This window comes from Microbacterium sp. NPDC055357, from assembly GCF_053644835.1.
In genome coordinates, this window is record NZ_JBSHLZ010000003.1 from 1 (window position 1) to 112833 (window position 112833).

The 112833-nt window shown below is 67.5% G+C and carries 111 protein-coding genes; 32 read left to right on the plus strand and 79 right to left on the minus strand.

The window, feature by feature from the left end:
- Positions 1-598 precede the first annotated feature (598 nt).
- Complete coding sequence (locus ACWICD_RS05280) at positions 599-2227, minus strand: FAD-dependent oxidoreductase (RefSeq protein WP_454139522.1); 1629 nt, start codon at positions 2225-2227, stop codon at positions 599-601.
- 216 nt (positions 2228-2443) lie between these two features.
- Between ACWICD_RS05280 and ACWICD_RS05285 the strand changes: the two genes are divergently transcribed.
- From ACWICD_RS05285 to ACWICD_RS05310, 6 genes are all read left to right on the plus strand, one after another.
- Positions 2444-4246: an NAD(P)-binding domain-containing protein gene (locus ACWICD_RS05285; RefSeq protein WP_454139523.1), complete on the plus strand. Its 1803-nt coding sequence runs from the start codon at positions 2444-2446 to the stop codon at positions 4244-4246.
- A gap of 5 nt (positions 4247-4251) precedes the next feature.
- Positions 4252-5322, plus strand: a complete 1071-nt coding sequence (locus ACWICD_RS05290) for an LLM class flavin-dependent oxidoreductase (protein ID WP_454139524.1) — start codon at positions 4252-4254, stop codon at positions 5320-5322.
- A 132-nt stretch (positions 5323-5454) separates the two neighbouring features.
- Entirely contained in the window at positions 5455-6258 is an 804-nt protein-coding gene (locus tag ACWICD_RS05295) for an SDR family NAD(P)-dependent oxidoreductase (RefSeq protein ID WP_454139525.1), read from the plus strand.
- 69 nt (positions 6259-6327) lie between these two features.
- Entirely contained in the window at positions 6328-7806 is a 1479-nt protein-coding gene (locus ACWICD_RS05300) for an alpha/beta hydrolase fold domain-containing protein (protein WP_454139526.1), read from the plus strand.
- A gap of 42 nt (positions 7807-7848) precedes the next feature.
- Positions 7849-9468, plus strand: coding sequence for an FAD-dependent oxidoreductase (locus ACWICD_RS05305; RefSeq protein WP_454139527.1), 1620 nt, complete (start codon positions 7849-7851; stop codon positions 9466-9468).
- Positions 9469-9492: 24 nt separating this feature from the next.
- Positions 9493-9870 carry an EthD domain-containing protein gene (locus ACWICD_RS05310; RefSeq protein ID WP_454139529.1) on the plus strand — a complete coding sequence of 126 codons (378 nt, stop codon included), beginning with the start codon at positions 9493-9495 and terminating at the stop codon, positions 9868-9870.
- On the opposite strand, the gene ACWICD_RS05315 is transcribed toward ACWICD_RS05310, so the two are convergent.
- The 3 genes from ACWICD_RS05315 to dctP all read right to left on the minus strand — a co-directional run bounded on the left by ACWICD_RS05315 (position 9867) and on the right by dctP (position 13367).
- Positions 9867-11396: a TRAP transporter large permease gene (locus ACWICD_RS05315; RefSeq protein WP_454139531.1), complete on the minus strand. Its 1530-nt coding sequence runs from the start codon at positions 11394-11396 to the stop codon at positions 9867-9869. The genes ACWICD_RS05310 and ACWICD_RS05315 overlap by 4 nt on opposite strands.
- Entirely contained in the window at positions 11393-12016 is a 624-nt protein-coding gene (locus tag ACWICD_RS05320; RefSeq protein ID WP_454139532.1) for a TRAP transporter small permease subunit, read from the minus strand. Before ACWICD_RS05320 ends, ACWICD_RS05315 begins: the two co-directional genes overlap by 4 nt.
- An 85-nt stretch (positions 12017-12101) precedes the next feature.
- A complete protein-coding gene (gene dctP, locus ACWICD_RS05325; protein WP_454139534.1) occupies positions 12102-13367 on the minus strand; it encodes a TRAP transporter substrate-binding protein DctP in 1266 nt (421 codons plus the stop codon).
- Positions 13368-13659: 292 nt separating this feature from the next.
- On the opposite strand from dctP, the gene ACWICD_RS05330 reads away from it, so the two are divergent.
- A complete protein-coding gene (locus ACWICD_RS05330) occupies positions 13660-14520 on the plus strand; it encodes a TIGR03619 family F420-dependent LLM class oxidoreductase (RefSeq protein ID WP_454139535.1) in 861 nt (286 codons plus the stop codon).
- A gap of 59 nt (positions 14521-14579) precedes the next feature.
- On the opposite strand, the gene ACWICD_RS05335 is transcribed toward ACWICD_RS05330, so the two are convergent.
- Together ACWICD_RS05335 and ACWICD_RS05340 are read right to left on the minus strand one after the other, a co-directional pair.
- On the minus strand, positions 14580-14900 hold the full coding sequence (locus ACWICD_RS05335; protein WP_454139536.1) for a 2Fe-2S iron-sulfur cluster-binding protein: 321 nt from the start codon (positions 14898-14900) through the stop codon (positions 14580-14582).
- A complete protein-coding gene (locus ACWICD_RS05340; protein ID WP_454139538.1) occupies positions 14897-16174 on the minus strand; it encodes a cytochrome P450 in 1278 nt (425 codons plus the stop codon). Before ACWICD_RS05340 ends, ACWICD_RS05335 begins: the two co-directional genes overlap by 4 nt.
- Here ACWICD_RS05340 and ACWICD_RS05345 point away from each other — a divergent pair.
- A complete protein-coding gene (locus tag ACWICD_RS05345; RefSeq protein ID WP_454139539.1) occupies positions 16155-17135 on the plus strand; it encodes an SDR family NAD(P)-dependent oxidoreductase in 981 nt (326 codons plus the stop codon). The two genes, ACWICD_RS05340 and ACWICD_RS05345, sit on opposite strands and share 20 nt — an antisense overlap.
- On the opposite strand, the gene ACWICD_RS05350 is transcribed toward ACWICD_RS05345, so the two are convergent.
- Positions 17101-17613, minus strand: a complete 513-nt coding sequence (locus ACWICD_RS05350; protein ID WP_454139540.1) for a nuclear transport factor 2 family protein — start codon at positions 17611-17613, stop codon at positions 17101-17103. The genes ACWICD_RS05345 and ACWICD_RS05350 overlap by 35 nt on opposite strands.
- Positions 17614-17672: 59 nt before the next feature.
- Here ACWICD_RS05350 and ACWICD_RS05355 point away from each other — a divergent pair, with 59 nt between their 5' ends.
- Entirely contained in the window at positions 17673-18152 is a 480-nt protein-coding gene (locus ACWICD_RS05355; RefSeq protein WP_454139541.1) for a nuclear transport factor 2 family protein, read from the plus strand.
- A 14-nt stretch (positions 18153-18166) separates the two neighbouring features.
- Here ACWICD_RS05355 and ACWICD_RS05360 read toward each other — a convergent pair whose 3' ends face one another.
- From ACWICD_RS05360 to ACWICD_RS05420, 13 genes are all read right to left on the minus strand, one after another.
- Complete coding sequence (locus tag ACWICD_RS05360) at positions 18167-19393, minus strand: NAD(P)/FAD-dependent oxidoreductase (protein ID WP_454139542.1); 1227 nt, start codon at positions 19391-19393, stop codon at positions 18167-18169.
- A gap of 8 nt (positions 19394-19401) precedes the next feature.
- Positions 19402-19893, minus strand: a complete 492-nt coding sequence (locus tag ACWICD_RS05365) for a nuclear transport factor 2 family protein (protein ID WP_454139544.1) — start codon at positions 19891-19893, stop codon at positions 19402-19404.
- 41 nt (positions 19894-19934) lie between these two features.
- Positions 19935-20837, minus strand: coding sequence for an LLM class F420-dependent oxidoreductase (locus ACWICD_RS05370; protein ID WP_454139545.1), 903 nt, complete (start codon positions 20835-20837; stop codon positions 19935-19937).
- Between the two features lie 134 nt (positions 20838-20971).
- Positions 20972-22402, minus strand: a complete 1431-nt coding sequence (locus ACWICD_RS05375) for an IclR family transcriptional regulator (RefSeq protein WP_454139547.1) — start codon at positions 22400-22402, stop codon at positions 20972-20974.
- Between the two features lie 189 nt (positions 22403-22591).
- Positions 22592-23587 (minus strand): VOC family protein, encoded by a 996-nt coding sequence (locus ACWICD_RS05380; RefSeq protein ID WP_454139549.1) that lies wholly within the window; start codon positions 23585-23587, stop codon positions 22592-22594.
- A gap of 27 nt (positions 23588-23614) precedes the next feature.
- Entirely contained in the window at positions 23615-24628 is a 1014-nt protein-coding gene (gene dmpG, locus ACWICD_RS05385) for a 4-hydroxy-2-oxovalerate aldolase (RefSeq protein WP_454139550.1), read from the minus strand.
- Position 24629: 1 nt separating this feature from the next.
- On the minus strand, positions 24630-25568 hold the full coding sequence (locus tag ACWICD_RS05390) for an acetaldehyde dehydrogenase (acetylating) (RefSeq protein WP_454139551.1): 939 nt from the start codon (positions 25566-25568) through the stop codon (positions 24630-24632).
- On the minus strand, positions 25568-26365 hold the full coding sequence (locus tag ACWICD_RS05395) for a 2-keto-4-pentenoate hydratase (protein WP_454139552.1): 798 nt from the start codon (positions 26363-26365) through the stop codon (positions 25568-25570). The genes ACWICD_RS05390 and ACWICD_RS05395 overlap by 1 nt, the downstream gene beginning before the upstream one ends.
- Positions 26362-27207 carry an alpha/beta fold hydrolase gene (locus ACWICD_RS05400; protein ID WP_454139553.1) on the minus strand — a complete coding sequence of 282 codons (846 nt, stop codon included), beginning with the start codon at positions 27205-27207 and terminating at the stop codon, positions 26362-26364. Before ACWICD_RS05400 ends, ACWICD_RS05395 begins: the two co-directional genes overlap by 4 nt.
- Positions 27204-28910: a bifunctional 3-(3-hydroxy-phenyl)propionate/3-hydroxycinnamic acid hydroxylase gene (locus ACWICD_RS05405; RefSeq protein WP_454139554.1), complete on the minus strand. Its 1707-nt coding sequence runs from the start codon at positions 28908-28910 to the stop codon at positions 27204-27206. The genes ACWICD_RS05400 and ACWICD_RS05405 overlap by 4 nt, the downstream gene beginning before the upstream one ends.
- 224 nt (positions 28911-29134) lie before the next feature.
- Complete coding sequence (locus ACWICD_RS05410) at positions 29135-30211, minus strand: phosphotransferase family protein (protein ID WP_454139555.1); 1077 nt, start codon at positions 30209-30211, stop codon at positions 29135-29137.
- Complete coding sequence (locus ACWICD_RS05415) at positions 30208-31431, minus strand: acyl-CoA dehydrogenase family protein (RefSeq protein WP_454139556.1); 1224 nt, start codon at positions 31429-31431, stop codon at positions 30208-30210. Before ACWICD_RS05415 ends, ACWICD_RS05410 begins: the two co-directional genes overlap by 4 nt.
- Positions 31428-32210, minus strand: a complete 783-nt coding sequence (locus ACWICD_RS05420) for an SDR family oxidoreductase (protein ID WP_454139557.1) — start codon at positions 32208-32210, stop codon at positions 31428-31430. The genes ACWICD_RS05415 and ACWICD_RS05420 overlap by 4 nt, the downstream gene beginning before the upstream one ends.
- 116 nt (positions 32211-32326) lie before the next feature.
- Between ACWICD_RS05420 and ACWICD_RS05425 the strand changes: the two genes are divergently transcribed.
- Genes ACWICD_RS05425 through ACWICD_RS05435 form a run of 3 tightly spaced genes read left to right on the plus strand, consistent with a single transcriptional unit; the run spans position 32327 to position 34408 of the window.
- Positions 32327-33103, plus strand: a complete 777-nt coding sequence (locus ACWICD_RS05425; protein WP_454139558.1) for a CoA transferase subunit A — start codon at positions 32327-32329, stop codon at positions 33101-33103.
- Between the two features lie 2 nt (positions 33104-33105).
- Complete coding sequence (locus ACWICD_RS05430) at positions 33106-33771, plus strand: 3-oxoacid CoA-transferase subunit B (protein ID WP_454139559.1); 666 nt, start codon at positions 33106-33108, stop codon at positions 33769-33771.
- A gap of 4 nt (positions 33772-33775) precedes the next feature.
- Positions 33776-34408 carry a TetR/AcrR family transcriptional regulator gene (locus tag ACWICD_RS05435; RefSeq protein ID WP_454139561.1) on the plus strand — a complete coding sequence of 211 codons (633 nt, stop codon included), beginning with the start codon at positions 33776-33778 and terminating at the stop codon, positions 34406-34408.
- 63 nt (positions 34409-34471) lie between these two features.
- On the opposite strand, the gene ACWICD_RS05440 is transcribed toward ACWICD_RS05435, so the two are convergent.
- The 3 genes from ACWICD_RS05440 to ACWICD_RS05450 all read right to left on the minus strand — a co-directional run bounded on the left by ACWICD_RS05440 (position 34472) and on the right by ACWICD_RS05450 (position 37202).
- On the minus strand, positions 34472-35443 hold the full coding sequence (locus ACWICD_RS05440; protein ID WP_454139562.1) for a hypothetical protein: 972 nt from the start codon (positions 35441-35443) through the stop codon (positions 34472-34474).
- Entirely contained in the window at positions 35440-35763 is a 324-nt protein-coding gene (locus ACWICD_RS05445; protein ID WP_454139563.1) for a hypothetical protein, read from the minus strand. The genes ACWICD_RS05440 and ACWICD_RS05445 overlap by 4 nt, the downstream gene beginning before the upstream one ends.
- A 161-nt stretch (positions 35764-35924) precedes the next feature.
- Positions 35925-37202: a serine hydrolase domain-containing protein gene (locus ACWICD_RS05450; RefSeq protein WP_454139564.1), complete on the minus strand. Its 1278-nt coding sequence runs from the start codon at positions 37200-37202 to the stop codon at positions 35925-35927.
- Between the two features lie 72 nt (positions 37203-37274).
- Between ACWICD_RS05450 and ACWICD_RS05455 the strand changes: the two genes are divergently transcribed.
- Together ACWICD_RS05455 and ACWICD_RS05460 are read left to right on the plus strand one after the other, a co-directional pair.
- Positions 37275-37586, plus strand: a complete 312-nt coding sequence (locus ACWICD_RS05455) for a DUF2470 domain-containing protein (protein ID WP_376126985.1) — start codon at positions 37275-37277, stop codon at positions 37584-37586.
- Between the two features lie 67 nt (positions 37587-37653).
- The gene (locus tag ACWICD_RS05460) at positions 37654-38307 is read left to right on the plus strand and encodes a biliverdin-producing heme oxygenase (RefSeq protein WP_376126987.1); all 654 of its coding nucleotides are present in this window, start codon (positions 37654-37656) and stop codon (positions 38305-38307) included.
- A gap of 53 nt (positions 38308-38360) precedes the next feature.
- Here ACWICD_RS05460 and ACWICD_RS05465 read toward each other — a convergent pair whose 3' ends face one another.
- Positions 38361-39764: an ATP-dependent DNA helicase gene (locus tag ACWICD_RS05465; RefSeq protein WP_454139566.1), complete on the minus strand. Its 1404-nt coding sequence runs from the start codon at positions 39762-39764 to the stop codon at positions 38361-38363.
- A 98-nt stretch (positions 39765-39862) separates the two neighbouring features.
- Here ACWICD_RS05465 and ACWICD_RS05470 point away from each other — a divergent pair, with 98 nt between their 5' ends.
- The gene (locus ACWICD_RS05470; RefSeq protein WP_376126991.1) at positions 39863-40933 is read left to right on the plus strand and encodes a hypothetical protein; all 1071 of its coding nucleotides are present in this window, start codon (positions 39863-39865) and stop codon (positions 40931-40933) included.
- On the opposite strand, the gene ACWICD_RS05475 is transcribed toward ACWICD_RS05470, so the two are convergent.
- From ACWICD_RS05475 to ACWICD_RS05605, 27 genes are all read right to left on the minus strand, one after another.
- The gene (locus ACWICD_RS05475) at positions 40905-42890 is read right to left on the minus strand and encodes a cytochrome c oxidase assembly protein (protein WP_376127061.1); all 1986 of its coding nucleotides are present in this window, start codon (positions 42888-42890) and stop codon (positions 40905-40907) included. The genes ACWICD_RS05470 and ACWICD_RS05475 overlap by 29 nt on opposite strands.
- 188 nt (positions 42891-43078) lie before the next feature.
- Complete coding sequence (locus tag ACWICD_RS05480; protein WP_376126992.1) at positions 43079-43366, minus strand: HU family DNA-binding protein; 288 nt, start codon at positions 43364-43366, stop codon at positions 43079-43081.
- 97 nt (positions 43367-43463) lie between these two features.
- On the minus strand, positions 43464-44603 hold the full coding sequence (locus ACWICD_RS05485) for an alpha/beta hydrolase (protein ID WP_454139568.1): 1140 nt from the start codon (positions 44601-44603) through the stop codon (positions 43464-43466).
- A gap of 79 nt (positions 44604-44682) precedes the next feature.
- Positions 44683-44988, minus strand: a complete 306-nt coding sequence (gene rpsN / locus ACWICD_RS05490) for a 30S ribosomal protein S14 (protein ID WP_376126996.1) — start codon at positions 44986-44988, stop codon at positions 44683-44685.
- A 4-nt stretch (positions 44989-44992) separates the two neighbouring features.
- Positions 44993-45163, minus strand: coding sequence for a 50S ribosomal protein L33 (gene rpmG / locus ACWICD_RS05495; RefSeq protein WP_165140426.1), 171 nt, complete (start codon positions 45161-45163; stop codon positions 44993-44995).
- Positions 45163-45399: a 50S ribosomal protein L28 gene (gene rpmB, locus ACWICD_RS05500; protein WP_376126997.1), complete on the minus strand. Its 237-nt coding sequence runs from the start codon at positions 45397-45399 to the stop codon at positions 45163-45165. The genes rpmG and rpmB overlap by 1 nt, the downstream gene beginning before the upstream one ends.
- A 107-nt stretch (positions 45400-45506) precedes the next feature.
- On the minus strand, positions 45507-46175 hold the full coding sequence (locus ACWICD_RS05505; RefSeq protein WP_376127063.1) for a DNA-3-methyladenine glycosylase: 669 nt from the start codon (positions 46173-46175) through the stop codon (positions 45507-45509).
- Positions 46172-47566, minus strand: coding sequence for a hypothetical protein (locus tag ACWICD_RS05510; protein ID WP_454139569.1), 1395 nt, complete (start codon positions 47564-47566; stop codon positions 46172-46174). The genes ACWICD_RS05505 and ACWICD_RS05510 overlap by 4 nt, the downstream gene beginning before the upstream one ends.
- On the minus strand, positions 47556-48341 hold the full coding sequence (locus tag ACWICD_RS05515) for a TIGR03943 family putative permease subunit (protein WP_454139570.1): 786 nt from the start codon (positions 48339-48341) through the stop codon (positions 47556-47558). Before ACWICD_RS05515 ends, ACWICD_RS05510 begins: the two co-directional genes overlap by 11 nt.
- On the minus strand, positions 48334-49356 hold the full coding sequence (locus tag ACWICD_RS05520) for a permease (RefSeq protein WP_454139748.1): 1023 nt from the start codon (positions 49354-49356) through the stop codon (positions 48334-48336). The genes ACWICD_RS05515 and ACWICD_RS05520 overlap by 8 nt, the downstream gene beginning before the upstream one ends.
- 7 nt (positions 49357-49363) lie before the next feature.
- Positions 49364-49777, minus strand: a complete 414-nt coding sequence (locus ACWICD_RS05525; protein WP_376127002.1) for a Fur family transcriptional regulator — start codon at positions 49775-49777, stop codon at positions 49364-49366.
- A gap of 10 nt (positions 49778-49787) precedes the next feature.
- Entirely contained in the window at positions 49788-50645 is an 858-nt protein-coding gene (locus ACWICD_RS05530) for a metal ABC transporter permease (RefSeq protein WP_454139571.1), read from the minus strand.
- Positions 50642-51448 carry a metal ABC transporter ATP-binding protein gene (locus tag ACWICD_RS05535; protein ID WP_454139572.1) on the minus strand — a complete coding sequence of 269 codons (807 nt, stop codon included), beginning with the start codon at positions 51446-51448 and terminating at the stop codon, positions 50642-50644. The genes ACWICD_RS05530 and ACWICD_RS05535 overlap by 4 nt, the downstream gene beginning before the upstream one ends.
- A complete protein-coding gene (locus ACWICD_RS05540; RefSeq protein ID WP_454139573.1) occupies positions 51445-52449 on the minus strand; it encodes a metal ABC transporter solute-binding protein, Zn/Mn family in 1005 nt (334 codons plus the stop codon). Before ACWICD_RS05540 ends, ACWICD_RS05535 begins: the two co-directional genes overlap by 4 nt.
- Positions 52450-52506: 57 nt before the next feature.
- Positions 52507-53523, minus strand: a complete 1017-nt coding sequence (locus ACWICD_RS05545) for an acyl-CoA dehydrogenase family protein (RefSeq protein WP_454139574.1) — start codon at positions 53521-53523, stop codon at positions 52507-52509.
- 18 nt (positions 53524-53541) lie between these two features.
- Complete coding sequence (locus tag ACWICD_RS05550) at positions 53542-54705, minus strand: acyl-CoA dehydrogenase family protein (protein ID WP_454139575.1); 1164 nt, start codon at positions 54703-54705, stop codon at positions 53542-53544.
- Entirely contained in the window at positions 54695-56224 is a 1530-nt protein-coding gene (locus ACWICD_RS05555) for an ANL family adenylate-forming protein (RefSeq protein ID WP_454139576.1), read from the minus strand. The genes ACWICD_RS05550 and ACWICD_RS05555 overlap by 11 nt, the downstream gene beginning before the upstream one ends.
- Positions 56221-58317: an acetate--CoA ligase family protein gene (locus tag ACWICD_RS05560; protein ID WP_454139577.1), complete on the minus strand. Its 2097-nt coding sequence runs from the start codon at positions 58315-58317 to the stop codon at positions 56221-56223. The genes ACWICD_RS05555 and ACWICD_RS05560 overlap by 4 nt, the downstream gene beginning before the upstream one ends.
- A 45-nt stretch (positions 58318-58362) precedes the next feature.
- Positions 58363-59988 carry an ABC transporter substrate-binding protein gene (locus ACWICD_RS05565; RefSeq protein ID WP_454139578.1) on the minus strand — a complete coding sequence of 542 codons (1626 nt, stop codon included), beginning with the start codon at positions 59986-59988 and terminating at the stop codon, positions 58363-58365.
- On the minus strand, positions 59985-61154 hold the full coding sequence (locus tag ACWICD_RS05570) for an oligopeptide/dipeptide ABC transporter ATP-binding protein (RefSeq protein WP_454139579.1): 1170 nt from the start codon (positions 61152-61154) through the stop codon (positions 59985-59987). The genes ACWICD_RS05565 and ACWICD_RS05570 overlap by 4 nt, the downstream gene beginning before the upstream one ends.
- Entirely contained in the window at positions 61091-63088 is a 1998-nt protein-coding gene (locus ACWICD_RS05575; RefSeq protein ID WP_454139580.1) for a dipeptide/oligopeptide/nickel ABC transporter permease/ATP-binding protein, read from the minus strand. The genes ACWICD_RS05570 and ACWICD_RS05575 overlap by 64 nt, the downstream gene beginning before the upstream one ends.
- Positions 63085-64026 (minus strand): ABC transporter permease, encoded by a 942-nt coding sequence (locus ACWICD_RS05580; protein WP_454139581.1) that lies wholly within the window; start codon positions 64024-64026, stop codon positions 63085-63087. The genes ACWICD_RS05575 and ACWICD_RS05580 overlap by 4 nt, the downstream gene beginning before the upstream one ends.
- A gap of 207 nt (positions 64027-64233) precedes the next feature.
- Positions 64234-65085, minus strand: coding sequence for a MaoC/PaaZ C-terminal domain-containing protein (locus ACWICD_RS05585; RefSeq protein ID WP_454139582.1), 852 nt, complete (start codon positions 65083-65085; stop codon positions 64234-64236).
- Positions 65085-65876 (minus strand): SDR family NAD(P)-dependent oxidoreductase, encoded by a 792-nt coding sequence (locus ACWICD_RS05590; RefSeq protein WP_454139584.1) that lies wholly within the window; start codon positions 65874-65876, stop codon positions 65085-65087. Before ACWICD_RS05590 ends, ACWICD_RS05585 begins: the two co-directional genes overlap by 1 nt.
- A gap of 46 nt (positions 65877-65922) precedes the next feature.
- Positions 65923-67200: an FAS1-like dehydratase domain-containing protein gene (locus ACWICD_RS05595; protein ID WP_454139585.1), complete on the minus strand. Its 1278-nt coding sequence runs from the start codon at positions 67198-67200 to the stop codon at positions 65923-65925.
- On the minus strand, positions 67197-68141 hold the full coding sequence (locus tag ACWICD_RS05600; RefSeq protein ID WP_454139586.1) for an NAD(P)H-dependent flavin oxidoreductase: 945 nt from the start codon (positions 68139-68141) through the stop codon (positions 67197-67199). The genes ACWICD_RS05595 and ACWICD_RS05600 overlap by 4 nt, the downstream gene beginning before the upstream one ends.
- A 53-nt stretch (positions 68142-68194) precedes the next feature.
- Positions 68195-68965, minus strand: coding sequence for an enoyl-CoA hydratase-related protein (locus tag ACWICD_RS05605; RefSeq protein ID WP_454139588.1), 771 nt, complete (start codon positions 68963-68965; stop codon positions 68195-68197).
- Between the two features lie 185 nt (positions 68966-69150).
- On the opposite strand from ACWICD_RS05605, the gene ACWICD_RS05610 reads away from it, so the two are divergent.
- From ACWICD_RS05610 to ACWICD_RS05640, 7 genes are read left to right on the plus strand one after another with little or no spacing between them, the layout of a single operon-like run.
- Positions 69151-70164, plus strand: a complete 1014-nt coding sequence (locus ACWICD_RS05610; protein ID WP_454139589.1) for a hypothetical protein — start codon at positions 69151-69153, stop codon at positions 70162-70164.
- A gap of 36 nt (positions 70165-70200) precedes the next feature.
- Positions 70201-70779, plus strand: a complete 579-nt coding sequence (locus ACWICD_RS05615; protein WP_454139590.1) for a UGSC family (seleno)protein — start codon at positions 70201-70203, stop codon at positions 70777-70779.
- Entirely contained in the window at positions 70776-71804 is a 1029-nt protein-coding gene (locus ACWICD_RS05620) for an NAD(P)-dependent oxidoreductase (RefSeq protein WP_454139591.1), read from the plus strand. Before ACWICD_RS05615 ends, ACWICD_RS05620 begins: the two co-directional genes overlap by 4 nt.
- Complete coding sequence (locus tag ACWICD_RS05625) at positions 71801-72790, plus strand: hypothetical protein (protein ID WP_454139592.1); 990 nt, start codon at positions 71801-71803, stop codon at positions 72788-72790. The genes ACWICD_RS05620 and ACWICD_RS05625 overlap by 4 nt, the downstream gene beginning before the upstream one ends.
- Positions 72791-72837: 47 nt before the next feature.
- Positions 72838-73653 (plus strand): enoyl-CoA hydratase/isomerase family protein, encoded by an 816-nt coding sequence (locus tag ACWICD_RS05630; RefSeq protein ID WP_454139593.1) that lies wholly within the window; start codon positions 72838-72840, stop codon positions 73651-73653.
- Positions 73653-74144: a PaaI family thioesterase gene (locus ACWICD_RS05635; RefSeq protein WP_454139594.1), complete on the plus strand. Its 492-nt coding sequence runs from the start codon at positions 73653-73655 to the stop codon at positions 74142-74144. The genes ACWICD_RS05630 and ACWICD_RS05635 overlap by 1 nt, the downstream gene beginning before the upstream one ends.
- Positions 74137-75003, plus strand: coding sequence for an alpha/beta fold hydrolase (locus ACWICD_RS05640; protein ID WP_454139595.1), 867 nt, complete (start codon positions 74137-74139; stop codon positions 75001-75003). Before ACWICD_RS05635 ends, ACWICD_RS05640 begins: the two co-directional genes overlap by 8 nt.
- 2 nt (positions 75004-75005) lie before the next feature.
- Here ACWICD_RS05640 and ACWICD_RS05645 read toward each other — a convergent pair whose 3' ends face one another.
- On the minus strand, positions 75006-76055 hold the full coding sequence (locus ACWICD_RS05645) for an LLM class F420-dependent oxidoreductase (protein ID WP_454139596.1): 1050 nt from the start codon (positions 76053-76055) through the stop codon (positions 75006-75008).
- A 104-nt stretch (positions 76056-76159) separates the two neighbouring features.
- On the opposite strand from ACWICD_RS05645, the gene ACWICD_RS05650 reads away from it, so the two are divergent.
- Together ACWICD_RS05650 and ACWICD_RS05655 are read left to right on the plus strand one after the other, a co-directional pair.
- A complete protein-coding gene (locus ACWICD_RS05650) occupies positions 76160-77311 on the plus strand; it encodes a thiolase family protein (RefSeq protein ID WP_454139597.1) in 1152 nt (383 codons plus the stop codon).
- A 52-nt stretch (positions 77312-77363) separates the two neighbouring features.
- Positions 77364-77951, plus strand: a complete 588-nt coding sequence (locus ACWICD_RS05655; protein WP_454139598.1) for a TetR/AcrR family transcriptional regulator — start codon at positions 77364-77366, stop codon at positions 77949-77951.
- On the opposite strand, the gene ACWICD_RS05660 is transcribed toward ACWICD_RS05655, so the two are convergent.
- A complete protein-coding gene (locus ACWICD_RS05660) occupies positions 77948-79036 on the minus strand; it encodes a CaiB/BaiF CoA transferase family protein (RefSeq protein ID WP_454139599.1) in 1089 nt (362 codons plus the stop codon). The two genes, ACWICD_RS05655 and ACWICD_RS05660, sit on opposite strands and share 4 nt — an antisense overlap.
- A gap of 109 nt (positions 79037-79145) precedes the next feature.
- Here ACWICD_RS05660 and ACWICD_RS05665 point away from each other — a divergent pair, with 109 nt between their 5' ends.
- From ACWICD_RS05665 to ACWICD_RS05675, 3 genes are read left to right on the plus strand one after another with little or no spacing between them, the layout of a single operon-like run.
- Positions 79146-80300: an acyl-CoA dehydrogenase family protein gene (locus ACWICD_RS05665; protein WP_454139600.1), complete on the plus strand. Its 1155-nt coding sequence runs from the start codon at positions 79146-79148 to the stop codon at positions 80298-80300.
- 35 nt (positions 80301-80335) lie between these two features.
- On the plus strand, positions 80336-81103 hold the full coding sequence (locus ACWICD_RS05670) for an SDR family NAD(P)-dependent oxidoreductase (RefSeq protein WP_454139601.1): 768 nt from the start codon (positions 80336-80338) through the stop codon (positions 81101-81103).
- Complete coding sequence (locus tag ACWICD_RS05675) at positions 81100-81876, plus strand: crotonase/enoyl-CoA hydratase family protein (protein WP_454139602.1); 777 nt, start codon at positions 81100-81102, stop codon at positions 81874-81876. The genes ACWICD_RS05670 and ACWICD_RS05675 overlap by 4 nt, the downstream gene beginning before the upstream one ends.
- An 81-nt stretch (positions 81877-81957) precedes the next feature.
- On the opposite strand, the gene ACWICD_RS05680 is transcribed toward ACWICD_RS05675, so the two are convergent.
- From ACWICD_RS05680 to hisC, 4 genes are all read right to left on the minus strand, one after another.
- Positions 81958-83250 (minus strand): dihydrolipoamide acetyltransferase family protein, encoded by a 1293-nt coding sequence (locus ACWICD_RS05680; protein WP_454139603.1) that lies wholly within the window; start codon positions 83248-83250, stop codon positions 81958-81960.
- Positions 83251-83354: 104 nt separating this feature from the next.
- Complete coding sequence (locus ACWICD_RS05685) at positions 83355-84338, minus strand: alpha-ketoacid dehydrogenase subunit beta (RefSeq protein WP_454139604.1); 984 nt, start codon at positions 84336-84338, stop codon at positions 83355-83357.
- Positions 84335-85471 carry a thiamine pyrophosphate-dependent dehydrogenase E1 component subunit alpha gene (locus ACWICD_RS05690; RefSeq protein WP_454139605.1) on the minus strand — a complete coding sequence of 379 codons (1137 nt, stop codon included), beginning with the start codon at positions 85469-85471 and terminating at the stop codon, positions 84335-84337. The genes ACWICD_RS05685 and ACWICD_RS05690 overlap by 4 nt, the downstream gene beginning before the upstream one ends.
- 4 nt (positions 85472-85475) lie before the next feature.
- Positions 85476-86588: a histidinol-phosphate transaminase gene (gene hisC / locus ACWICD_RS05695; RefSeq protein WP_454139606.1), complete on the minus strand. Its 1113-nt coding sequence runs from the start codon at positions 86586-86588 to the stop codon at positions 85476-85478.
- Between the two features lie 119 nt (positions 86589-86707).
- Between hisC and ACWICD_RS05700 the strand changes: the two genes are divergently transcribed.
- Positions 86708-87106: a phage holin family protein gene (locus tag ACWICD_RS05700; protein ID WP_376127016.1), complete on the plus strand. Its 399-nt coding sequence runs from the start codon at positions 86708-86710 to the stop codon at positions 87104-87106.
- Here ACWICD_RS05700 and ACWICD_RS05705 read toward each other — a convergent pair.
- From ACWICD_RS05705 to ACWICD_RS05715, 3 genes are all read right to left on the minus strand, one after another.
- Positions 87054-88424, minus strand: coding sequence for a hypothetical protein (locus ACWICD_RS05705; RefSeq protein WP_454139607.1), 1371 nt, complete (start codon positions 88422-88424; stop codon positions 87054-87056). The genes ACWICD_RS05700 and ACWICD_RS05705 overlap by 53 nt on opposite strands.
- Positions 88421-88672: a hypothetical protein gene (locus tag ACWICD_RS05710; RefSeq protein WP_454139608.1), complete on the minus strand. Its 252-nt coding sequence runs from the start codon at positions 88670-88672 to the stop codon at positions 88421-88423. The genes ACWICD_RS05705 and ACWICD_RS05710 overlap by 4 nt, the downstream gene beginning before the upstream one ends.
- 93 nt (positions 88673-88765) lie before the next feature.
- A complete protein-coding gene (locus ACWICD_RS05715) occupies positions 88766-91414 on the minus strand; it encodes an ExeM/NucH family extracellular endonuclease (RefSeq protein ID WP_454139609.1) in 2649 nt (882 codons plus the stop codon).
- A 143-nt stretch (positions 91415-91557) separates the two neighbouring features.
- Between ACWICD_RS05715 and ACWICD_RS05720 the strand changes: the two genes are divergently transcribed.
- Both ACWICD_RS05720 and purB read left to right on the plus strand, forming a co-directional pair.
- Positions 91558-92064, plus strand: a complete 507-nt coding sequence (locus ACWICD_RS05720) for a low molecular weight protein-tyrosine-phosphatase (protein WP_376127024.1) — start codon at positions 91558-91560, stop codon at positions 92062-92064.
- 28 nt (positions 92065-92092) lie between these two features.
- Entirely contained in the window at positions 92093-93475 is a 1383-nt protein-coding gene (gene purB / locus ACWICD_RS05725) for an adenylosuccinate lyase (RefSeq protein WP_376127026.1), read from the plus strand.
- Here the strand turns inward: purB and ACWICD_RS05730 are convergent.
- From ACWICD_RS05730 to ACWICD_RS05785, 12 genes are all read right to left on the minus strand, one after another.
- On the minus strand, positions 93472-93777 hold the full coding sequence (locus ACWICD_RS05730) for an amino acid transporter (RefSeq protein ID WP_376127028.1): 306 nt from the start codon (positions 93775-93777) through the stop codon (positions 93472-93474). The genes purB and ACWICD_RS05730 overlap by 4 nt on opposite strands.
- Positions 93774-94472 carry an acyl-CoA synthetase gene (locus ACWICD_RS05735; RefSeq protein ID WP_454139610.1) on the minus strand — a complete coding sequence of 233 codons (699 nt, stop codon included), beginning with the start codon at positions 94470-94472 and terminating at the stop codon, positions 93774-93776. The genes ACWICD_RS05730 and ACWICD_RS05735 overlap by 4 nt, the downstream gene beginning before the upstream one ends.
- A gap of 103 nt (positions 94473-94575) precedes the next feature.
- Entirely contained in the window at positions 94576-96213 is a 1638-nt protein-coding gene (locus ACWICD_RS05740) for a DUF222 domain-containing protein (RefSeq protein WP_454139611.1), read from the minus strand.
- A 156-nt stretch (positions 96214-96369) separates the two neighbouring features.
- Entirely contained in the window at positions 96370-97143 is a 774-nt protein-coding gene (locus ACWICD_RS05745) for a siderophore-interacting protein (protein WP_454139749.1), read from the minus strand.
- 25 nt (positions 97144-97168) lie between these two features.
- Positions 97169-97957: a thioesterase family protein gene (locus ACWICD_RS05750; RefSeq protein ID WP_454139612.1), complete on the minus strand. Its 789-nt coding sequence runs from the start codon at positions 97955-97957 to the stop codon at positions 97169-97171.
- Positions 97958-98015: 58 nt separating this feature from the next.
- The gene (locus tag ACWICD_RS05755; protein WP_376127034.1) at positions 98016-98585 is read right to left on the minus strand and encodes an NADPH-dependent FMN reductase; all 570 of its coding nucleotides are present in this window, start codon (positions 98583-98585) and stop codon (positions 98016-98018) included.
- A gap of 154 nt (positions 98586-98739) precedes the next feature.
- Positions 98740-99573: an ABC transporter permease gene (locus ACWICD_RS05760; RefSeq protein ID WP_376127036.1), complete on the minus strand. Its 834-nt coding sequence runs from the start codon at positions 99571-99573 to the stop codon at positions 98740-98742.
- On the minus strand, positions 99570-100436 hold the full coding sequence (locus ACWICD_RS05765; protein WP_376127037.1) for an ABC transporter ATP-binding protein: 867 nt from the start codon (positions 100434-100436) through the stop codon (positions 99570-99572). The genes ACWICD_RS05760 and ACWICD_RS05765 overlap by 4 nt, the downstream gene beginning before the upstream one ends.
- 88 nt (positions 100437-100524) lie before the next feature.
- Positions 100525-101328 carry an ABC transporter permease gene (locus ACWICD_RS05770; RefSeq protein ID WP_376127039.1) on the minus strand — a complete coding sequence of 268 codons (804 nt, stop codon included), beginning with the start codon at positions 101326-101328 and terminating at the stop codon, positions 100525-100527.
- Entirely contained in the window at positions 101325-102248 is a 924-nt protein-coding gene (locus ACWICD_RS05775) for an ABC transporter ATP-binding protein (RefSeq protein WP_454139613.1), read from the minus strand. Before ACWICD_RS05775 ends, ACWICD_RS05770 begins: the two co-directional genes overlap by 4 nt.
- Positions 102245-102541, minus strand: coding sequence for a transcriptional regulator (locus ACWICD_RS05780; protein WP_376127043.1), 297 nt, complete (start codon positions 102539-102541; stop codon positions 102245-102247). The genes ACWICD_RS05775 and ACWICD_RS05780 overlap by 4 nt, the downstream gene beginning before the upstream one ends.
- Positions 102534-103223, minus strand: a complete 690-nt coding sequence (locus ACWICD_RS05785) for a hypothetical protein (RefSeq protein ID WP_376127045.1) — start codon at positions 103221-103223, stop codon at positions 102534-102536. The genes ACWICD_RS05780 and ACWICD_RS05785 overlap by 8 nt, the downstream gene beginning before the upstream one ends.
- Before the next feature lie 86 nt (positions 103224-103309).
- Between ACWICD_RS05785 and ACWICD_RS05790 the strand changes: the two genes are divergently transcribed.
- Positions 103310-103705, plus strand: a complete 396-nt coding sequence (locus ACWICD_RS05790; RefSeq protein WP_454139614.1) for a PPOX class F420-dependent oxidoreductase — start codon at positions 103310-103312, stop codon at positions 103703-103705.
- Positions 103706-103711: 6 nt separating this feature from the next.
- On the opposite strand, the gene ACWICD_RS05795 is transcribed toward ACWICD_RS05790, so the two are convergent.
- Genes ACWICD_RS05795 through ACWICD_RS05825 form a run of 7 tightly spaced genes read right to left on the minus strand, consistent with a single transcriptional unit; the run spans position 103712 to position 111556 of the window.
- Positions 103712-104785 (minus strand): ADP-ribosylglycohydrolase family protein, encoded by a 1074-nt coding sequence (locus tag ACWICD_RS05795; protein ID WP_454139615.1) that lies wholly within the window; start codon positions 104783-104785, stop codon positions 103712-103714.
- On the minus strand, positions 104782-105564 hold the full coding sequence (locus tag ACWICD_RS05800; protein ID WP_376128989.1) for a hypothetical protein: 783 nt from the start codon (positions 105562-105564) through the stop codon (positions 104782-104784). Before ACWICD_RS05800 ends, ACWICD_RS05795 begins: the two co-directional genes overlap by 4 nt.
- Positions 105561-106385, minus strand: a complete 825-nt coding sequence (locus ACWICD_RS05805; RefSeq protein WP_376128991.1) for a GntR family transcriptional regulator — start codon at positions 106383-106385, stop codon at positions 105561-105563. Before ACWICD_RS05805 ends, ACWICD_RS05800 begins: the two co-directional genes overlap by 4 nt.
- 29 nt (positions 106386-106414) lie before the next feature.
- On the minus strand, positions 106415-107695 hold the full coding sequence (locus tag ACWICD_RS05810) for an ABC transporter permease (RefSeq protein WP_454139616.1): 1281 nt from the start codon (positions 107693-107695) through the stop codon (positions 106415-106417).
- Positions 107692-108921 (minus strand): ABC transporter permease, encoded by a 1230-nt coding sequence (locus ACWICD_RS05815; protein WP_376129063.1) that lies wholly within the window; start codon positions 108919-108921, stop codon positions 107692-107694. Before ACWICD_RS05815 ends, ACWICD_RS05810 begins: the two co-directional genes overlap by 4 nt.
- Before the next feature lie 2 nt (positions 108922-108923).
- Entirely contained in the window at positions 108924-110447 is a 1524-nt protein-coding gene (locus tag ACWICD_RS05820) for an ABC transporter ATP-binding protein (RefSeq protein ID WP_376128995.1), read from the minus strand.
- Between the two features lie 29 nt (positions 110448-110476).
- Positions 110477-111556, minus strand: a complete 1080-nt coding sequence (locus tag ACWICD_RS05825) for a BMP family lipoprotein (protein WP_376128997.1) — start codon at positions 111554-111556, stop codon at positions 110477-110479.
- A 176-nt stretch (positions 111557-111732) separates the two neighbouring features.
- On the opposite strand from ACWICD_RS05825, the gene ACWICD_RS05830 reads away from it, so the two are divergent.
- Positions 111733-112755 carry an adenosine deaminase gene (locus ACWICD_RS05830; RefSeq protein ID WP_454139617.1) on the plus strand — a complete coding sequence of 341 codons (1023 nt, stop codon included), beginning with the start codon at positions 111733-111735 and terminating at the stop codon, positions 112753-112755.
- The last annotated feature ends 78 nt before the right edge of the window (positions 112756-112833 follow it).

Here is a 112833-nt window from a genome sequence, read left to right on the forward strand (position 1 = left end):
TTGATCGGTTCTCACTGACCCTCGCACGATGGCTCACCAACGTCTACGACGAAGACAACCCTGCCGAATCCTCCACCACTCCAGGGGACGTCACCTCGAGCCTCGCCGTCGTCGCGCCCAGTCACGTGAGTAAATGCGGGAGGCCTCCACGCACGAGCGGCCCTGTGCGTCGCCTGGGCACTCCGTCCTGCTGCGACATCCGGCAGAGTAGCCCCTGCGCGTGCCGTGTTGGATCGATATCCCGATCCCCTGCTTCCGGCGAGCGGCGTATCCCGACAGGTACGCACGCTGCGCCAGTCTGCAGGTCTGCATTCCAAGACCCGAGTTCGGGCACGACTCGTCCGTGCGGCACCCTCGTCGATAGCCTCCGGGCGTGCCATGAGTGAGGTTCACGCCCCTCGCGAGTTCGACGAGGCGAGCTTCATCCCGTGGCAGACGCAGTGAGCGCCTCACTCGCGATGCGACTGCTGACCCAGCATGGGCGATCGTCGCCTCGACGCATGTCAGCCACTCGCTGGATCCGTTCCAGCGACACCCGCCTCTGGACCGACAGCCCGCTTCGTAGCCTTCTGGCGATCCGTGAACGACCAGGGGACGCTCAGCCCGTCGGCTTGGACGCAGCGTGTTTCGCCGCGAGCCATGCGAAGGTCATGTTTGGCCCGAGAGTCCCACCAGGTCCCCCATATCCGGTGCCTGTCGGTGACGACGTGTTCCCGGCGGCATACAAGCCTTCGATCACATCGCCATCGTGATCAATCACCCGCGAATGAACATCGACTTTGGGCCCGCCCTTCGTGCCGATCGTGCCTGGTCGCAGCTCCATCGCATAGAAGGGACCGTCGGTGAGAGGACCAAGAGTGGATGCAGCGGTGCCCTTGTTCCACGGGTCGCCCCACCAGCGATCGTGTGCGCTCTGCCCGCGGTGGAATTCGGGGTCCTCCCCCTTCGCGACGGCCTCGTTCCAATCCCTGACTGTGCGGTCGAGCTCACCCGCATCGATGCCGAGGTTCTCGGCGAGCTGTCTCAACGTCGGAGCGCTGGTCAACCAAGGCGGAACAGTGCCGTCGTACAGGACGCCTCGCGAACCGTACTTTTTCAGATAGGTGTGATCATGGATGATCCACGCCGGAATGTTCGCGTAGCCGAACGCTGCGACGTCCTCCTGGTGGAATGCGCCTCCGAAGGCGTTGTAATTGGCGGCCTCGTTCGCGAACCGACGACCTCGTCGATTAACCATGATGCTCCGCGGACGCGTGCGGTCGCCGTTGATCATGTCAAGATCCATGTCGTTGATGCCGGGCGGAAGGATCGCGATCGGGATCCACCAGGCCTCCCGCATGTTCTGCAGCGCCGCGCCGACCTTCATCGCCATGCGAAGTCCATCGCCGGTGTTGGTCGGAATCGAAGCCGGCTTGTGCACCGCGCCGCGCAAGAATGCCGTGCGGTACTCCTCGTTCCACTCGAACCCACCCGTGGCGAGAATGACACCGCGAGTCGCGCGCACGACGCGTCGGCCGTCTCCGCCTTCGACGACGGCACCGCTTACACGACCCTCGTCGACAACGAGCTCCACGCCCGCCGTCGACGTCTCGATATGCACTCCCGCCGCGAGCGCTGCTCGAAGCAGGAAGCCGATGAGGCTCCCACCCTGACCGCGCTCATCGTCCGCCGCACGCCGCTCCAGTTCTTCGGTGCTCGGCGGCTTCGGCACACCCGCGCCGATCCCCGTCTCGTCCATGCGGAAGTGTGGGGAGTAGTACGGTGTGACCTCAACTCGATCCTGCCAGAGGCCGAGCTCGGCGAAGGGGAACAGCGGCGTCCCCAGTGTGCGGCCACCCTCGGGTTTCCCCCCGGGGTGCTCAGGATGGTAGTCGGGGAGACCGGGGACCGAATAGAACTCGAGGTCGGCATTCTGCTCCAGATAGGTCACCATCCGATGACCGTTCTCCACGAATGCGCGGATCAGCCTTTCGTCGACGAGACCTCTGCCGACGGCGAGCAAGTACGTCACGCCGTTTTCGACGCTGTCCTCGATGCCATGCTCCGCGATATGAGGGTTCGCTGGAATCCACACGTGTCCGCCTGACCATGCACTCGTCCCACCCACACGATCGTTCTTCTCGAAGAGCGCGACTCGCGACCCTTCAATCGCAGCGGTAAGTGCTGCGGTGAGTCCCGTTGCGCCGCTGCCGAGCACAACAATGTCGTAGGCATCCGTTCCAGACATTCCAACCTCCTCGTCGTGGCATGACGCTAGCGCATGTTCGACGCATCTTGCACATATAAAGCGACGTGGCGTCTCGTTATTTACACAGTTTACGCAACGTACCCTTGACGGAGGAGGATTAGTCAATCTAATCTGTGCGTATATAGACGCACGCTGTGCGTCATATGCACGACACCGTCGAAGTATGCCGACGCAGCACTGCACACAAGGACACTCATGACCTACACGCTCCCCGCTTCGACTCAGCGCGCCGAGGATGACATCGACGTCGTTTTCACCTCATGGCTCGCATCGTTCACCCAGGCGCTTGAAAGCGGCGACGCCACCAAGCTCGCTCCCCTCCTGGCCGATGACGTGACGTGGCGCGACTTCATGGCATTCCCGTGGGACTTTCATCACACGATCGGTCAGGAGGAGACGGCATCCCGTCTCACCGAGTACACGCGAGGCTGGCACGCGGCAGGCTTCCAGCCCCACGGCGAACAGGGACCGTTCGAGTCGGCCGGTATGGTCAACGGCTTCTTCGATTTCACAACGCTGCACCGCAACGACCGCGGGTATGTACGGCTTGTCCCCTCCGCGCGCGGCTGGGTCGCTTCAGTGCTGCAGACTCAGGTCGTCGGCCTCCAGGACTTCCCGGAGCGCTCCGGGCATCTCCGTCCCGAAGGAAAGGTCTACGGCATCGTGCCGGGCCGCACCCGCTGGGCAGACGACCGCGCCCGGGAGGCCCGCTTCGACGACGAAGATCCGGCAGTGCTCGTCCTCGGCGCAGGACACAACGGCCTGGCGTTGGCCGCGCGACTTAGCGCGCTGGATGTCCCGACCCTCGTGATCGACAAGGAGGCGCGAATCGGAGACACCTGGCGCAAGCGCTACGCAGCACTGGCGTTGCACAGCAGCGTTCACGGCGATCACCTCCCCTACATCTCACTGCCGCCTACGTGGCCGGCCCACGTGCCCAAGGACAAGGTCGCGGACTGGCTCGAGTCGTACGCGACGTTGCTGGATCTGAATGTTTGGACGAGCACGACATTCCTCAGTGGTTTCTATGATGAGGTCACTCAGCGCTGGACGATCCGCCTCCGCCGCGGAAACGGCACGATCCAGATACTGCACCCGCGTCACTTCATCGTCGCGGGCGGCCTGTTCGGCTCACCGAAGATCCCCGAGATCCCCGGGCTCGAGGACTTTACGGGTCTCGCCGTGCACTCGGACCTATTCCAGGATGCCGCGTCGTTCACAGGCAAGCGCGCCCTCGTGATCGGCGCGGGCGTGAGTGGCCACGAACTGGCGCACGACCTGTGGGAGCAAGGCGCCGAGACGACCATGGTGCAGCGCTCTTCGACGTACGTCGTCACGTACGACACTTACCACAAGCACTGGGCTTCGCTCTTTCACGAGGACATGCCGCTCACACCAGACCTCGCTGATCAGATCACGTACGCCCTGCCCAATGAACGCTCCGACGAGATCAACAAGGAACTCGTGCAGTTGGCGAAGGAAGACGATCGGGAGCTGCTGGAGAAGCTCGAGTCCGCCGGCTTCAAACTCAACTGGGGAATCAACGGCACCGGCATTCTCGGCAACCACATGTCAGGCAAGGACAGCTACCAGATCGACATCGGCGCATCCCAACTGGTGGCTGACGGCCGCATCCGCCTGAAACAGGGCGTGGAGGTCACAGAGATCAGGGACGGCAAGACGGTCGTCTTCAGCGACGGTTCCGAACTGGAGGATGTTGACCTCATCGTTTTCGCAACCGGGTATCACCAGTTCTGGGGCCACATCAAACCGGCCCTGGGCAAGATGGCCGACAAGATCGACAAGGCGTACGGTCGCGCCGCGGACGGTGAATACGCCAACACATGGCGCCGGTCGAGCCAGCCTGGTCTCTGGTTCGCGACGGGATTCATCCGGATGGCGCGCTTCTATACGCCGTTCACGACGCTCCTCATCAAGGCGATTGAAGAAGGACTCGAGCCGATCGATCCCGCACGTCCCCTCGACGACGCAGACTGACGCGCGTGGAGCTTTGGCGGGCAGGCGGGCGAGACACGATCAGCCTCGATCCGGGATCCGTTGAAGCGGAGGGCTGGGACGGCCAGATGTTCATGGACTCCCAATCACTCGGCGCAGATCCATACGCTCTGATGGGGTTCTGGGCGGCACGCACGCAGAGGCTTCAACTCGCACCGGGTGTGACCAATCCGCTGACGCGTCACCCTGCGGTCACGGCGGCTTCCGCAGCGACGACGCAGATGCTGTCGAACGGCCGGGCCGTCCTGGGTATCGGTCGGGGCGACTCCGCGCTCGCGTATCTCGGGTACTCGCCCGCTCCCGTGCGGCGGTTCGAGCGGACCCTCGACCGGATACAAACCCTGCTCGGCGGCGGTGAGGTTGCCTTCGGCGGCGACGACCTGCGTGCTCAGGTTGCTTCCTCGGACAGGCTCGCGCTTGGAGATCGCCCCACCGCCGCCCGCCTGACATGGCTCCCCGACAACCTTCCCAAGGTGCCGCTGGACGTCGCAGCGACAGGCCCGCGGGTCATCGAGATCGCTGCACGCCTCGCCGAGCGCGTCACGATCAGCGTCGGCGCGATGCCGAAGCGTGTGTCGTGGGCGATCGAGGTCGCCCACAAGTCGTCCGAGCATGCAGCAACAGCCCCCTCGCTTGGTGCACAGGTTGTCGTCGTCTGTCACGCACGTCCCGACGAAGTCGTGGATGCCGCCGCTCGACTGGTTCTTCCGCTCGCACGATTCCAGGTGCTGCAGGGTCGTGCGCAAGGCCCTGAGGATGACACCGATGCTTATGCGGCCGTGCGGCGCGGCTACGCGATGACCAAGCACAGCGATTTCGAGTCCGAGAAGCTCGTAGACCAGAACCTTGACCTCGACTTCGTCCGTCGCTTCGCGATCATCGGCACACCGGACCAGTGCACGGCGCGACTCACCGCGCTTGCAGAACTGGGACTTCACCGATTCGTCATCTTCGGACCGGGCTTCTATAACGACGGCGAGAGAGGTGCCAGTCTGTTCTCGAAGGAAGTCATGCCTGCTGTCCGCGAGTGGTCCATGACCCACGTCGCGCACGAGTGATAGCCAACCTCGGTCGACGTTGCGTTCATATATAGAACGCGCTTGCGCGATAACTGACCACCTGTTACGGTCTGAATAGTGCCATCCAGGTGAATTCCATGGCGCTCACGAAACTGACCGAGGAGGCTCGACGTGGGAAATGACGACGTTCTGTCGCGAGGAAGGCTCGCCGGCAGGGTCGCGATCATCACCGGTGCGAGCACCGGTTGCGGTCCCGTGATGGCGCGGACGTTTGCAGCCGAAGGGGCCAGGGTCGTGTTGGCCGCTCGACGCGAGAATCTGGTCGCCGAAGTCGCGGAGTCGATCGGCGATGCTGCGATCGCCGTTCGCGCAGACGTCACCGAGGAAGCCGACGTCGCACGTATGGTCGATCGGACGCTCGAGACTTTCGGACAGGTGGACATCCTCCTCAACAACGCCGCTGTTCCAGGCGTGGACAAATTCATCTGGGAGCAGGAGCTCGACAACTGGAACGAGACGATCGCGGTCGACCTGACCGCGGCGATGCTGTGCACTCGAGAGGTCCTCAAGCGCTCCATGCTCGAGCGTGGGAGCGGATCGATCGTTAACTTCTCGTCGATCGCCGGCTGGACTGCGGCACCCCGGAAGTCCCACTACGTTGCGGCCAAGGCTGCTCTCCGTGCGCTCACCAAGAGCACCGCGAACGAAGTCGGTCCCTCCGGCATCCGATGCAACTGCATTGTTCCCGGGGCCATCGACACAGAGCTGTGGCGCAATTGGATCGCTCGCATGGCGGCGGAGCGCGGCGAGGAGTACGACGCCGTGCAGACCGAGATGGTCCAGGGATATCCCTTGCGCACGATCTCCAAGCCAGAGGACATCGCGAATCTCGCGCTCTTCCTGAGCAGCGACGAGAGTCGCACGATCACCGGACAGTCGATCAACTGCGACGCTGGCGCCTATATGGCGGGTTAGGCCGGAGCACGAATGACCGTCGAGATCCTGACTCATAGCCTTCTCGATGGCGTGGCCGTGCGATGCTATATGCCTCCACGTGAGCAAGGTGCGTCCAGGCCCATCGCGCTGATCGTCACCGGCGCGGATCCCAAGCCATCCTCGGAGTTCGCGACGGAACTCGCATCGGTCGCGAACGCCGTCGTCGTGGTCGCCGACATCCGATGGGAGAGAACGGGGCAGACCCCGATCGATGACGCGGACCGGATACTCCAGTGGGTGCGCAGCAACCACGAACGCCTCGGCACTGACCCGGCACGCGTCGCCATCGTCGGCGAGGGCGCGGGCGCGCAGATCACGACCGCGCTCGTGGAGCGAGTGCGCGCTCGAGGCACTCGCGAGTTCACCCTGCACGTGACGGCCGGCTCCGAGAGCGCAGGACACGCACTCGTCGTCGCCGACGACGCCACCGGCGCCCTCGCGGTCTCGGGCGATCAAGAGAGCAAGGCGCTTGCCCGACAGATCCGCTCTTCGCTCGATGCCCTTGACCACGAACGCATCGCTTCGGGTGCGGCGGCCCCGCCTCCCCCCGCGCTCGACATCGACTGCCGAGTCGAGCCCGCGACCCGGAAGTTCCTCGATCATCTCGCGCGCTGGGACGCCACGAGCATTGCGACGATTCGACGCGCGTACGGTGCGCTCCCCCGGCCCACCGTTCCACCCGCGGACCAGATCACCCGTGTCGACATCACAATCACGAGCGCCGACGCGTCGTGGGAGATTCCCCTGCGGATTCACCGCCCGACACAAGCGGCGGGGCCGCTCCCCGCCGTCGTGTATCTCCATGGCGGCGGCTACATCATGGGCACGATCAATGAGAATGACGATCGACTCGACCAGCTCGCACTCGAACTCGACTGTGTCGTCGTCTCCGTCGACTACCGCCTCGCTCCGGAACATCCGTATCCTGCGGCCCTGGATGACGCAGCGGCCGCCTGGCGCGCCATCCGCGCTCGAGCTGCCGACTTCGGTATCGATGCCCGACGCATCGCCCTCGCCGGGTCCAGCGCCGGAGCAGGCCTCGCCGCTGCCCTGTGCATTCGGTTGAGGGAGCGCGGCGAGCGTCAGCCATGCCTCCAGGTGCTGGTCTATCCCATGCTCGACGATCACGAGCACGCGTCCGTACGCGCTCTGGAGGGGGGCGCCGGCCACTGGGGCCTTTGGCCGCTACGCGCGGAGCGGCTTGCCTGGGCCGCCTATCTGGGCGACCTGGCAAGTGCCGACACACCTCCGGCAACCGCTGTGCCCGGACGGGCGACTCGTGCGCAGCTCGTAGGACTCGCCCCCGCGTTCATCGGGGTCGGCGACGTGGACGCACTGGTCGACTCGAATCTGCTCTATGCCAAAAAGCTGATCGCCGCCGGTGTCACCACCGAGGTGCACGTGTACCCGGGTGTCATCCATGGCGGCTTCGTGCCGCGCCCCGTCACCGAGGGCACCCGACGGTTCCTCCGCGACGTCTACGGTGCGCTTCGACGAGCACTGCACGATCGCTCCGCGGAATGCTGAACGTTATCGACCGATCTGAATTCCCACGAGAAAGTATGTGACATGGACGACTCTTACGATGTGGTTGTTCTCGGTTCCGGCGCCGCCGGACTGACGGCGGCACTCGCCGCGGCGGCCATGGACGCACGCGTCGCCGTGCTGGAAAAGGCGGATCTGCTCGGCGGCACCACTGCACTGTCCGGCGCGGGCATCTGGGTTCCCGGGAACCATCGGGCGAGAGACGCAGGAGTCGAGGATTCGGTCGAGCTGGGGCTCGAATACCTGCTCAGCCTCTCGAACGACATGATCCTTCCCGAACTCGCCGAGGCTCTGCTCCGTGGCGGTCCCGAGTTCATCGACTTCCTCGAGTCCGAAACCGACCTCGTGATGCAGCTGGTCGAGGGCTATCCGGACTACCACACGGAGCACCCCGGCGCGCTCCCCGGAGGCGGACGCACCCTCGAACCCGGGCTGTTCTCGTTCACCGGTATGGAGGCTTGGATCGACCGTATCGGTGGCGACGTCCGCCGTGCAACGCTCGTGGAGATGCCGCTCGGCGGCGGCACAGGAGTCATTCCCCCCGACGTGGTCACAGCGCGCGAGGAACACCACCAGGAAGGGCTCGGTCGCGCACTCATCGGTGGGCTCCTCAAGGGTTTTTTGGCACGCGGCGGCGATGTCTTCACCGGTGTGAAAGGGAGTCGTCTCGCGACGACGAACGGCGCGGTGACGGGAGTCGAGATCGAGTCGGAGAGCGGCACCCGCACCATCAGCGCCCGAGCCGTCATTATCGCGACGGGAGGCTTCGAATACGATCGCGATCTTGTGCGCGCCTTCCTTCGCGGTCCGATCACACGACGTGTCGGAGTGCCCTCCAACACGGGGGACGGACTGCGCATGGCTATGCGCCTCGGTGCCGAACTCGGCAATATGCGTGAAGCATGGTGGTCACCCGTCATCGCAGTCCCCGGCGAGCGCCGCGACGGTGGCGAGAACGGTCTCCTCGTCGCGCGAGAGCGGGCGCTGCCCGGTTCCATCATCGTCAATCGCGCCGGTCGCCGCTTCGCGAATGAAGCGGCCAACTACAACGCCTTCGGAGGCGCTTTTCACCACCTCGACGAATCGCGGCTGAGCTATCCCAATCTGCCTGCGTTCCTCCTCTTCGACCAGTCCACGGTGGACCGCTTCGGTGTGCTCGGTCAGGCGCCGGGAGCGCCGGTGCCCGACTGGATGACGCGCGCCGACACCCTTGAGGAGCTGGCCGTGGCATTGGGGGTGGATGCCGCCGAACTCGCGGCCACGGTGACCGATTTCAACGCCCACGCACGGAGAGGCGTCGATCCCGACTTCTCCCGCGGCCAGAGCGCCTACGACCGCTTTCCCGGCGGTCGCATGCTCGATCCGGACTCACCCCACTCCACACTCGGCCCCCTTGAGACAGGGCCCTTCTACGGCACCGAGATCTATAGCTCCGCGCTTGGCACGAAGGGTGGCCCCCGCACCGATGCCTCAGGTCGCGTGCGCCATGTCGATGGACACATCATCCCCGGCCTATACGCCGCGGGCAACGCAGCGGCGAGCCCGTCGGGAATGGTCTACGGGGGCGCCGGCGGAACGCTGGTGGTCGCCGGCGTGTGGGGCATGAATGCCGGCAAAGCCGCCGCCACCGATGGCCTCGGCTGATTCGTCTGGAGAAAAGAGGCCGAGATGAAGAAGATCGTCTCGTTGATGCGACGCCGCGAGGGCATGACGAGGGATGAGTTCCGCACCTACTACGAGACCGTCCATGTGCCGCTCATCACCCGATTGGTGCCCGGCTGGGTCGATTACCGGCGCAATTATGTCGTCGATCAATCGCACCGGACGGCACACCAGCCGACAGAGCGAGCGCTCGATACGTCGGTCGACGTCATCACGGAGATGACCTTCTCGGATGAGACGGGGTACCGACGTGCCGTCGATGCACTCTCCGACGCCAGCACGGCCGCTGTCATCAGCGCGGATGAGGAGAGGCTCTTCGACCGCAGCCTCACGCGCACGTTCGTCGTCGACGAGTTCTCGTCCACGGCGCCCACCGCCGGCTAACCACCCAACGACACTTCCGGCAGCCATGTTGCGATCTCCGGGAAGAGAATGAGCAACACGATGAAGACGAGGCACGCGCCGATGAACGGCAGCACTCCACGATAGACGTCTCCGATCGTCATGTTCACGCCCATACCTTTCGTGCTCGACTTCGCGATCGAGAGGACGATGAAGTTGAGCAGACCCAGTGGCGGCGCGATGATGTCGATCTCGGCGATGATGATGAAGAATATGCCGAACCAGATCAGATCGATGTCCAGGGCTTCGAGCGGTTCGATCAGCAGCGGCACCGTGAGCAGCATCATGGGGAGCGACTCGAGGAAGATCCCGAGGAACAGATAGACGGGGATCAGGAGCAGAAGGAAGCCCACCCGTTCCAGGCCCATGTCGATGACAGCATCCGCGAATGCCTGCGCAAGTCCACTCAGTGCCATCACCCGAGTGAGGATCATGACGCCGACGATCAGGAACAGGATCGCCGCGACTGCACCAATCGTCTCCAATGCCGTGCCACCGTAGAAGTCCGCAAGCTCGCGGCCTGCACCGCGTCGACGCGGTGCATCGGCAGCTCCCGCCGCTAGACGACGGTCCTGCCGTCGTCGCAGGAGGATCGCCCCTGTGCCGAGCGCGAGTGTCGCGAGCGCTCCGAACGCACCCGCCTCCGTCGCTGTGAACACTCCGAAGTAGATGCCGCCGAGCACGATGATAGCGACGACGAGGATCGGGAGAAGACCCGGCAACGAGGCGAATCTCTCCAGCCACGTGTAGTGGCGATTGTCCCGCGGTGCGGCGTTCTTGCCGAAAAGAGCCCAGATGACGACGACGATCGTGAAGAACGTCGCGAGGATCAGTCCGGGGATGATCCCGGCGATGAGCTGCTGACCCGTCGATGTCTGTGCAACGCCCGCATAGATCACCAGCAGGATGCTGGGCGGGATGAGCTGGCCGAGTGAACCCGCTGCCGCCACCGAGCCGGCGGCGAGTCTCGGCGAGTACCGCTCGCGGATCATCTCGGGAATGGCAACACGCCCGAGCGTGTAGGCGATGCCGATCGAGCTTCCGCTCGTCGCCGCCAGGCCCGCGCCCGCGAAATTCGTCGATATCGCCAAGCCTCCTGGCAGCCAGCCCAGCCAATGCCTCGCGGTGTTGAACGCATGCCCCATCAGTCCGCTCTTGCTCATCGCGATGCCCATGAGCACGAACATGGGGATGACACTGAACGACCACGATGCGAACGTCGACCACACCATGTCTTGCAGCGTTCCGGCGAGTCCTCGCGGACCGACGAGGAGAAAGAGTCCGAGGAACGCGGGCAGCGTCATGGCGACCCCGATGGGTACGCGCAGCAGCATAAGCCCGAGCATGATCAGCACGGTGAATGCGCCGATAAGGAGGCGATCGAGGCCGGGGATGAGCAGCACGATGATCATGGCGACAGTGATCGCCGCCGTGATGATCACACCGATCCGCGCGCGCTGGGCGCGTGGGTGCGGTCGGGGAACGATGACTCCGATGTTGAGCGTCATACTCGCCCTCCGCTCGTGCTGGCTTCGGCGACGTCGCTTCGGAGCCCCGTCGGAACGATGTCTTCGTCCTGCTCCTCGATGTATGCCAGCACTTCGTCCTCGTCGTCCGGATGGAACTCGGGCACCGTGGCCGCCCGCACCAGCTGCGCGATGACCTGAAGCGTGAGTCCGATGAGGCCCACGACGAGAACCCATCGGAAGAGCCAGGTCGGCAGCCAGGGAGAGGTGATCGGGTGCTCGAGGAGTCCTGCACTCGTAATCGCGCGTTCCATCCCGAACCACGCCAAGGCTGCGACCGTGCCGAGCGTGAGGGTCATTCCGACGATCTCGACGATGCGCTGCAATCGCGGGCTACCACCACTCGTCAGCAAACCGACTCGGATGTGCTGGCCTTTCAGGAGCGCATAGCCGAGGCCGAGCGACGCGATGGTCGGCATCCACGCGAACTGGACGAGGTCGATCGTCCCCGGCAAGGGACGGAAGAACATTCTGCCGACGACGTCCGCAACGACGTTCACCATAAGGAGCATCGACGCGACTCCTCCGACTACGCCGAGACCAGTGCTCAGCCTGTCGATCCAACGCAGCCACGCGAACTCTTCGACTGATGTCGTTGTCATTCCAATGCTCTCTTCCTCGAGGACCAGTCGAGCCACACACTCGGCGCCCGGGTCCGGCATGCGAACACGAGCGCCGAGGGATGCATCAGCTCTTCGGCATTGTCGGCACGACCCATTCCTCCCGGAACCGCTCGTAGAAGTCCTCGAGCGTCAGATCGCGAAGCTCCACGAACGAACTTGCGAGCGCATCGGGGTCGGACTCTGCGACAGGGTATCCGAGTTCCTCCAGGATCTTGACCCACTCCGTACGGGTGCCCGTCACCTCGTCGATGGCAGCGACAGGGTCGCCGACGCTGGCGGGTGCGCTGGTGACCATGTCCGCGAAGCCGACTTCGCGTGCTTCTTCCACGACCGGGGCCAGCTGAGTCACATCGGTCACCGTCACCGTGCCATCTGCCAGGAGGTCGCCGAACGCCGCTTCGTTTCGGAAGTTGGCGAGCACGCTCTGGTAGATCGCGTAGCCGCCGGCCTCATGAATCACCTGCTGCACTTGGAATGGCAGTGACTCCCAGAACTCGAGGTTCATGGCGACGCCGGAGAAGAACGGCTGCGTGATCGCGAGCGGCAGGAAGTCTTGCGCGACCTCGTGGAGGCTGAGCGGAGGCCACGCACCCACCGGCGCGAGGTGGCAGTCGACGACGCCGCGCTGGATCGCTTCGTACGACTCGCCGTAGGCGACGGTAACGGGGACGGCGCCCAGCGCCTCGACGACAAGCGTCTGCGCCGCACCGCTCGCGCGGATCGGCACACCCTGCATCTCGCTGACCGTCTCAATGGGCTCGGTGCACAGCGCCATCGTCGTCGGTGACGCGGTGTACCAGATCGGCTTCAGGCCATTTGCGGCGAACTCGTCCGTGATGGGCTCGAAATCCACCGTGAGTTCGTAGCTCGCGACCGCACCGGCCGCGATGTCCTGGACCGGGGAACCGATCACTCCGAAGCCGAAGTCGGCGACCCAGTTGGAGACGGGAAGCTCCTGCGGGAAGTTCGCCGGGTGGAGCGAGCCCATGTCGGCGATGCCGTCACGGAGGCTGGGGAGCACATCCTGCGCAGCGATCAGCGATCCCGACCAGTAGTTCTCAAACGTGACCTTGCCCTCGGTGTGTTCAGTGACGTACTCCTGGAACGCAAGTGTCGTCTGGCCGAACACCTCCTTCTCACCAAGAAAGTCAGCGTGGCGAATGACGATCGGATCGATCTCATCCCAGCCGACCGTCTCGCCGGGTTCCGACGAACCATCACCGGGCTCTGTCTGCCCTGAGCAGCCTGCGAGGAGCGTGAGTCCGAGCGTGAGCCCGACCGCGAGCGGCGCGAGCACCCTCCGGCGCGCTCGTGAAGACGAGAATTCCATGTGATGAGACCTCCACGGTGTCACGACACTGAGCTTTGGACGACTTCATCCAATGTGCCCGAAGCATCCTTGATTCGAGTGATTTGGCTGGGTTACTCCTCGATTCACAGTTCAAATCGAGAGCGCTATTTGATAATACGAGTTCGCTATCTGATCTTCAAGAGGTATTCGAGAAGTTTAATGCAAATTCTGCACATAGATGTTCCATAGATGCTTGCAGGCGCGACTGAACTCTTCCATAATCGATCCCGGGCCGGGCACTGTGAGGCTCATCCCATGAAGGAGCCACGTCATGAAACTCGCCGTGCACTTCGGTGCTCACGATCTGACCGCCGACCCCGGCCAGGTGGCCTACGAAGCGGAGATCCGCGGATTCGACGGGATCGTCTTTCCCGAGCACACTCATATGCCGGTCGAGCACGGCCTCGCACCATACTCCGGGACGGAGGACCGGATGATGCACTATCGACGCATCTTCAATCCGTTCGTCGCAATGGCGTGGGCGGCGGCACGGACGACCACGCTCTCCATCGGCACCGCCGTCGCGCTCCCCGGCGAGCATGACCCCATCATCCTCGCGAAGACTCTCGCATCCTTGGACCATCTGTCGAAAGGCCGCATCGTCTACGGAGCCGGCTTCGGGTGGAGCGAACAGGAGATGATCGATCATGGCGTCGACCCCAAGCGGCGGCGCGCTGTGGCCCGAGAGAAGCTGCTCGCGGTCCAGGCGATCTGGTCGGAGGATGAGGCGTCCTACTCTGGAGAGTTCGTGAACTTCCCTCCCGCATGGAACTGGCCCAAGCCTGACTCCTTGTCCCGCGTCCCTATATTGATCGGCGCCAAGGGCACCGATCGGGTGTTCGATCACGTCGTGGAGTACGGCCACGGGTGGATCCCGTCTGTACGGGAGGACACCGCAGCCTTCGCGACCGATGTTGCGCGACTGAAGGCGAAGGCCGAAGATGCGGGCCGGGACCCCGAGTCTCTCCTCATACACGCGATGGCACCCAACCGTTCCGTGCAACTGCTCGAGGGGTTGCGCGAAGCAGGAGCGCACCGCGCCATCTTGCATCTTCCGTTCGCGGGACTCGATGACGTTCGCATACGCCTGGACGAATACGCTCGCGAATACCTCCCACGCTTCACAGACTGATGCAAGAGAGGTTGCCTCGGCCGACGAACGCCCGAGGCAACCTCTCGCGTGTCGCAGCCTTAGGGTGCGGGTGCGATGACGATCTCCGCGTCAGCCAGGCCGTCGCTGACGATGATCTGGCAACCGAGCCGGCTACATGATCGATAATCGCCCATCGTCGACTCGAGCAAATCGGCTTCGTCGGCGGATGGTGGCGGGAGCAACTCCTGAACGTCAGACGGCACGTAGACGTGGCATGTCGCACAGGACAGCTCACCCCCACACTCCCCGACGATGTCGGAGATGCCGTTGAAGACCGCGACACGCATGAGTGACTCGCCGTCCGAGGCATCGACCGTCCGGACCGAGCCATCCCGGAGTACGTAGCGGATAGTCGTCATGACGCAGACCCGATCAAGGTGCTGCTGCGCGCGCTGGGCGTGTAGCGCACACGCAAGGTGTTGAGTCCGTGAGACCCCCTGTCCGCGATCCAATCGCGATCATCGTCGACGACTTCGAGGTCGGGGAACCGTTCCAAAAGCCTGGGAAAGAAGGTCGCCAGCTCCAGCCGCGCGAGAAAGCGGCCGAGGCACAGATGGACCCCCGACCCGAATGACAGGTGATCGTTAGGCGTGCGAGTGATGTCGAACCGCTCCGGCTCGGTGAACTGCCGCTCGTCCCGGTTTGCCGAGATCTGGAACCCCACGACCCAGTCTCCCGACCTCACTCGCTGTCCTCCGAAGTCAAAGTCGCGCGTCGCCACACGAAGTCTCGTCTTCGCCGGCGAGGCGGCACGCAGCACCTCCTCGACCGCACCCTTTGCGACGCCCGGGTCATCAAGCAGAAGTCGCGCCTGATCCGGGTTCTCGAGAAAGAGGAGTGTACCGACCGCGATCGCATTCCGAGTCGTGTCCAACCCGCCCGCGATCATGGTCGTGAACCAGACCTTCAACTCATGGATGCTGAGCAGGTCGCCGTCGACCTCCATCTTGCCGATGATCGTGGCGAAGTCGTCGCGCGGGTCCTTGCGGCGCTGCATCGCCAGATCTGCACAGTAGTCGAGAAGCTTTTTATGTCCCGTGAGAGATGTCGTGACCTCGTCATCGTCGATCATGTAACGCGGGTCCGCCGCCGAAAGGAACTGCCACGAGGCCTCCGCGAGATAGTCCCAGTCCTCCGGCGGCACGCCGAGCATTCTCAGCACGACCATGGCGGGCACTCGCGCGGCCACGTCTTCCACGAGCTCGCATTCGCCCCGTTCGGCGATCTCGTCGAGCACCTCATCGACGATCTGGTCGACTTGATGCGACAGACGCGACATCGCCGGAAGTGCGAAGTGCTTGTTCATGGGGCGGCGATACAGGTCGTGCATCGGGTCGTCATTGGTGGCTACTTGAACGTCCCAACCCTGGGCATGGCGCTCCTCGGGCGTACGCCGCTTAGGTGCCCTCGGAACTCGCGTATCCCACCGCGAGCTGAACTTGTCTGGCGAGTTCAGGTACTCCTTGACATCGTCGTAGCGGGTGAGAGCCCAGTAGTCCTTGCCATAGTTGCGATCGTGGGTCCAGTGGACCGGGTCCTCGTCGCGCAGCTGCCTGAACGTCTCATGGATCTCCCCGGTCTTGTACCACATGGGGTCCAGAAGACGGTCGTCGATGTCCGACCAGTCAGTCATAATCACTCACTTCCTCGTGCGTAGTGCATATAACGGAGACAGGCGATCTTATATTGCACTACGATCGATAGTATGCCACCGCCTACAAGCCGACAAGCATCCATCCCACGTGAGGAGACACCAGATGTCACCGCTTCCCGAAGACCAGCCTGTGGATTTCACCGCACTCCACACGCTTGCGGGCAAGGTGATCGTGGTGCTCGGCGCGGGCCAGGGCATAGGTCGGCAGACCGCACGCGGTGTCGTGGCTTTGGGAGGACGCGCTCTGTGCGTCGACCGCTCGGAGGAGCTCGCGTCCGCCGTCGCACGAGAAGTCGGAAGCGAGTATTACGTCGCCGACCTCACGGAGCCCGATGCTGTTTCGCAACTCTTCACCGAAGTCGCTGAGAACACCGGCGGCAGGATCAATGGTGTCGTCGATCTTGTCGGTGGCTCCGCGTTCCACCCGATCATGGAGCCATCGTACGAGGTGTGGGAGCGGCAGCTGGCACTCAATCTACATCAGGCCCGCTACGTGATGCAGCACTCCTATCCGCTCCTCAAAGCCAACTCCGGCGGAGCGATGGCATTCGTGTCGTCGGTATCCGGCCTGCACGGCGCACCGGATCATTCCGCCTACGGAGCGTCCAAAGCGGCGCTCGTGTCGCTCGTCCGTTCTGCCGCGATGGAGTTCGCCCACAGTGGCGTGAGGGTGAACGCGGTTGCGCCCGGCGTCACGTTGACGGAGCGTATCCGCTCCACCAGCGTCACGAGTGACGACCGGTCGCTCTACGAGCGTCAGGTCTCGAAGATCCCGCTCGAACGATTCGCCGAACCTCACGAGATCGCGTCTGCCCTCATATTCCTCCTCAGCGATGCGAGCTCCTACATCACGGGGCAGACGATCGTCGTCGACGGCGGTGTCGGCGCTGATACGCCCTTCTTCATCAACCCTGAGATCCGTCGCTCGACCGAGTATTGACCGCGAGCGCACGGCGACCGATCTGACGCGCTTCCTCGAAGAGGCGCGAGTCACCGCGCTCCCAGTTGACAGTGAGGTCGATGACGAAAATCTTCCATCCTGATCGAGTCCGTCTCGCATGGTTGACATAGGTTTCCCCGACCGTGCACTCGCTCTCCCCCGCATCGGCGACGAAGTTCGTCGCCTCCTGGATGGCGCGATAGACGGCCAGATCTCCTTCGACATCCACTCTCACGTTCGCCACTTTGTGTGACGTTCGAGCGATGCCGGCGAACAGCGTTCTGTTCCGGTCGGTGAGCACGTCAGCCAACATCGGCACGCGCTGCGCTCCCAGCCCCACGAATCCGACTCCATCACCCGGGCGGAGTGCAACATCTACCCGGTCGCTCAGCAATGACCGGTAGCGGACCCAGTCCCGCCGATCGATCGCGTCGGCGTAATCGAATGCGAGGCGCCGGACATCCGCTTCGTCGGTCATGCATATAATGCTATCAGTGGTGCCATATATGCCCATCGCATGAGAGACAAGAGTGACCGATGGCCGCTGCTCCGAGCAACCTGAGTAACGAGATGGCCGTCGAGCGAACCGTATATGACTACGCGGCCGCGCTGGACGGCCGCGACCTCCCGCTGCTGGCATCCGTTCTCGCTGACGACGTTGAGGTGTCGGTCCTCGCGCAGGATCAAGAGACGCTCGGACCGCTCTCCCTGCCGCCGCGTCAATTCACCGCAGCCGGCATCGCGACGCAGTATGCGCGCATCTTTGACGGACTCGCGGGGACGCACCATCAGATCACCAACGTGCGCGTGGACACTGACGGTGCCCGCGCCACGGTCGCGGCGCATCTTCAGGCGACCCATTTCCGCCGAGGCGCACCGTCGCCCGAGTACACCGTCGGAGGGTTCTACACCCTGGCACTCGAGCGAGCCGAGTCGAGGTGGCGTCTCACCCGAATCCATCTCGTGACGGCCTGGGAACGGGGGGACCCGGAAGTCCTCAGCGACCGACTTCGGTGAGCCACCCGTAAAGATCACGCGAGCAGTGAGGCAAGATCCTCGGCCTCGGCGATTTCCGTCGCCGTCACCGTGCTCGAAGCCTCCACGAGACGCCGCCCGCGTGTGAAGTCGCGCACAGAGTTGATGCTGTCCAGCGCCGCTACGCGGCCGCCCCGCAGGTACACGACCGCGAATGCGCTGCTCTCGGGATCGCCTCGCACCACGGCCTCGTCACCCGGTGCCATGAGTCCTGCCGTCTGCAACTTCGTATCGTACTGATGAGACCAGAACCACGGCGCCGCGACACGGACAGGGGGCGCGCCGACGATCGCCGACGCAACCGCCCGCGCCTGCGCGGTGGCGTTGGGCACCGACTCCAATCGCGCCGCCTTCGCCTCGGCGAAGGCGTTCTCCGCGAATGCACAGTCTCCCGCGGCATAGATCCCGGACATGTTCGTCCGACCGGAGGAGTCCACCACGACACCGTTGGAGCACTCCACACCGGCCGCAGCGAGCACGTCTACATTCGGCGCGATACCCACTCCGACGGCGATGAGATCGGCAGCAAGCCGCTCGCCATCCACCAGGATGACCTCCGTCGCTGTCCCCGCCCCAACGATCTCGCGAACCCCTGTGGCGAGCCGGACGTCAACTCCTCGTTCGCGGTGGAGTCGGAGAAAGTAGTCGGACACAACGGGGCTGGTCACTCTTGCCAAAAGACGATCCGTCGCCTCGATCAGTGTCACCTGGATTCCCCGGCTGCGAAGCGCTGCGGCGACCTCCAATCCGATGTATCCTCCGCCGACGATCACTGCGGAGGAGGCCGTGCGGGCCCGGTGCTGTAGCGCAATCGCATCATCGAGATCGCGCAGGCGATGCACGCCCTTTAGAGCGCCTCCCTGGATCGGGAGCCGGCGCGCGGAGCCGCCCGCCGTCCAGACGAGGTTCGCGTAGCCGTACACGGCGCCTCTCTCCGTGCGAACCTGCCTAGCGATGGGGTCTACCCGAACGACGCGCTCGCCCAGATCGAGCGAGATGTCCAGGGAGTCCCAATGGTCGTCCGACCGCAGCAGCAGCGACTCGGCTTCCTGTTCGCCCCGGAGGAAGCCTTTCGACAGGGGAGGTCGTTCATACGGCATATGAGGTTCATCGCCAAGGAGCTTGATCGATCCAACGTAGCCGACCTGGCGAAGAGACTCCGCGACGTGAACACCGGCGTGGCCGGCACCCACGATCACCGTATCGAGCATCGTCACTGCCATGCCCATTTCTACGGGTGCGCGAGACTCATGAGGTCGTGCGATGCAGGTGACCCGTCCAGAAGCCGGTTCACCCGATCGACGACGCGCCAACCGGCGTCGGTTCGACGAAGAGTCCAGTGATTGATCGCCGCGCGGAGGAGGATCCACCTCTCATCCTCCCGCCGGATGACGAAGGAGTATGCGAGCGCGTCCGCATCGTCATCCGTGATGTGCACGGTAGGTGTCGCGGTGAGGTGTGCGGAGCCCGTATGGATGAGCTCCTGGTGCCAGTCGGCCTCGTACACTCCGATGAGCCCGGCGGGCGCTTCGACTCTGCTTCCATCCCCCACTCCACCAGAGAAGGAGTATCCGCCACCTTTGACCCACAGATCAGCGGTTGCGGTCGCGCTTCCGCTGTCGGCAAGTGGTCCATAGGCGTTCAGCAGATTGAGGATCGCAAGATGGTCCTCTGCCTTGCGCAGTCGTCCTTCGAGGTGACTCAGTCGTTCTTCGATATCCATCGGCTGCTCCTTCATTCCTCGGCCTGTTTTCCCTTGCGCCATCACGCGAGCGCAGCGTCCGCCCGATCGCGAATCTCGGCGAGGAGGTCGATGTGCCGCGTGAGCGTCGTCAGACCATGTCGCGCCGTCGCGACCGTGATATCGGTGGCACCCGCGTCGCGAAGCCGCGGAAGCACATCGGCGATGTCATCGATCGTGTGGCTGCCCTCATCGGTCGGCAGGAGGCTGAAGACTGCTCGGAAGTCATCCTCCTCGCGACCCTCCTCCCGCAGCAGTTCACGGACCCGGCTCCATGACTCCAGAGCTGGCGACGAGAATCCGTACCCGAAGATGAAGCCATCCGCGAGTCGTGCGGCTCTGCGGAACGCGATATCGGAGGAGCCGCCGAGCCAGATCGGGATTTTCGATCCCGGTCCGGGGAAGACCGCTGCCTCGACGATCTGGTCGAACTCCCCCTGAAAGGTCGTCGGATCTCCCGTCCACAGCTGGCGCAGATAGGGGATCTGCTCGTCGATGCGCCGACCTCGACGCCGGAAGTCCTGGCCGAGAGCCTGGTACTCGACGGGGTTGTATCCGATCCCGACGCCGAGCCGAAGGCGGCCACCGGAGAAAAGCGCTAGATCCGCGGCCTGCCGGGCAACGAGCGCGGTCTGTCGCTGAGGAAGGACGAGGATTCCCGTCACGAACTCGATGCGCTCCGTCAATGCCGCGAGGTGACTGAAGGCGACGAACGGGTCGTGGAAGGGGTCTCGCTCGTTGTAGGCGCGAACCGGCAAAGGAAGATCGCGATCGATGCCGTGCACGGCGTTGACGGGGTGATCGAACATCATGAGGTGGTCGAAGTTCAGCTCTTCGGCCGCGATCCCGAATTGGCGATACGCGGTCGGATCGCCCTTCAGCTCACTCTGCGGGTAGGCGACGCCGACACGAAATTCGGGAGTCATGACGAATCCTCTTCCTGCCGAAGCTACTACTTCTCCAAGAATACACATAACGAGATAAAGCAAGTCAATAGATGCACTCGATTGCGTCAGCATGGTTCATCTGCTCACAAGTGAGCGGGTAGCCGTATCGCTCGTCAGATGCTCGAAGCGAGAAGCTGTCCGATCTCGGACGCGGCAGCGCGAAGCGGGTCCCCCGCCGCGTCGGCCACAGAACCGACGTATGTGACGAGAGTGAGGGACGCGGGCGGTGACCCCTCAGGCAGAGGGATGGCTGCCGCAACGCCGTGAGCTCCCGGAAGCACGGCAGAAAAGCTCCGCGCGACCCCGGACTCCCGCGCGCGCGAAATCTCCTGCTTCTCGTCGGGTCGTGCGGGACGACTCGCTCTCAGCGCGAAGGCGGCTGCGCCTTCGTTGAGAGGGGTCCGCATCCCGGCCCGGAAGGCGATGTGGTGAAGAGCGGTCGTCGGCTCGCACAAAGCGACCGCCACCGCTTCACCGTTCTGCTCCACGAACAGCAACACGGTCGCGGCGAGTTCGTCCGCCAACTTACGCATGACGGGCAGGGCGACATCTTGGAGTCGGGGAACATACGCGTCCGCCAATGTCGCCAGCCGAGCACCCCCGACGTACTGACCGGCCTTTGTGCGGGTGACGAGCGCGAAGTCGAGCAGTGTCTGCAACAGGCGATATGCGATCGTGCGATGCACGCCTAGCTGCTCGCTCACGTCCTGAACAGACATGCCCTTCTCCGAGGAGATGACGGCCATGAATGCTGTGAGACCCCGGCTGAGCGTCTGGCTCCCCGCTGCGGGTTGCGGAACCAACGGTGCCACGCGTTCCCCACCCCGGGCAATCGCGGCGGGGAGTGCGCTCCGATAGTCGCGCACGCGTTTCGAAATCGTCGCGGCCGCCTTGCGCATGACTTCACCCGCTGTTTCTGCGACGTCGGCTCGATAGGTGATGAGATTCAGGCACACGCGTGGTTCATCCGCGGGCAGAGCGATGCCGGCAGCTACAGCGTATGCCGTCGATTCCACCTCGCCATGACTGAAGGCCCAGCCTCGCTCGCGGGCAAGCGTGACTGCCTCCGGCTCACCGACGGTCGCGGACTCTATCGCACGCAGCGCGTAAGCCGCGGCCCCCCGATCCATCGAGGTCCTCATGCCGGGCCGGAAAGCGATGTGGTGCGTCGCCGTGCTCGGCTCCACCATCGAGAGCGCTACTGCTTCGTCTCCCTGTTCTACGAAGAGCGAGACGGTCGACTGCAACTGATCGGCAAGAGGTCGAATGATAGGAGCGGCGAGAGCGCGGACGTCCGGAAGATACGAGTCGGAGAGTGCCGCGAGCTGATCTCCTGGAAGGTATATGCCGTCGCGACTGCGTGCGACGAGCCGATGGTCCACAAGAGTCTGAAGGAGCCGATAAGCGATCGAGCGATGAACATCGAGCAGATCTGCGACCTGCTGCACGGAGAGCCCATGCTCGGAATCGGCGATTGCAAGGAATACTCGCAGCCCGCGCGCCAACGTCTGGTTACCGTCCCGCGCAGTCGAACCTGCCTTCACAGCCCCTCCGTTCGCCCATAAGCATAGTGTGCGCGCTTACAGTGACTCGGGAGCCCGCGCACTCCGCCTGCATCATCGCGCGCCCCTCCTGAGGCTCTGCTCCAGTGTCACGGCGACTCCAGCCACGCCCCTCATCGCGAGGCCACGCTCGACACGGGTCTGCAGAAACGCCAGCGCACCGTGTCGGAGTCAGAGGTGCAGACCTGCGGAGGACGTTGTAGCGCGACCACGGCTTCCCGGCGTCACATCGATCGCCTCGCCGTACCAAGTGACGCCGTGCGGGATGTTGTCCGTTTCCCACAGCACTGGCTCCCAGTCCGGGTCGAAGACGTGGTACCCGCCTGAGTACAACTCGACGCGGTGGCCCGAGCCCGGATCATGCACGTACAGGTACATGGCCTGGCCCACGCCGTGCTTCCCTGGACCGACACCCCACTCGACGTCGAGATCGCGGATCTGATCGGCAGCAGTCAGCATGTCGTGGTAGTTCTCCAGATTGAATGCAACATGGTGCAGCTGCGCCGTCTGCTCGAGACGGTTGACGCCGAGGGCGACATCGTGCATCTGATTCGTCACAGACATCCACGAGGCCATGAGCGTCGTGGGATGGTCGGGCATCATGATGTACTCGCGGCGCTTGAGTCCCATGGCATCCTGCAGCCATCGCTCCGCCTGGTTCATCGTGCCCGGGCTCGTCTGGATGTTGAAATGATCGAGCCGTCGAACTCCCAGCCCACGACGCTTGGAGCTGTTTGTGGGCAGACGCGAGCGCAGCGGCTCCGGGGCGAGCGGCTTCTCGATGTCGTAATAGAACTCGAAGGGATGATCGCTGAAGGGCGTTAGGAATCGCACCGCGGTTCCGCGTCCGAGCTCCGTTCCGGATGGCACCTCGATGGCCTCGATCTGCTGCTCCACCAGCTGATCGCGAAAGAGCTCGACATCCTGTGGGCGCTGCACCCGAAAGCTGTACGAATTAACACGCGACTCGTCCTGCTGAGTCAGCACGAGCGAATGGTGCACGAGTTCCTGGTAGCCGCGTAGATAAGCGACACCGTCGTCGGTGCGCGCGACCTCTTCCATCCCGAAGAGGTCGCGGAAGAACCATAGCGAGCGCTCAAGGTCGGTCGTTCCCAGATTGATGCTGCCGGCGTGCGCGATCCGCGGACCCGGGTCGTACATCGTCATATCGGTGTGCTTCCTGTCGTGGTGTGATCAGCTCGCCTGCGTCTGCAGGGTGAGCGCGATGTCGGTGAGCATGTCTTCTTGACCTCCGACGAGTTTGCGGCGCCCCGCTTCGAGGAGGATCTGCCTGGCGTCGACGCCGTACAGGTCGGCGGCGATCTCAGCGTGACGGAGGAAGCTCCCGTATACGCCCGCGTAGCCGATCGTGAGCGTCTCACGATCGACACGCACAGGCCGGTCTTGGAGAGGTCGTGCGAGGTCGTCCGCTGCGTCCTCCAGCGCGAGCAGATCGCAGCCGGTCTCCCAACCGAGGAGATTCGCCACCGCGATCAACGGCTCGATAGGCGCATTTCCGGCCGCCGCGCCCTGCCCCGCGAGCGAAGCGTCGACACGATACGCGCCCTCCTCGACGGCCGCGACGGAGTTCGCGACGGAGAGCGACAGGTTTTCGTGGGCGTGAATGCCGATCTGCGTCTCCGGCCTGAGAACATCCCGGTACGCGCGGACCCGATCACGGACCTCACCGGTCGTGAGACGCCCTGCCGAGTCCGTGATGTAGATGCATCTCGCACCGTACGATTCCATGAGCTTCGCCTGCTGTGCGAGCTCCGCTGGGGGCAGCATGTGAGCCATCATGAGGAATCCCGAGACATCCATCCCGAGCGTGCGAGCCTCCGCGATGTGCTGCGCCGCGACATCTGCTTCGGTACAGTGCGTCGCGACGCGTACCGAGCCGACGCCCAGATCCGAGGCGCGTCGCAATTCCTTTATCGTGCCAACCCCCGGCAACAAGAGCGTCGTGATGATCGCCTGCTTCGAGTTCGCGACGGCGGCCTCGATCCACTCCCAATCGGTGTTGCTGCCCGGTCCGTAGTTGAGACTGGATCCGGCAAGTCCGTCGCCATGGGTCACCTCGATCGCAGGAACCCCGGCCGCATCGAGTGCAGCCACGATCTCGCCCACCTTCGCGGGGGTGATCGTGTGACGGATGGCATGCATACCGTCGCGCAGGGTCACATCCTGCACATAGATCTCTGTCGTCATGTCACACCGCCGTCCGTTCGCGTTCCGCAACCTTCTCGGCGGCACGCATCGCCGCGGAGGTCATGATGTCCAGATTCCCCGCGTATGCAGGGAGGTAGTGTGCGGCGCCTTCGACCTCGAGGAACACCGTCACCTTCGTCGTCACGGGATCGGATCCCTCAGGCAGCAGAGTCGCGACGGTCTCCGGTTCCACGGGTGTGAACTGCACCTGCTGCACGAGCCGATAGCCAGGCACATACGTGGCGACGTCGGCCACCATCTGCTCGATCGAAGAGCGCACCTCATCCTGGTCCGCGTCGCCGATGAGGCAATACACCGTGTCACGCATGATCAGCGGCGGCTCCGCCGGATTAAGGATGATGATCGCCTTTCCGCGCCCGGCACCCCCGACCCTCTCGATAGCGTGCGCGGTCGTCTCGGTGAACTCATCGATGTTCGCGCGCGTGCCGGGCCCCGCCGACCGCGAGGAGACGGATGCCACGATCTCGGCATACGGCACTGCGGTGGCACGCCGGATTGCCGCCACGATCGGAATAGTCGCCTGCCCCCCGCACGTGACCATGTTGATGTTCGGTGCGTCGAGGTGTTCGTCGAGATTCACGGGCGGGATGACGAAGGGACCTATCGCCGCAGGAGTGAGATCGACGAGACGCTTGTTGTACGGCTCGAGCAATTCGACGTTCGCGATGTGCGCCGCGGCACTCGTGGCATCCAGCACGATCTTCACATCGGAGAATTCCGGCATGGTGATCAGGCCCGCGACTCCTTCCGCCGTCGTCGGAATGCCGAGGCGCTGGGCGCGCGCGAGACCATCCGAGTCCGGATCGATGCCCACCATCGCCGCGACTCGAAGCGAATCCGATCCACGCAGGATCTTGAACATCAAATCGGTGCCTATGTTCCCGGAGCCGACGATCGCGACACCTGTCTTGTCATTCATCACTCATCATTTCCCTTCGAGAACTGCGCGGTCACCGAGCCGAAGCCCGAGATGTCCGCCGTGAACACGTCGCCTGGGCGCACCGTGACCATGGGCCCCAGTGCCCCCGAGAGCACGATGTCACCCGCTTGCAGTGGCGCGCGAAGGTCGATCGCCGTGGCCGCGAGCCACGCAAGTGCGTTGAGCGGATCGCCCAAGCAGGCGCGCCCATCGCCTTCGGACACGATCTCGCCACCACGATGCATCGACATCCGCGCGTCGATGGGCGACGCCTCCGCAAGGGAAGTCCTTTCGTGACCGAGGGCGAAGACACCCGACGACGCGTTGTCGGCGACTGTGTCAGTGATTCCGATGCGCCACTCGGCGATTCGACTGTCGACGATCTCCAACGCGGGAAGCGCGTACGCGACGCTGGCGCGCACGCGGTCGGCATCCGAGGCATCAGTGATATCCGCGGCGAGCACGAAAGCGATCTCGGCCTCGGCCTTCGGCTGGAGCAGCCGTCTCATCGGAATCACGTCACCGGACTCGAACTGCATGTCGTCGAACAACACCCCGAAGTCGGGTCGATCCACACCGATCTGCCGTTGCACGGCGGGAGAGGTGAGACCGATCTTGCGCCCGACGATGCGAGCACCCGTCGCGAGTCTTCGGCCTGTGAGGATGCTCTGTGTGCGGTACGCGAGATCGATGTCATCCGGGCCCAGGAGATCACGCACGGGATCGCACGGGATGCCGGTGCGCGACGCCCTCTCAAGGCGATCCGCCGCGACGGATGCCGCTTCCATCCCGCTCATGAGGCGCTCAGGAACTCGAGCGCAAGGCGATCGAAGGTCTCGCGCTGCTCCCACTGGGGCCAGTGCCCAGCCTCATCGATGAAGGCGAAGCGTGCGCCCGGGATCCGCTGTGCCATGTCCCTGCCCGCTTTCGCGGGACCGGAGGGATCGTCGCTCGTCCACACGACAACGGTGGGCGCTTGCACCGCGGCAAGCTCATCATCCGTCACGAGATTCCGACGACGCACATCGGGATCCTGCAGGCACAGAATATGACGCATGGAGTCACGGAAGCCTGGGCGGGCATATATCCCGCGGCGCACTTCGACGAGTTCGTCCGTCACCGACGACGGGTCCGCCATGAGCCATTCCAGGCGAGCGCGGATCCGCTCGTACGAAGGATCGTCGGCAGCGGCCTGACTGAGCGAGCGGATCCGCTCCATGACCTCCGGCGTCGCCATCGTGCCACCAGGCGTGTTGAGGATCATGCGCCCGACTCGCTCCGGATGGCGCGCTGCGAACTTGACCGCGACCCATCCACCCAGCGACTCACCGCTGAGGTGCACGCGCTCGAGGCCAAGGGCGTCGATGAGGCCGAGCAGATGGTCGACGTAGACATCGATCTCGAGGTTCTGCGTCGCGAGCGTCGACCATCCATGACCGGGAAAGTCATATGCAATGACGCGATGCGCCGATCCGAGCGCTCGCACGTTGCGGACGAAGGCTTCGAGGTGTCCGCCGGTACCGTGCATGAAGAGGAGCGGCTCGCCCTCACCTGTCTCCAGCACGCGCGTCGACCAGTCGGCGACATCGATATGGCGGATTGTGTAATCGAGCCCTGCCAGTTCCGTCCACAGCGTCATGATGCCTCCTTGAGCTTCTCGTTCCCGCGCGGAGCCTCCGCGTGGGAACGCACTTTGTCCACCGTGGACCCGACGTTGGCGCCCTCCGCCGAGAGACCAACGGAGCGGGCGAAGTCACGAACCATGTCGGATGCACTGAACGCGGGCGCAGCACCACCGACGATGCGGTCAGGGCGAATGAGCAGAACCGACTCGGGGTGCGCGTCGAACCAGGCCTTGACTTGTCCATCGAGGTCGCCGACGACGGTCACGTCATCTGCAAGCGACCCGTCGTCCCAATTCAGCTGAACAGCAGGCCGCGCTGTGACAAGCCTCGCTCCTAGGCGCTGCAGGATGTCCTGCGCATCAAGATCGAGAAGTGCGTGGGGGTCGTTGTTCCACGCGATGAGCGCGAACCAGGGTCCCAGTGCGTCGTCGAGCTTGACGGACGGCGACTGTCGGGTCGCGACCGTCGGCTGCGGGAAGATCCGGCCGACGGGGCTGGGTCGAGACTGCACGCCGACGTGCGTGAGCGCACCGCGGTCCATCGTCGGCATCGGCTTGAAACGCATCTGGACGATATAGCTCTTGACCCTCGGGATAACGGTGATGGAGCGGAAGAACAGGTCCCGCAGCCAGGCGACAAACCTGTTGCGGATCGACACGACGGTGCCGACCTTCCGAGAGAGGTCGACCATCGCCTGCACATGATCGCGGCGTTCGACTTCGTAGCTTTCGAGCAGCGAGTCACTCGAGTGACCCCTGACGGCCATGGCGAGCTTCCACGACAGGTTGAGGGCGTCGCGAATGCCGCTGTTGTACCCTTGCCCCTGCCAGACCGGCATCACGTGCGCGGCGTCTCCGATGAGGAACACGCGACCCTTCCGGAAGCGCGCGGCCAGACGGGAACTGTGTGTGTACACGCGACGCCGGATCACTTCGATCCGGGTCGCCGGCCCGACGTACGGTCTGAGGAGATCCTCGACGAACCCCTCCGCCATGGCCTCCTCCTCGGTCTCGCCCGGGAGCATCATGAACTCGAACCGGCGAATGCCGTGCGGAATGCTGAGACAGACGAACGGTCGGGCGGGATCCGCGCACACGTATGCGCCCGGACGACCCAGCGGATCGTTTCGGAGATCCACGACGAGCCAATTCTCCGACGCCGTGCGTCCTTCGAACGCGAGGCCTAGCGATTTGCGCACCGAACTGCGCCCTCCGTCTGCCCCGACGATGTATCCCGCACGGACACTGCGAACCCCATGCAGCGTCGCGATGCGCAACGTGGCACCGTCGTCATCCGAGGTGATGTCTTCGACGGTCGAGGACCACTCGACCGTCACGTCGTCGAAGCGGTCAAGACCCTCGAGGAGCACGCGATCGGCGAGCGGCTGGACGAAGCCGTTGCGACGGGGCCAGCCGAACTCACCCGTCGAAGGGGCTAGACGAGCGAGATCGCGCCACTTGCGGTCGACGAACGCCAGCAGCTGATGTGGAATCGTGTGCGGGAGCACGCGGTCGACGAGCCCGGTGGCCTGGAACGTCCGAAGCGTCTCGTCGTCCATGCCGACCCCTCGCGGGAAGTCGATCAAGTCCGCACCCGCCTCGAAGACACGGACTCTCAGCCCATACCTGCCGAGCAGGTTCGCCGTCATGAGGCCCGCGGGGCCGGCTCCGACGATCGCAACGTCGATCGGAACATCCGTTGATTCTGCCGCGCTCACGCTACCTCGTTGCATTATTTGTTGACAGCGGTTCTATATCTGCTCAAAGAGTAGAACTCATGGCGTACCAATGTCAACTGCATGCCACGGCGCGACGACGAGTCGACGTGCGCATTCGAGTACGGCATGACTCCGGCCCCGCGACGCCGTCGGGCATCGGCCAAGGCAGGCGTGAGTGAGCCCGGGCGCTGGATACCGCGCGGCGGGGAGTGAGCGCCTCTCGGCTAGCGCACGAACGCCGCGGCGGTGTCGACCAATTGCGGCACGCCCATCTCGAGCGAGGGGGCGAAGCTGTCACCGGGTCGTTCGCCGTTGACCCACCTCGTGTACATGGCCTCACAGAAGACTGCGGACTTCCACAGCGCGAGCGCTTGGTACCAGGGCAGCGCTCCGAAGTCGAGCGACAATCGAGACTGATACCGATCCAGGATCTCTGTCTTCGAAGGGTAGCCGGGCTCGCGTGTGACCGACGTGAGCTCCATGACGGTCGGGGTGGAGTTCTGCTCCGCATAGGTCGCCGTGAAGTAGCCGAGGTCGGCGAGCGGGTCGCCGAGAGTTGCCATCTCCCAGTCGAGTATCGCGGCGACTTTCGCGGGCGCAGTGGTCGCATACATGAGGTTGCCGAGACGGAAATCTCCATGCACGACGGAGACCTCCTGACTGTCGGGCACATGCGCTGCGAGCCAGTTGCCCAGTTCGACCACTTGGGGGATGTCGCGTTGAGTGTTCTGCTCCCAGAGCGAGGAGAACAGCCTCACCTGCCGTTGAAGGTAGCCCGCAGGCCGCCCGAACCCGGCGAGCGGGCCTCCGGTCACATCGATGCTGTGCAGTGCGACGAGCGCGTCCACTGCGGCGAACACAGTGTCGCGACGCTGCTCGGCGGAGGAGAGCGCCGGCGGGGCCTCGTCGGCGATCACGATGCCATCGAGGAACTCCATGACGTAGAAGGGAACCCCTAGGAGAGTGTCGTCGTCGCACGTCGCGAGGACTCGAGGCACCATGACCCCCGCTTCGCGGAGCGCCTGCTGGAGGCGTGCTTCGCGGAGCATGTCGTGCGCGGAGGTCGGGTGCGGGGGTCGCGGGCCTCGGCGCAGCACCATCACGTCGTTTCCGCGGGTGATGCGGTACGTGATGTTGGACTGTCCGTCGCCGATGCGTTGCCAATCGAGGTCACCCCGGCCAAGACCGTGAGCGTCGAGGAAGGCACGGACGTTATCGATGATCAGCAGCGGGGGGACGTTGAGCCGGCGAGCCTCAGCCTGGGTCGCGACGACCTCGATACCGTCCGGGGTCGACGTCACGGACGTTCACCCGCCACCAGATCGAGCCGCGAAGCACCGACAGCGACCGCCCGGGCGCGACGAGCGCTGGCGCGTCGCGAAATCGCCCATTTGTGGGTTTCGTTGGAGCCGTCGTAGATCCGGAATGGACGCACTTCATTCAGGTATTGCGCGAGCGGAAGCTGGTCGGAGACACCGTCGCCGCCGCACAACTGCATGGCACGGTCGATGACGTTGAAGACGGCGTCCGAGACATGCACCTTCGCCACAGACGACATCGCCGAGCCCGCCTTCGGATCAGCCTGCAGTAGTTGGGCGGTCTTCGTGATGATCGCGTCGGATGTCTCGATGTCGATGATCGATCGTGCGATCAGGTCTTGCGCCAGACCGAGGTCCTTCATCTTCGAGCCGAACATCTCGCGGTGCTCGACCCTGTCCAGCGCCGTGTCCAGCGCGCGACGCGCAAGTCCCAACCAGCGCATGCAGTGCGTGAGTCGTGCCGGGCCCAGTCGCACCTGCGCGTAGCGGAAGCCGAGGCCGGGCTCGCCGAGCACCGCGGACTCCGGCACGACGCAGTCTGTGAAGTGCACATGCGGGTGGCCGCCAGCGATCGTGGTGTCGATGGCGTGAATCTGGCCACCGAGCCGGATCCCCGGGTTGTCGAAGTCCACCAACAGCATGGTCGCACCCGCGGGCACACCCTCCGACTCCGCGTTGCGTGCCATCACGATTGCGAACCCAGCGCCGTCCGCACCACTGATGAAGCGCTTATGACCGTTGACCAGCCAGCCGCCAGCCGTGCGGACGGCCTCGGTCGTCAGGGCCGCCGGATCCGATCCGGCACCCGGATGCGGTTCGGTCATGGCGAAGCTCGAGCGGACTTCTCCCGATGCCAGGGGCGCAAGATAGCGCTCCTTCTGCCGCGGGGTTGCAATCAGCTCGAGCATGTGCATGTTTCCCTCGTCGGGGGCCATACAGTTCAGTGCGACGGGACCGATCGGCGAATACCCTGCCTCTTGGAAGATCGGAGACCACTGTTCGATCCCCAGACCCTGGCCGCCGAATTCACGGGCCACGTGCGGCGCGAAGACCTTTGCATCGCGAGCGGCGGCCTGGAGCGCCATCCGCTCCTGGCCTGACAGCTTCTGCCCGGTCGCGGGTTCGGCGGGGATCACCACATCCCGGATGAACTCGCCGGTGCGCAGGCGAAGCTCCTCGAGCTCGGCTTCAGAGACACTCATGCCGTTCCTCCCGCGTTGAGCAGGCCGCCATCGAGGGTGATGACCTGTCCCGTGATCCACAACGCATCCGGAGAGACCAGGAACGCCACGGCACCGGCGATGTCCTTCGGCGTTCCCAGCCGACCGAGCGGATATTCGCCTGCCACCTCGGCTTCCTTCCCCTCGTATAGGGCGGCCGCGAACTGCGTCTTGACCACTGCTGGCGCCACGGCGTTCACTCGGATCTCCGGTCCCAGCTCTACGCCCAGCGTGCGAGTGAGGTGCGCGTTGGCCGCCTTGCTCACCCCGTACCAGCCGATCCCCTCCGAGGGGACCTGCCCGGTGACGGACGACAGCACGACGATGCTCCCGCGACGGTCGCGGAACTTCAGCATCGGGTGCGACACCGCGCCCTGTACCCAAGCGAGCGTGGAGATGACGTTGACTTCGAGGATCTTCCGCGCGGCATCCAGGTCGAGGTCCACGAGCGGGCCGTATACGGGGTTGATCCCCGCGTTGGCGACGAGGATGTCGAGTCCGCCCCACTCCCGTGCGACGGTGTCGAGCACGGCGGTTCGGTGCTCGGGATCATCAGCCTTGCCCGCAATCGGAATCACCGAGCCGGCCGGAAACTCTGACGCCGCTTGCTCGAGCGCCTCGGGCTTGCGGGCCGTGATCACCACTCGTGCCCCTTCGGCGACGAGACGACGCGCGATGCCGAGCCCGATGCCTCGGCTCCCGCCCGTCACGATCGCGGTTTTCCCGACCAGCCGATGTGACCCGTTCTCACCGTCGAGCATCGCGGACCCCTTAGACTGTGACTCCCGAGCGAGCGCTCGGTATGCTCAGTGTGAGTCAGCGACGACTCCCGTGTCAACTTGCGGACTGCGGGACTACCAGTGGAGGTACCCGGTACATGGTGATGAACAAGACGTTCCCGGATGCGCGAACCGCCGTCCAGGACATCCCCGATGGCACTTCGATCGCCGTCGGCGGATTCGGGATCTGCGGCAACCCGATGCAGCTGATCGAGGCACTCCTCGAATCGGGCACGGATGATCTATCGATCGTCAGCAACAACTGCGGTGTGGACGATTGGGGGTTGGGTGTACTGCTGGCTGCGCGCCGCATTCGCAAGATGACGTCCTCCTACGTTGGTGAGAACAAGGAGTTCGAGCGACAGTTCTTCGCGGGCGAACTCGAGGTGGAACTGACGCCACAGGGCACTCTCGCAGAACGGATGCGCGCTGGCGGGGCGGGAATCGGCGGGTTCTTCACACGAACCGGCGTCGGCACGCAAGTCGAGGAGGGCGGGTTGCCGCAGCGATTCGACGGTCGGGGCGGCGTTGTCGTCGCCTCGCCGAAGAAAGCGACCCAAGACTTCACACGAAGCGGGCGGACTGAGAAGTACGTCCTCGAGGAGGGAATCGTCACCGACTATGCGTTCGTCCACGCGAAGACCGGGGACCGGCACGGAAACCTGATCTTCAACAAGTCCGCCCGCAACTTCAACCCGCTCGCTGCGATGGCCGGGCAAATCTGCATCGCACAAGTCGAAACGCTCGTCGAACCCGGCGAGCTCGATCCGGACAGCATCCATCTCCCCGGAGTCTTCGTGCACCGCGTGATCGAAGTCGGAACGCGTATAGAAAAACCGATCGAGCGTCGCATGCTACGACAGGAAGGAGCCTGACCATGGCACGCACACGTAACGAGATGGCCGCGCGCGCAGCACAGGAGCTCAAGGACGGCGCCTACGTCAACCTCGGCATCGGCATCCCGACCCTCGTGCCCAACTACGTCCCTCACGGCATCACCGTCACGTTGCAGTCGGAGAACGGATTCCTCGGCGTCGGCGCGTACCCGACGGAGGATCAGGTCGATCCCGACTTGATCAACGCCGGTAAGGAGACGGTCACGTTGAACCCGGGCGCATCGTTCTGCGATTCCGCGATGAGCTTTGCGATGATCCGCGGGGGAAAGATCTCGCTCGCCATTCTCGGCGGCATGCAGGTCTCCGCTGAAGGAGACCTCGCCAACTGGATGGTCCCAGGAAAGATGATCAAGGGACCCGGTGGCGGCATGGACCTCGTTTACGGCGCGGATCGGGTCGTCGTCGTGATGGACCACGTCGCCAAGGACGGCTCAGCGAAGATCCTCCGCGAATGCACGCTCCCTCTCACCGGCAAACGGGTCGTCAATCGGATCATCACCGATCTCGCCGTCATCGACGTCACGAACACGGAGCTCACACTCATCGAATTGGCTCCAGGCGTGATGGTGCAACAGGTGCTCGACGCCACCGAAGCACCACTTGTCGTCTCGCCCGCTCTGATGGACGATGCCGTTGGGGCAGACTGAGACGATGCCGGATTCGACATCCCCCGTCGCACGAGACGACTGGCGAGACTTCGATTCCGACCCTCTCCCTCCCATTCTCACGGCGGCACTGGGATGCTTCGTCGAGCATGGCTACCACGGCACCACCACCCGAAGCATGGCAGCAGCAGCGGGCTTGTCCGTCCCCGGTCTCTACCATCACTATCCGTCGAAGCACGACATCATCGTCGAACTCATGCGACGCGCCATGGATGACCTGTACGCACGAAGCCTGGGCGCGTTGGCCGAAGGCGCGACCGTCGAGGAACGCTTCGCCCTGCACATCGAATGCCTGGTTCGGTTTCACGCGCAGCGTCAACAGCTCGCGTTCATCGCCGCCACCGAGATCCGGAGCATGCAGCCAGCCGCCCGAGCTCGGCATATCGCCACTCGAGACCGGCAGCAAGCGCTCCTCGAAAGGATAATTGCGGAAGGCGTGAAGTCGGGAGACTTTCGCGCCGTCGATGTGAAGGCCACGACTCGCGCCATCATCACGATGTGCACGGGCGTCTCCCAGTGGTATCGGCCGGCTGGGGGCACCCTCTCACCAGATGAGGTCGCGCGTCAGTACGTCGCCGTGTCCCAGCAGATCGTCCGGCTCGACTCACACAGTGTGTGAACCTCTGATTCGGTGCGCAGGCAACCCGCGGAAATCACACGGTGAACCCGCCCAAGCCGCGCTTCACCCCGGGACGACGCCGCCCCAGATCGATCCCGCCCACTGCAGCTGCGCACCCGAGCACGAGACGTTGCCGCTGCCGTAGCCGCGCTGGGCGGCCATGCAGTTGGCGAGCAGCTCGATGTTGCCGCCGAACAGCGACGCGTACCCCGACGATGCGACGAGCGGGCCCCAGACGTTGAACTGGTAGGTGTGGGCGAGCTCGTGCGCCATCGCCCAGTGCAGGCGACCGTCCGACCACGAAGCGAGGCCCGGCGTGAAGCGGATGACCCCGGGCGACGCGCAGGCAGCCGCGGCACCGCCGCCGCATGCGCCGGCGAACTCCTCGAGCCGCACGTGACCGCCGCCGACGTTGTTGAGCGCAGCGCGCACGCGCGCGTAGCCGCCCGCGACCGGCGCGGCACCGCCTCCGCCGCCCCCGCCCGCCGAGGCGCCACCGGAATACCCGCCCCCGCCGCCCCCGCCGGATCCCCCGGAGTAGCCGCGCGATGCCGCCGCCGCCCGCTCGGCCGCGATGCGGGCCTGTTCTCGGTCGTACTCCTCGACGGCCTTCGTGACATCGCCGGCGTACTCGTCGACGTCGGCGCGGGCGCGGGCGACGACGGCGACGTCGGTGCGTTCGGCGAGCACCTTCTGCTGCAGCTTCAGAATCCCGGCACGCTCGGCCGCCGTCTCGAGCTTGCCGTCGGCGGCCGACAGGGCGGCATCCGCCTTCTCGAGCGAAGCGACGAAGCCCTCGCGCGCGTCGATGAGCACGTCATAGGTCGACGACGTCGCACGCAGACCGCCCGCACGCTCGGCGAGCACGACGGCTTCGCCGCGTACGAGGGCGCTCTCGGTCTGCAGCGCCTCGAACTCGGCGGCGACCGTATCCCGCTCGTGCCGCACGGCAGATCCATCGGCGATCTGCGCGCCCATGACGACGACGGCGCACGCCATCAGCACCACGAGCGAGCGACGGGTTGCGGGGCTCACTTCAGGAACCCCGACGTCGAGGCGAGCGTCCTTCCCTGCTCGGCGAGGCGCACGCGCAGGTCGGCTTCGCGCACTCGCGCGAGCGCGTTCGCGTTGCGTGCCGCGGCGAGGGAGTCCTGCACCAGGATCCTCTCGGCGATGAGGGCGTCGCGTTGGCGGGCGAGATCCTGCTCGGCCACCTCGACGAACAGCACGCCGGCCGCCGTGGCGGCGACGATGAGGGCAGCGACGAGCCAGCGTGGACGCACGAGGAGCGGTACGCGACGCAGCGCGACGGCGGACGGTGGACTCCAAGCCGGTGACGGGATGGACTGGGCCATTGGCGTGGCCTGCCTTCGACGAACCCAGTGGCGACGCACAGCGGGTGCTCCGCTCCCGCGGCGTTGGGGACCGCCCCGGAACCGGTGGCCGGCGAGCCGACCACGCCCCCCTGTGCATGGGTAGAGCCCAGCCTAGAGCCCGACGCGTTCGGGCGCGAGTGTCACTCCGCGGGCGGCGCGCAGACGGCCTTCGCGGTGAGCTGTTCGCGATACTGCTCGGGTGTCCACGGCAGTCCCGCTTCGGGGGCGGTTTCCCCGGATGCCGCGGGCGCTTTCGATGCGATCGCGGCGAGCTCCCACGCGAGCTCCTGGGCAGGTGCCGCGCCACGTACCGAGTTGTTCAGCGCGACGACGACCGTGAGACCCGTTTCGGGATCGGCGAACGCCGCCGTGGCGTACCCGGGCATCGAGCCGTAGTTGCCGACGAGCGATCCGGCGATCACCGCGCCGCCGGCCGTCGTGAGCCACGAGGGCGCCGAGTCGCTGAGCGGCTTGGCGTCGGCGAAGCGGCTCTCGGCGAGCTGCTCGGACAGCAGCGCGCCCGTCGCGAGGGCCTGCACGTACTGACGCATGTCATCGACCGTCGACACGGCACCCGCGTCGGTGAACCCGATGCTCGCGGAAATCGTCGAGACGTCGACCGGCTCGGCGCACATCCAGGCGCCGGCTTCGTCCTTCTCGAGGGTGAGACCCGTCATGCCGCCCGCGACCGGAGCAGCAGCACCCGCCGGCAGGCGAGTCGCCGTGAGATCGAGCGGTTCGGCGACGTGCTCCTGAAGCAGGGCACGGGCGGAGCCGCCCATCACCCGCTCCATCGCGAGCCCGAGCAGAACGTAGTTGGCGTCGGAGCTGACGAACTTCTCGCCCGGTTCCGTCGACCGCGGCTGGCCCAGGCCGTAGCTGGCCAGCTCACGCGCGTTCCACACGCGCTGCGGGTTCTTCGTCCACACGGGTCGCAGCTTGCCCGCGTACGAGCCGATGCCCGACGTCCCGTCGCACAGCTGCTCGAGGGTCACGTCCTTCAGGTCGGCGACGCCCGAGACGTACTGAGAGACGGATGCGTCGAGTTCGACGAGCCCGTCATCGACGGCGGAGTACAGCAGATCGCACGTCATGGGCCGCGTTAGCTGCCCGATGCGGAAGGGCATGTCGGTCGTGACGGCCGCGCCCCCGGGGGTCTGGGTGCCGACTCCGCTGACCCATGAGCCGCTCCACGGCGCCCACACGCCGACGACGGCGCCGGTCGCGCCGATCGTGCCCATCGCGTGAGTGACGGCATCGCTGAGCAGCTGCTGCGTCTCGTCGGCGAAGGCCCCTTCGACCTGCGTGGGAAGCTCGACGGTCGGTTCGGGCGCGGAGCAGCCGCTGAACGCGACGGCGAGCACGAGCGCGGCCGCGACCGCACCCGCGGCGCGCCGCGGTTTCCTGACTGCCCGCATGGCCACCCCCGACAAGAGATTCAAACACACCCAGGTCACGAGGATGTCACGCCGATCCGTAGGCTGTGACGCATGACGCACACCTTCGACGATTCCGTGCGCACTGCGGTGCTCCACCACATGAACGACGACCACAGCGACGACAACCTGCTCATCGCCCGCGCGTTCGGACCGGCAGGTGACCCCGCCTCGGCGACCATGACGGGTCTCGACGGCGACGGAGGCGAGTGGATCGCCCGGCTCGCCGACGGCACCGAGGTCTCCTTCCGCGTGCCGTGGCCCGGCGGCGCCATCAGCGAGCGCCCCGAAGTGCGGCGCGAGATCGTCGCACTGTACGACGCCGCGTGCGAGCGCCTGGGCATCGAACCGCGTCCGCACGCGTGACCGCGGGAGTATCATCCCGAGCCCTCCGAGTAGGTTAGGCACGCCTCACCGGCCTAGACTGGGGAGCATGAGCGACGTCATCCCCTTCTCGAAAACACTCTGGGAACGCTCCACGAGCGCACACTCGGGAAGCGAGCACTCCGGCTTCATGGCCGACCTGCTCAAGGGCGACGGCACCCGCGAGGACTACACGGCCCTCGTCGCGCAGCACTGGTTCATCTACGAGGCCCTCGAGCGCACCGCAGCGCAGATGCGCAACGACCCCGTGGCATCCGTCTTCATCAGCGACAAGCTGACGCGCCTGCCCGCCCTCGAAGCCGACCTCGAGTTCCTCGTCGGCAGCGACTGGCGCGACCAGATCGAACCGCTTCCCGCCACGAAGCGCTACGTCGACCGCATCAACGAGGTCGGTGCGACGTGGGCGGGCGGTTTCGTCGCGCACCACTACACGCGCTACCTCGGCGACCTGTCGGGCGGCCAGTTCATCGGACGCCTCATGGCCCGGCGCTTCGGCTTCGGGACGAACGGCATCGGCTTCTACGTCTTCGACGACATCGCCGACCCCGCCGCCTTCAAGGACGTCTACCGCGAGCAGATGGACCAGGCGCCCTGGGATGCCGCCGAGCAGGAGCGCGTCATCGACGAGGTGCTGCTGGCATACCGATTCAACACCGAGCTGTTCGAAGACCTCGGCGCCGCCAAGTCGACCGCCGTCGCCTGACCCCCCCTTCGACAGGCTCAGGGACCGCGACAGGCTCAGGGACCGCGACAGGCTCAGGGACCGGCGGGGAGCGTCGGCGTCGATGCCTGGCGCCGGGCGCCGGCGATGAAACGCCGCACATCCGGGTCGACCCGGATGTCGCTCGGGCGCAGCGGCCGCGTGAGATAGAGGCCCTCGAGCGACGTCAGCCGTGACAGCGCGACGTACGTCTGGCCCGGAGCGAACGCCCCCGATCCGAGGTCGACGATCGCGCGGTCGTACGTCTTTCCCTGCGACTTGTGGATCGTGACCGCCCACGCCAGGCGCAGCGGGAACTGCGTGAACTCGGCGACGATCTCGCGCGTGAGCGCCTTCGATCCGGGGTCGTACGCGTAGCGGTACTTCTCCCACACCGCCGGCTCGACCTCGACCTCGTCGCCGTCGACGTCGACGCGCACCGTGCCGCCCGCGATCCGGGTGACCCGCCCGATCGTGCCGTTGACCCACCGCGGCGGGTCGGGGAAGGCGCCGCGGTCGTTGCGCAGGAACATCACCTGCGCGCCCACCTTGAGCTTCAGCTCGGGGTCGGCGGGGTATCCGGCCTCGCCCCGACCGAAGTCGCCGCTCACGTCGGCCTGTGCCGTCTGCTCGCGGCCGCGCAGTTCGGCGAGGTGCCGGCGGTTGATGTTGTTGACGATTTCGTTGCGGGTGGCGAGCGTGATGATGGGGGGCTCGTCGTCCGAGGGATCCGGCGGTCTGCGGGCCCCCGTGTCGTTGAGCGCCTGCGCGATGTCGGCTGTCACGACGCCGTGCCGGACGGCGTTGAGCATCGCCTTGAACCCGTCATCGGACTGCCGGTGGATGTCGACCAGCTCGCGGATGTGCAGCTCGGCGCCGTGCCTGCCGAGATCGATGAGCCCGTCGAATCCCTCACCGGTTGCTGAGCCTGTCGAAGCACCCGCCCACACGTGCGCGTCGAAGAACCAGAACGACCGGTAGTGATCGCGCACATAGCGCAGCTCGTCGCCGCGCGGCGGCACGGGAGCCAGCTGGTACGGGTCGCCGAACATGACGATCTGCACCCCGCCGAACGGCTCGTGCCGGCGCCCCCGCGCGAGGCGCAGCGACCGGTCGATCGCGTCCATGAGGTCGGCGTTGACCATCGAGATCTCGTCGATGACGAGCGTCTCGATGGCGTTGAGGATCTTGCGCGTGGCATCCGTCTGCTTCTCGTCGCTCGACCCGATCAGGCCGATCGGCAGCCGGAAGAGCGAGTGGATCGTCTGCCCTTCGACGTTGAGCGCGGCGACGCCCGTCGGCGCACAGACCGCGATCTGCTTCGACGTGTTCCATGCCAGGTGCTGCAGGAGCGTCGATTTGCCCGTCCCGGCGCGGCCCGTCACGAACACGTGCTCGTTCGTGTCTTCGATCAGACGGAACAGCGCCTCTTGTTCGGCAGACAGGGGCGGCGTGGTCACCGATTCATGGTAGCCATCGGATGCCGCACCCCGGCCCGGCAGCCGCTCATCTGTGCACAGATTCCGCGGGGGAAAGCACTCTTCCTAGACTGGGTGTCGTGAACGAAGCGGCCGGCAGCACACGAGCGCGGCGATCCCGCAACCGCCTCGCGGTCGACCTCACGCTGCTCGGTCTGGTCGGGGTGCTCCTCGTCGCGGCGGTCGCGGCGGGCGTCGCGACGCTGTACCGCGAGTTCTACTCGCCGACGGCGTTCGTGGAGCGCTACCTCTCCCTCCTCGCCGACGGCCACGCCGCCGAGGCGCTGGCTCTTCCGGGCGTCGCCGTCGACACCCCCGACCTCGAAGGCGCCGGTCTTCCGCCCACCGCGTCGGACGCCCTGCTGCGCCGTGACGCCCTGGCCTCGCTCAGCGATGTCGAGGTCGTGTCCGAGACCGAGCAGGACGGCGTCTCGCGCGTCGCGGTGACCTACCGCGCGGGCGGCGTCGACGGACGCACGACCTTCTCGATCGAGCGCGACGGCACGATCGGCGTCGCCCCGACGTGGCGGTTCGCCGAGAGCCCGCTGGCCGTGATGGACCTCGTCGTGCGCGGGTCGATGTCGTTCGACGTCAACGGCTTCGAGATCGACAAGCGGCAGGTCTCGCCCGACGGTCTCGACGCCGACCCCCTCGCGCCGGTGTCGCTGCTGGTCTTCTCTCCCGCGTTCTACTCGGTGTCGGTCGACACCGCGATCTCGTCGACCGCCGGCGTGGGAGTGCTCTCGGACAGCCCGTTCTCGGCCGTCGCGGTCGACGTGCAGGCCGAGCCCACCGAGGAGTTCGTGGCGGTCGTGCAGCAGCGCGTCGAGGAGTTCCTGACGTCGTGCGCGACGCAGCAGGTGCTGCAGCCGACGGCATGCCCCTTCGGGTTCTATGTGCAGGAGCGCATCGCGTCGGAGCCGGTGTGGTCGATCGTCGCGCAGCCCGTCATCACGCTCGTGCCCGACGGCGCGGCGTGGGTGATCCCCGACACCGAGGCGATCGCGCACATCGATGTCGACATCCGCTCGCTCTTCGACGGATCGGTCAGGTCCGTGAGCGAAGACGTGCCGTTCGTGCTGACGGCGCTCATCACGGTGCTGCCCGACGGCACCGCGACGATCACCGTCGGCGGGCCTGGTCTTCCCTGACGCTGCGGCGGGCGTCGCGCTCGGCCAGCTGCGCCAGCTGCGCGTTGTAGGCCTCGAGCTCGGCGTCATTCGTGCGGTCGGCGTGCCGGTCGCTGCGCTTCTGCACCCGGGCGTCGGAGCGCGACCACTGGATCGCGACCGTGACGGCGAGGATGAGCGTCGGGATCTCGCCGACCGACCACGCGACGCCACCGCCGATGTACTGGTCCTCGAGCGGTGTCGCACCCCATTCGCGGCCCATCGACCCGTACCATTCCGCGACCATGAGCCCGGACTGCATCATGATCGAGATGCCGAAGAACGCGTGCATCGCCATGACGCCGACGAGCAGCAGCAGGCGGCCGGGGTACGGCAGACGCCACGGCACGGGGTCGATGCCGATCAGCGTCAGCACGAAGAGGTAGCCCGAGATGAGGAAGTGCGCGACCATCCACTCGTGGCCGAGGTGGTCGTACAGCGCCCAGCGGAAGAGGTCGGTGTAGTAGAACACCCACAGCGACACGACGAAGATGCCCGCGGCGACGAAGGGGTTCGTCAGAACGCGGGACACCGGCGTCTGCACGGCCCACAGGATCCACTCGCGGCCGCCTCGCGTGCCGTCCTCGCGCTTGCGGATCGCCCGCGCCGCGAGCGTCACGGGGGCGCCCACGACCAGCAGCAGGGGAATCGCCATCCCGAGCAGCATGTGCCCGATCATGTGCACGCTGAACAGGTAGTCCTGGTAGACGTTGATGGGTCCCGCCGTCACCCAGAACAGCAGCAGCAGTCCGAGCGTCCAGGACACGGATCGCAGGAGCGGCCAGCGGTCGCCGCGCACGTGCAGGCGTCGCACGCCCGCCCAGTAGAAGAAGAGGCCGAACGCGACGGCGAAGACCCAGATGAGGTCGGGGTTCCACGACGTCAGCCAGCGCTCGGGGGTCAGTTCCGGGGGCAGCGGAGCGAGTGTCAGGATCTGCGCCGGCGTCGGCACGGCGGGGATGACGGGCTCGACGGGCGGAGGCGTGCGTGCCAGTGCCGCGGCGGCGCCGCTGGCGATGCCCATGAGGGCGAGCTCGAAGGCGATGAGCCCCCAGAAGCGCCGTGACGCGCCGTCTTCGCGCAGCCGTGCGATCAGCCGCTGCCGGTACCAGGCACCGAGCGCGCCGATCGCGATGAGGGCGACGATCTTGACGATGAGGATGACGCCGTAGGCCGAGGCGAGCATCGACCATTCGCCGAGCCCGATCATGGCCCGCACCGTGCCGCTCGCGGCGACGACGATGAAAGCCGCGAGCGCGATGCTCGAGTAGCGGCCGAGCACCGTGGCGACACCGTCGCGATCGAGGAGCGGCCGCACGAACACCATGAGCATCAGTCCGCCGAGCCACACGGCGGCGCCGATGATGTGGATGATGATCGCCGTCATCGCCTCGTGGTGGAACGCCGCCTCGCCGGAGTGTCCCTGCGTGCCCATCGGCACGAGCGTGGCGATCGACAGTGCCGCGACGAGCAGCGTCGCCGTCCACGACCGGACGGCGAAGGTCAGCACCGTCAGCAGCGCTCCCGCGACCGTCGTGATGAGCCACGTGCGGCCCACTTCGGTCTCGGTGAAGAAGCGCCCCAGCTGGGCCCCGAATTCGGGGCTCGCGCTGATCGCCGGGTTGAACGCGTCGACGAACGTGAAGAAGCCCGTCGCGCCCGCGGCCACGGTGAAGACGGCGGCAGAGACGGATGCCGCATCCAGCGCCGTGTCGAAGGGGCGCTCGCCCGCCTTGAGCGCGAACAGCGCCGTGACGAGGACCCCGACGACGCCCGCGGCGGAGAGGTTGACGAGCAGCTTCGAGATCGGAAGCCCCCAGCGCACGATCGGACCGGGGTCGGCGATCGCGAGCGGCTCCGCGCCGCCACCGAAGGCGAGCGCCCAGGCGAGGGTGACGAACGCGGCCACGACGAGGATCGCCGGGCCGACGGAGCGCAGGCTGCGCGGACGCGCTCGCCGCGCGGCTCCGGGCGGCGCAGCAGCGACGTGGGAAGAAGGCGCGGGGGTCACGATCCCAGCCTAGGCGCGCAGAAGGGGGATGCCGAGCGTTCGGCATCCCCCTTCGAGAGACAGAGGTCTCGATCCGCCTCGACGCTGCCCGCGGCAGCGTCGACCCGGGATCGCGGTTACTTGACGGCGGCCTTCAGCTTCGAGCCGGCCGTGACCTTGACGCGCTGGCCCGCGGGGATCTTGATCTCTTCACCGGTCTGCGGGTTGCGGCCCGTACGTGCCGACGTCTCGACGCGCTCGAACGAGATCCAGCCCGGGATCGAGACCTTGCTGCCCTTGGCGACGGCCTCGGAGACGGTCGAGAAGAGTGAGTCGAGCATGCCCGACACGGCGGACTGGCTCTGGCCGGTCGCGCTGGCGATGCTCGCGACGAGTTCGGTCTTGGTGATGGACTTGTCAGCCATTTGGGTTGTCCTCCAAGGCGGCTTGAGCACCGCCCCTATTGCTGGGACCGGTTGGCGAGCGCCTTCCGGCTGGTCGGATCGACCGCCTTGACTATAGTCACGAAACCGCGGAATCACGCGGATTTCTGCCGCTTTTCGACGTTCGTGACGGCGTGTCGGGGTCTTCTGTGGCTGTTGGGGCCGCTGTGGCGACCGTTTCGGGGGTTCCGGCGTGGAGACGGCGCAGCGCCGCGACGACGTCGTCGTGCCAGCGACGGGCGGCCGGGAGGACACCGGTGAAGAGGGGAGTGTCGTGGGTCACGCCGAGATACTGCGCCACGCTCGCGTCGACGCCGGCCGCGCGCAGCGCCGCGCCATAGGCCGCCCCGTCGCCGCGCAGCGGGTCGTATTCGGCGGTCAGGATGACGGCGGGCGGCAGCCCCGCGTGCGACGGTGCGCGCAGCGGTGAGGCGTACGGTTCGCGCGCGTCCCCGGCCTCGCCCAGGTAGGTCCGGGCGACCGAGCGCAGTTCGCGCAGCGCGATGATGCTCGGGATGCCGAGCGCCCGGGTCGCGCGCAGGTCGAGGTGCCGTCCGGTGAGGTCGGTGACGGGCACTTCGAGCAGCTGCAGCCGCAGCGGCATCGCGGCGCGGTCACGGTTGACGAGCGTGAGCGCCGCGGCGAGGTTCGCTCCGGCCGACGTGCCCGCGACGGCGATCCGGTCACGGTCGATGCCGAGGTCGTCGGCCTGCGCGAAGAGCCACTCGAGCGCACGATAGGCCTGCTCGACCTGCACGGGGTAGCGCTGCTCGGGGGCGAGCGCGTAGTCGACGGCGACGATGACGACGCCCGCATCCTGCGCACGGCGGCGGAACGCGGCATCCGTCGTGGGATAGTCGATGCCGCCGATGCGGAACGCCCCGCCGAAGAAGGCGAGCACCGCCGGCAGGGGGTTCTCGGCGAGGGTCGGCCGGTACACGCGCACACGGAACGACGGCTCTGCCGCGACCTCGTGCTCGCTCGTCGGCAGGTCGGGTCCGGAAGTGCCGACCGTGCGCAGCTCGGTGCGGTCCCACGCGAGTGCGGCCCGGCGATGACGCGCGCGCGGGCTCAGCGGCGCTTTCGGACTCGAGGATGCCGGTGGGCGTGAGAACGGCCAGAGCGCCGCCAGCCGCGAGCGCGCCGAACCGACCGCCTGACCGAGCAGGTACCGGCGGTGCACTCGAAGTCGCTCGGCGAAGAAGGGATCCAGCGGCACGCGTCCATTCGACCACGACGCGCCCCGGGAAAGGCGAAAGGCCCGGAGCGGACTCCGGGCCTTTCTGCTGCGGTGGTGCTTACCAGCTCGACTTGGTCACGCCGGGCAGCTCGCCACGGTGCGCCATGTCGCGGAAGCGGACACGTGAGATGCCGAACTTCGTCAGCATGCCGCGCGGGCGGCCGTCGATGACGTCGCGCGAGCGCAGACGCACGGGCGACGCGTCGCGGGGCAGCTTCTGCAGACCCAGGCGGGCGGCTTCGCGCTCTTCGTCGGTCGAGGTCGGCGAAACGAGCGCCTTCTTCAGTTCGGCGCGCTTCGCGGCGTAGCGGTCGACGACCGCCTGGCGCTGCTGGTTGCGCGCGATCTTGCTCTTCTTGGCCATGCGATCAGCGCTCCTCTCGGAAGTCGACGTGCTTGCGCACGACAGGGTCGTACTTCTTCAGCACGATGCGGTCGGGGTTGTTGCGGCGGTTCTTGCGCGTCACGTAGGTGTACCCCGTGCCGGCGGTCGAACGCAGCTTGATGATCGGACGGACGTCCTGAGACTTCTTGGCCATCAGAGCTTCACACCCTTCGCGATCAGGTCCTTCACAACCGACTCGATACCGCGCGCATCGATCACCTTCATGCCCTTAGCGGACACGTTGAGGGTGATCTTGCGGCCGAGCGAAGCCACGAAGTAGGTCTTCCTCTGCACGTTCGGGTCGAAGCGGCGCTTCGTCCGGCGGTGCGAGTGCGAGATGTTGTGACCGAAGCCGGGAACTGCTCCAGTCACCTGGCACACTGCTGCCATAGTGATGTCTCCTTAGTACCGTGACACCGGACGGTGTCACCCAAGATCCCTTGTCTGCATCCTCGTGAGGATACGTACTGCGTACTGGAGTGCACGCAGACAAAGAGTCAGCCTAGCACAGGGCCGGCGCCGCGCCCCCACCGGAAGGCGGACACGGTCGGGTCCCCCGGGATCCAGAAGCGCCACGGAAAGACGGCCGTGCCCGCGACGCCCGCGACGCCGACGCGCGGCCCCGTCGCGACCTCGGCGAGGGGCTCGTCGCGCAGAGCGAGGCGCGCAACGGCTCCGTGCAGCGCCGCGCCGGTGACGACGTCGATGCCGTCATGCAGCGGATGCCGCAGGCCGACGGCGTCGCCGAGCCGGCCGGGACCGCGGGCGAGGTCGCGCGCGACGCGCGCGGCGGGGCGACGCCGGGATGCGGCATCCGCTCCGTCGATCACCTCTCCCCCGCGCAGCAGGACTCCGCCGGCGAGGCCGTCGGGTCCGCACACGACGTTGACGCACGAATGGATGCCGTGGCTCAGGTAGACGTAGAGGTGCCCGGGCTCGCCCCACATGGTCGCGTTCCGCGCCGTGCGCCCCATGCGCGCGTGCGAGCCGGGATCGGGCACGTCGCCCGTGCCGCGACCGTGGTAGGCCTCGACCTCGGTGATGCGCACGGCGACCTCTTCGCCCTCGACGACCGTGCGCAGCACTCCGCCGAGCAGACGCGGCGCGACCGCGAGGGGAAGGGCGGCCAGCTCGTCGCGAGCGGCGGGATGCAGCGCCGCCGTCATGAGGTCGGCACCCGGCACCACGAGAGCGCGAAGCCCTCCAGCGACACGACGGGCTCGGCATCGTCGAGTTGGAAGATCCGCGTCTCGAGCCTCTCTGGCAGGGGCAGCAGGTAGCCGTCGTAGGGGTTGTCGACGGCGTCGGGGGCGACGGTCACGGCGGCATAGCGCCCACTGGGCGAGACGCACGTCTGCATGAGCGCATCGGTGGGGCCGATGTCGGCGATGCCGCGGCTCGCGCCGTCGCCGTCCACGAGCGCGACCGACGTGCCGAGCGAGCGCGTGCCCGTCTCGTCGAGCACGACCGACGAGCGCAGCGTGCCGCCCCCGGGCACGGGCAGTGCCGTGCCGAGGAGGCCGAGCTCCTCGTCGGGCGTGACGAGCGGGCGCTGGGTGCCGTCGGTGAGGTCGAGCACGACGATGCCGTCGAGTCGCTCGACGATCGCCTCGGTGCCGGCGACGCCGTCGATCGAGATCGCGGTGCCCAGCGAGGTCGCCTCGCCGCCTTCCGCGCCCGTGAGGAGCAGGTTCCCGTCGAAGGTGAGCAGCAGGATGCTGTCGGTCTCGGGCACGAACCGCCACTGCGCGATCCGCGCATCGGTGCCGGCGACCTCGATCCGGGTGGGCGTGTCGCCCGCGACCGTGAACAGGGCGCTCTCGAGGCCGCCCGCGTCGCTGAGGGTGGCATCCGAGTAGGTGAAGCCGATCAGATCGCCGCGGTCGGCCGCCTGCAGGTGCGTCACGACGCCGTCGTCGCCGGGGAGCGGCAGCGCGCGCTCGCCCGAGCCGTCGAGGTCGGTCACCAGCAGCGCGGGGCGATCGTCGGCCGTGCGCACCGAGACGACGAGCTGGGATGCCGTCGCGCGGAAGTCCTCGATGTCGGGATGACTGAACACCGGCACCGCCTCATCGCCCGTGAGGTCGGTGCGGAAGATGGTGTCGTCGCTCGGGCCGCCGCGCTGCAGCAGGTGCACCGCGATGGGCGGTGTGCGGAACGTCTCGACGATCGATCCGTCGGGACCGCCGCCGAGGCCCCGCACCCCGTCGATCGTCACGGTGTACTCCGTGTCGTCGCGCAGCGGCACGCCGAACCGCACGCCCACGCTGCGGCCGGACGTGTCGACGGCGAACGGCGTCTCGGGCGTGACGGTGACCTGTGCGGGGTCGACCTCGGCGAGCGACTGCGACGTCGTCACGATGATCCGCGAGCCGGATGCCGCCACCGAGGCCGCCGGATCCACCTGCACGTCCGTGATGCGCGGACCCTGCACGACGCCGATCGCCGCGGCTCCCGCACCGGCGACCGCGAGCGCCGCGACGACCGCGACGAACGAGACCAGGAACGCCCGGCCGCGCCGCGCGCGGGAGCGGCCCCGACGCGTGTCAGTACTCATAGGGGTCACCGGGTTCGTCGATCGCCGTCACGTCGCTCGCCGCGATCGCGAGCCGCCCGTCGCCGGTTGCTCTCACCGTGCCCGTCACGGTGACCCACTGGCCCGTGTCCGGCACGCTCCCGGTCGTGATCGGCACATTCGCCGGCTGCGCATCGATGACGCAGTGCGTGATGACCAGGCGCGTCAGATCGAAGCCGTCGTCGCCGGGGGTGACGAAGCCCGTCAAGGTGACCGGGTCGCCGTCGAACGCGTCGGGGTTCGTCGCGGTCGCGAACACCGCCGACCACTCCCCGACCCCGAACGTCGAGGTGTCGCCCGTCTCCGCGAGCGTGACGGCGTCGGCTCCCGCGAACAGCGGCGGCGCGCCGATGTCGCGGGACATCGCGAGTTCGGCGCTGAGGGATGCGGGAGGCAGCACGAGCGTCAGCAGCACGACCCCCGACGCCGCGACGCCCCCTGTCGCGATGGCGACCCGCCCCGCGGCGGCACCGGCGCGCTGCCGCGCGGGTCTCTTCGGGTGCGCGGACGACGGATGACCGTGGTCGTGACCGTGGTCGTGACCGTGGTCGTCTTCGGCGCCGAGCGGCAGCGCGAAGCTCGCGACCGCGCCGATCAGCACGATGACCGCCATCCCGACGGCGAACCACGCGGAATCGGGATTGACATACAGGGCCAGGCGATCGGTCGCCGCGAGCGCGATCGTGACGACCGCGAGCACCGAGGCGAGGCCGACGCCGAGCCAGCGGGTCAGGAGCGCGCGAGAGGGGTCAGCCAATGAGGTTCACCCCCGCCCCGATCGCGAAGGCCGCGAGCACGACGATGACGACGATCCCCGCGAGGGCGCGCGTCGTGAAGGTCGTGCGCAGCAGCGCGAGCATCTTGACGTCGACGAGCGGCCCGACGAGGAGGAACGCGATGATCGAGCCCGGCGTGAAGGTCGACGCGAACGACAGCGCGAAGAACGCGTCGACGTTCGAGCAGATCGACACGACCATCGCGAGCGCGATCATAGCGACGATCGACAGCGCCGGATTCGACCCGATGGCCAGGAGCGTTTCGCGCGGGATGAGCACCTGCACGGCGCCGGCGAGCGCCGAGCCGATGACGAGGGCGGGCATGACGGCGCGCAGCTCGACGATGAACTGGCTGAGGGTGCGACGGCCTCGCTCGGCCGCGCCGTGCGCGTGTGCGTGCTGGCGGGCGCACGTGCTGCGGAAGCGGTCCGTGAGCAGTCCGTCCGGCGACGGATGCCGCGAATACAGCCAGCCGATGAGGTTCGCGATGAGGAATCCGCCGACGAGCCGGACGACGAGGATGCCGTCGGAGTAGCCGAACGCCTGGTGCGTCGTGATGATGACGATCGGGTTCACGATGGGCGCCGCGATCAGGAACGTCAGCGTCTCGGGCACCGTGAAGCCGCGCATCATCAGTCCGCGCGCGAACGGCACGTTGCCGCACTCGCACACCGGCACGACCATGCCCAGAAGCGACAGCACAGCCCGTCGCGCCCACGCGCGCCGCGGCATCCATCGCTCGATCGCACCGGGCGGGATCCACACCTGCACGACGATCGAGAGCACGACGCCGAGCGCGACGAACGGGAGCGACTCGATCAGGACGCTGATCGCGAGGGTCAGGCCGTCCTGCGCGCGGGCAGGCAGGCGCGCCGGGAAGAGCTCGGGCACGAAGAGGTCGATCGCGAACAGGCCCACGACGACGGCGGCGCCGATGACGAGGGGGACGAGAAGGCGTCCTGCGCGCGGGCGATCCGTCGAACCGCCGGGGCGCAGCGCGAAATCAGCCCGCGACACGCTCGCTCGTCCGCGACCGCGCGCAGGTCGCGCACAGCCCGAAGATGTCGACGACGTGCTCGGCCTCGGCGAAGCCGTGGCTCTCGGCGGTGCGGCGGGCCCACTGCTCGACGTCGGACGCCTCGATCTCGACCGTGAGTCCGCACGAACGGCAGATCAGGTGATGATGGTGCGCCGTCGTCGTGCACGCGCGGTAGAGGGCTTCGCCCTCGGGGCTCTGCAGCGAATCCGCTTCGCCCTGCGCGGCGAGACCCGCCAGAGCCCGGTAGACGGTCGCCAGACCGATGCCGGTGTTGTCTTCGCGGAGCGTCGCGTGCAGCGTCTGCGCGCTCACGAAACCCGGGGTGTCGGCGAGGGCTTCGCGCACGCGCTCGCGCTGCCACGTGTTCCGCTGGGCCATGCCGGGGAGTCTACCCGCGGGCTCTGAGCGGTGCCCGGGAGCCGCGGAACCGGCACACGAGGTAGATCGCGAACGAGATCGTCGTGATGTAGGGGCTGACGGGGAGCGTGCCCATGATCGCGAGCAGGATGCCGCCCACGGCCGAGACGAACCCGAAGACGGCGGCGAGCACGGGCACGGCGACCGGTCCCGTCGCGACGCGCATCGCGGCGGCGGCGGGAGTCACCAGGAGCGCCATGACGAGCAGGGCGCCGATGATGTGCACCGCGACGGCGACCATGAGGCCCAGCAGCAGCATGAACGCGAGCGACACCGCTGTCGTCGGCACTCCGCGTGCGGCGGCGGACTGCGGGTCGAGCGAGTCGAAGCGCAGGGGCCGCCAGATGAGCAGCATCCCGACCAGCACGAAGACGCTGATGCCGATGAGCCAGCCGAGCTCACCGGTCTGCACCGACACGATCTGGCCCGTCAGCAGACTGAAGCGGTTGGCGCTGCGGCCGTCGTAGAGCGAGAGGAAGAGGATGCCGAGCCCCAGACCGAACGGCATGAGCACGCCGATGATCGAGTTGCGGTCGCGCGCGCGGGCGCCCAGCCAGCCGACGATCGCGGCAGCGAGCACCGATCCGACGATCGAGCCCGTCACGACGTCGACGCCGATGAGCAGGGCCGCGGCGGCGCCCGCGAACGACAGCTCGCTGATGCCGTGCACGGCGAAGGCCATGTCGCGCTGCATGACGAAGACTCCGACAAGACCTCCGACGAGGCCGAGGACGGCGCCCGCGATGACGGAGTTCGACACGATCCCGAGGATCTCGGCGTAGTCGCCCAGGCCCCCGAACATGGCGTCGGCGATGTCGGACCAGCTCATTCGTGCTCTCCGTCGTGGTGGTGGTGAGCGCTCTCGGCGTCGGGGGCCCCGACGACGACGAGCCGGTCGCCCGCGCGCAGCACGAACACGTGTGCGCCGTACAGGTCGGTGAGCACGTCGGAGCGCAGCACCTCGCCGGGTGTGCCGAGCATGAACCGGCCGTTCGCGATGTACAGGATGCGATCCACCTTGCCCAGGAGCGGGTTGATGTCGTGCGTGACCAGCAGGACGGCGGCACCGGCGTCGCGGCGGTGGCGGTCGATGAGCCCGATGACGGCTTGCTGATTGGCGAGGTCCAGACTCGTCAGCGGCTCGTCGCACAACAGCAGTCGCGGATCGTCGGCGAGCGCCTGGCCGACACGCAGGCGCTGCTGCTCGCCCCCCGACAGCAGGCCCACGGGCCGGTCGGCGAACGCGCGCGCGCCGACGGCGTCGACGAGCGCGTCGATGCGGGCGCGATCGCCGCGACGCGGGAAGGGCAGGCCGAAGCGGTGCCCGTCGACGCCGAGGGCGACGAGGTCGCGGCCGCGCAGCGACGTCTCGGGCGGCAGCGGTCGCTGCTGCGGGATGTATCCGACGCCGCGGTTGCCGCGGCGGTGCACGCGCTGGCCGAACACCTCGATCCCACCGCCGCTGAGCGGCTCGAGCCCGAGGATGGCGCGCAGGAGGGTCGTCTTGCCGGTTCCGCTCGGCCCGAGCACCGCGATGAGCTCGCCGGGCGCGACGTCGAGGTCGAGACCCGACCACAGTTCACGGTCGCCGCGGTGCAGCGACGCGTCGCGGATGACGAGCGGGTGGGTCATCCGCGCAGCGCCTCGCCGAGCAGGGTGACGTTGGCCTGCATCCACTCGAGGTACGTCTGGCCCTCGGGCAGCGTCTCGCTGAACTCGACGACCGGGATGCCGAGCGACGCGGCGTCGTCGGCGATCGCGGTCGTCTCGGCCCCGCCGGTCTGGCGGTTGACCACGACGGCGGCGACCTGGCCGGACTGCAGGAGCTTCGTCGCGGCCAGCAGCGTCGCCGCGGGCACGTCGCGCCCGTCTTCGACGGCGTGCGTGAAGTCGTCGGGTGCGATGTTGACGAGGCCGGCCGCCTCGGTCAGGTACAGCGAGACGGGCTCGGTCACGAAGATCTCGGCGCCGCCGAATTCGGTCGACAGCGTCCCGAGCGTCGACTCGATCTCGTCGATGCCGTTCGTGAACTCGGCCAGGTTCGCCGCGAACGCGTCGGCGTTGTCGGGATCGAGCGCGCTCAGCTCCATCGAGATGGCCTCGGCCAGGTGCGCCATGACGTGCGGGTCGTACCAGACGTGCTCGTTGACCGAGTGGTCGTGGTCGTGGTCGTGATCGTGGTCGTCGTCGCCGTGGTCGTGGTCGTGGTCGTGATCGTGGTCGTCGTCGCCGTGGTCGTGGTCGTGGTCGTGGTCGCCGTGGTCGGCGGGGGGCGTCGCCTCGGAGAACTCGACGGCGGGCACGACGGGCCGGACCGCGCCCGCCCCGTCGACGAGGGCGTCCATGAACGCGTCGTACCCGCCGCCGTTCATCACGACGAGATCGGCGCGCGACACCGAGAGCTGGTCGCGCGCGCTCGCCTCGAACGAGTGCGGATCCTGCGAGGCCGACGACACGATCGACACGACGCTCACGGCGTCGCCGCCGATCGCCTCGACGATCTGCCCGTAGACGTTCGTCGAGGCGACGACCGAGATGCGACCGTCCTCGGCCTCGGCGCCGGTCGAACAGCCCGCGAGGGCGAGGGTGGCGGTCAGGGCCACAGCGGTCAGGATGCGTCGCGTCGAAGTCACTCGCAGACTCTAACAGCTAATGAGAATCGTTCTCAACACGGGTGCGGCCGCACGGCCTCAATCGAGCAGCAGCGCGGGCTCCTTATCGGCGGCCGTGGCGCGCACGAGGCGGACGCGCTGCAATTGTTCGACCTGGAAACCGGATGCCAACCGGTGCGCATACTTGATGAGCCGGTGCGCACGGTGCTCCCAGGTGAATCCGATGGCCCCGTGGATTTGAATGCTCGCGCGGGCATTCTCGATCGCAGCCCGTTCGGCGGCCCGACGTGCTGCGGCCGCACGACGTGAAGCGTCGGGGTGACCTTCGTCGACGCTGACGGCCGCGAATCGGGTCGCCGCGATTGCCGAGGCAGCGCGCATCGCCATATCTGCGCAGCGATGCGAGACCGCCTGGAAGGAGCCGATCGGCCTGCCGAACTGCATGCGGACCTTCGCGTAATCGACCGACATACCGGTGGCCGCGTCGGCAATTCCAGCGAGTGCCGCGGCCGTGAGCACCGCGGCCCGGGTGATGAGTTCCTCGGCCGCGTCGCCGCTGACCGTGATGAGCGGCTCCGCAGTAATCGCCACTTCGGCCGCTGTCGTCGCAGGGTCGACTGGATCGAGCGTTCGTTGAATGCTCCACGATTGCCGTCCGTACAACGCGATCCTGGGTTCGTCCTCGTCGACGTACAAGAGGCAGGTGGCCGACTCAGTATCGAGCGCGACGAGCGAATCCTGGGCGCGTGCGTCAGCGAACGCGAGCGCGACCCGCATGGATCCACCGGCGATCGCCTCGAAGGTCACGTCGTCGCCTTCGAGCGCCGACATGCGGGACGCGATGAGTGCGGCGAGGAACCCGCCGTGCGCGCAGTGCGCGCCGAGTTCCCCGAACACCTGCACCTCGTCCGCGAGCGTGCCGCCGAACCCACCCGCATCCTCGGGAATGCCGATCGCGAGCCATCCCTGATCCGCCGCCGCACGCCACTGCTGATCGCTGGGCGCACTGGTGTCTTCGGTGATGAGATTCGCGTTGACGAACGACCGTACCGCGGCGGCAAGTTCGAGATGTTCGTCACTGAGCGTCAGATCCACGATGCACTCTCTTCCGTCTTAGGCTCGGGGGAGGCCGAGCACGCGCTCGGCGATGACATTGCGCTGCACCTCGCTCGTGCCGGTGCCGATGGTGTGGGCCGCCGAGTAGAGGTAGTCGGTGACGATCTCCCTGTCGAGGTCGAGCACCAGCCCGTCGCGCCCCAGTATCTCGAACGCGAATCGTTTGACCCGCTGCGCCGTCTCCGCGTACAAGGGCCGGAGCATGGCGCCCTGCGGCCCTGTCGTGCCCGTCTTCACCGTCTGCGAGACGACCGTGAGCGCGAACGCGTGCAACGCGATGCATTCGGATTCAAGATCAGCGAGATCGGCAGCGACCCGATCGTCGGCGAGCACAGGGCGGCCGCGCCGGTCCACACGATCGCGCGCGATCTGGGCGACGCGATCCAGCAACCGAATGAGCCTGACGGCATAGCCGAACGTCATCGACCCCCGTTCGAACCCGAGTGTGGCCATCGCGACCCTCCATCCATCGCCGAGCTCACCGACAAGCCCCGACTTCGGCACCCGGACCTCGTCGTAGAACACCTGAGAGAACGGTGCCGAGCCGTCCATGCCGACGATAGGAGCGATCTCGATGCCGGGGCTGCGAAGGTCGACGAGCAGGAATGAGAGCCCGCGGTGCCGTTCCGAGGCGGGGTCGGTGCGCACGAGCAGCTCTTGCCAGTCGCTCACGTCTCCCCTGGTGGTCCAGATCTTCGACCCCGTGACCACCAGGTCGTTCCCGTCGACGACGGCCCTGGTTCGTATCGACGCCAGATCCGACCCAGACTCCGGCTCGGAGAACCCCTGTGCCCAGGCGCACTCACCGCGGAGGATGGGGGCCAGGTGCTGCGCTCGCTGCGCGTCGTCTCCTTGCGTCATGATGACAGGGCCGGCGTGGCCCATGGCAATGTTGAAGAGCCCTGCCTCGGGCGCGTCGAGTCGCGCGCACTGCTCGACCCAAAGGATCTGTTCGGTGAGCGAGAGCCCAGCACCGCCGAACTCGGTGGGCCACGTGACTCCAGCCCATCCGCCGTCGAACTGACGCCGCTGCCAACTGCGGTCATACTCGGCCGCCGCGATCGGTTCGATCGGCCTCGGATCCTCCGGAATATTCTCGAGGAGCCATGTCCTCGCACGGTCCCGAAACTCGCGCTCGTCGGCGTTCAGCTCAAGTCGCATGCCGCACCTGCCCGTCCTTGATCGCAGCGATGAGCGTCCTGAGCCCCGGGCTGCTCACCTTGAGCGACGGGGTACGCGGGAGTTGCTCGACGATGTGGATCTCGGTGGGCACTTGATACGGCGTGAGATGCTGCCTGACGTAATCCCGCAGGTCGTCTTCTGTGACCTCGGCCCCGGTGGCGAGTTCGACGGCCGCGATCGGCACCTCGCCGAGCCGTGCGTCGGCAAGGCCCACGACGCCGGCATCGACGACAGCCGGGCACCGCTTGAGCGCCTCGACGACTGCGCCGGCGGAGATCTTGAAGCCGCCGCGGATGATCACGTCGTCGGCTCTGCCGAGTACCCAAAGGAACCCATCGGAATCGAGCCGCGCCCGGTCGGTAGTGCGTACCCAATCGCGTCCTTTCGCGCCAAGCTGGGCTGCGCGAACCTCCAGGATGCCGGGCTCGTCGGTCGGCACCGGCTCTCCCGTGAACTCATCCGTGATTCGAAGGTCGACGCCGGGGTGTGCTCGCCCGACCGAACCTCGCTTGTCCGGGATGAATCGTCGATGATCCTCGAGGGTCCATCCGGCGATCCCGCCGGCGAACTCGGTCGCGCCGTAGACCACGAGGATCGGGATCCCGTACCGCTCTTCCCACGCTGCCTGGTCCTCGGGGCTGATCGGCGCGGTTCCGACGAGCACGCTCCGAGCAAATGACAGCAGTTCGGGCTCGACGCCCGCAGCCATCACCATGCGCAATGCCGTCGGCGGGAGCGTGATCGCTTTCGGACGGTGCTCGGTCACGAGTGCGAGCCAGTCCTCGACCACGAAGCGTTCGAGGAGCGCGATCTTGCGGCCGGCCTGCACGTTCAAAAGCAGTGTGAAGATCCCGCTCACATGGAGCAGCGGCGCGATGACGAGCGCCACACTGTCACGCAATCGCGGGACCGACTCGCCGCCCTCGTAGTGCGCAGTACCTGAGTAGCCAGCGTCGAAAGCGGCGTATTCGAGTGGCACGCGCTTTGGGGGGCCCGTCGTCCCGCTCGTGAGCATCAGCACCGCGGTGCCCGGCGACCGGTGCTCCTCCGCATCGTCGCGCCGCAGCGCTTCAAGCACCACGGCGCCGCCCACATCGACGGAGATCGCGAGCGTGCCCGCGACGGCGGCTGCCTCACGGACACCCGGCCTCGCCCAGTCCTCCGGGTCGGCGAGCAGGACCGCGGCCGGCAGCCCCCCGATCTCCGCGGCGAGAGCGGCATCGGGCTGCATGCTCGAGACCGTGACCAAGGTCTGGCCGTGCACGAGCACGGAGAACACGGTCGCCACGGTCGCGGGTCGATTCCGCATTACCGCCGCGATGGCAGCCCCCTCGGCGATGCCTGCCGCGTCGAGGATCGACTGGATCTGCGTGCCGATCTGAGTGAGATCGCCCCATGTGTACCAAGCACCTCGGAACTCCAGTGCTGCGGATGCTGGATCGATCGCGAGAATATGCTCGACGCGACGCGCGACCGTCGAGTTCGTCCGGCCGCTCACGCGGCCGCTCCTTCTACCGGTTCCGCGTCGGTTCCGTAGCCGACGACCACGAGTGCATCGACCGCCACGACGCCGTCGGCGGTGGCCAGCAGCGGGTTCACATCCACTTCGGTCACCGACGGTTCCGAGATCGCAAGGCGTTGCAGCGCCATGAGGGCATCGATGAGCCCGTCACGCGCCGCGGGGCTCATCCCCCGCCGGTGCGTCACGAGACGGCCGTCCCAGAGCCGATCGACCATCGCCTCCGCGCGTGCCCGGTTGAACGGCGAGACCGAAACCTGGGATTGCGCCATGATCTCCGTCCCGATGCCGCCTGCGGCGACCGTGATGACCGGGCCGAATATCTCATCACGGGTCATCCCGATCATGAGCTCTAGACCGGGGGGAATCTGCTCTGCAACGAGGATCCGCGACGAAGCTGCCGGGTCCGGGCGAAGTCGCTCGATGATTTCGACGAGCCGGGCGTACGCGGTCTCGGCGGCGTCGCGGCCTTGGACGCCGAGGATCACGCCGCCGACATCCGACTTGTGCGGCAGCCACGGCGCGTCGATCTTCATCACGGCGGTGCCTGCGGCATCGACCGCGGCGATCGCCTCAGCTATCGATTGGGCGATCCATTCGCGCGGAACGCGAATCCCATGGTGCGAGACCACATGCTTCGACGCGGACTCGGGCAGCGCTCCGGGTTTCACCTCGGGCAACGCCGAGATACCGGTTTCGGGCAGCTCGACATTGAAGTACGGGGTCGCGGATGATGCCGCCGCCATCCGGCCGAGGACGTTGATGAGCGCGGTTCCATCGGCGAAGCAGGTGACCCCGCGGTCGGCCATGTGGGCGACCATGTCGGGCTGGTGCGCGACCGCGAAGAACGGCGTTGAGGCACTCGCCGCGCGCCCGACCATGTCGCGAAGCTCGTCAGGCAGCGTGCGGGCGACGGTGCTGTAGGCGATCGCGTCGAACTCCCCCGACTGGTCCACTTCGGTGAGCACTCGCTCAACGGCGCTGAGATCATTGACGAGGTTGCCGGTGATGTCGATCGGGTTCGCTGCCGACCCGAACGACGGCAGCGCCTCGCGGAGTCGCTGCTGGATGGCGAGGCTGGGAGGCGGCAGCTCGAGCCCGGCGCGCTCGGTCGCGTCGGCCATGATGGCTCCCTGCCCGCCGCTGCTGCTGATCACCGCGACCCTGCGGCCCTTCGGCAATCGACGCGTCGCGAACCCGCGCGCGGTGTCGACCAGCTCACGGATGGTTTTGACGAGCACGATACCGTTCTGCTCGCAGGCAGCCGCGAACGTCGCGTAGTCCCCGGTGATCGCCGCCGTGTGGCTGAGCGCGGCCGCCCGTCCACGGTCGGTGCTACCAACCTTGAGCGCGACAATCCGTTGACCCGATTCCGCCGCGTCCCGACCGGCTCGCAGTAGCGATTCGGCGTTGACCGCCGTCTCGATGATCGTCGCGATCACATCGATCCCGAAGTCCGGGTTCCCCAGCAGCTCGGCCGAAATGTCACCGACGGTGACATCGAGTTCATTGCCCGTCGCAGCCCAGAACCCGATGCCGGCTCCGTCATCGCGCAGCAGACTGGCCGCACCGATCCCCGTCGAGCCGCTCTGGGCAACAACGCCGATGTTGCCCGGCTTCGGTTCGAACGAAATGCGCGTGAAGGTGGCGGTTGGCCCACCCCGGAAGCTCGCGAATCCGAGACAGTTGGGGCCCATGATCCGCATGCCGGTCTGGTCGGCCAGAGCGCGGAGGTCGGCCTGCAGGGCAGGCCCGTCACCACCGATCTCCGCGAAGCCGGAGGAGAACACCACTGCCGCTGTCGCACCGGCTGCTGCGCCGTCACGCAGCGCCTCGACCACGAACCGGCTCGGCGCCGCCGCGAGGACGAGTTCGACCGGCTGACCGATGTCGCCGATCGTCGCATACGCCTGCCGGCCGCCAATCTCGTCATACTTCGGGTTGATCGGGTAGATCGGCCCCGAGAACGAGCTGGATACCTGGGCAAGAATGCGTCCGCCGACAGAGTCGGGCTTTCCCGATGCTCCGATCACGGCGATCGACTGCGGGTCGAGCAACGTCGTCAGCGACACGTGGTGTTCTCCTTTGATGGATCTGAGGTGGATGAGGGAGCGTGCTTAGTCGTTGAGCCAGAGGTAGTAGGGTCGCGGGCTCCAGTCTTCGGGGGCGAAGAACGGCTGTTGCACGGCGACGACCGCGTCGGTCGCCGCCGCGATCCGCGAGCGAAGGCTGAGCGGGAACGCGACGCCGCGTTCGATGACCTGCTCCTGCAGCATCTGCATCACCGGAGCACGGTCGGCCTCGGGGAGCGTGAGCGAATCCACATACTCCTCCTCGAGGTCGGCCAGATCGTCCAGCCCGAACGGGTTGAGCGTGCCCTCGTTCGACATCGACCGCGACCACCATTGATCGATGTCGACGGCGGTGGGGATGATGTAGGTCGCGGCGTAGTCTCCGCGGCGCTGAGCCGCGGTGTGATCAGTCGGCGGAAGGTCGACGATGTTCATGGTGATCCCACCTTCGGCGAGCATCTGCTGCACGGCGATGACCGCCTGAGCGATCGACGGCGCACTCGAGACTTCGAATTCGAAGCCGTCAGGGTACCCCGCTTCGGCCAGCAGCTCTTTCGACGCCTCGACGTCACGCACGCGCTCGTCGAGTTCCTGGTTGAACCAGGGCAGTGCCGGGGATGAGAAACCGCCCGACGGCAGACCGCTGTTGCCGAGCACGGCGGCGTTGAATCCCTCCCGGTCGATCAGAAGGCCGATCGCCTGCCGGACCTTCTCATCGCCGAGTGCGGGCACTATCGTGCCGTCTCTGTCCTGGAGCAGGAACGTGGTCGCGATGGTCAGATCGGAGAAGACTCGCGAGTCATCCGTCTCGACGAGCGCCAGATTCGCGTCGGGGACATAGGAAATGATGTCGATCTGACCCGATGAGTAGGCGTTCAGGCGAGCCGTCGGATCCGTGTAGATGTTGGTCTCGATGCGCTCGATCTTGACGGCATCGGGGTTCCAGTAGTCGGTATTCGCCTCCCAGACCTGTTTGCTGCCCTCGACGAACTCGTCCTCCTGAAATACCCAGCCGCCCGAGCCGGCGGGGGTGCTGGATAGGTCGCGCCCCTCAGCGAGCGCTTTGGGGCTGATCATGAAACCGGCGGTGGTGGCGAAGTTGTAGTAGAAGTTCGGGTATGGCTGCGTGAAGGTCACGAGCGCGACAAGGTCATCCTCGACCGCTACTGACTCGACGAGCTGGTACATGTTGTAGTTCGGGCTCGTCGTCGTTGCGGCGGCGCGGTCAAGGTTGGCCTTCAGGGCCTCCGCGTTCCACTCCCCTCCATCGTGGAAGACGACGCCCTCCTGGAGGGTGAGACGAACGCTGGTTTCGTCGACCTCGTCCCACTCAGAGACGAGCCACGGCAGCGGCTCGAGCTTCTCGTCAAGCTGGAAGAGGGGCTCGTACCCAGGCTGCAGGTTGCTGCCCTGGTGGGTGGTGAGCGACTGCGGGTCGAATCCGTTGTTGGAGATCCACGATCCGTACCGCACGGTTCCCGTCGGCTCCGCCGGGGCGCCATCGGCGACGATCATCGCCTGCAGCGCCTCGTAACTGGTGTGTTCCAAGAGGTTCTTGTCGACGGGCGCGTTGGTAGGTGCGCCCCCGCTACCGCCGGAGCATGCCGTCAGGAACAACGCCGCGCTCAGCGCGAGCGCGCCGATCGCTGACGTGCGTCGTAGGTGATTCATGGTGTTCCTTCCGAGAGAGGGGACGTCGATGTCCCGGTGATCAAAGGGGGAGCAGTGGGGAGAACTGCCGGACGGTGGTCGGCGTCGTACGGCCCAGCGATCGCCTCGGCAGCGGAGAAGCACGCGATCTCGCCGCCACCGGGCACTGACGTGGGTTCGGGGAAGGCTGTGGCGCACTCGACGCGGCGCAGTGCGCATCGTGCGAAGAACGGGCAGCCCTGCGGCGTCGGTTCGAGACCGAGTTCGGGCCGCGGTCCTCGGAATGCGCTCGTCGTCTCGTGCTCGCGGTCATCACGTGGACGCGGGTCGGGGGCGGCATCGAAGAGCAGCCGGGTGTACGGGTGCGCGGGAGATCCGCAGACTCGGTCCGCCGGCCCCCGTTCCATGATGCGACCGCGGTACATCACCGCCACATCGTGGCTGGCGTGACGCACGACCGCGAGGTCATGCGCGATGAAGAGGTACGAAACCCCGCTCGTGCGCTGGATATCGTCGAGCAGATTGATGATCTGGCTTTGCACCGATACGTCAAGCGCGCTAACCGGCTCATCCAGGACGATGAGCCGCGGGTCGACCGCGAGCGCCTTCGCGATGGCGACGCGTTGCCGCTGGCCGCCGGAGAGCTCATACGGGTACCGGCTCAGATGCGCTCGACTGAGCCCGACCATCTCGAGCAGATCGCCCACCCGTTCGCGCCTGGCTGCGGCATCGAGATCGAGATGGATCCGAAGCGGCTCCTCGAGCAGCTGGCGGACCTCCAGCAGCGGGTCGAGCGATCCGAGCGGGTCCTGGAAGACTGCCTGCACCGCCCGACGGTAGGCCAACGGCGCGTTCGCGCCGAACTGATCGACCCGGAAGCCAGCCGCGTCGATCCGACCCGAGCTCGGGGTGTTCAAGCGCAGGACGGCACGCCCGATCGTCGTCTTGCCTGATCCGGATTCCCCGACCAGCCCGAGTGTTCGACCATCCGCGACCGCCAGGCTCGCGTCGATGACGGCATTGACTATGGTGCGCTTGGCCCCGAATTTCGGTCGACCGCCCTTGAAGTCGATGGAGAGATGCTCGACCGACAGCACCGAATCCGATGTTGGCGCGATTGCGGTCATGACATGCTCCTCTCGAGCTCGCCGATCCCGCTGAGTCGCAGTTCGTCTGCTCGGATGCATCGGACCACTCGACGCGGATCCGCGCCGAACTCGAGCCGCACCGGGTCGGTCCGGCAGGCGTCGACCGCGAAAGCGCAGCGATCGGCGAAGTGGCAGCCGACAGGCCAGTCCGCTGGCTGCGGGACAACCCCGGGAATCGATGCCAGCGGACCGTCTGACGCGCGGTTGAGAGGGATCGAGTCGAGCAGCCCCTGAGTGTATGGGTGGAGGGGTCGGCTGAACACCTCGGCGACCGGACCGCGCTCGATGATCTGCCCCGCATACATGACCGCAACCGAGTCGGCGACCTCGGACACGACGCCGAGGTCGTGGGTGATCAGGAGCACGGCGAGTCCGCGATCGTCGCGGAGCCGTAGCAGCAGCTCGAGGATCTGCTTCTGTACGGTGACGTCGAGAGCCGTCGTCGGCTCATCCGCGACGAGGACGGCCGGGTCGCAGGAGAGCGCCATGGCGATCATGACGCGCTGCGCCATACCGCCGGAGAACTGGAACGGGTAGTCGTCGAACCGTTCCTTCGGACGGGGGATCCCGACGAGGTCGAACAGCTCGATGACCCTCGCCTTCGCCTCAGCGCGGGAGAGATCGAGGTGTTCGCGGATCGCCTCCACCATCTGGTTCCCGACGGTGAAGGTCGGGTTGAGACTGCCGATCGGGTCTTGGAAGACGACACCGATGCGGGCTCCGCGAATCGACCGCATCGCGGCGAAGTCGAGCCCGCTGATCTCCTCCCCATCGAGCCGAACGCTCGCGGCATCGACGAGACCCGGGTTCGCGACAAGGCCGAGCATCGACATCGCGGTGACTGATTTCCCGGATCCCGATTCCCCGACGAGACAGAGCATTTCGCCACGTCGAAGCTGGAGATCGAGATGCTGGACCACCTCGACGCGGCCCCCGGCGCTCGGGAACGACACGGTGAGCTCCTCGACCTCGAGAGCGATCGGGCGGTCCGGCAGCACCGGCGCCGGGTGCGGTTCTGACACCGCCGCGGGCGGGGCCTTGCGAACGACATTGAGCCCGAGCCGGCCGACGGTGATCTCACGGCTGAACACGTCGCGCAATCCTTCGCCAACCTGATTGATCGCGAGCACGGTGATGAAGATGGCGAGCCCCGGCGGGATCACGAGGTAGAAGTGCTGCCGGAGGGTCGATTGCGCGTCTGCGAGCATCGAGCCCCAGCTCGCCGTCGGAGCGGGGACGCCGAGTCCGAGATACGAGAGCGTGGCCTCGGCGATCACCGCGGTGGCGAACATCAGCGTCGCCTGAACGATGATCGGCGGCGCGATGTTCGCGAGGATGTGCCGGAACACGATGCGCCCACCGCGCGCGCCCGACACCTTGAGGCCGTCGACATAGAGTTCTTCTTTGGCCGAGAGCATCTCGCCGCGGACGAGACGGATCACCGACATGGCGTAGACGAGGCCGACCACGGCCATCGCGTTCTGCAATCCGGTGCCGATCGCGGCGATGACCGCGATCGCGAGCACGAGGAACGGCACCGACATGACCCCGTCGACGAGGCGCATGACGATGCGATCGACCCAGCCACCGACGTAGCCGACGATGAGACCGACTGAGACGCCCACAATGAGCGCGATCGCGACCGCGAGAACGCCCGCCAGCAACGCGACCTGGCCACCGTAGAGGACTCGCGTGAGAACGTCGCGGCCGAACCGGTCCGTACCGAACCAGTGATCAGCCGAGGGGGGCTGAAGAGTGCTGGCGAGGGCGCCGACGTTCGGATCATACGGCGAGATCACCGGGGCGAGTACGCTGAGCAACGCGATCAGGATGACCACACCGCTCCAGACGAGCAGGGTGCGTTGCCGCAAGATCCGCGAGGTGAAGCGGTTGCCGCGGCGACCGGGCCGGCCTTGCAGCGAGGCGATTGATGCCGTAGCTGGCGTCGTGATTCCGGGGACTTGCGCGCTCATGAGACCCGCACCTTCGGATTGATCCAGGCATAGGAGATGTCGACGAGAAGATTGACGAGGACGACGATCACGACGGAGAACAGCACGACCGCCTGGATCACCGCAGGGTCGTACTTGAGCACCGCATCGATCGTGAGTGATCCGAGTCCTGGGAGAGCGAACAGCCGTTCGATGACGATCGCGCCGCCGAGCAGACTCGCGACCTGGAACGAGATCGAGGTGACAACCGGGGATGCGGCGTTGCGCGCGGCGTGTTTGAGAACGACTCGGCGACGGGAGAGTCCCTTGCTCAGGGCGGTCCGCGTGAAGTCGCGCTGCAGCGCGAGGACCATGCTCGAGCGGGTCTGACGCGACAGCGCCGCGGCGACGCCCACGCCGAGCGCGATGGACGGCAGCACAAGCGACCCCAGCCAGCCGAGTGGGTCGGCGCCGAACGGGACGTAGCCGGTTGCGGGAAACCAACCGAGCTGAAGCGAGAACACGTAGATGATCAGCATGCCGATGAGGAAGCTCGGCGCGGCCTGTCCCACAGTAGAGAGCAGGATGATCGTTCGGTCAGTCGAACCGCCGGCCACGACCGAGGCGAGCAGGCCTGCGCCGACGCCGAGCACGATCCCGACAAGCAGCGCGCCAAGCGTGAGCGAGAGGGTGACGGGCAGCGCGTTAGCGAACATCGTCGTCACCGGGGTCCCTGTATAAAGCGATACCCCGAGGTCCCCACGGAAGAGCCCGGTGAGCCACGCCCAGTACTGCTCCAGCGGTGGCCGGTTGAGACCAAGCTGGTCCCGCAATTCATCGATCTGCGCCTGCGTCGCCGCGCCTCCGAGGATGACCTCAGCCGGATCCACATTGGAGGCGATCGACAAGAAGAAGGTGCCCGAGACGACGAGCAGAACGAGGGGGATCGCGGTCAGCAATCGCGTGAGAACGGTTCGCATCCGGCCCTCTCGAAATTCGGCCGCCGACAGGTCGACGGACAGCCACATTGGTGTTCTCGACGAGTGTACCGTTCAGTCAGTCCATAAGCGAGTCGATCGAGGACTTTCTCACCCGGGCTCGGGCGTCGCAAGCGGATCCGGCTTCGATGGGTCGGGAGTGACTACACGCGGAGCGCGACGGTACGCACTCGCTGGCTCGCCCAGCATTCACTCACGTGAGCGGGTGCCGATCCGCCCGGCGCGGAGCACGATGCCCGCGTCGCCCAGCACGACGAACTCGACGCCATCGACAACCAGGTCCGCGACGATGCGCAGCGCGTCCCCCGGCTGCACCGGACGAGAGAACGCCGCCTCGACGATCGTAACGGTGCTCGCGGGCACGAGACCGGCGGCGAGGATCTGCGCTGTGGCTGCGCCGAAAGTGCACATGCCGTGGAGAATGGGCCTGTCGAACCCCGCCACTACAGCGGCCGATGGCGCGCTGTGGATGAGGTTCCGATCGCCGCAGAGCCGGAAGAGCAGGGCCTGCTCTGGCCGGGTCGGCAGACGAAGCTGATGCGCACCGTGGGGGATCCGCGGATGCGGACGCGTGGGCCCGTCACCGGCGCGACGCAGGAGGGCAGGGTCCCGCACGACGAGCGTTCGGCGCGCAATTGCGACGATCGCGCCGCCGACCGGCCGACGCCCTACGATGTCGATCTCGACCTTGCCGCGAATACCCGCCTGGTCGACCTCGACAGAAACGATCGTGGCTGTCGCTTCGAGCACTCCGGCGGCCGCGACCGGCTCGAAGAGTTCGATGCGCTGCGCAGCGTGAACGACGGTCGCGTCGGCGACGACGCCGAGCAGCGTCATCACCTCCGGCACGCGCAGCCGGGTCGCGAGAAACGTAGGAAGGACTTCTTGAGGAAGCTCAGGGGTATCGGAGGTCGTGTACTCGAGGGCGTCCGGACCGAGTCCGACGGCAAGCGCATAGAGCACAGCGTCGTCCGGGGTCCACGAGCAGCGCACGGGTCCGGAGACGAGTCCGACACTGTCCTCGCGAACGAGCACCGTCATCACGCCGGCCGCTCACGGATTGCGGTGAAGCCGCCGTCGATGGGGAGGATGACTCCGGTCACCCACCGCGCCTCATCAGAGGCGAGATACACCGCACCGCTGGCGATATCCCAGGCAGTCCCCACGGTCCCCAGCGGCACCGCTGCAGCGCGCCGAGCACGCGCGTCGGCACCGAGATGAGCGACCATCGGCGAGTCGACCGATCCCACGACGATGCAGTTCGCGCGGATTCCGGCGCTCGCATACTGGCCGGCGATGCTGCGTGTCAGGCCGTGCAGGCCGGCGTTCGCGGCTGCATAGGCCACGGACCCGGGCGCACCGGTGTAACCGACTGAACCAGAGATCGAGGACACCATGACGATGGACCCTCCACCTGAGGACCGCATCGCGGGAATCGCTCGGCCACTGCAGAGCATCGCCGACGTGAGGTTCGAGTCGAGCACCGATCGCCAGTCCACCAGCGAAACGGTTTCAGGCGTGCCGGGCAGCGCGGTGCCGACATTGTTGTGCAGCACGTCGAGTCGACCCCCGAAGCGATCCGTGACTTCCGTGAACAGTCCGTCGACCTGCTCCGGATCGGTGACGTCAGCCGCGACGGCCACGGCGCGACCGCCCTCGGCCGCGATAACCTCCGCGAGGCGGCCTACACGCTCCGCGTCGCGATTGACGAGGACGACCGCGGCGCCTTCGCGCGCGAACCGGAGGGCGACTGCCGCGCCATTGCCGGTCCCGTCGCCGCGCGAGGCAGCACCGGTGACGACCGCGACCTTGCCTTCGAGTCGGCCACCCATCGCCCCTCCCCCGGTCGAACTGCTTTCATAGGATCCGTACCGCGGATCAGCCGGCGGAGGACTCGCGCAAGAGTTCGCCGTGCCGATCGAGCATCTCGAGCGCTTTCGCCTGCAACTCCGCGGGCACAGGAGGAAACAGGGACAGCCCGGTCTCGCGGCTGCGCAACGAGATGGTCGCCTCTCCTCGCGCTGTCTCCTCGCCACGCTGGTTCGTCGCTCGAATCGTCACGTCCACGAGGTTCGCGCCGCCGTCGCGCCGTGTACCGACCACCTCGCCGGTGAGGTACTGGATGTCCCCCTGATAGTTGAACTTTCGGATTTCGTCGTGCTGGCGCACCACGAAGCCGTCGTCGCCCATCCAGTCGGTCAGATAGTGGTGGAGCCAGCATTCGCGCAGGACGCCATAGTCGTATGCGCGCGGGTTGCCGATCGCCTTCGCCCAATCGGAGTCCCAATGCACGCGCTGCGCCACGTCGGGAACTCCGAACTCATTCTCGACATAGAACGCGGGGATCCGCTGGCGGTTCCGCCAGTTCAGCCGAGACGTTTTCAACCCGTACGGGACGAACCCGTACCCGCCAGCGTGGAACACGATCATGTCGGTCGTAGTGAGTGGCCCCTTCGCCATCGTGCCGAGCGAATCGCCGACGGCGACGTCCTCGAAGTACCGCGTCTCCGCCCCTCGGACCTGTTCAGCGGCGAATACCTCGTCGAGGCGCGCGATGTCATCCGCCGTGTAGGAGGGTTCCGGAACATCCTTGTACTTGCCGGTTTCGCGAGCCTTCTTGCGCGGCGTGAGGATGATGAGAGTCCGGTAGACCCCGACCACCTCGCCCCGTTGGTTGAACTTCACCTCTCGATTGACCCGAATGACCGACCGACCCGCGAATTCGGATGACTTCACCTCGACTGAGTCGAGTCCCTTGAACGAGTACAGCCGGTCGCCGGCGTGGATCGGGCGGTACCACTCCCACGTGCCGCCGGAGACGAAGGCGTGAATACCCCGATAGGCACCGCCGCGCAACTCGCGCGGAAGGCGATCACCGCGCAAGGGCGTGTTCAGGATCGCCGCGAGGATCTGCGGGGCGATCTGCCCGCCCCACCGAGTGGTGGTGCCGTAGTCGGGCTCGACGAAAAGCCGGTTGTCGTCGCCGTAGGAGAACGCGAAGTTCCGGATCGCCTCTGGCGTCGCGGTACCGAGGAAAGCGAGGTCGCGCACTGCGGCGACCTCGCCGACGGCGGCTCGATCGAGGTCGATGTCCCGCTCGTCGAAGTCGGCGTCAGTGGCATCCTCGAAGGCGCGGCTCTGTGCTGCCGTGGTCATATGCTCCTGCTTTCCTGGGCGAGGTGTGGTGTCATCGGTGCTGCCGCGCTCAACCCTGCGAGCGTGGTGCGATATTCGTGTTCGAGACGGGCGATCAACTCGCCGACCGTCGGGATGTCATCGATCAGGTCGACCGCTTGCCCTGCCGACCAAATGTCCTTCCACGGGCGCACACCATCGGGGAGATGCGCATAGTCGCGGATCGCCGCGGCCCGCGGAAGGTTCGCCGGGTCGAGACCCGCCCGGCGGTATGACGGCACGAGCCAGTTCACGGGCAACCCGGAGACGTCGGCGGAGAAGTCAAGATCGGTCGTCTGCGCCTCGACGATCATCCGCTTGTAGTCGTTCGGTGCGAGCGATTCGCGGGTCGCGATGAATCGCGTCCCGATGGAGACGAGGTCGGCGCCGAGGGCCTGCGCAGCGAGGATCGCACGACCGTCCGCGATGGCCCCGGCGGCGATCACCACTCCATCGAACATCTCCCGCACACGGGGGATGAGCACGAACGGCGAGACGAGCCCGGAGTGCCCGCCGCCGCCGGCGCCGATGCAGACGATCCCATCGACACCGGCTTCAACCGCTTTCTCGGCGAATCGGACGGTTGTCGCGTCGTGGAACACCACGCCGCCCCAGTCGTGTACTCGCCGTGTGAGTGCCGTCGGGTCGCCCTGCGCCGAGATGACAAGTTCGACGCCGTGTCGCTCGAGCACGTCGAGGTGCTCGTCGAGCGCGTCACGCATGATCGCTCTCGAGATGTTCACCGCCAGCGGTCCGACCGGGCGCGACGGATCGTCTTCCCGGATGCGGTCGAGTTGCGCCCGAACCTGGCCGAGCCAGCCGTCGAACTCTGCGAGACTCCTGGCGTTCTGCCGCGGCAGGCCGGCCGCGATCCCGTTCATACAGGCGGCGGCCGCAAGCTCCGGCCCCGAGACCAGGAACATAGGAGCACACAACACCGGTATCCGCAGCCCCGAGACCAACTCACGCGCGCGCGTCACGAGGCGCTCCCACGGTGACGGTCACCGGCGTCCCGGAATCGCCCGCGCTCGAGTGCGGCGAACACCCGTTGATAGCCGTCTGTCCAGGCTTGATCGAATGGCCGGCCCGCGTCCAGGCGGACCTGCTGGCGCATGTGCTCGAGCGAATCGGCGTCGTTCGCCACGATCTGAGTTGCGTACGCGCGCGCCGCGGGCATGAGTTCCTCCGGCTCGACCAAGAACTGAGCGATCCCGTATTCGTAAGCCTCAGCGCCCGTGAACCGTCGCGCACTGAGGAGCAGATCGAGGGCTCGGCCGGTGCCGACGAGCTGCGCGAGATTCCATGAGATGCCGAGTTCCGCGACCAGCCCGATCTTGGCGAACGCGGTCGTCCAGGTGGCCTCTGGCACCGTGAACCGCACATCGGCCATGAGCGCGTGCGCGAATCCGATTCCGGCCGTGGCCCCGTTGACCGCCGCGATGACCGGCGTGCCGATCCGCATGGCGACATCCCGCGGTTCACGCACCGAACGCTCCCGCACCTCGTCGAGATCGAGTTCTTCGAGCCGCGAGAAGTCTGCCCCCGCGCAGAATCCGCGCCCGTTGCCGGTGACGATGACGGCACGCACGTCGGGATCGTCATCCGCCCGCTGCAGCGCTGCGAGATACCGAGAGGCCATGTCCCCGGCGAACGCGTTCAAGCGGTCGGGCCGATTCAGGGTGATTGTCGCGATCGCGGCGTCAACCTCATATCGGATGCTCTCGGGGAGCGGCTCATCTGCTGGCACGACAATAGTGTACCGACCAGTACGTAGTCCTGCAACGATCAAGCGGTAGGACCAGACTGCCGAGGCGTCTGACCGGACGCTCTCTCATCTCTTGTGTCAACCGATCGGTACACGCTAGGTTCGCAACCAAGGTTCGCCGAAACGCGGTCGCGAACGAGCGCCCGCGGTTCGGCGGAGGGAGACTCATGAGCACGGGCGCCATCGAAGACATCGAAAACTGCTTCAAAGCAGGCTGGTCCGACGGATTGCCGGTCATTCCCCCCTATCAATCACTCGTCGACAGTATGCTCAACGCGCTCCATTGGGGCGCGACGGAGGTCGTCGGCGGCATCCCGAGCCAGTCCATCGAAGTGCGCGGTGAGCACCTCGCGGCCGCCGCCGTCATGGCCGGTTGCACCACCGCGTACGCCCCGCTGCTTCGCCCCTTGGCCGAATGTCTGCTCGATCCGGCCGTCAATCTCAGCGGCGTCGAGGTGACCACCGGCGGAGTCGCCGCCCTCGTCCTCGTCAGCGGCCCGATCGTGGACCGGATCGGCCTTGTCCACGAAGCGAACGCGCTCGGAGCCAACGCTCGAGCGAATGCCACGATCGGTCGATTCGCACAGTTGGTCCGACTGTTCTGCGGACGAGGCGGCGGTGCGCTGCAGAGCCACGGCACGGTCGGGCATCCTGGTCGCCTCTCGTTCCTCATCGCCGAACACCCTGATCCGATCTGGCCGGGATTCCACAGTCAGGTCGGCGCACCAGTCGGCGCATCGGCTGTCTCGGTGATGGCCGCCGAGGGACCCAACAGTGTCAACAATCATTTCGGCACCTCTGGGGCGGACATCCTCGACACCATCGCGAGCTGCGTCGCACACCTCGGCACGACGAACATCTACTACCGGCACGGCGCGTACGTGATCACGCTCGCCCCCGATCACGCCGCGCTCGTCACTCGCGACTTCAGCCGGGCCGAGGCGCAGGCGTATCTCGCCGAGCACGCCGTTCAGCCGACCGACGAGCTCATCCGGGTCGGACGAATCCCCGCGGCCCCTCGGAGCGATCTCGCGGTCGTACGTGGCGAACTGCGGCCCCCCGTACGCACAAGCAGCAAGTTTCACTTCATCGAATCCGGCGCTCCGGGCGGGAAGTTCTCGGCGGTCATCCCAGCCTGGGCCGGCAGTCGCAACGATGTCTGGCGCAGCATCGAACACTGAGCCGGTCTACCGCCGCGAACGAACGGAGACGAGCCCATGACGACATCACCGACGACCCTGCCCCCTACACGGCTGCCCAGTTGTGGTGACCTGTCCTGCGAATTCCTCGTCGACCCGATCGCACGTCCAGCACCCGACCCCTTCGACGTCCCGATGCCGAAACGGCGGCGCGTGGTGCTCCTCGATCACCGGAAGCCAAACTCGCATACCATCCTCTCAAGAGCAGGCGAGCTGTTGCGCCAGGCCGGTGTCGACGTTCCCGACGTGATCGAGAAGGCCGGAGCGGGCACGCCCATGAGCCCCGCGATCCTCGACTCGCTGTCGAACGAGGAAGGCCTGGTCTTCTGCGGCGTCTCGGACTGCGGGAGCTGCTCGGCCTCCTCATCAGTCGACTCGGTGATGCTGAACGCCCGCGGCATCGCTGGCGTAGCCGTGCTCACCGAACCCTTCCGCGAACAGGTTGACCGAGCTATGGCCTATCAGCGCACAGACCGCGCGATTCCGCTCGCACTCTTGCCCCACCCGATGCAGAACATCACCGCCGACAAGATCGAGGACCGTGCCCGCATGCTCGCCGATCGGGCACTCGAGCTTCTCGCCGATCTCCCCGCATGAGCCCCGTCGTCTTGCTCGCCACGGAGTATCTCGACGGAGACGCCGCGGTGGATGCGATCGAGGCCGTCGGGCCCGGAGTGCGCGTGGTGCGCGAGCACTACCGCGAAGACACCTCCAGGCGGCTCGCACGATCCGCCGATCGGGCAGCCGGCGCTGGACCGAAACTCAGCCCTGCTCAGCTCACCGCGTTCGCGGAGGCCGATGTTCTCGTCGCGCTCGATGTGCCGGAGGCGCTCGCCATCAGAGCACCCCGACTCCGCTGGTGTCATCTGATCTCATCCGGCACGAGCCACCTCACCGGCGCAGGGCTACCGATCGCGGGGGTTGCGGTCACGCACTCCCCTGGAGTGAATGCGGAAGGCGTGGCCGAGTTCGCAATCGCCCGAATCATGGAGCATACAAAGCGGCTTCCCGAGCTCGCCGACGCGCAGCGTCGGCGCGACTCTTCGCTTCGCTTCGGTCGGCGCGTCGCCGGGATGCGCCTGTGCGTCGTCGGTTTCGGCGGGATCGGTCGCGCGGTCGCGACCCGCGCCGTCGCCCTCGGGATGCTCGTGATCGCAGCAGTTCGTCGCGACGTCGCTCCCCTCGACGGGGTCGCGACAACCACCGACCTGCGGTCCGCGATGGCCGGCGCCGACGCCGTTGTGATCTGCGCGAGCGATCACCGGGAGAACACGGGACTCGTCGGCTGGTCGGAGATCGAGGGGATGGCGCCCGGGGCGATCCTCGTCAATGTCGCCCGTGGAGCACTCCTCGACGAGGATGCGGTAGCGGAGGCCTTGATCTCCGGCACCCTCGGTGCCGCCGCCCTCGACGTCACGATCGAGGAACCACTTCCGAGTTCCAGTGCGCTGTGGACAGCCCCCAACGCGCGGCTTTCGTTCCATTCGGCGCCCACCCAGGACGGCATGCTCGAACGTCGACTTTCCCACTTCTGCGCGAACTTGCATCGGGCACTGCATGGAGAGCCGCTGCGTGACACTGTGATCGGCGCCTCTTCAACATCGCAGCCGGAGCTCACATGAGCCCGGAGCCGTCGCTGCCATTGTTGGGTCTCGGCTCAGCCCTCCCGCCTGCGGTGGACGTCGTGGCGGAGGCGGCCGAACTCGGCGTCGACGTTTCGGGATACGGCAGCTGGCGAGTCGCCTGCCATGCCACCGAAGACCAGCACCCGAGCACACTCGGCGCGGAAGCGCTGTGGAAAGCACTCGACGATTCCGGCGTCGCTGCCGCAGAGCTTGAGATGGTCATCTTCACGGGTGTCTCCCGCGATTACCCGCCGTCATGGTCGGTAGCAACCGAAATCATGGGTTCGGTCGGCGCCTCAGGTGACTGCGTCGGGCTCGATCTCACGCTGGGCTGCGCGGCGTCGCTCTCCGCGCTCGATCTCATTCGAGGCTGGCTCTCCGCGCGGGGCGGTGGTCTCGCAGCTGTCGTGGCGGCGGAGCGCTGGTCGCAGACGGTCGACCCGCGCAATCCAGCGAGTCGGATGTGGGCATGGGCCGACGGCGCCGCGGCCGCGGTTGTCGGTGACGGCCGAGGGCCCGGCTTTGCGCTGTTCGCGGGAGCGGAGTTCACGACCCGCGCCGACTACAACGGGCACGTCTTGATCCCGCATGGCGGCACCCGTTCTGCCCTACCGCCGGCGGGCACGGACGGCCACACCCGCGTCGTGAGCGATCGACCCCGCGGCGAGATCCGGGACACCTATCTCAATGGTTACCGGCGCTCCTTCGATCGCCTGGTGGGGCGTTTCGGCGTTCGGCCAGCCCGACTCGTGTGCAATCAGATCTCGCCGCAGATCGTCAAGATGATCGCCGATGGCGTGGGGATCGGACTCGATGGCACGGTTCTCACCGGGTGCACACTCGGGCATCTCGGGGGTGCCGACGTGCTGGTCGGACTCGACGCGTTGCGATCGACAGAAGGGATAGTCGAGCCCCTCGCGCTCGGCGCGAGCACCGCGTACGCCTTCGGCATGGGACTGATCCTTCCGTCCGACCCCGGCTAGACTCGCCAACGTACCGAACGGTCCACACCCATTTCGAGGAGCCACTGATGACTGACGACGAATCGCTTGACCTCGGCTGCATCCGGTTCACCCGCGACGGAGCACTGCTGCGGATCATGCTGACCCGCCCCGATCGCCGGAACGCACTGACGTCGGAGAGCACACGGGCTGCATCCCAGCACCTGACCGAAATGAATCGTGACGACGCGATCCGGGCGATCCTCATTACCGCCGAGGGCGAGCACTTCTGCGCGGGGATGGACCTGCGCCGTGACCGCAGTGCGTCGGACACGAGGCCCCGTCCGACCGCCGTGCATCGCAGCATCGACGTCGGCCCGCACCGGCTGATTCTCGCACTCAGCCGTATCGAGGTCCCCGTGGTGACCGCCGTCCGCGGCCACGCGGCCGGCCTCGGCTGCGCCCTTGCACTCGTCGCGGACTTCTGCGTGACGAGTCCCACGGCACGATTCTCGACGCCGTTTGCCACCCGCGGGTTCACTCCGGACTCCGGGAGCACCTGGTTGCTCCCGCGACTCGTCGGTGCCGCCCGTGCGCGCGAGATGCTCATTCTCGGTCGGCAGATCGACGCCGCAACGGCAATCGACTGGGGTCTCGTGAGCCGGATGGTGCCGGACGAGGAGCTCGATGCGCACGCAGAAGCGCTCGCCCAGGAGCTCGCCGCCGGTGCGACCACCTCGATCGGTCTCGTGAAATGGCTGCTCGATGCGACCTCGACGGATTCGTTTGAGTCCGCACTACGCCGGGAGAGCCTCGTGGAGGACATCTCGACCCGATCCGCCGATTTCAAGGAGGGGATCGCCTCGTTCACCGCGCGACGATCACCTGAGTTCGAAGGGAACTGATGAACAAAGAGCAAGCGGCGTCGCCGCGGTTCGGCCAATCCTCCGGTCTGGAGTACCAGCGTGCGATCGCGGAGGGCCGTATCGAGCGGCAGCCGTTTCAGACCCTGATCGGATTCTCACTCACACGGGTGGATGACGACGGCACAGCCGAGGCGAAGGTCGTGCCACGGCCCGAGTTCTGCAACGCGGCTGGCCGACTGCACGGCGGCTACCTGTCCGCCGTGCTCGACTGCATCACCGCCACCGTCGCGCATTCCACCCAACCGGCGGAATCGGCGGCTCCGCACATGCACGCGGCGTACCGGTTCGTTCGTGCGGTCACTGCGGACGCACCGCTGATCGCGACAGCCACCATTACAGTCCGGTCCCGATCGATCGTGCATGTACACGGCGAGCTGCTGGACGAGCGCGGCCGACTCATCGCCTCCGGTGAGACGATCCACAAGATTCGCAGGATGCGTGATTCGGTCACGCCCGACTCCGATGCGTGAATCGCTCAGCGTTTTCGAACTCGAGGTGTTCGGCACGAGCATTCGCGGGGAGATCCGCGACGGTGTGCCGGGTGCGCCCGACGTGGTGATGGTGCACGGCGCGGCCGCGCACCATCACTGGTGGGACTGGATGCTCGGTGAGGTCGGCGATCGGTGGAATGCGGTCGCGCTGGATCTGAGCGGGCACGGCGAGAGCGGGTGGCGCGAGCAGTATTCGGGGCGGACATGGGCCGACGAGGTGGCCGCCGTCATCGATGGGTGCACGCGGACCGGTCGGGCAACCGTCGTCGGTCACAGCATGGGCGCGCTCGTGTCGATCGCAACCGCGGCCACCTACCCAGAGCTCGTAGAGCGACTGGTGCTCGTCGACATACCGATCCGGCGCCCCGGCGACGATCAGGATCGGCCCCGCGGACGATCACTCGGGCCGGCACGCATCCACCAGGATCGGTCAACCGCGCTCGAGTCGTTCCGCCTCTTGCCCGAGGGCAGCACTGCGTCCCGTAAGACGCTGCGCGATCTAGCCGAATGGTCTTATGGCCCGGTCCCGGGCGGCTGGCGGGTGCGCTTCGACCCGTCACTCTTCGGTCAGTTCACCGACTCGCTCATCGACGAATGGCTCGGTCGGGTCATCGCTCCGGTCACGATGATCGGCGGCGCACTGAGCCCTGCGATCACCGGTGACGCGATCGATTACGTCGCAAGCCGAGTCGCCGGCGGGGTGACCTGGGGGATGGTCGAGGGGGCGCACCACCATGTGCAAGTCGATCGGCCGGATGCGCTGGCGAAAGTCCTGATGGACACGGTAGCGGCCGACCGGAACTCGGTGGCGGTCCCGGGACTACGATCGGTGGGATGAGCTCAGGCGGCGAGCGATACGATCGCGGCCGCATCGCGCACTGCCGTCCCGGGCTCCCCCACCGGCCGCAGCAGCAGAGTGCCGACACCCGCGTTGGCGTACGCCTCGATGCGCTCGACGACATCACGCTCTGCGCCGACGAGCGAGAGCGAGCGCACGAGCTCGTCGGGCAACGCGGCCATCGCGCCGTCGCGGTCGCCGGCGAGGTATCGGTCCTGCACCTCGAGCGCCTCCGCTTCGAACCCGAACCGGGCCACGAGATCCGTGTAGAAGTTGGCACCCTTCGCCCCCATCCCACCGACATACAGCGCAAGGTGTCGGCGTGCGCGGTCGAGGGCCATGCGCTCCTGCTCGGCGTTCTCGACGACGGCCGCGTACGCCTGCACGATGATTTCGAGCGGGCCGAGTTCAGGACCGCGACGGGCAAGCCCGGCCGCGAGCGACGGACCGAATACGTCGGGTGCTGTCTCGGGGTGGAAGAACATCGGCTCCCATGCCTCGAAAAGCTCGGCCGCAAGCGCGACACCGGCGTCTCCCATCGCGCCGAGCAGGAGCGGAATCCGTGGCCGCACAGGCGAATTGATGAGTCGAAGCGGCTTGCCGAGGCCGGAGCCACCGCGCTCTGCCGACAGCGGTATCTCGAAGTCGCGACTCGACCAGGCGAGCGCCTCACGTCGCCATACCGTGCGCGTGATTTCAGCGACCGCGCGGGCTCGGCGTAATGGAGTTCGATACGGGAGTCCGTGGAAGCCTTCGACAACCTGCGGGCCCGACGCTCCGATGCCGAGCACGAAACGCCCACCGGAGAGCGCATCCAGGCCTCCGGCTGTCATGGCGAGCAGGGCTGGTGTGCGCGAGAAGGTGTTGAACACCGACGATGCCAGCCTGGTCCGGCTTGTAGACACCGCGATCGCGCCGAGCACGCTGACCGAGTCGAATGAATACGCCTCCGGCACGGTGAGCAGGTCGATGCCCGTGCGGTCCAGTTCGGCCGCGAGCGCGACCATCGAGCGCGGATCCTGGTCGTAGGAGAGTGGGATTCCGATTCGCACTCCGACTCCTCAGGCTCATCATGGCACTATGTACCGGTCAGTACGAGACTGTAGCATGGATGCAGCGCGGGTCACGGTCCCGCCTGAGAACTGGAGGCGAGTGGATGAATCTGCGCGAAGCGGTCATCGTCGAGGCGGTACGGACACCGATCGGTCGCAAGAAGGGCACCCTCGCGTCCATGCACGCAGCAGATCTGTCTGCAGTCGTGCTCAACGAACTTGTGCGCCGAGCCGGCCTCGACGCCGGGGACGTGGACGACGTGTATTGGGGCTGCGTGACGCAACTCGGCGACCAGTCGAGCAATATCGGACGATTCGCGACGCTGGCCGCCGGGTGGCCAGAGCATGTCCCCGCAGTGACGATCAACCGGGCCTGTGGCTCAAGTCAGCAGGCACTCGAGTTCGCGGCCACATCCGTCATGACCGGACGGGCTGACCTCGTCGTCGCCGGCGGCGTGGAGACGATGAACCGGGTACCCATCGGATCAGCCCGGCAGTTCGGCGAACCCTACGGCGCCACCGCGCTTGACCGCTTCGGCGTCGACGACTTCAACCAGGGACTCGGTGCCGAGCAGATCGCGGAGCGCTGGAATCTCAGTCGAGCGGAACTCGACGCCTACGCTTCCCGCTCCCACGCCCTCGCTTCCCAGGCGATCGACGAGGGGGCGTTCGACGCGCAACTCGTACCGGTGACCAACAGTGGCGCCACGATCACCTCCGACGAGGCGATCCGGCGGGGCACGACCCCGGAGACACTCTCCGGTCTGAACCCATCGTTCGTCGAAGGGGGCCGGATTCATGCGGGCAACTCTTCCCAGATTGCGGACGGCGCCGCCGCGCTGCTCGTGACGACGCCTGAGCGCGCGGCGCAGCTCGGCCTGACGCCGATCGTGCGCCTCCACTCCGGCGCCGTCGTCGGCGACGATCCGGTGATGATGCTCGCCGCCCCCATCCCCGCCACCGCGAAAGTGCTCAAGCACGCAGGGCTGCACATCGACGATATCGGCGCCTTCGAGATCAATGAGGCCTTCGCGCCGGTGCCTCTCGCATGGCTCGCGGAGACAGGGGCTGACCCCGCGCGCATGAATCCGGTCGGCGGTGCGATCGCGGTCGGGCACCCGCTCGGAGCATCCGGGGCCATCCTGGCAACCCGGCTCGTGCACCGGATGCGCGATCACGGCCTCCGCTACGGGCTCCAGTCCATGTGCGAGGGCGGCGGAACCGCGAACGCCACGATTTTCGAGCTCGTCGGATGACAATGGCACACGAACTGTCCGATAAACCGACCGACGTGTCAGTATGGTGCCCATGAGTGCGATCCCGCCAAAGGAAACGACCGGCGAGCGTGTGTTGCGCATCGCAACGGACTTGTTCGCTGAGAAGGGCTACGACGCCACCGGCGTCCAGGAGCTCTCCGATTCCACCGGACTGGGGCGCGGAGCGCTTTATTACCACATCAAGAACAAACAACAGCTGCTCGCCCGGATCGCGATCGGCCTGCTCGAAACAGCCAATCGCGACGCCAGGCGGATCATCGCTTCGGGCGGCACGCCGGTGGATCGGATCCACCGGATGGCTGCACACCTGCTCACCGACCTCGCGACCAACCGCAGCGCGTGGATCACGTCGATGCGTGACTGGCAGGCACTCGACGAACCGCACCACACGCAGGTGCGCCACCTGCGGCACGAGTATGAGCAGTATTGGCAATCACTGTTCGACGAGGGCGCAGAGACCGGCGAGCTCATGCCCGTCGAGCCGGTGGTGCGCCGCGCCATCGTCGGAATGTTCACGGGTAGCTACCGCTGGATAGAGCCGACCGGATCGAAGTCACCGGAGGCCATCGCCAAGCTCTACGTCGAGCTCTTCCTCGACGGGCTCCGCGTCCACGATTAGGCCAACACGTTGGACCGACCAGTCGGGGCGGATGCGTCGCCGCCGACCCCCCACTCGCGCAGCCGTGCCGCCGCGCTCGGCGCGGATTCCACGAATCCGATGGGCAGGGAGGGAAGCCACCCCCGCTCGCCGAACGGGCGCATGAGGCCCCTCTCGCTCACCTGGTCGTTCGCAGCCACTTCGCGCAGCGCCAGCACCGGCGCGACACAGATGTCCCGCTCCCGGCCGAGTCGGTCCCACTCGTCGCGAGTGCGCCGGCCGATGGCCGCGGCGATGATCGTTCGCAGGGCGGGCCACCGCTCGGGGTTCTCACGGTCGAATCGGTCAGCTTGGTCGATCTCGAGTACGTCTGCGAGTTCCTGGAAGAACTTCTCCTCCAGAGCGCCGACGGTGATCCAATAGCCGTCACTGGACAAGTAGGAGTCGTAATAGGGGGCTCCCGTGTCGAGACGGTTGGTCCCAGGTATGTCGGACCACTCACCGCGCGCACGGTACTCGTGCAGCATCGTCGTGAGATACGTGGCGCCGTCGAGGATCGCGATATCGAGCTCGCTTCCCTCGCCCGTGCGGTCACGTTCAATGATCGCCGCGAGCACGGCGATGACGAGGTACATGCCGCCGCCGGCGAAGTCGCCGAGCAGGTTCGCGGGCGGCATCGGTGCGCTTCCGGCCCGGGTCGCGGCGTCGAGAGCACCAGAGACGGCGATGTAGTTGATATCGTGCCCGGCGCGCATGGCCAGAGGACCGGCCTGCCCCCAGCCGGTCATCCGCGCGATGATCAGCCGCGGATTCTCCGCACGCATCCGCTCGACGGTGAGCTCGAGGCGATCGAGTACGCCGGGGCGGAAGCTCTCGATGACGAGGTCAGCAGCAGCAACGATCTCGAGCGCTCGTTGCAGCCCCTCGGGGGTCTTCAGGTCCAGCTCGAGCATGGCGCGATTGCGCACCATCGAGATGGCCCGCTGATTCGGCCGGGTGATCGTCAGCACTTCGGCCCCCAGGTCGGCAAGTACGAGCGCGCCGAACGGCGCCGGGCCCAGCCCAAGGAACTCGACGACTCTCAACCCTGCGAGTTGACCGCTCATAGCGCCATTCGCCCCTCTTTCCGATCGAAACTCTTTGTACAGACTGTACGGTACAATAATGGACAGCGGTGGGCGCCACCAGCGTGCCGGAGCGAGCGGAGTGGAGCACATGATGGGGCCGGGATTCTATGACAGCAACCACCACGAGTTCCGTGCGCTCGTCCGCGAGTTCGTCGCCCGCGAAGTAACCCCCAATCTCGACCGATGGGAGGAGCAGGGCGTTGTCGACCGCGACGTCTGGCTCGCTGCGGCAGAGTCCGGATTGCTTGGGTTGCGGACTCCGGAGTTCTACGGCGGTGCAGGCGTTGCTGACTACCGGTACCGTGCCATCGTGTCCGAGGAGCTCGGCGCGGTCGGCGCTGCGAGCTTCGGCTCTGGTCTGGCCATCAACGAAGACGTCGTCGGAAACTATCTTCTCGGACTCGGCTCCGACGCGCAGAAGGCATACTGGCTCCCAGAGATGGCTGCGGGTCGCGTGGTCACCTCGATCGCGATGTCCGAACCCGGGATCGGCAGTGACCTGCGCGGAATGACCACCCGCGCGATCCGCGACGGGAACGACTGGCGACTCTCCGGCGCGAAGACGTTCATCACCAATGGAACCAGCTCGAACGTCGTGATCGTCGCAGCGCGCTCGACCCCGACGGACGAGAAGCCACGCCTTACCCTCTTCCTCATCCCCACAGACCGGGCCGGATTCAGCCGGGGGCGCACGCTCGACAAGATCGGGCTGCACGCCCAGGACACCTGCGAGCTCTTCTTCGACAACGTTCCCGCCACCGAAGCGGACGTGGTCGGCGAGGTAGATGGAGGCTTCCGTCACCTCACCGCGCAGCTGCCGCTTGAAAGACTCTCGATCGCGTGGCGAGCCCTCGCCGGGTCTGAGGCCGCGCTTCGCTGGACGCTCGAGTACGTCAAGGACCGCAAGGCCTTCGGCTCTCGAATCATCGACTTCCAAGCGACCCGCTTCCGACTCGCCGAGCTCTCCACAGAGATCGAAGTGACCCGTGCCTTCCTCGAGTCGCTCGTGCCGCAGCTCAACCGTGGAGAGCTCGGAGCGACGACGGCTGCGAAAGCGAAGTGGTGGTCCACCGAGCAGCAGCACCGAGTGGTCAGCTCGTGCCTGCAGCTGTTCGGCGGCTACGGCTACATGGAGGAGTACCCGATCGCGAGGGCGTTCCGCGACAGCCGAGTCCAGACGATCGTCGGTGGGACCACGGAGATCATGAAAGAGATCATCGGACGGGAACTCGCGGCCGACTGACACCGAGCCTGCGAGCTGCGAAGTAAGGAGAGACGATGGAATTGCGCGACACCTCGGCCTTGGTCACAGGAGGGGCATCCGGCCTGGGCGCCACCACGGCGGCCGCACTCGTTCGGGCGGGAGCAAGGGTGGTGATCACCGATCTGCCGACCAGCGACGGCGTCGAGTACGCGCGCTCACTTTCACCCGAGACGCGCTTCGTCGCCGCCGACATCACCGACGAGTCGTCGCTGGACGCTGCCCTCGACGAAGCCGAGGCGCTGGGACCGCTGCGGTCGGTCGTGCATTGCGCGGGCCGTGGTGGCGATCGGCTCCGGATCATCGACCGCGACCGGAATCCGGCACCGCTGCAAAGCTTCGTCGACGTACTCCAGGTGAACCTGATCGGCACCTACAACGTACTCAGGCTCGCAGCGGCACGGATGAGCGGCAACGAGCCGATCGACGGCGACCGCGGCGCGATCGTGCTCACCGCGTCGGCCGCGGCATTCGAGGGGCAGATCGGCCAGACCTCGTACTCAGCGTCGAAGGGCGCGGTCCACGCGATCACCCTCGTCGCTGCGCGCGACCTCGCGAGCTGGGCGATCCGGGTGAACACGATCGCTCCTGGCACGTTCGACACGCCCATGCTCGCCAGACTCCGCGATGACATCCGCGATGCGCTGGCCTCGAGTGTGCCGCATCCGAAGCGCCTCGGCCAGGCCGACGACTATGCGGAGCTCGCCCTCGCTCTCTTGCGCAACGGATACATCAACGGCGAGACGGTCCGCCTCGACGGCGCCCTGCGGATGGCACCGCGATGACCCCGTCGAACGAGCCCGCGCTCATCGTCGAGGCGCGCGACCGCGTCCTGATCATCGAGATCAACCGCCCGAGCCAACGGAACGCGATCACGCGTGATCTCGCTAAGGGGATCGCTGATGCGATCAGCCGGCTCGACGATGATCCAGGGCTGTCAGTCGGCATCATCAGCGGCCGCGGCGGCACATTCAGCGCGGGGATGGACCTCAAACGCTTCGCCGAGGGTGAGCGGGCGACGGTGGGACACCGCGGCTTCGCCGGCCTCGTGCAGGCTCCTCCGGCGAAGCCGCTGATCGCTGCGGTCGAGGGATGGGCTCTTGGTGGCGGATTCGAGATGGTTCTTGCCTGCGATCTCGTGGTTGCGGCGCGCTCTGCTCGGTTTGGATTGCCTGAGGTCAGGCGCGGACTTCTCGCTCGCGGCGGCGGCATGTTCCGGTTGCCTCGTAGGATCCCCCGCGCGATCGCGCTGGAAGTTCTGCTCACCGGTGACCCACTTAGCGCCGATCGCGCTGCTGCATTCGGGCTCGTCAATGAGCTGGTCGACGACGGTCTTGCGCTCGACGCGGCCGTTTCACTTGCTGAGCGGATCGCTGCGAACGCGCCGCTCTCTCTCCAAGCGACGAAGCGAATCGCCGTGGAATCCGCTGATTGGGATCTCGGCGCAGCCTTCGATCTGCAGAGTGAACTGTCCGATACGGTCTTCGCCTCTGCGGATGCGATGGAGGGCGCCATCGCGTTCGCGGAGAAGCGCGCGCCGGAGTGGACCGGTCGCTGACAACCTCGCTCGAACGATGCTCGGAATCGCGGCGCGGATACCGATTCGCGCTTAGGAGCAGTGCTCTCCCGAGACCCGACGTCAGTCGAGCAGCAGCGCGGGCTCCTCGAGCACCGAGGCGACATCGGCGATGAAACGCGACATGCCGTCGCCGTCGACGACACGGTGGTCGAAGGACCCCGCGACCGTCGTGACCCAGCGCGGGCGGACCTCGCCGTCCACGACCCACGGTTTCTGCCGGATCGTGCCGAGGGCCACGATCCCGGCCTCACCGGGGTTGATGATCGGGGTGCCGGCATCCATTCCGAACACGCCGATGTTCGTGATCGTGATCGTGCCGTGCTGCTGATCGGCAGGAGTGGCGCGACCCTCGCGCGCCGTCGCGGTGAGCTTCTCGAGAGCGCGGGCGAGCTGGCGCAGGTTGAGGTCCTGCGCATCTTTGATGTTCGGCACGAGCAGGCCCCGCGGCGTCGCGGCGGCGATCCCGAGGTTGACGTAGTGACGCACGCGGATCTCGGCGCCGCCGTCGACCTCGACCCACGCCGCGTTGACCATGGGCGTGCGGCGGACGGCCCAGATCACGGCGCGCGCCATGATCAGCAGCGGCGAGACCTTGACGTCGGCGAAGTCGGGCGAGGCCTTGAGCCGCTTGACCAGTTCCATCGTGCGGGTCGCGTCGACGTCGGTCCACACCGAGACGTGCGGCGCCGTGTACGCCGACCGGACCATGCCCGACGCCGTCGCCTTGCGGACGCCCTTGACGGCGATCGTCTCCTCGCGGCCGGCGCCGTCGTCGCCGACGGCGATCGTCTCTTCGCGCACGGCGCTGCGCTCGGGCGTCGCGATGTTGCGGAACACCGAGGCCTGCGACGCGTGGGTCACGACGTCGTCGCGCGTCACCTCTCCGGCGGGGCCCGTCGCCGTGACGGTCGACAGGTCGACGTCGAGGTCGCGCGCGAGCTTGCGGATCGGCGGCCTCGCCACGACCCCGGTCGACGCCTCGATGCGCTTCGCCTGGTCGGCGGGCTTCTTGCGCCGCGACGTCACCTCGCCGCCGGTCCCGTACCCGACGAGGACCGAGCCGCCGTCGTCTGCGGGGGACGGCGCCGCCGCCGGCGGTCCGGGCGGGGTCGCAGCATCCGTGATCGTGATGATCGCGGCGCCGACCTCGACCGTCGCGCCCTCGGCGGCGAGCAGGTCGCCGACCGTGCCGGCGAACGGCGACGGCAGCTCGACGAGCGACTTCGCCGTCTCGATCTCGACGATGACGTCGTTGACGGCGACCGTGTCGCCCGGCGCGACGCGCCACGAGACGATCTCGGCCTCGGTCAGTCCCTCACCCACGTCGGGCAGTGTGAAGGTCTGCATGCTCATGCTCATTCCTCTCCGAACCCGCGAGACTGCAACGGAGCGCCGAGACTGCGGGGTCCACCCGCTGTCTCGGCCTCCCGGTGCAGTCTCGCGGTCATGGGTGGGGGTCAGTAGGCGAGGGCGCGGTCGACGGCCTCGAGGATGCGGTCGGCGTCGGGCAGGTACGTGGCCTCGAGCTTCGCGGGCGGGAAGGGCGTGTCGAAGCCCGACACCCGCAGCACGGGCGCCTCGAGCGCGTAGAACGCCCGCTCCATGACGGTCGCCGCCACTTCGGAGCCGAGCGACGTGAAGCCCGGCGCCTCCTGCGCGTAGACCATGCGGCCGGTGCGGCGCACGGAGTCCAGGATCGGGCCGTAGTCGATGGGCGACAGCGAGCGCAGATCGATCACCTCGCACGACGTGCCCTCGGACTCGGCGAGCGCCGCCGCCTGCAGCAGCGTCGTCACCATCGCGCCGTGCCCGACGAGCGTGACATCGGTGCCGGGGCGCACGAGCCGCGACGCGTGCAGCGACAGCGGGCGGGTCGTCGTGTCGACTTCGCCCTTCTGCCAGTACTTCGCCTTCGGCTCGAGGAAGATGACGGGGTCGGGCGAGTCGATCGCATCCTGGATCATCCAGTACGCGTCGTTCGGCGTCGACGGGCTCACGACCCGCAGGCCGGGCGTGTGGGTGAAGTACGCCTCGGGGCTCTCCTGGTGGTGCTCGACGGCGCCGATGTGCCCGCCGTACGGGATGCGGATGACGACGGGGAACGACATCGCGCCCTCGTGCCGGTTCGTGATCTTCGCGAGCTGCGACGTGATCTGATCGAAGGCGGGGAAGACGAAACCGTCGAACTGGATCTCGCACACAGGCCGGAAGCCCGCCATCGCGAGGCCGATCGCCGTGCCGACGATGCCGGACTCGGCCAGCGGCGTGTCGATCACGCGGAGGTCGCCGAACTCGGCCTGCAGTCCCTCGGTGACGCGGAAGACGCCGCCGAGCGGACCGATGTCCTCGCCCATCAGCAGCACGCGGTCGCTGTCGGCGAGCGCTGCGCGCAGTCCCGCATTGAGGGCGCGGCTGAACGCCATGGTGGTCGTCTCGCTCATGCGCCGGCCTCCTCGAACGATGCCTCGTAATCGGCCAGCCACGCCCGCTGCTCGTCGATGAGCGGATGCTGCGCGCTGTAGACGTGCGAGAACATCACGTCGTTCGGGATGCTGCCCAGCTCGGTCGTGCGCACCCGGATGTCGTCGGCCGTCGCCTCGGCTTCGGCGTCGACGTCGGCGAAGAAGGCGCTCGATGCGCCCCGGCCCTCGAGATACGTGCGCATCCGCGCGATCGGGTCGCGCTCGGCCCAGGACTGCTCCTGCTCGGACGTGCGGTACTTCGTGGGGTCATCGCTCGTCGTGTGCGCGCCCATGCGGTAGGTCAGCGCCTCGATCACTCGGGGACCGTCGCCCCCGCGCGCCTCATCGAGTGCCGTGCGGGTGACGGCGTAGCTCGCGAGGACGTCGTTGCCGTCGATCTGGATGCTCGGGATGCCGTAGCCGTGACCGCGGCGCACGAGCGGAACGCGCGACTGCGTCGAGACGGGCACCGAGATCGCCCACTGGTTGTTCTGCAGGAAGAACACCTCGGGAGTGCGATAGCTCGCGGCGAACACCATCGCCTCGTGCACGTCGCCCTGGCTCGAGGCGCCGTCGCCGTAGTAGACGAGGACGGCCTCGTCACGGTCGGGATCGCCCGTGCCGCAGCGGCCGTCGAAGACGAGTCCCATGCCGAACCCCGTCGCGTGCAGCGTCTGCGCACCGAGCACGAGCGTGTAGATGTGGGTGTTGCCGTTCGCAGGATCCGTCGGGTCCCACCCGCCGTGCGTCACGCCGCGCATGAGGCGGATGATGTCGATCGGGTCGACGCCGCGGATCTTGGTCACGACGTGCTCGCGGTAGGACGGGAAGAGGTGGTCGTGCGGCCTGGCCGCGCGCGCCGACCCGACCTGTGCGGCCTCTTGCCCGAAGCTCGGAGGCCACAGGGCGAGCTGCCCCTGACGCTGCAGGTTCGTCGCCTGCCGGTCGAAGGCGCGGATGACCGCCATGTCGCGGTAGAGACGCTCGAGCTCTGTCTCGGCGAGCGCGTCGATGAGCGCCAGGTACGGTTCGGCGGCGGCGGTCGGGGCGAACGTTCCGTCGGCCGCGAGAACGCGGACGACCTCGGACTCCTCGCTGAGGGGCGTCGTCATCGTTCTACGCTATCGACCGGCCCGAGTGCCCTTCTGGGAGGTCCTTCACAACGGATGCCGCAATCCGTAGGACGTTCTCGACAGAGGCTTCCTCGCCGACCGAGATACGGATCCCATCACCCGCGAAGGGTCGCACGATGAGTCCGGCCGCGTCGAAGGCCTCGGCGATCGCGAGCGTCTCGTCGCCCGCGGGCAGCCAGACGAAATTGCCCTGCGCCTGCGGGACCGCCCAGCCCGTGTCGCGGAGCGCCGCCGCGAGGCGATCGCGACGCTCGGCGATCGTGCGCACACGCTCGAGCAGGTCCGCCTCGGCGTCGAGGCTCGCGAGCGCGGCTTCCTCGGCGTGGTTCGTGACCGACAGGGGGATGGCGGTGCTCCGTGCCGCATCGAGGATGCGCGGGTGCCCCACGGCGTAGCCGACGCGCAGACCCGCGAGACCGAACGCCTTCGAGAACGTCCGCAGCACGACGACGTTCGGGCGGTCGGCGGCCCGAAGGACGCGCTCGCCGTCGACAGCGTCGGGGTCGGTCACGAACTCGGCGTACGCCTCATCCAGGACCACGAGCACGTCGGCGGGCACCTGCGCGACGAACGCGTCGAACTCCACCTGGGTCACGATGGGGCCCGTGGGGTTGTTGGGGCTGCACACGATGATGGCCCGCGTGCGGTCGGTGATCGCGGCGGCCATCGCCGGCAGGTCGTGGCGCGCATCGGCGGTCAACGGCACCTGCACGGCGGTCGCCCCCGCCACGACGGCGAGCCACGGGTAGGCCTCGAACGAGCGCCACGCGTAGACGACCTCGTCGCCGGGACCCGACGTCGCCTGCACGAGCTGGGCGAGGATCGACACGCTGCCGGCGCCGATGTGGACGGAGTCCGGCCCGACGCCGAAGCGCTCGGCGATGCGCTCACGCAGACGCGCCGCCGACGCGTCGGGGTAGCGGTTGAGCGAGGTCGCGGACTGCACGGCCTCGAGCACGCCCGGCAACGGGTCGAACGGGTTCTCGTTGCTCGACAGCTTGAACGCTTCGCCACCGGCCTGCCGACCCTGCTTGTACGGCGGCAGGGCGGCGATCTCGGCACGGACGCGGATGGGGAGGTCGGAGGCTTCGGTCACGATGCAGAGTCTACGAGCGAGAGCGGATGCCGCGTCACTCGGCCGTTGACACCATTTCGGAACCGGGCGGCAGCGCTGTTCTCGCTCGCGCGGGTGGAGCGCGTGCGAGACTGCCGGGTATGCGCTTCATCATCCGCGTCGTCATCAACGCGTTCGCCATCTGGATCGTGACGCTCATCCCCGCGTTGCAGGTCAGCGTCATCGCGTTCCCTCCCGGCGAGACGCTCCAGCTCGTCCTGACCCTGCTGCTCGTCGCGGCGATCTTCGCGATCGTCAACACGATCATCGGCACGGTCATCAAAGTGCTCGCCTTTCCCCTCTATGTCCTGACCCTCGGACTCATCGGGCTCATCATCAACGCCTTCCTCCTCTGGCTGACGGGGTGGATCACGTCGTTCTGGGACTGGGGCCTGCGGGTCGAGAGCTTCTGGTGGGGCGTGCTCGCGGCGATCCTCATCTCGCTCATCAACTGGCTCTTCGGAATCCTGCTGCGCCCCCAGCAGAAGCGGCGGGACTGACGGCGCGTTCCGCACCGAACTCGACGACGTCGACCCGCTCGGCCGTGCCGAGTTCGGCGAACACGGCACGCACGGCCTCGACGCGCGGATCCGTCGACGCGTCGACCATCGCCGCCGTCTCGGCGTAGTACCTCATGCCGTGCGACGGCGTCGCGGCGTCGATCACATCGGGCGTCGGGTCGGTCGAGCGTTCGACGACGAAGCTGCCGGGAGCCCCGACAGGCGCCATACTGCCGCCGCCGGCGAGCCCGGCGATCGGGTCATCGGTGTGGCGCAGCGCGACGCTCAGCGTGCGGGGCCCCACATCGGCCTCGACGGGAGAGCCGAACGAGACGAGCGTGCGCGTGTCGTACCCTCCCTCGAGAGCGAGGTGCGACGTGATCATGGCGCCCTGCGAATGCCCGAAGGCGTGCACCGTGTCGCCGGGGCGCGCTCCGGCGGATTCGAGCGCGGCGAGGGTCGCCTCGTAGGAGGCCGACGCCCGTTTCGCCGCGAGGTCGACGTTCGACCGTGCATCCCACGCCTCGGGCCCCCCGGCGCCGGCCGACTTCGTGCCCGACACGTAGACGGCGTACTGCGCCGATCCGCCCGGCATGGCGTACCGCTCGACCCGCACGCGCGTCGCACCATCGCCGGGCATGCGGGATGCCGCGGCGGCGAGGCTCGCCGGAGCCGTCGTCGTGCCGGTGGACACGCGCTGCACCGTGACCGCGTCTCGCGCGGGAGCGAGTCGCTCATGCCGGCCGATCTGCCCCCAGCGGCTGAACCCGACGACGCCCACCCCGAGGATCGTGCCGAGCCCGCCGACGACTCCTCCGACGACGGCAGCGGGAGCGCTGAAGATACCGCCCAGATCGAAGCCCGTCTCGGTGGCCTGGCGCACGAGCTCGGACGGCCACATGATCGCGCGCTCGAACGCGAGCAGCGACGCCTGCTCGCCGATGCCGGAGTACTCCGCCCCGAGCACGGCACGACGGCGGGCGATCCGGTCCAGCGCGGCCTCGTCCCCCGTCGCGACGGCTGCCGCGTGCTGCGCATCGAGGTCGACGAGCTCGTAGATCGCCGCGGCCGCCCGCAGCTGCTCGGCGATCGCGTCGGCATCGAACTGCACGTGCAAGAGCCGCCTCGACAGCACGGATGCCGCACTCTGAGCCCCGGCATGACGCTCGGCGAACAGCATGTTCTGCACCGCACCGAGGCGTGCCGCCAGCTCATCGAGCTCGACGCGGGCACCGACGAACCGTGCCGCCGTCGCACGCAGCGTCTCGGTGTCGACGGCGACGGCACCACCGCCGCGGATGTCGAGCTCGCCCGTCACAGCGGGCCTCGATCGAGGCGCGCCCACTCGAGCGCGCGAGCGTGGACCGCCGCGGCTCTCGCCGTGTCGGCGAGCGCCGCCAGGCTCGCGACGTCGCCGGCCCAGCGTTCGGCGCGCTCGTGGAACGCCGTCGCCGCGCGCGACTGCCAGTCGGTGAGGCCCGAGAGGGTGCGCGCGTGCTGTGCGGCGTCGACGAACCGGCGGGCCAGCGCGTCGAGCTCCCGGATGATGATGTCGAGCTGCGTCACCCTGCCATGATCGGCGCGTCACTCATCGCACGGCCGGCGCCCACCGGCATCCGTGCACTCCCGGGTCGGTCCCCCGGCTGGGGAGGAACCGGGTCAACGGCGGAAGATCGCGGTTCCCACGTAGACCTTCGCCGTGGCGGTCGAGCTGTTGCCCGCGGCGTCCGTGGCCGTATAGGTGAACGTGTAGACGGCGTCGTTCACGGCGCGGACGCGGAACGACGTGTCGCTGAGCGCGGTGATCGCCGCCCTCTTGGCGCCGGTCGCCGTCGCCGAGGTGAGCGTCACCGTGACGTCGCCGCTGTCGTCGGTCGCGCGCACCGCCATGTCGATGCGGCGGTCGCCGATCGGCAGGACGATCCACCGCTGCGACGGCGTGACCGTGATGCTCGGCGCTGTCGTGTCAGGCGCCTCGAGGTCGAGCCCCACGACGACGGGGTCGTGGTCGCTCGAGCGATAGGCGTCCGGTGCATACAGGGCATCCTGCGCGTCGGCCTTGAACGTCATGTCGTAGTCGATGAGGCTCGGCTCGTCGGCGTTGACGTTCCACACAGCGGCGCCGGCGACCTCGTCGACGATGTCGCTACCGGCCAGCGCGTGGTCGAGCGAGCCGAGCTGCCCGTCGAACACGTACGTGTAGCTGTCACCTCCGACGACGTCGGTGTAGCCCGCGCCGTAGAGCACCTGCATGGGGTCTTCCTGCGCGTAGGCGTTCAGGTCGCCGAGGATCAGCTCGCGCCCCGCGCCCTGACCGGTCGGATCGGTCGCGAGCCAGTCGGCGAGCGCCGCGGCGGCCTGCGTGCGCACGCCGTTGCAGTTGCCCTGCCCGTTCGGGTCGGTCGGATCGCCGACGGCGGCGCAGGTCGAGCCCTTCGACTTCAGATGGTTCACGACGACCGTGAAGGATGCACCGTGCGCGTCGGTGAAGCTCTGCGTGAGGCCGGGCCTGTTGAAGTCGTCGAGCCAGCGCGAGTCCTTGGACTGGTCCATGAGCTGGAACGCGCCCGCCGGGGTGACCGATGCCGGCTTGTACAGGATCGCCGTCGCGATGACGTCGGTGCCGATGACGCCCGTCTCGATGTGGTCGTAGACCTCGGCGCCGAGCCGGGCGTTGAGCGCGGCGGCGAGGGCGGCGACGGCGGTGCCGTTGTTCTCGATCTCGACGAGCCCGAACACGTCGGCGTCGATCTCGGCGAGCGCCGTGACGATCTTCGCCTGCTGGCGTTCGAATTCGACCGGGTCGTCGGCGCCGCGGGCGTCGGGACCCGTGAGCGTCGTAAAGTAGTTGAGCACGTTGAAGCTGGCGACCGTCAGATCACCCTCGACCTCGGGCGCGGGTGGGCGCGGGTTCGCGACCTCGACGTCGGCTCCCTGCGTCGGCTGGACCGCCCACGTGTCGAAGCGGTAGTCGAGCACGCCCGTCACGTTCGCGACGAGGTCGCCGCCCCGGAAGGTGTTCTGCAGCGTGAACTCGGCGCCGTTCGGGTGGATCGCGGGGTCGGGGTTCTGTATGCCGCGGCCGTCGTCGACCGTGATCGACTCGGCGGCGTTCCGCGCGGCGAGCGCGACGGCTTCGGGTGAGCCCGCGTCGTACAGCTGCGTCGGCTGCATCTGGCGGCCGAGCGTCAGGGTGATCGTGCCGAACCGGCCGAACTCGAAGTGCTCGCCGATCGCGAGCTGCTGCGGCAGCGTCACGCGCATGCCCTCGAGGGCTTCGCGCTGCTCGGGCGTCGCGGGAAGCGTGAGCGGCGTCGCCGCCGGCAGCTCGGCCGTGCCGCACACCTCGATGCCGCCGGCCGTGATCTGCGTCATCCCGAACGCCTCGTCGGCGACGCCCGCGACGCTCACGACGTCGCCCGCCGCGACGTCGGCACCGCCGGGAGCGTAGACGAAGATGCCGTCCGAGGTCGCGGGGTCCGCATCACCGGCGTCCTGCACGTAGTAGCCGTCGAACCCGCCGACCTGGAAGTCGCCGACCACGGTTCCCTCGACGCGCACCGTCGTGCCCGGCACGGGCGTCGCCGAGCCCGCGCCCTGGATCGACCCGATCGTCACGGCGTCGAGGTCGCATCCCGCCTCACCCGGACCCGGCTCGGTCGGCTCGAGCGTCGTCGTGTTCGCCGCACCGGGGGTGTTGACGGCCTCACCGGCCACGAGAGTGCCCGTGAACCCCGGGATGCCGGCGAGATCGAAGTCGTTGCGCACCCAGTCCGCGGCGCCGTCGGGCATGCGCGACGCCCCTCCGGGAGCGAAGGCGAGACCGTCGTACGCGACGCCGAGCGTCACACCGCCGTAGGTCAGGTCGGTCGCGCCGCCGTCGTGCACGGCGACGGCGTCGACGACCTCGAATCCGAACCCGTCGTCGATGACGCCGTCGTCGTCGGCGTCAATGTCGGTGCCGACCGCCGGGATCGTCCCTGTCACGAGCAGCAGGCTCAGGCTGCCGTTCTCGAGCGTGTTGGCCGCGAGTTCGGCGAGCGACCGGCCCGCGGCATCCGGAGCGGGGAACGTGATGACGTTGTCGACGACGCCCGTGGCCGGAGCGTCGCCCTCGACGCCCAGCAGCGCGTAGCCGGCGAGGTCGACGCCCGCGGGAACCAGCAGTTCGACGTACTCGACGTCGGTGCCGACCGTCGACGCCGAGAACTCGTTGATGACGAGTTCGGGCGGCGGCGCGGCCGACGCGGGGGCGGAGCCGACCAGCACGAGTGCGACAGCGGCGATGAGGGCGGAAAGACGACGCACGGCAACCTCCAGCAGAGACGCGGGGAGCGGTTTTCAGGGGTAACGCTAGGGGAAGCGGCATCCGCGCGGAAGACCCTGCGCCTGAACATCCGTCGTCGAATCGGATGATGCGTGCGCGCGGACGGCACGCCACAATGGAGGCCATGACTGCGACCGCCGTGGATCCCTTCCGCGTCGTCTTCGTCTGCACCGGCAACATCTGCCGCTCCCCCATGGCCGAAGTCGTCTTCCGACGATTCGCGGATGCCGCGGGCCTGGGCGCCCGCGTCGGCTCTGCGAGCGCCGGCACGGGCGACTGGCACGTGGGCGAGCGCGCCGATCACCGCACTCTGGCGGCCCTCGAGCGCCGCGGCTACGACGGCGCGCGGCACCGCGCGCGGCAGTTCGCGCACACCGACTTCGAACGCAGCGACCTCATCGTCGCGCTGGATCGTTCGCACGAGCGGATCCTGCGGGGGTGGGCGCGCTGCGAGGCCGACACCGACAAGATCGCGCTGCTGATGTCGTTCGATTCGTCGCCGCACGTCATGGACGTGCCCGACCCCTACTACGCCAGCGCCGGAATGTTCGATGACGTGCTCGGTATGATCGAGACTGCGAGCCGGGCGCTCTTCCGGCAGCTCGAACCCGCGATCCGCCCGGCCGTCTGACGTCCGCGCTGTCGCCGACGGGAGACCCGTGACCTCTCTGCCTCCCCAGCCGCTCAGCCCCCTCGACGGCCGCTACCGCGCCGCCGTCACGGGGCTCGCCGACTACCTGTCCGAGGCCGGCTTGAACCGCGCCCGCGTCGAGGTCGAGGTGGAGTGGCTCATCGCCCTCACCGACCGGTCGCTCTTCGGCACGTCGCCACTGCCGGACGACGACAAGGCGCGGCTGCGCGCGCTGTACCTCGAGTTCGGGCAGGCCGAGATCGACTGGCTGGCCGAGAAGGAGGCCGTCACCCGCCACGACGTCAAGGCCGTCGAGTATCTCGTGCGCGATCGCCTGTCGACGCTGGGACTCGACGCGATCGCCGAGCTCACGCACTTCGCGTGCACGAGCGAGGACATCAACTCCGCCTCGTACGCCCTCACGGTGCAGCGTGCCGTCGTCAACGTGTGGCTGCCCAAGCTGCGCGACGTCATCGCGCGGCTCGGAGAACTGGCGATCGAGCACCGGGATGCCGCGATGCTGTCCCGCACCCACGGTCAGCCGGCGACGCCGTCGACGATGGGCAAGGAGCTCGCCGTGTTCGCGTGGCGCCTCGAGCGCGTCGCCCGCCAGATCGAGGGCGGCGAGTACCTCGCGAAGTTCTCCGGCGCGACGGGCACGTGGTCGGCGCATCTCGCCGCCGAGCCCGACGCCGACTGGGTCGAGATCTCGCGTTCGTTCATCGAGGGACTCGGCATCGGGTTCAACGTGCTGACGACCCAGATCGAGTCGCACGACTGGCAGGTCGAGCTCTACGACAGGGCGCGCCACGCCGGCGGCATCCTGCACAACCTCGCGACCGACGTGTGGACGTACATCTCGCTGGGCTTCTTCTCGCAGATCCCGGTCGCCGGTGCGACGGGGTCGTCGACGATGCCGCACAAGATCAACCCGATCCGGTTCGAGAACGCCGAGGCGAACCTGGAGATCGCCGGCGGGCTGTTCCAGACTCTCGCGCAGACCCTCGTGACCTCACGCCTGCAGCGCGATCTCACCGACTCGACGACGCAGCGCAACATCGGCGTCGCGTTCGGCCACTCGCTGCTCGCGCTGGACAACCTGCTGCGCGGCCTCGGGGAGATCTCCCTCGCGCAGCCCGTTCTCGACGCGGACCTCGACGCGAACTGGGAGGTCCTCGCCGAAGCGATCCAGACCGTCGTGCGCGCCGAGATCGCGGCCGGGCGCTCGCAGATCACCGACCCGTACGCCCTCCTGAAGGACCTCACGCGGGGCCGCCGGGTGGGCGCGGTCGAGCTGGCGGAGTTCGTGCGCGGCCTCGACATCGGCGACGCGGCGAAGGAGCGCCTGATCGCGCTGACACCGGCCGGCTACACCGGCATCGCCTCGCGCCTCGTCGACGAGCTGAACTAGCTCTTCGCGTCGTCGTCCTGCTCTTCTTCGGGCAGCAGGACGGCGCGGTCGACCGTCTTGGTGATCTGGGCGGGATCGATCGCGAGCAGCAGCAGCGCGACGACGACGAGCACGACGACGAACGTGATGCCCGCCACGACGGCGGCCACGACGAGCGCGTGCTCGGACTGGCCGTCGAAGCGCTGCTGGAAGAAGCCCATCGAGACGAGGGTCACGACGCCGGCGAACAGCGCGGACCCGAATGCGAGGCCGAGGAGCTGAATCGGCTTCATGAGGTCACGACGAGTGGGGCGTTCAGTCATGACTGATCCTCCGATTCGGGGCGGTTCGCGGCGGCCACCGGCGTGCGACGCGGCGAGAACCCGGCGATGCCGAGATAGACCGCGACGATCGCCGCGTAGACGCCGAAGAGGCCGACGGCGATCGTGATGCCGGTGAGGGTGTACGACGCGTTCGCCTCTTCGACCGTATAGGGCAGGGCGTATTCGGCGGGCACGAGCAGGAGCGCGACCGCGAGGGCCACGCCGGCGATTCCGACGACGATGGATTCCCGGGCCGCGAGCGGCGAGACGGATGCCGCGGGCGTGCCGTCGGACCACGGCGCGACGTCGCCCGGCTTGAGCGCGCGCGGACCGCGACGGGCGACGAAGCCGTCGATCGCCTCGACGAGTCCCGTCGTGAACGCCCACGTGATGACGATCGCGAAGAAGCCGGTGGAGGTGCGCAGATCGCCGACGCTCGCGACCATGCCCGCCGCGATCGTCAGCGCCGCGAGGATGATCGAGGGCCAGCGCCGGCCGGCGGGCTGGACGAGCCACGCCGCGAGGACGTGCACGATGCCCGTCGCGAGGGCGAAGCCCCCGAAGACGGCGAGGCCGACTCCCGCGGAGTGGTCCTGCGAGAAGGTGACCATGATCGCCGCGATCGCCGCGAAAGCGGCGCGCGCGAGCTGAACGTGGCGCGCGTCGAAGACACGGGAAGAATTGGCGGTGGTCACGGGGTTCCTCAGAAAGAAGAGCGGCGTGTCCAGTCTAACCGGGGTGCGCCGCGCGGTCGCCCGGCGGCAGCGGTCACGCCGCGCGGTCACCCGGCGGCAGTGGTCACGCCGCGCGTGCCCAGCCGTCGGGATCGAACCGTCGTCGGCCACCCAGTCGTGGGGTGCGGGTCGCGTCGAGGTGGGACGGGGGAATGAACCAGACGGTGCCGCCGGTCGGATCGCCGCCCGGTGGCGGGTCGATCCGGATCTCCCAGCCGTCGGCGTGGACCCGGTGATGACACGACGTGCACAGCAGAATGCCGTTGCCGAGATCCGTCGGGCCTCGGTCGCGATCCCACCAGAGGATGTGGTGCGCTTCGGTCATCGACGGTGGCAGGTGGCAGAACGCGCAGCCCCCGTCACGCTCGGCGAGAGCAAGACGCTGTGCCGCCGTGAAGAGGCGCTTCGCGCGCCCCATGTCGAGGATCTCACTGTCGCCGCCCAGCACGCACGGCACGATCGAGGCCGCGGCCGCCATGCGGCGCGCTGTTCCCGCGTCGATCGGCTGATCGATCCCGTCGATCTCGCCGATTCCCTCACCCGTCGTCAGCGCGCTGAGCGGCATGCGCACGACGACGGTCGTCGCCGCGGCCGGTACGCGGTCATCGGTGCACCCGAGCAGGTGGCGGCAGATCATCGCGAGCGCGTCGGCCTGCATCTGCGGGATCGAACGCGTCTCGGGCGCGACCGCTGCCGGCCCGACCGCGACGCCACCCGCGCCGTCATCCGGCCCGACCGCGGCGCCTGCCGGGCCGGCCGATTCGCCTGCCCGGCCGACCGACCCGCCGGCCGGACCGCCCGCGTCGCCGACCGCACGGACCGCACCGACCGCACCGACCGACTCGCCTGCCGCCCCGACCACGCCGCCGGCCACGCCGCCCGCGTCGCCGACCGGACCGACCGGTCCGCCAGCCGGGCCGCCCGCGTTCGAACCGCGACTCGTGCGCAGCTGATGCGTCACGATCGATTCGATCGCCGCCTTGATCGGCGCGGCTGTCTCGGGGTCGAGTCGAGCGGTCATCACGACCATGCCTGCGCGGTCCCGCGAGATCCGCAGCGACCGCTCCGCGTGCATCTCTTCGATGACCGGCTCGAGTCCGTCGGGGTCGAGCAGCGCTTCAGCGCGCCGCAGCACAACCGCGAGCTCATCGAGCGTCAGCAGCGACGCCTGCGCGACGATCGCCGCCTCTGCCTCGAGGATGCGTTCGAGTCCGGCCCGCAGGCTCACGCGGTCGAGCATGGCGATGATCGCGGCGGCTGCGGCGATACTCACCCGGCCGTCTGAGACGGCGGCGGCGACGTGGGGATGGCGGGCCGGCGCACGCTCACCGGACAGCTGCTCGCGTTCGCGCGTGGCTTCGCCGACCTGAACGAGCCGAGCGGCGTCACCGGCGTGGCCGCCTGTCGCGGCGGCGATGAGCTTCGCGGCCGTGCGGTGCCCCGTCTTGCGCGCGAGGCCTTCTTTGCCGAGCTCGGGTCGTGAACGCCGCGAGATGCCGGCCGCAACGCTCGCGTGGAGGCCGTCGACCTGTCGCCGCAGGGCGGCGAGCGCGTCGTTGACCGCGAGAAGGCCCGGTTCGGACATCGCGTCGACGGCGGTCTGCACATCGGCGGGAGCGAGGCCGGCAGGAAGGGCCGCGTCACTCCACGCTCGCGCGAGAACGGCGACGGCCGCCTCGAGCGCTGCGGTGGGAGAGGACATCGGCGCACTCCGATCAGTGGAGAATGATCCGCCCCGTCAACTCCGTCGCCGTACACCCGTGGATCGAGAATCCGCTACTCACCTGACACGCTGTCCTGAACACAGGATAGTACATCTGTTCCCCGGAGCGCAAGAATTTCTCGAAGATTTCTCCGATCAGATCGACGGGAAGATCTGCCCCACCGGTTCGCGCTTCTCGGCCTGGAAGCGGTCTTCCGCACGGCCGCGCGCCCAATAGCCCGACAGCGACACCTGCGTGCGCTCGAGCGCCCGCTCGTCGAACAGCACACGCCGCAGAGCCTTCATCGATTCGCGCTCACCGTGCGCGAAGACGTCGACGGGCCCCTCGCGCCAGTCGATCCGGCCCACGGCGGCGGCCAGCAGATCGACCGTGTGCGCCGGGTCGACGATCCACTGCACGTCGACGCCGTCGGGGGCCGTCAGCTCGATGACGGCATCCTCGGTGTCGACCTCGAGGAGCGCCGTGCCGACGGCGTCGGCGGGCAGGGCCTCCAAGGCCGCGGCGATCGCGGGAACCGCGGACAGGTCGCCGACGAAGAGGTACCACGCGGCATCCGGATTCGGGGAGTATCCGCCGCCGGGCCCCGTGAGGCTCAGCGCGCTACCGGGCTGGACGGAATCAGCCCAGGGACCGGCGATGCCCTCGTCGCCGTGCACGACGAAATCGATGTCGAGCGTGCCGGCGGCGGCGTCGACGCTGCGCACCGTGTAGGTGCGCGTGACGGGATGCCCCTCGGGAGCGGTGAACTTCAGCTTGACGTACTTGTCGGTCTCGGGCCGGTTCTCGAACGCCGCGAAACCCTCACCGCCGAGGCGCACGCGCACGAGCTGGGGGCTGAGCCGCGCGGTCGCGACGACGACGAGATCGACCGACGGACGGGGAGGACGCGGAGACGTACGGGATGCCAGGGCCACGATCCCACGCTACCCGCGCCTACGTCGTGCGGCTCCGAACCGTGAGGATCTGCTGCGCCGTCCCGACGGGACCGTCGAGGTCGTGCAGCACGGTGCTCGTGAGACCGACCCCCGACGGCCCGTAGGTCACGGTCGTGTCGAGCCCCACCCATGGGCCGGACGGCGAGCGGAAGAAGTGCAGCGTCAGGTCGAGGTTCGGGAAGAGCCACTCGTCGGGACTCTGTCGCACGGCGATGCCGTTGGCCGTGTCGACGAGCGCGACGAATCGCGCGAGCTCGCTCGTCTCCTCGCCCGCCACGAGATCCAGCTCCGTCGTGAGCCAGGCCGCGGCACGACCGGGCCGTCGCGGCCCGACGGCGAGCGCGCGGATGCTGCTGATGTAGCCTCCGCGCCAGAGTTCGGCGATCGGGTACACGGCCTGCGCATCGGGAGCGGGAAGCGGCATCCACTCTCCACCCGCGACCTGCTGCGTGTCCTCGGTCGCCAGCAGCCACGCGCGAGCGGCCAGGGTCGGCCGTCCCGCGATCGTGGCCGTCGTCTCGAGCAGTTCGATCGTGCGCCCGGGCCGGATCAGGCGCGTCTCGAGCTCGATGTCGCCGCGGGTGAGTCTGCCCAGGATGTCGATGCTGATCCGCCCGAACACCTTGTCGGCGTCGCCGTGCTCTCGGCGCCACCGGTCCATGTGGTGCACGAGAAGGCCCGCGACGGTGGCGACGTGGAGGTCCTCATCGCTCCACGCGCCGCCGACGTGATCCGTCGGCGAATAGCGGTCGGGTCCAGCGGGGACGAAATAGCTGTCGCGCGGCATGCGGTCTCTTTCGAGTCGGGGGCTCCTCCCAGCATGGCGCAGAGCGCGGCCCTCGCGCTCAGTCGCGGGGCAGCACCGTGAGCACCCGTTCGATGTGGTCGCGGAACTCGTTCATGAAGTCGCGCAGGAACCCGGCGGTCTCTTCCGAGGTCACCTCGCCCTCTTCGGTGTAGTCGTCGGGCTTGAAGTAGATGTACGCCTCGGGAGCGGTCATCTGCCGCGCGTTGCAGAACGTCAGCACACCGCGCAGGCTCTGCTGGGCGACGGCCGTGCCGATCTGCCCGATCGAGGCGCCGATCACGGCGGCGGGGATGTGGTCGAACGAGTTCTGACCCCACGGCCGTGAGGCCCAGTCGATCGCGTTCTTGAGCGCGCCGGGGATCGATCGGTTGTACTCGGGAGTGACGAACAGCACCGCGTCCGACGCGGCGATCGCCTCTTTCAGCGCGGTCGCCTCGGGCGGGTAGTTCTCGTCGTAGTCCTGGCTGTACAGCGGAAGGTTGCCGATCGGGATCTCGGTGAACTCGAGGCCGTCGGGCGCCAGACGGATCAGGGCTTTCGACAGTGTCCGGTTGATCGACGTCGACGACAGGCTGCCGACGAAGTAGCCGACTTTGTGCGTGGCCATCACTGCTCCATTCGTTGCTGCGACTCGGCACGATGACGCGGGGGTGCGGTCACCGACGAGTTCGCCTGAGTGCCAGCATCCGCCGCGGCAGCCGCGCAGGGAACCCCCTTGCGCTTCGGCGTCTGCCCACTCGGATGCCGCGGACCGGCGTGCGTCAGTCCTTGCGGATCCAGCGGAAGGTGAGTCGCGTCACGATGAGTCCGGCGACGAGCCAGATGCCGCAGACGATCGCGACGCCCCCGAGGTTCCACACTTCCCCCGCCTCGAGCGAGGCGTAGCTCTCGGGCAGGAAGACGGCACGCATGCCGTGCGCGAGCCACGCGAGCGGGAAGATGTTCGCGATCTGCTGCAGCCAGTCGGGCAGCAGCGAGAACTGGATGTAGACGCCCGAGATGAACTGCAGCACGAGCACGGTCGGGATGATGACGGCCGTCGCGCTCTTGCCCGATCGGGGCAGGGCCGACATCCCGATCCCGAGGATCGCGCACGTGGTCACCCCGAGGAGGAAGACCCAGGTGAAGGTCAGCCACGCCGAGGGCTCGGTCGGCAGGGGCACGTCGAAGGCCGTCGCCGCCACGACGATGAGCACGGCCGCCTGCAGGATGCCCGTCACGAGCACCTGCCCGATCTTGCCGAGGAAGTAGCTGACCGGCGACAGCGGGCTGCCCGCGAGTCGCTTGAGCGTGCCGTCGCTCTTCTCCATCGCGATGTCGGTCGCCATGTTCTGCAGCCCCGACAACAGCACACCGGCGGCGAGCATCGCGGGCAGGTAGTACTGCGCTGCCGTCATCTCGTCGCCGTCGGGCGTGCGGCCGAACTCGGCGTCGCTGAAGGCGACGGCGAAGATCGTCAGCATCAGCAGGGGGAACAGGAACGTGAAGAAGACGGTGTCGCCTTGCCGGAAGTACGAGCGGATCTCGTAGCCGGCGCGCCTGACGCCCAGCCGGACCGTGCGCAGCGGTCCGAACCGCACCGCCGTCGTGCTCACGAGATGACCGCCTCGACATCGGCCGCCGTCTCTCCGACGAGCTCGAGGTAGATGTCTTCGAGGCTCGGACGGATGACCTCGAGTCGCTCGGGTTCGCCGCGCGCCAGGAGCTCGGCCACGAAGCGCCCGGGCTCGGTCGTGCGTTCCTGGCGCGGCATCCCGTCCTGTCTCCATCGGACGATCGGGATACGCGCCTGTGCTCCGCCCAGTTCATCGATCGCGCCGATCGCGACGAGTTCGCCGCCGGCGATGATGCCGCCGCGGTCGGAGAGCTGCTGGGCTTCGTCGAGATAGTGGGTCGTGAGCAGGATCGAGGTGCCCTCGTCGCGCAGCAGGCGGATCAGCTGCCAGAAATGGCGGCGGGCCTCGGGGTCGAAGCCGGTCGTCGGCTCATCGAGGAACAGCAGTTCGGGGCGGCCGATGATGCCGAGCGCCACATCGACGCGGCGCTTCTGACCGCCCGAGAGCTTCGAGATGCGCGTGTCGATCTTGGCCTCGAGCCCGACCGCCGCGATGACCTCGTCGACGTCGCGCGGGTTCGGATAGTAGCCCGCGAAGTGGCGGAGCTGCTCGCGCACCGTCGTCGTCCCCGTCTCTCCGCTGGACTGCAGCACGATGCCCAGACGGGACTTCCAGGCGAGCCCGCCGCGGCGCGGATCCGTGCCGAGGACGCTGACCTCGCCCGCCGTGCGGTCGCGGTATCCCTCGAGGATCTCGATCGTCGTGGACTTGCCGGCGCCGTTCGGACCGAGCAGCGCGAAGGTCTCGCCGCGGCGGATGTCGAAGTCGATGCCGCGCACGGCTTCGATGTCGCGATAGCTCTTCCTCAGCCCCCGCACCTCGACGACATTGCCAGCCGTCATGCGACGCCTCGCACCCGCCCGTGTCGATTTCGCGTGCGGGTCATGGCGCAAGGATACGCGACCGTCCGAAATCGACCCTGTGCGGGCGTCAGCGGTAGCGGCGTCCTTCGTCGCGACGGAACAGCGTCAGCGCCGCGACGAGCAGCACCACGGTCCAGACGAGGATGCCGGTCCAGACCCACCACGGCAGCTCACCGCCCTGCACGGCCCAGATGACCAGCTCGCGCGCCTGTCGCGAGGGGAACCACATCGACAGCGCGTTCAGCCAGTCCGCGAACATGAGGGGCGGCAGGAACAGCCCGCCCGCGAACGCGAGGCCGAACATGACGACCTGCACGACGGCGATCGCCCCCGCCATGGGCAGCGCGTAGCCGATGCAGATGCCGATCAGCATGAACGGCAGCGCCGATACGGCAAGGGCGACGAGTCCGAGCAGGATGCCGCCGGCCGACGCCTCGGCGGCGGTGAAGAGCGCGCCGATCACGATGACCGGAAGGATCGCGACGAACCCCATGAGGCCGGTCGAGAAGATCTGCGCGAGCACGCGCACGATCCCCGGGGCGGGCAGCGTGCGCAAGTACGGGTCCCACGGCTTCTGCCGGTTCTCGGCGATCGTGAGCCCGAAGCTGAACAGCCCGTTCGCCATGACGGCGAACACCGACAACGAGATGACCGCCTGCGTCGCGAACGCGGGGTTCGAGGCGACCGTCGAGTTCGGCACGACGAAGAACAGCAGCGCGAGCGACGGGAACGCGATCGCCCCGATGATCGCGATCGGCGTGCGGGACAACTCGACCAGGGTGTATTTCGCGTGAAGCGCCGTCAGTCGCGCGACTGCGGGCGCCCGTGGCGCATCGGCGACCCGGGTGGCGGCATCCATCGTGGTGGTCATGCTGCAGGCCTCTCTGTCGTCGTTGCGGTGTCGGCCGTGCGCGTGAGCGCGAGGAACGCCTCTTCGAGGGTCGCGCCGCGTACGGTCAGATCCCGGAACGGGATGCCGCTGCGCACGAGGTCGCCGATGAATCGGTCCGAGTCGGTGGTCGTGAACACCTCGGTGTCGCCGTCGGTCTTGTGGAACCCCGAGGTGTCCAGCCGTGCGATGGCCGCGGCATCCGCGGTCTTCATCGCGACCCGGCTGCGCCCGACGTGCCCCAGCACGGCGTCGAGCCGGTCGTCGGCGAGCACGCGGCCCTCTCCGATGACGACGACGCGCTCGGCGAGCGCTTCGATCTCTTCGAGGTAGTGACTCGTGACGATGACCGTGACGCCGGTGTCGTGCTGGGCGCGGATGGCGTCCCACAGGGCCCGGCGCCCGTCGATGTCGAGCCCTGTCGTCGGCTCGTCGAGGAGGACGAGGTCGGGGGTCCCGGCGAAGGCGAGCGCGACGCTCAGCCGCCGCTTCTGGCCGCCGGAGAGGGACCCGGTCTGGCGGCGCAGCAGATCGGTGAGACCGAACTGCTCGGCGAGGGCGGCGGGCGGCGTGCGTCGATCGAAGTGACGCCCGACGAAGTCGATGACTTCGCCGACGCGCAGCGCATCGGGCAGCGCCGTCTCCTGCGGGGTCGCGCCCAGACGCATCCGGTTCGGCGCATCGCGCGGGTCGCCGCCGAAGAGCGTCACGCTGCCCGCGCTCGGGCGGCGAAGGCCCTGGATGAGCGAGAGGATCGTGGACTTTCCGGCACCGTTCGGGCCCAGCATGCCGACGATCTGCCCCGGCTGGATCTCGAGGGTGACATCGTCGACGGCGATCGTGTCGCCGTAACGGCGGGTGACGCCGCGCAGCGATGCGAGCGGCGGTCGCGAAGCGCTCATTTCATCTCTCCCAGCATGGACCGCAGAGCGTCCATATAGTCCTCGAAGGCGCGCCGGCCGGTGCGGGTCAGCGCGATGTACGTCACGGGGGTGCGCCGCTCGTGCGTCTTCTCGACGGCGACGTAGCCGGCGTCCTCGAGCTTGCGCAGGTGCGTCGAGAGGTTGCCGGCGGTCATGCCGAGCAGCTCCTGAAGGCGCGGGAAGGCGATCTGCTCACCGGCATCCAGAGTCGCCAGCGCCGAAGTGATGCGCAGTCGCGCCTGTGCGTGTATGACGGGGTCGAGCTCATCCACGACGCACCTCACCCGCCCTGGCGATCGTGCGACGCAGTCGCGCGAGATGGATGAATGCCGCCACGGCGAGCGCGATGAGTCCGAGCCCGCCGGCCAGCGCCATGAAGAGGTAGTGCGTGGGGTAGCCGAAGAACGGGGCGACCAGGCCCACGATGATCGTCCAGACCCCGAGGATCAGAGCCGGCACGGCGCGCCACATCGCACCCGAGACCACGTACATGAGCCCCGCGAAGAGCACGTAGGCGACGGGGTAGTAGATGTTCGCGACCTCAGGATCCATGCCGTTGACGATCAGACCCTGTCCGAAGACGGCGATGGCGATGCCGCCGAGCATCCAGGCGCAGCCGTAGACGATGCCTTGGAAGGCGTCGCCCGCGTTGCCGCGCATGCCCCGGCCGGAACGGATGCCCAGTATCGCCGAGAGGACGATGGCTCCCACGATCAGGATCGCGAAGATCGTGGCCGCGACGGGGAGCGGGATCGAGAGATCGGGCTTCAGGCCGTCGATCATCCACAGCACGCCGAACCCGGCGAGCCAGGCGATGCCCCACGTCAGGATGATCGTCGGGACGAAGCTCGCGACCTGGCCCTCGACGCTGCGCCGCTGGTTCTCCAGAAGCGCCAGCATCTGCTCAGGGGCGAGCGGTGCGTCCTCGTCTGTGCCTTCCGTGTGTGCGTTCATACCTACTTTGTACTGCAAAGTAGTTGGTGAGCGCAAGGGGTTTGGATTCACGGCGGGATTCGCGGATGCCGCGAGAGAATGGGCGGATGACTTCTCTCGCCACCCTGACCGACGACGGACGACGGTTCTTCACCGAATACCACCTCGCGACCCTCTCGACGCTCGGCCCGGATTCCGGCATCCATGTCGTCGCCGTGGGCTACACGCTCGACGACGCAGGTGTGGTCCGCATCATCACGTCGGACGGCAGCCAGAAGGTGCGCAACATCGAGCGGGACCCGCGCGCGACGGTGGCCCAGGTGGCGGGCCCGCGGTGGGCGAGCATGGCCGGCACGGCCGTCATCGAGCGCGAGCCGGACGCGGTCGCCCACGCGGTCGCGCTCTACGCCGCCCGCTATCGGCAGCCGCGTCCGAACCCGCTGCGTGTCGTCATCCGCCTGACGCCCGCGAAGGTGCTCGGCTCGGCCGGGCTGTGGGGGTGACGCGCGTCAGGCAGTGACGGCCCGGCGAGACGAGACCGCAGCCTGCCGGTAGCCCACGAGCTTCGCGATGACCGGCTCGATGTCGAGCTCGTTGACGCGCACGAGCTGCTCGCTCATCTCTTCGGGGATGGCGCTGTATCCGGCGATCGCTCCGCACATCCCGCCGGCCATCGCGCCGACGGTGTCGGTGTCACCGCCGAGGTTGGCCGAGAGGACGGCGACCCGGACGGGGTCGCCGTTCGCGCGCACGACGAGACCGAGGGCGGCGGGCACCGACTCGGTGGTATCGGTGTTGGCGCCGACGACGTCGTAGACGTACTGCAGGAAGTCGTCGTCGCTGCGGTCGCTTCGCGCGGCCTCGACGGCGAGCTCGGTGCGGCGAAGAAGCGAGGCCGCCGCTTCATCCTTGCCGCGCGTCATGCCGATCGCGCAGGCACGGTACGCGGCGTCGATCGCGGCGGCAACGGTCTCGTCGCGGCTCTGGCCCTCGGGTGCGTCGATGCCGGTCGAGACGACCGCCGCGATCATCGCGGCACCGGCGATCGCGATGTTGGTGAGGTGGGCGATGACGCAGGTCGCCTCGACCTGATCGACCAGCTTCTCGAGGTCGTCGCTGGGGCACAGCACTCCGACCGGCGCGATGCGCATCGCGGCGCCGTTGGTGAGGCCGGCCACTCCCGTGTCGAGCGGATCGGCACCTTCGCGCAGCGCGTGGATCACGCGCGCGCTCGTCGGCCCGAGAAAACGGCCCTCGGTCGCGCCGACGCGGTCCGCCCAGGCGACGAGATCGCGGGCGAGCGTGCGCACGTCGACCGTGCCACCGGCGTTGATGATGGATTCCGCGAGCATGACCATCTGCTGGGTGTCGTCGGTCACCTGGCCGGCGACCCACCCGTCGACGATGGGGTGCCCCTCGGGTGCATCCAGGAACCGATCGATCCAGCCGAACGTGTCGACGACCTTCGCGCGGGACCAGAGCTCTCCGGGCATTCCCATCGCGTCGCCGAGCGCGACCCCGTAGAGCGCGCCACGGGCTCGGTCCGTCACGATGGCCGCCGTGGTGAGTGTGGATGCGGTCATGAGTGGTGCCTTTCACTGGGACTGTCGGTGCTGAGGGTCGCGACGAGCTCGATCGGGAGATCGTCGCGAAGAGCGAGCGTGCCGGCGGCCTCTGGCGCGACGGCGACGAGGACGCAGGTGGAGGGGCCGGAGGTGACGGCCCGGTCGATGCGGTGGGGCCCGGCGGCCGTGACCACGAGGCCCTGCGCGAGCTGTGCGATCTCGTGTGCGATGCCCTGCGAGCCGACGGGCAGCAGTTCGTGCACGCCGTCCATGCCGGCCAGCAGAGCGACCTCGGCGATACCCGGCATCCGCGGGTCGCCGGGGATCAACCGGTCCTGCGGGGCCGACAGCGGCACCCCGACCGCGTAGACGTGGTCGCCGGCTCGGGCACGCGTCGCGCGGAAAGCGCCCGCCGGGGCGATGCCGATCACGGTGACGCCGATGCCCGTCGCGATCGTGGCGACGTTGTCTTCCGTGCTGCCGGTGACGCTCACGTCGGGGTCGAGTCCCAGCTCGAGAGCCATCGCCCTGATCTCGTCGATCATGTCGATCGCCGAGGGGTCCTTCTCGACGCTCAAGGTGTCCACGATCACCGTCGGGGCGGCGCCGGCGGCGAGCACCTCGAGCAGCGGCACGCGAGCGGCGAAATGGGTCACGGCACGTGCATCCGTCGTGAACGTGTCGCACGATTTCGATCCGATGCCGCCCACCGAGTCGCAGGCGATGACGATCGTGCTGCCGTCGGGCGAATCGATCAGGGTGAGGTCGCGAAACCGGCGGACGGGCCACATGCTCATCGGGTGTCCACCGCGAGGGTCTCGAACTGGCTGAGACGTTCGGATGCGTCGGGCAGCCGGTGCGGTGCCTCGAGCGTCGTGGCGTAGAAGTACCGGTCGCCGCGCAGCAGGGTCTCGACGTACTCGATGGGCGCACCGTCGGCGTCGTACGTCGTGCGGTTGACGCGGAACGCGGGCGCACCGGCGTGCGTCTCGAGCTGCTGCGCCTCCTGTGCGTCCAAGACGGTGCTGCGCAGCCGTTCCGTGGCGTGATCGGGAACGATTCCGCGGGTCTCGGCGAGCAGGCGGAACAGCGAAGCATCCGTGAGGTCCTGCCCCAGCAGATGCGCGGCGATCGGCGACGGCAGCCAGGATGTCTCGAAGGTCGAGGCGATGCCATCGACCGAGCGCACCCGCACGAGCCGGATGACGGCGAGCGCGTCGGGCCCCACCCCGAGCGCGTCGCGCACGGCGGTGTCGGCGGCGCAGTAGCCGAACTGCAGCACGCGGGTCGTGACCGTCCGCTGCGCGCTGCTCAATTCGTCGGAGAGTCCGCTCAGCAGGTGCAGGTTGCCCTCGATGCGCGCCGACGACACGTAGGTTCCCGAGCCCTGCCGTCGCTCGACGGCGCCGCGCGCCTGGAGCGCCTCGAGTGCCTGCCGCACCGCGAGCCGCGAGATGTCGAGCGTCTCGGCGAGGTGCCGTTCCGTCGGCAGGCGGCGGCCGCTCTCGAGAGTGCCGTTGTCGATGAGCGCCTCCAGGGCATCGCGCAGCTGCGTCGCGGGGGTCCCCGCGCGCGCGGAGTCGGGGCGCAGAAGGGCGATCAACTCGTCGTCGGTCATCGTGGTCCTCGCGGGTGTGGGGGTCTGGTTCATGCGGTCACGTAGGGTTTGCCGGCCGCGGCGGGTCCGCGGACGTGTCCGACGAGACCGGCGACGGCGAAGATCGTGACGACATAGGGCAGCATCAGCATGAGCTCGCTCGGCACGGGAGAGCCGATGATGCTGAGAACGTATTGCAGGCTGCTGGCGAAGCCGAACAGAAGCGCCGCCAGGGTCGAGCGGATGGGGTCCCACCGCCCGAAGATCACGGCGGCGAGCGCGATGAACCCCGCGCCGGCCGTCATGTCGATGTTGAACGAGCCGACCGACCCGAGGGTGAAGTACGAGCCGCCGAGACCGGCGACCAGACCCCCGAGCACGACGGTGCGGAACCTCGTGCGATTGACCGGGATGCCGACCGTGTCGGCGGCCTGCGGGTGCTCGCCCACAGCGCGGACGCGCAGACCCCACGTCGTGTGGAACAGGGCGTACCAGACCACCGCGACGGCGACGTACATGACGTAGACGATGAGTGTCTGCTGGAACAGCACGGGCCCGATGATCGGGATGTCGGCGAGGAACGGGATGGGAAGCGCCGCGAACCGGGGCGGCGAGTTCAAGGCCGCGGCGTTGGGGCTCAGCACCTGCGTGAACAGGAAGGCCGTGAACCCCGTGACGAGCACGTTCAGGACGATGCCGACGATGACCTGATCGACGACGTAGCGGATCGAGAACACCGCGAGCACCGCGCCCACCAGCATCCCCGCGATCATGGCGGCGACGAGGCCCGCGAAGAGGTTGCCGGTGAGGGATGCCGCGACGGCACCCGAGAACGCACCGGCGAGGAACTGCGCCTCGATCGCGACGTTGACGACCCCGACGCGCTCGGAGATCACGCCGCTGAGCGAGCCGAAGATCAGCGGCACCGAGACGCTGAGGGTTCCGACGAGCAGACCCGTGAGCGGGAGGGTCGCTCCGGACCCCGCCCAGATCAGGAAGCCGTTGACCAGGACGACGCCGAACACGACGCTGACCCACAGGGGCGTCGGTCGGTGCCGATACGCCCGCACGGCTGACGTGCCCGCCCCGATGAGGAGCAGCACCGCAGCGACGACGGCGGCGGAACCGGGCACGACGAGGTCGGGGAGAGCGATGACGTCGGTGTCGGTGGAGAGCCGGAACGTCGTCGCCTGCGTGCGCGGGATGCCCAGGAACAGCGCCGTCGCGGCGAGGGCGAGGGTCGCGAGGATCGTCGGGGTGCGCCAGCTGCGGGGCGTGGGGATGTCGTCGTCTTCGGTCGGGACGAGCGGGGTGATCGTGGGGACCGTCATGACACCGCACCCTTCGCGAAGGTCGTGCTGGGCTGGGGCAGGTGGAAGATGGCCCGGACCAGCGGCGGTGCGGCGATGAGCAGCACGATGATCGCCTGCACGACCACGACGATGTCGGCGGACACGCCCTCGGAAGCCTGCATGACGAACCCGCCGGCTTTGAAGGCGCCGAAGAGGATGCCGGCGGCGAAGACGCCCCAGGGGCGGGAGCGTCCGAGCAGGGCGACGATGATCGCGTCGAACCCGATTCCGGCGTCCACCCCGCCGGTGAAGCCCGAGGTGTTGGTGCCGAGCACCTGGCTCGCGCCGGCGAGGCCGAGGAGGCCGCCCGAGACGAGCATGGCGAGCACGTAGGTGCGGCCGACGTCGATGCCGGCGACCCGGGCGGCGTGCGGGTTGAACCCGACGGCGCGGAAGCGGAAGCCGATCGAGGACCGGTTGATCAGCCAGGCGCCGCCGATCGTGACGACGACGGCGAGGACGAAGCCGAAGTGCAGGTTGTAGCGGTCGCCGAGGAGCAGCGGGAAGACGGCGGTGTCGTCGATGGGCGGCGACTTGGCGTTGTTCTGACCCGGCGCCTGCAGCAGCGGCGTGCGCAGCAGGTACGAGATCAGGTAGAACGCGACGTAGTTCAGCATGATCGTCGTGATCACTTCGTGCGCGCCGGTGCGTGCCTTGAGCAGGCCGACGAGACCGCCCCACAGTGCTCCGCCGATGATGCCGGCGACGACGGCGGCGAGCATGTGCAGGCCCCACGGCAGGTCGAGGGTGAAGCCGACCCAGCCGGCGGCTCCCGCGGCGATGAGCATCTGTCCGCGGCCGCCGATGTTGAACAGGCCCGCGCGGAACGCCATCGCCACGCCCAGCCCCGCGATGATGAGCGGGGTCGCGAAGGTGAGGGTGTCGGTCAGCGGCTTGATCGCCGAGGGGAAGTCGGGTGCCGAGAAGTTGATGACCGACCCGCGGAACAGCGCGCCGTAGGCACCGGTCACCGCCTCCCAGATCGCGACGAGCATGTCCATGGGGCGCCCGAAGAAGTAGGCGGATGCCGCGATGACGTCGTCGTTCGTCGCGGCGATCAGGACCGCGCCGATGAAGAGGGCGACCACGATGGACAGCACCGCGATCATGGCGCTGCCCGTCGTCGCGGCGCGCAGCGCGCCGTGCCAGTCGACACGGCGCCGCCGGTCTCGACTGCCCGATCGGGTCTGCTCGGAGGCAGGCATGGTCATGCGGTCGCCTCCTGGGCGTCGGGAAGGATGCCGGCCATCATGAGGCCGAGGTCGTCGCGCGGGGTGTCCGCGGGCACGATGCCGACGATCTGACCGTGGTACATCACCATGATCCGGTCCGCGAGGGCGGCGACCTCGTCGAGCTCGGTGGATACGACGAGCACGGCGACGCCGGCGTCGCGCGCGTCGACGATGCGGTTGTGCACGAACTCGATCGATCCGACATCGATCCCGCGGGTCGGCTGCGAGGCGATGAACACGCGCAGGTCGCGGCTGAGCTCGCGCGCCAGAACGACCTTCTGCTGATTGCCGCCCGAGAGCGTGCCGATCGGGCTGTCGATACCGCCCGCACGCACATCGAACTCGTCCATCCGATCTCGACTGAACTGATCGAGCGCCTGATTCTGGATCGTCGCGTGCGCGACGAAGGGTCGGTCGTGCGACCGGTTGAGCATCAGGTTCTCGGCCAGCGTGAACTCGGACACGATGGCGTCGTGGTGCCGGTCTTCGGGCACGTATCCGACACCGGCAGCGATGATGTCGCGGACGTCCATTCCCGTGAGCGACGTGTCATCCAGACGGATGCTGCCGCTCGTCGCCTCGCGCAGACCCATGATCGCCTCGACCAGTTCGGTCTGCCCATTGCCCTGCACCCCGGCCACGGCGAGGATCTCGCCGGCGCGAGCGTGGAACGAGACCCGGTCGACGGCACGGTGCCCGTTGGCATCGAGCACCGTGAGGTTGTCGACGACGAGACCGCCGTCCTGCTGCGGCTGCGCCGGCTTCTTGTCGACCGTCAGCTGCACGGGACGGCCGACCATCATCGTCGCGAGCTCCGCGCTGCTCGCCGTCGGAGCGGCCTGGCCGACGATCTTCCCGTGGCGCATGACGGTGATGGTGTCGGCGACTTCGCGCACTTCGCGCAGCTTGTGCGTGATGAACACGATCGCGGTACCGGCATCCCGCAACTGGCGCATGATCTGCATGAGCTCGTCCGTCTCCTGCGGCGTGAGCACGGCCGTCGGCTCATCGAAGACGAGCACTTTCGCCTGACGCGAGAGGGCTTTGACGATCTCGACGCGCTGCTGCACACCGACCGGCAGGTCTTCGACGAGGGCATCCGGGTCGATCTCGAACCCCAGCTGCTGCGAGATGCGTCGCACGGTCTGCCGCCCGGCATCCGTGTTCAGCCGCCCACCGCGCCGGGAGTTCTCGTGGCCCAGCATGACGTTCTCGGTCACGGTGAAGACCGGGATGAGCATGAAGTGCTGGTGGACCATCCCGATCCCCGCCTGCATCGCGTCGCCGGGTCCGCCGAAGTGCTGCGGCACACCGTCGAGGAGGATCTCGCCCTCTTCGGCGCGGTACAGCCCGTAGAGGATGTTCATCAGCGTCGACTTGCCGGCGCCGTTCTCACCGAGCAGGCAGTGGATCTGCCCGGGAAGAACCTCGAGGTCGATGCGGTCGTTGGCCACGAGCGGTCCGAACCGCTTCGTGATGCCTCGCAGCTCCAGTTTCATGCGCGCGCCTTCTGCGTGAGGAGCCGGGCTCAGCCGAGGGTGTCGAGGGAGCCGTCGATGATCTGCGTCGCGAGTTCGTCGAGGGCGTTCTGCAGTTCGGGGCTCACCGCCGAGGCGAAGTCGTGGAAGGCCGAGAGTCCCGTGCCCGCGTTGGCGAGCGTTCCGACGTATGCCTCGGGGGTGAACTCGCCCGCGCTGGCCTGCGCGATGATCTCGAGCACGGCCGCGGTCGTGCGCTTCTCGACCGAGGTGAGGATCATGGCGGCATAGTCGGGGGCGGTCACCGCGACGTCGGAGTCGACGCCGATGAAGACGACGTCCTTGCCGGAGTCCTTGATCGCCTCACCGGTCGCGGCGAAGAGAGGGCCGGCGACGGGGAAGAGCACGTCGGCTCCCTGATCGAGCTGCGCGGCCGAGATCGACTTGGCGGTCACCTGGTTGACGAAGTCGCCGACGAAGACGCCCGTCTCGGTGGCCGGATCCCAGCCGAGCACCTGGGTGGGCGTGTCGTTGTCTGCCGCCCACTGCTGCGCGCCGTTGTAGTACCCGGTCATGAAGTCGGTGATCGCACCGTTCTGGATCGCGCCGAACGTGCCGATCGTGTGCGTCTCGCTGTGCGCTGCCGCGAGGTAGCCGCCCAGGAACGCCGACTCGCTCATCGCGTAGGTGACGGCCTTCAGGTTCGTGGTCGCCTCGTCCTTCACGAAGCCGTCGACCGTGACGAAGTCGATGTCGGGGTTGGCTGCGGCCGCGTCGTTGACGGCGTCGTTCGCGTCGAAGCCGATGCTGAAGATGAGGTTGCAGCCCTGGTCGACGAGCGATTCCAGGCCGGGGCGGAAGTCATCGGCGGTCTTCGACTCGAAGGGGATGACGGTGACGCCGAGATCGCTCTTCGCGGTCTGCAGGCCCTCGTAGACCTGCTCGTTGAAGGACTTGTCGTTCCATCCGCCCGATCCCGAGACGGCGCACGCGATGAAGTCGCTGTCTCCGGATGCACCGCCCTCGTCGACAGGCGGCGGAGTGGAGCATCCCGCCAGCAGCAGGGGCGCGGCGAGGAGGGCGGTCGCCGAGGCGATGAGGGACGTGCGGGTGCGGGAACGCGTGGTCATGTCGGGTGTGTCCTAGGGATGAGGAGAAGCACCGAGAAGAAGCTAAGGGTGCGGGTCACGACGAGAGTCGCTCCTCGATAGAACCAATGGCATGATTGGTTTGTCAAGCGGCGCCGGTTCTATGAGCACTTGCGTCGATTGGTACCGATGGCCTGGGTTGGATCCTGAGGAGACTGATGTCGGCGGCAACGCTCGAAGACGAGACCGGCAGCCTCGCGAAGGCGGAGCTGCACCTGCACATCGAAGGCACGCTCGAACCCGAGCTGGCCTTCGAGCTCGCGGCGCGAAACGGCGTGCAGCTGCCGTTCGCAGACGTCGAGGAACTGCGCGACCGGTACGACTTCACCGACCTCGGATCATTTCTCGACCTGTACTACGTCTGCATGACCGTGCTTCGCACAGAAGCGGACTTCACCGACCTCGCGCTGGCCTACTTCGCGCGCGCGCACGCCGATGGCGTGCGCCACGTGGAGATGTTCTTCGACGCGCAGGTGCACCAGCGCAACGGTGTGTCACCGGGCGTCGTCATGGACGGTCTTCTCGCAGCGTTCCGCGAGGCTGAGCGCCGATGGGACATCACCGGGGGGCTCATCCTCTGTTTCGTCCGCGACCTTCCGGTCGAATCGGCAGAGGCGCTCTTCGACGAGATCGCGCCGCGTGCGCACGAGCTGCTGGGGGTCGGGCTGGACTCCGCCGAGGTCGGCTATCCGCCGGCCCTCTTCGCGAGCCTCTTCGCGCGCGCCGAGAGCCGGGGGCTTCGCCGGGTCGCTCACGCGGGCGAGGAGGGTCCGCCCGCGTACATCTGGGAAGCCCTCACCGACCTGCAGGTCGACCGCGTCGACCACGGCATCCGCGCCATCGAAGACGCCGACCTGGTCAACTACCTCGTCGAGCACCGGATCCCGCTCACGGTCTGCCCGCTCTCGAACGTGCGGCTGCGCGCCGTCGCCGACATCCGGTCGCACCCGCTTCGCGCACTGTTCGACGCGGGGGTGCTCGTCACCATCAACTCCGACGATCCGGCCTACTTCGGCGGCTACGTCGGCGCCAACTACGACGCCGTCGCCGCCATCGGGTTCGACGCCCACGAGCTCGCCACCCTCGCCGAGAACTCCATCATCGCCTCGTTCGCGACGGACGCGCGCAAAGACGAGCTTCGCCGGCTGATCGGCGACTGGAGGGCGGCGAACGGCGCGTAGGGTCTGCGCGTCGATGCCGTGGAGCTGAAACCGGTCGCGCCCTATCGTGAAGAGATGACCGAGGACCCGCGACCCTGC

Bases quoted from the DNA above. Each gene is read 5' to 3' on its own strand.
- ACWICD_RS05350 (WP_454139540.1), bottom strand. From the start codon at position 17,613: ATGACCGACGAAGCGGATGTCCGGCGCCTCGCATTCGATTACGCCGAC.
- ACWICD_RS05380 (WP_454139549.1), bottom strand. From the start codon at position 23,587: ATGACGATGTACGACCCGGGTCCGCGGATCGCGCACGCCGGCAGCATC.
- ACWICD_RS05585 (WP_454139582.1), bottom strand. From the start codon at position 65,085: ATGACGGTGCTCGTTCGCGAGGACAGTGTCGGACTCGTCTCCGGACCC.
- ACWICD_RS05480 (WP_376126992.1), bottom strand. From the start codon at position 43,366: ATGGCTGACAAGTCCATCACCAAGACCGAACTCGTCGCGAGCATCGCC.
- ACWICD_RS05610 (WP_454139589.1), top strand. From the start codon at position 69,151: ATGAGCACGGGCGCCATCGAAGACATCGAAAACTGCTTCAAAGCAGGC.
- ACWICD_RS05700 (WP_376127016.1), top strand. From the start codon at position 86,708: ATGCGCTTCATCATCCGCGTCGTCATCAACGCGTTCGCCATCTGGATC.
- ACWICD_RS05450 (WP_454139564.1), bottom strand. From the start codon at position 37,202: ATGCGGGCAGTCAGGAAACCGCGGCGCGCCGCGGGTGCGGTCGCGGCC.
- rpmB (WP_376126997.1), bottom strand. From the start codon at position 45,399: ATGGCAGCAGTGTGCCAGGTGACTGGAGCAGTTCCCGGCTTCGGTCAC.
- ACWICD_RS05580 (WP_454139581.1), bottom strand. From the start codon at position 64,026: ATGCGAACCGTTCTCACGCGATTGCTGACCGCGATCCCCCTCGTTCTG.
- ACWICD_RS05455 (WP_376126985.1), top strand. From the start codon at position 37,275: ATGACGCACACCTTCGACGATTCCGTGCGCACTGCGGTGCTCCACCAC.
- ACWICD_RS05670 (WP_454139601.1), top strand. From the start codon at position 80,336: ATGGAATTGCGCGACACCTCGGCCTTGGTCACAGGAGGGGCATCCGGC.
- ACWICD_RS05765 (WP_376127037.1), bottom strand. From the start codon at position 100,436: ATGACGGCTGGCAATGTCGTCGAGGTGCGGGGGCTGAGGAAGAGCTAT.
- rpsN (WP_376126996.1), bottom strand. From the start codon at position 44,988: ATGGCCAAGAAGAGCAAGATCGCGCGCAACCAGCAGCGCCAGGCGGTC.
- ACWICD_RS05565 (WP_454139578.1), bottom strand. From the start codon at position 59,988: ATGAATCACCTACGACGCACGTCAGCGATCGGCGCGCTCGCGCTGAGC.
- ACWICD_RS05790 (WP_454139614.1), top strand. From the start codon at position 103,310: ATGACTTCTCTCGCCACCCTGACCGACGACGGACGACGGTTCTTCACC.
- ACWICD_RS05830 (WP_454139617.1), top strand. From the start codon at position 111,733: ATGTCGGCGGCAACGCTCGAAGACGAGACCGGCAGCCTCGCGAAGGCG.
- ACWICD_RS05635 (WP_454139594.1), top strand. From the start codon at position 73,653: ATGAACAAAGAGCAAGCGGCGTCGCCGCGGTTCGGCCAATCCTCCGGT.
- ACWICD_RS05315 (WP_454139531.1), bottom strand. From the start codon at position 11,396: ATGACGCTCAACATCGGAGTCATCGTTCCCCGACCGCACCCACGCGCC.
- ACWICD_RS05675 (WP_454139602.1), top strand. From the start codon at position 81,100: ATGACCCCGTCGAACGAGCCCGCGCTCATCGTCGAGGCGCGCGACCGC.
- ACWICD_RS05360 (WP_454139542.1), bottom strand. From the start codon at position 19,393: ATGGCAGTGACGATGCTCGATACGGTGATCGTGGGTGCCGGCCACGCC.
- ACWICD_RS05600 (WP_454139586.1), bottom strand. From the start codon at position 68,141: ATGTTCCTGGTCTCGGGGCCGGAGCTTGCGGCCGCCGCCTGTATGAAC.
- ACWICD_RS05640 (WP_454139595.1), top strand. From the start codon at position 74,137: ATGCGTGAATCGCTCAGCGTTTTCGAACTCGAGGTGTTCGGCACGAGC.
- ACWICD_RS05510 (WP_454139569.1), bottom strand. From the start codon at position 47,566: ATGAGTACTGACACGCGTCGGGGCCGCTCCCGCGCGCGGCGCGGCCGG.
- ACWICD_RS05280 (WP_454139522.1), bottom strand. From the start codon at position 2,227: ATGTCTGGAACGGATGCCTACGACATTGTTGTGCTCGGCAGCGGCGCA.
- dctP (WP_454139534.1), bottom strand. From the start codon at position 13,367: ATGGAATTCTCGTCTTCACGAGCGCGCCGGAGGGTGCTCGCGCCGCTC.
- ACWICD_RS05345 (WP_454139539.1), top strand. From the start codon at position 16,155: ATGTCCGACCAGTCAGTCATAATCACTCACTTCCTCGTGCGTAGTGCA.
- ACWICD_RS05365 (WP_454139544.1), bottom strand. From the start codon at position 19,893: ATGGATATCGAAGAACGACTGAGTCACCTCGAAGGACGACTGCGCAAG.
- ACWICD_RS05425 (WP_454139558.1), top strand. From the start codon at position 32,327: ATGGTGATGAACAAGACGTTCCCGGATGCGCGAACCGCCGTCCAGGAC.
- ACWICD_RS05355 (WP_454139541.1), top strand. From the start codon at position 17,673: ATGGCCGCTGCTCCGAGCAACCTGAGTAACGAGATGGCCGTCGAGCGA.
- ACWICD_RS05750 (WP_454139612.1), bottom strand. From the start codon at position 97,957: ATGCCGCGCGACAGCTATTTCGTCCCCGCTGGACCCGACCGCTATTCG.
- ACWICD_RS05655 (WP_454139598.1), top strand. From the start codon at position 77,364: ATGAGTGCGATCCCGCCAAAGGAAACGACCGGCGAGCGTGTGTTGCGC.
- ACWICD_RS05415 (WP_454139556.1), bottom strand. From the start codon at position 31,431: ATGAGTGTCTCTGAAGCCGAGCTCGAGGAGCTTCGCCTGCGCACCGGC.
- ACWICD_RS05430 (WP_454139559.1), top strand. From the start codon at position 33,106: ATGGCACGCACACGTAACGAGATGGCCGCGCGCGCAGCACAGGAGCTC.
- ACWICD_RS05445 (WP_454139563.1), bottom strand. From the start codon at position 35,763: ATGGCCCAGTCCATCCCGTCACCGGCTTGGAGTCCACCGTCCGCCGTC.
- ACWICD_RS05620 (WP_454139591.1), top strand. From the start codon at position 70,776: ATGAGCCCCGTCGTCTTGCTCGCCACGGAGTATCTCGACGGAGACGCC.
- ACWICD_RS05625 (WP_454139592.1), top strand. From the start codon at position 71,801: ATGAGCCCGGAGCCGTCGCTGCCATTGTTGGGTCTCGGCTCAGCCCTC.
- ACWICD_RS05815 (WP_376129063.1), bottom strand. From the start codon at position 108,921: ATGCCTGCCTCCGAGCAGACCCGATCGGGCAGTCGAGACCGGCGGCGC.
- ACWICD_RS05400 (WP_454139553.1), bottom strand. From the start codon at position 27,207: ATGACGCTGTGGACGGAACTGGCAGGGCTCGATTACACAATCCGCCAT.
- ACWICD_RS05435 (WP_454139561.1), top strand. From the start codon at position 33,776: ATGCCGGATTCGACATCCCCCGTCGCACGAGACGACTGGCGAGACTTC.
- ACWICD_RS05740 (WP_454139611.1), bottom strand. From the start codon at position 96,213: ATGTCCTCTCCCACCGCAGCGCTCGAGGCGGCCGTCGCCGTTCTCGCG.
- ACWICD_RS05785 (WP_376127045.1), bottom strand. From the start codon at position 103,223: ATGAACGCACACACGGAAGGCACAGACGAGGACGCACCGCTCGCCCCT.
- ACWICD_RS05505 (WP_376127063.1), bottom strand. From the start codon at position 46,175: ATGACGGCGGCGCTGCATCCCGCCGCTCGCGACGAGCTGGCCGCCCTT.
- ACWICD_RS05805 (WP_376128991.1), bottom strand. From the start codon at position 106,385: ATGACCGACGACGAGTTGATCGCCCTTCTGCGCCCCGACTCCGCGCGC.
- ACWICD_RS05420 (WP_454139557.1), bottom strand. From the start codon at position 32,210: ATGCTCGACGGTGAGAACGGGTCACATCGGCTGGTCGGGAAAACCGCG.
- ACWICD_RS05820 (WP_376128995.1), bottom strand. From the start codon at position 110,447: ATGAAACTGGAGCTGCGAGGCATCACGAAGCGGTTCGGACCGCTCGTG.
- ACWICD_RS05340 (WP_454139538.1), bottom strand. From the start codon at position 16,174: ATGACTGACTGGTCGGACATCGACGACCGTCTTCTGGACCCCATGTGG.
- ACWICD_RS05720 (WP_376127024.1), top strand. From the start codon at position 91,558: ATGACTGCGACCGCCGTGGATCCCTTCCGCGTCGTCTTCGTCTGCACC.
- ACWICD_RS05330 (WP_454139535.1), top strand. From the start codon at position 13,660: ATGAAACTCGCCGTGCACTTCGGTGCTCACGATCTGACCGCCGACCCC.
- ACWICD_RS05690 (WP_454139605.1), bottom strand. From the start codon at position 85,471: ATGACGACGCCCCTCAGCGAGGAGTCCGAGGTCGTCCGCGTTCTCGCG.
- dmpG (WP_454139550.1), bottom strand. From the start codon at position 24,628: ATGACGACAGAGATCTATGTGCAGGATGTGACCCTGCGCGACGGTATG.
- ACWICD_RS05775 (WP_454139613.1), bottom strand. From the start codon at position 102,248: ATGAGCGCTTCGCGACCGCCGCTCGCATCGCTGCGCGGCGTCACCCGC.
- ACWICD_RS05665 (WP_454139600.1), top strand. From the start codon at position 79,146: ATGATGGGGCCGGGATTCTATGACAGCAACCACCACGAGTTCCGTGCG.
- ACWICD_RS05575 (WP_454139580.1), bottom strand. From the start codon at position 63,088: ATGAGCGCGCAAGTCCCCGGAATCACGACGCCAGCTACGGCATCAATC.
- ACWICD_RS05570 (WP_454139579.1), bottom strand. From the start codon at position 61,154: ATGCATCCGAGCAGACGAACTGCGACTCAGCGGGATCGGCGAGCTCGA.
- ACWICD_RS05305 (WP_454139527.1), top strand. From the start codon at position 7,849: ATGGACGACTCTTACGATGTGGTTGTTCTCGGTTCCGGCGCCGCCGGA.
- ACWICD_RS05590 (WP_454139584.1), bottom strand. From the start codon at position 65,876: ATGGGTGGCCGACTCGAAGGCAAGGTCGCGGTCGTCACCGGTGCTGCC.
- ACWICD_RS05680 (WP_454139603.1), bottom strand. From the start codon at position 83,250: ATGAGCATGCAGACCTTCACACTGCCCGACGTGGGTGAGGGACTGACC.
- ACWICD_RS05525 (WP_376127002.1), bottom strand. From the start codon at position 49,777: ATGGCCCAGCGGAACACGTGGCAGCGCGAGCGCGTGCGCGAAGCCCTC.
- ACWICD_RS05460 (WP_376126987.1), top strand. From the start codon at position 37,654: ATGAGCGACGTCATCCCCTTCTCGAAAACACTCTGGGAACGCTCCACG.
- ACWICD_RS05810 (WP_454139616.1), bottom strand. From the start codon at position 107,695: ATGACGGTCCCCACGATCACCCCGCTCGTCCCGACCGAAGACGACGAC.
- ACWICD_RS05685 (WP_454139604.1), bottom strand. From the start codon at position 84,338: ATGAGCGAGACGACCACCATGGCGTTCAGCCGCGCCCTCAATGCGGGA.
- ACWICD_RS05320 (WP_454139532.1), bottom strand. From the start codon at position 12,016: ATGACAACGACATCAGTCGAAGAGTTCGCGTGGCTGCGTTGGATCGAC.
- ACWICD_RS05795 (WP_454139615.1), bottom strand. From the start codon at position 104,785: ATGACCGCATCCACACTCACCACGGCGGCCATCGTGACGGACCGAGCC.
- ACWICD_RS05755 (WP_376127034.1), bottom strand. From the start codon at position 98,585: ATGGCCACGCACAAAGTCGGCTACTTCGTCGGCAGCCTGTCGTCGACG.
- ACWICD_RS05650 (WP_454139597.1), top strand. From the start codon at position 76,160: ATGAATCTGCGCGAAGCGGTCATCGTCGAGGCGGTACGGACACCGATC.
- ACWICD_RS05800 (WP_376128989.1), bottom strand. From the start codon at position 105,564: ATGAGCATGTGGCCCGTCCGCCGGTTTCGCGACCTCACCCTGATCGAT.
- ACWICD_RS05730 (WP_376127028.1), bottom strand. From the start codon at position 93,777: ATGACTGAACGCCCCACTCGTCGTGACCTCATGAAGCCGATTCAGCTC.
- ACWICD_RS05550 (WP_454139575.1), bottom strand. From the start codon at position 54,705: ATGCGACTTGAGCTGAACGCCGACGAGCGCGAGTTTCGGGACCGTGCG.
- ACWICD_RS05370 (WP_454139545.1), bottom strand. From the start codon at position 20,837: ATGACTCCCGAATTTCGTGTCGGCGTCGCCTACCCGCAGAGTGAGCTG.
- ACWICD_RS05300 (WP_454139526.1), top strand. From the start codon at position 6,328: ATGCCTCCACGTGAGCAAGGTGCGTCCAGGCCCATCGCGCTGATCGTC.
- ACWICD_RS05390 (WP_454139551.1), bottom strand. From the start codon at position 25,568: ATGAATGACAAGACAGGTGTCGCGATCGTCGGCTCCGGGAACATAGGC.
- ACWICD_RS05310 (WP_454139529.1), top strand. From the start codon at position 9,493: ATGAAGAAGATCGTCTCGTTGATGCGACGCCGCGAGGGCATGACGAGG.
- ACWICD_RS05395 (WP_454139552.1), bottom strand. From the start codon at position 26,365: ATGAGCGGGATGGAAGCGGCATCCGTCGCGGCGGATCGCCTTGAGAGG.
- ACWICD_RS05660 (WP_454139599.1), bottom strand. From the start codon at position 79,036: ATGAGCGGTCAACTCGCAGGGTTGAGAGTCGTCGAGTTCCTTGGGCTG.
- ACWICD_RS05285 (WP_454139523.1), top strand. From the start codon at position 2,444: ATGACCTACACGCTCCCCGCTTCGACTCAGCGCGCCGAGGATGACATC.
- ACWICD_RS05825 (WP_376128997.1), bottom strand. From the start codon at position 111,556: ATGACCACGCGTTCCCGCACCCGCACGTCCCTCATCGCCTCGGCGACC.
- ACWICD_RS05630 (WP_454139593.1), top strand. From the start codon at position 72,838: ATGACTGACGACGAATCGCTTGACCTCGGCTGCATCCGGTTCACCCGC.
- ACWICD_RS05770 (WP_376127039.1), bottom strand. From the start codon at position 101,328: ATGACCACCACGATGGATGCCGCCACCCGGGTCGCCGATGCGCCACGG.
- ACWICD_RS05530 (WP_454139571.1), bottom strand. From the start codon at position 50,645: ATGAGCTGGTCCGACATCGCCGACGCCATGTTCGGGGGCCTGGGCGAC.
- ACWICD_RS05615 (WP_454139590.1), top strand. From the start codon at position 70,201: ATGACGACATCACCGACGACCCTGCCCCCTACACGGCTGCCCAGTTGT.
- ACWICD_RS05595 (WP_454139585.1), bottom strand. From the start codon at position 67,200: ATGACCACGGCAGCACAGAGCCGCGCCTTCGAGGATGCCACTGACGCC.
- rpmG (WP_165140426.1), bottom strand. From the start codon at position 45,163: ATGGCCAAGAAGTCTCAGGACGTCCGTCCGATCATCAAGCTGCGTTCG.
- ACWICD_RS05535 (WP_454139572.1), bottom strand. From the start codon at position 51,448: ATGACCCACCCGCTCGTCATCCGCGACGCGTCGCTGCACCGCGGCGAC.
- ACWICD_RS05335 (WP_454139536.1), bottom strand. From the start codon at position 14,900: ATGACGACTATCCGCTACGTACTCCGGGATGGCTCGGTCCGGACGGTC.